Genomic DNA, 115343 nt, shown 5'->3' with positions numbered 1-115343 from the left:
ACCGCCAGTAGTTCCGCCGTATTTAAATATGATCCCAAGACCGATACCAATAAATGCTCCGGCGAATAAAGCGGCGAGTGTCATATCGTTTTGTAAGTTTACATGTAAGTTGAGAACGTCGTAACGCTGAAAAATCCATAGAAATAAAGATACGCTAAAGGTGCCGATTAGTGTATATATAAATGTCGTTCTTCCAAGTAACTTCCAACCAATAAAAAATATAGGGATATTTAAAAGTAAGTTTGAATAAGAAGGGTCAAACTTAAATAGAAAATACAATAATAGTGTAATACCGGTAAATCCACCTTCTGCAAGGTGATTTTCAATATTGATATTCACAATACCGAAAGAAAAAATAGCGGAACCGATTAAAATGAAAATGATATTTCGAATCTTCAAATTTGATGTCATATAGAAATCCCCCTAATTATGTAAATGGCATTGCTCCGCTGAAACGGTAAAACATAATGATAAGTAATTTCTCGTTGCTAGTGAAAATAGTAAAGGCTATAAAAAAATGATTGGCTTAGGCTGATCTTTTGCAAAAATCGCAAAAGAAGTTTCACTTTACCCCGTTCCAACGGCTGGTAGGAGATAAAGCAAGGAGGCAGTGAAAACCAGCCGTAGGAACCCGATTGGTTTAGGCTGATCTTTTGCCAAAAATGCAAAAGAAAGTTTCACTTTATTATAATCTTTCCCAAAAAGGGTCGCAAATAGGTGTTTGGCGGGGAATAATATTTGTCAAATCGCGATGAATTGGCTAACATGAAAGAGGAAGGATTAGAGGTGAATTGTATGGAAGCGAAAACGATGAAGGATATGCAGAAAGAAGTAGATGCATATATTGGTCAGTTTAAAGAAGGTTATTTCAGTCCACTTGCAATGATGGCTCGTTTAACAGAAGAAATGGGGGAGCTTGCAAGAGAGGTTAATCATTATTATGGTGAGAAACCGAAGAAAACAACTGAAACAGAACGTAGTATTGAAGAAGAGCTTGGAGATGTATTATTTGTTATGATTTGTATGGCAAATAGTTTAAATATTGATTTAGAAACAGCACATAACATTGTAATGAATAAATTTAATACTCGCGATAAAGATCGCTGGACACGTATTGATGAGGGAGAGAAAGAATAATGAAAGAAATTAAAGTAATTATCGCTGGACCAAGAGGACGTATGGGACATGAAGCAGTTCTTCTTATGGAAAGAACGGAACATTTTAATTTAGTAGCAGCAGTGGATTATAAGCATGGTGGAGAGAAAATCTCTGATTTACCTGGAATGCCAGCGTTAGATACACCTATTTACCCGGATTTACATACTTGTTTAGAGGAAGTAGAAGCAGATGTGTTGTTAGATTTAACAACGCCAGAAGTTGGAAAACAACACGTTACACTAGCAGTTGAGCGTGGACTTCGTTCTGTTATTGGTACAACTGGATTTACAGAAGAAGAGCTAAAACAATTAACCGAGACTGCAAAAGAAAAAGCAGTAGGAACAATTATCGCTCCAAACTTTGCAATTGGTGCAGTTCTTATGATGAAATTTTCACAAATGGCAGCGAAGTACTTCCAAGATGTTGAAGTAATTGAATTGCATCATGATCAAAAATTAGATGCACCATCTGGTACTGCGGTAAAAACAGTAGAATTGATTCGTCAAAATCGTGAATCAAAGCAGCAAGGTCATCCGAATGAAGTAGAGCAACTAAAAGGAGCTCGTGGTGCGAACGTAGACGGTATTCACATTCATAGTGTACGTTTACCAGGACTTATTGCACACCAAGAAGTAATGTTTGGTGGAGACGGACAAATGTTAACAGTTCGTCATGATTCATTCAATCGTGCATCATTTATGTCTGGTGTAAAACTATCAATTGAGACAGTAATGAATCTAGATCATCTTGTGTACGGTTTAGAAAATATTATCGACTAAAGGGGAGACAACGGATGAAAATTGCCTTAATCGCACATGACAAAAAGAAAAATGACATGGTTTCGTTTGCATACGCATATAAACCAATTTTTGAACAACATGAATTATTTGCAACAGGAACGACAGGGCTTCGTATTATGGAAGCGACCGGTTTAGTTGTAACAAGATATCAATCTGGTCCTCTTGGCGGCGATCAAGAAATTGGTGCAATGATTGCAAAAAATGATTTAGACATGGTAATTTTCTTCCGCGATCCATTAACAGCACAGCCGCATGAACCGGATGTGAATGCATTGCTTCGTTTATGTGATGTATATGCAATTCCACTTGCAACGAATATGGCAAGTGCTGAAATGTTAATGCACGCATTAGAGCGAGGAGATTTAGATTACCGCAAGTTAAGAAAATGAGGGGAACAATTATGAGTGGATTACATATATTAGCGTTTGGTGCTCATGCCGATGATGTTGAAATCGGCATGGCTGGTACCATTGCTAAATATACGAAGCAAGGGTATGAAGTAGGTATTTGTGATTTAACAGAAGCTGATCTTTCTTCTAATGGAACGATAGAGTTAAGAAAAGAAGAAGCAAAGGCGGCAGCTCGTATAATGGGAGTAAAAACGAGACTAAATTTAGCGATGCCAGACCGTGGTTTGTATATGAAAGAAGAGTATATACGTGAAATTGTAAAAGTAATTCGTACATATAAACCAAAACTAGTTTTTGCACCGTATTATGAAGATCGTCATCCAGATCATGCAAATTGTGCAAAACTTGTGGAAGAAGCTATTTTTTCAGCGGGAATTCGCAAATATATGCCAGAGGTTCCACCACATCGTGTGGAGTCTTTTTATCATTATATGATTAATGGTTTTCATAAACCGAATTTTTGTATAGATATTAGTGAATACGTATCGCAAAAAGTGGAAGCACTAGAAGCGTATGAAAGTCAGTTTTCAACAGGGAGTGATGGTGTGAAAACACCGTTAACAGAAGGTTATGTTGAAACTGTAGTCGCTCGTGAGAAAATGTTTGGAAAAGAAGTTGGAGTCTTATATGCCGAAGGATTTATGAGTAAGAAACCGGTTTTATTACATGCTGATTTAATAGGGGGATGTAAATGAAATTAAAAATAGGTATTACATGTTATCCTTCTGTAGGTGGTTCTGGTGTTGTTGGAACAGAATTAGGAAAGCAATTAGCGGAACGCGGGCATGAAATTCATTTTATTACATCGGGTTTACCATTCCGGTTAAATAAAGTGTATCCAAACATTTACTTTCATGAAGTAACGGTAAATCAATACTCTGTATTTCAATATCCACCGTACGATTTAGCGTTAGCGAGTAAAATGGCAGAGGTTGCACAAAGAGAAAACCTAGACATTTTACATGTGCATTACGCAATACCACATGCCATTTGTGCTTATTTAGCAAAACAAATGATTGGAGAGCGTATTAAAATTGTTACAACCTTGCATGGTACAGATATTACTGTGTTAGGTTCCGACCCTTCGTTAAATAATTTAATTCGTTTTGGCATTGAGCAATCCGATGTTGTGACGGCTGTCTCCCATTCATTAATTAACGAAACGCATGAGCTTGTAAAACCAAATAAAGACATTCAAACGGTATATAACTTTATAGACGAACGTGTATATTTCAAGCGTGATATGACTCAATTAAAGAAAGAATACGGTATAAGTGAAAGTGAAAAGATACTCATTCATATTTCAAATTTCCGTAAAGTGAAACGTGTGCAAGATGTTGTTCAGGCATTTGCTAAAATTGTTACAGAAGTAGATGCGAAGTTGCTTCTTGTTGGAGATGGACCGGAATTTTGCACGATTTTACAGTTGGTGAAAAATTTACATATTGAAGATCGCGTCTTATTCTTAGGGAAGCAAGATAATGTTGCAGAGTTACTTGCGATGAGTGATTTAATGTTACTTCTATCAGAGAAAGAGAGTTTTGGTCTTGTTTTATTAGAAGCGATGGCGTGTGGTGTACCTTGTATCGGAACAAGGGTTGGAGGTATTCCAGAAGTCATTCAACATGGTGAAACAGGATATTTATGTGAAGTTGGCGATACGACGGGAGTGGCAAATCAAGCCATTCAGTTATTAAAGGATGAAGAACTTCACCGTAATATGGGAGAGCGAGCAAGAGCAAGTGTTTACGAGCAGTTCCGCTCTGAAAAAATCGTCTCACAATATGAAACGATTTACTATGATGTACTAAGGGATGACAAAAATGAAAAGATTTAAAAAAGCTAGTTCTATTATTGAGACTTTAAAGCAACAAGGGCATGAGGCCTACTTTGTCGGCGGAAGCGTACGCGATCTTATTATCGATAGGCCGATTGGAGATATTGATATTGCGACATCTGCTTTACCAGAAGAAGTGATGGCTATATTTCCAAGACATGTTCCTGTTGGTCTTGAGCATGGAACTGTAATTGTAGTAGAAAATGGTGAACCTTATGAGGTAACCACGTTTCGAACAGAGAGCGAATATGAAGATTTTCGAAGACCTAGTAGTGTTCAATTTGTTCGTTCATTAGAAGAGGATTTAAAACGTCGTGATTTCACAATGAATGCAATTGCCATGACAGAAGAAGGCGAAATGGTTGATTTATTTGCTGGACAGGAAGCGATTCAAAAGAGAGAAATTGTGACAGTGGGAAATGCTGCGGATCGTTTTCAAGAAGATGCCCTGCGAATGATGCGTGGTATTCGGTTCGTAAGTACGTTAGGTTTTTCTTTAGAGACGAAAACGAAACAAGCAATTGAAACATATGGACATTTGCTGGAACATATAGCAATTGAGAGAATTACAGTGGAGTTTGAAAAACTGTTAACTGGCACATATTGTGTGAAGGCTCTCAAAGAATTAGTAGAAACGAAACTATTTTCTCATCTACCATATTTACAGATGTCAGAAGAGAGATTGTTAAAAGCTACGCAGTATAACTGGGATTCTTTTGAAACAGACATTGAGGCATGGGCCTTTTTCTTATATTGTATCGGGGAAGAACATCCAGCTGTCTTTTTACGTCAATGGAAGTTTTCGAATAAAAAAATAAAAGATATCGTCGCAGTTTTATTAACAGTCCGTAAGAGAAAGGAGAAGGATTGGGATACAGTTCTTCTTTATAAAACGGGAATTCATATAGCTGAAATGGCAGAAAGAGTATATGAAGCGATGATTGAAAGCTATGATCATACATCTGTGAAACGAGTACAAACGTTGTTTCAAGCATTGCCAATCAAGAGTCGACAAGAGATGAATGTAACTGGGAATGATTTGTTAAACTGGGCAAGTAAAAAGCCAGGTCCGTGGGTTGCTGAAATGATTCAAAAAATTGAAGAAGCAATCGTACAAGGAAATGTAGTGAATGAGAAAGAGTGTATAAGGGAGTGGCTGCAAGAATGCAATCTACTATAAGAAAGCAGTTATTGCAAGTTTTTTCAGAAGCGGATGGCGAGTTTGTATCTGGTCAAACGATTAGTGATAAACTTGGTTGCTCAAGAACTGCTGTGTGGAAACATATGGAGGACCTTCGGAATGAGGGGTATGAACTTGAAGCTGTGCGTCGATTAGGCTATCGAATTGCAAGTAAGCCAGACAAAGTGACTGCGAATGAAATTCAGTTAGGGTTACAAACGAAACATATTGGTAGAACAGTGTATTTTGAAGAGTCTGTTGAATCGACGCAGTATATTGCAGCAAAACTTGCTTATGAAGGTGCAGAAGAAGGAACGATTGTTGTGGCAGAAGAACAAACAGCGGGTAGAGGTCGTTTAAGCAGAAAATGGCATTCACCAAAAGGAACAGGAATTTGGATGAGTATTATTTTACGTCCATCAATCCCGGTTCATCATGCACCACAACTTACTTTGTTAGCCGCTGTTAGCGTTGCGCAAGCAATTGAAAAGTGCACAGGTGTAAACGTAGGAATAAAATGGCCGAATGATATTTTAATTCAGGGGAAAAAAGCTGTAGGTATATTAACAGAAATGCAAGCTGATCCTGATAAAATTAATGCTGTCATTATGGGTATTGGTATTAATGCGAATCAAAAGCAAGAACATTTTGATGAGGAAATTCAGCATATTGCTACTTCTTTAGCGATTGAATCTGGTAAGCCAATTGTTCGTGCGGAGCTTATGCAACAAATCTTTTTACAACTAGAAAAATTATATGAAGAGTATTTACAAAATGGTTTCTCTGTCATTAAAATTCTTTGGGAAAGTTACGCTGTGAGTATCGGGAAAGAAATTAACGCTCGAACGATGAGAGAGACAATTACAGGGATAGCAAAAGGAATTACAGAGGATGGTGTATTGCTTCTAGAAGATCATGAAGGAAAAGTACATCACATTCATTCTGCGGATATCGAAATTAAGTAAAAGAAGTTCCTCTTTTGGAACTTCTTTTTTATTTCAATATTTTTGAAATGAGTTTGCGGTGCGATAATGAATTTTTTAGTATTTACTTGTCATTTGACGATTACTTTTCCCTCCATTCCTTTAAGAAGGTGATACCGGCATATTAATTCATATGTACCAGTATTTTTAGGTTTCACGGTAATATTTTTTTCTTTTCCTGACTCGACTACGACGTCAATGCCGAGTTTTTTTACTGTAAAGGTGTGCTCGCTCTTGCCTTTATTTTTCAATAGCAATGTTGTTGATTCTTCAATTGGAATCGTGATGACGTTCGGTTTAAAGTAATCATCGTTTAGCTCGACTTCAATCACTTTGGCAGACTCAACAGGTTGTGTTACGACGTTAACTGAGGCAAATACATTGAGGGAATTTAAAGTTGTTACTCCCACAAGCATCACAAGAAAACCGATGAATCGAAATAACCATGTGCTTATAGACATTAGCAATTCTCCTTTTGTAAGTATGTTTCCTCAATTAACCTGCATCATTATTTTAAGAGTTATACTATGTATGTAAACAAATCTGTTTATCTTTCTATGCATGCGTTATTTAAAAATTTCACATACCGTAATAAGGATAAAAATTATTTTTTCAAAAAAATGTAGTAATTCCTTTTTAGAGTTTGCTATAATTAGTTCGAATGTGGGCAGTATCAGAGCGAACTGCACCATAATTCGAAGCAATACGAAAAATAATAACTTGGATTCTGCCTTGATCCAATAACGGACTGGGACAGAGGGATGAATAATGCCGACTAACACACAACCCTTCTGCCCTTTTATGGCCAGAGGGGTTTTTTATATGATTTCGGCCATCTCCTCTCTCCTGTATAAAGGAGGAGTAGTTTTTGAAAACAAAAACAGATTTTTTGAAAATGAAAGAGCAAGGTGAGCCGATTACAATGCTAACGGCGTATGATTATCCATCTGCTAAGTTAGCAGAAGAAGCGGAAGTTGATATGATTCTAGTTGGAGATTCCCTTGGGATGGTTGTGCTCGGCTATGATTCAACAGTACCTGTAACAGTAGAGGATATGATTCATCATACGAAAGCTGTACGCCGAGGAGCGAAAGAGACGTTTATTGTAACTGATATGCCATTTATGTCGTATCATGTGTCGCCTCAAGATACGATGGTGAATGCACGCCGCATCGTTCAAGAGAGTGGTGCTCATGCACTGAAGGTAGAAGGTGCAGGAGAAGTGATATCAACTATTCATTACTTGACGAGTGCGGGAATTCCTGTCGTGGCACACTTAGGCTTAACTCCTCAATCTGTAGGAGTGTTAGGTGGCTATAAAGTACAAGGAAAAGATGCTGAAAGTGCAAAAAAATTAATAGAAGATGCGAAGAGATGTGAGGAAGCTGGTGCGATAGCACTTGTATTAGAATGTGTGCCGATGCAGCTAGCAGAATTCATTTCGAAGCAACTAACAATTCCAACGATTGGAATTGGAGCAGGACAAAAAGTGGATGGGCAAGTACTCGTTTATCATGATCTTATCTCATATGGCGTAAAGCGTGTTCCGAAATTTGTGAAGCAATATACGTCTGTTCAAGAGGAGATTGTGCGAGGGATTTCACAATACGTTACTGAAGTAAAGACAGGTCAATTTCCGGAAGAAAAACATTCATTCACAATGAAAGAGGAAGAATGTTTAGCGTTATACGGAGGAAAACAATAATGAAAATCGTAACTACAGTACAAGAGATGCAGCAAATTACAAACGAACTACGTGCCAGTGGAAAAAGTATTGGTTTTGTCCCAACGATGGGCTATTTACATGAAGGTCATGCGACTTTATTACGTAAGGCAAGAGAAGAAAATGAAATTGTAGTTTTAAGCGTGTTTGTTAATCCGCTACAGTTTGGACCAAATGAAGATTTAGATCGATACCCTCGTGATATTGATAGAGATGAAAGTGTAGCAAAAGAAAACGGTGTAGATTATTTATTTTATCCGAGCGTAGAAGAAATGTATCCAGCAGAACAAACGACAACAGTAGAAGTTGTGAAGCGTACCGATGTGTTATGCGGAAAGCAAAGACCTGGTCATTTCGCTGGTGTTGCGACTGTACTAATGAAACTATTTAATATTACATTGCCAACACGTGCTTATTTCGGTATGAAAGATGCACAGCAAGTTGCTGTCATTGAAGGATTTGTCGCTGATTTTAATATTCCGGTTACAATCGTACCGGTGGATATTGTAAGGGAAGAAGATGGATTAGCCAAAAGTTCTCGTAACGTGTATTTATCACAAGAAGAGCGTGAAGAGGCTCCTCATTTATACCGCAGTCTATGTATAGCGAAAGAAAGAATTGAGGCAGGAGAACGTAATGCAGAAATCATTACAACTCTTGTGAAAGAGTATATTGAGACGTATACGAAAGGCACTGTAGATTATGCTGATTTATATACGTATCCTTCACTACAAGTAGTGGATAAAATTGAAGGACGAATCATTTTAGCAATTGCAGTTAAATTTGAAAATGTACGATTAATTGACAATATAACATTAACGGTTAAATAAGGGGGAGCATCTATGTTTCGCACAATGATGAGAGCGAAGTTACATCGCGCAACAGTAACAGAAGCAAATTTAAATTATGTAGGTAGTATTACAATTGATGAAGATTTAATGGATGCAGTAAATATTGTAGAAAACGAAAAAGTCCAAATTGTAAATAATAATAATGGTGCTCGCTTAGAGACATATGTTATTAAAGGAGAACGTGGTAGCGGTGTTGTTTGTTTGAATGGTGCAGCTGCAAGGCTTGTACAGCCAGGAGATAAAGTTATTATTATTTGCTACGGTCTAGTGGCAGAAGAAAATATTCATAAACAAGAGCCGAAAATTGCAGTATTAGACGATAATAATCAAATTATTGAAATGTTAGGTGCTGAAAAAGCGGGCACGATATTATAAGTAAGAAGGCTATCTCTATTACGGAGATAGCTTTTTTGTGCATCTTTTCATTAAGATGAGATAAAACGTGGTATAGTAACATTATATAATTTTCTGTTTGATAGGTAAGAAATTGAGGTGTTACATATATGAGTAAGCGTTATGTCGTTGTCGATTTAGAAACGACAGGGAACTCCTGGAAGGATGGGAAAGATAAAATTACCCAAATTGCAGCTGTTGTAGTGGAAGATGGAGAGATATTAGAGATTTTTTCATCTTTTATTAATCCGAAGAGAGAGATTCCACCATTTATTACAGAGTTAACAGGGATTGATGAGAGTATGGTTAAGCAAGCCCCGTTATTTCAAGATGTAGCCCCGATGGTTGTTGAGCTATTACAAGGTGCAGCTTTCGTTGCACATAATGTTCACTTTGATTGGAATTTTTTAACGGAAGAATTAAGGCAGGCTGGATATACAGAAATACATTGCCCAAAAGTTGATACAGTTGAGTTGGCGCAAATTCTTTTGCCAACGGCTGATAGTTATAAATTACGTGATTTAGCTAAACAACACGAATTAGAGCATGATCAACCGCATCGTGCGGATAGTGATGCTCTTGCAACAGCGGAATTGTTTTTACAATTTTTAAATGAAATTGAGAAGTTACCCCTTGTCACCTTGCAATCGCTTTATGAATTGAGCGATGTTTTTCAAAGTGATATAGCGGATGTACTTTCTGAAAATATTTTAAAGAAAATGATGCATGGTAAAAAAGGCGCAGAGGGATATGAAGTATATCGAAATATTGCACTTCGAAAACGGAATTATTCTTTAAACCTAAGTGAAACATGTGCATTTAAATTTGATGCTTTCTTGCATAAGACAATTGCTAAACTTGAGTTGAATATGCCAAAGTTTGAAAAAAGAGAAAGCCAACAGAGTATGATGAAGGAAATATATACAGCGCTAAGAGATTCTAGGTTTTCACTAATTGAAGCAGGAACAGGAACAGGGAAGACTCTTGCATATTTGCTTCCAAGTATTTATTTTGCAAAGAAAAAAGAAGAACCTGTCATCATAAGTACCCAAACTGTACAATTGCAACAACAAATACTAGAAAAAGAAATTCCATTATTACAGAAAATAATGCCATTTTCATTTGAAGTAGCTCTTCTGAAAGGAAGAAAGCATTATCTTTGTCTACATAAATTTGAATATGCTTTGCAAGAAGAAGAGAAGAATTATGATATGGCGCTCACGAAGGCAAAAATTTTAGTGTGGTTATTGCAAACGGAAACGGGCGATCGTGATGAATTAAATATTCCTGAGGGCGGAAAGTTACTTTGGAACCGGATTTGTAGTGATGTACATAGTCCGGGTGGGATGCAAAGCAACTGGTATAGTCGTTGTTTTTATCAACGAGCAAAGAATAAAGCATTATTTGCAGATATCGTTATTACAAATCATGCGTTATTATTTCAAGATTTTTCAAGTGAGGAACCATTGTTTGCTTCGTGTGAACATATTATTTTTGACGAGGCTCATCATATTGAGGAAGCGGCGAGTAGAACATTAGGTGAACAGTTCTCCTGTATGTATTTCCAGCTAGTTTTATCTCGTCTTGGTACGCTAGAAACAGATGATGTACTTTCTAAAGTATATAAAATGATGAAAAAAACAGAACAAGCCTCCCGTTCGACTTTCCGCATGGTAAGTCATAGTTTGAAGGAATTGAAATTTGATGCGGATGAGCTATTCCAAATGTTACGTGCATTCATCTTTAAACAAACAAAGCAGGAACAAGGGATCAGCAATATGCCACTCATTTATCGATATAACACGGAAGTAGAAAAAGGCAAGTTATGGGATAGTATTACCGAGTTAACAAATCGTTTTGTATATGATGTAAGAAAATTACTCTCTACACTTGAGAAGCAAGTTGATATATTGCAAAGTAAATTAGAATGGGAAATGCATGTTGTTACAGGTGAATTTATGCATTTAATTGAGTTATTGAGAAAGATGGCGCAATCTTTACAAGTGCTCATTTTAGAAAAAAATTCATATGTGACATGGATGGAAACTGAAACGAAGGGAACCATTCATTCAACTGTTTTATATGGGCAACCTGTTCATATTGGTGAAAGATTTGCTGATGAATTTTTAACAGAGAAAAAGAGTGTTATTTTCACATCAGCAACGCTAACAGTAAACGATTCATTTGACTATATAAAAGAAGAGCTAGGCTTACATGATTTTGCTCCAAATACATTACAGGTCCCATCACCATTCCGTTTTGAAGAACAGATGAAATTAATGGTTTCAACGGATGTGCCTTTTATTAAGCAAGCAAGTAATGAAGAATATATTGAATCTGTGTCGGCTCATATTGCAAAAATAGCGAAAGCTACAGAAGGTAGAATGCTTGTTTTGTTCACTTCGTATGAAATGTTGAAAGAAGCGTATACGAATTTGAAAAATGATGAGGAATTAGAAGGCTATTTATTATTAACGCAAAGTGTGAATAATAAGAGCAGAAGTCGTCTCATTCGTAAGTTTCAAGAGTTTGATAAATCAATTTTATTAGGAACAAGTAGTTTTTGGGAAGGGATAGATATACCTGGAGATGCCCTTAGTTGTCTTGTTATTGTCCGCCTTCCCTTTACGCCTCCTCATCAACCGATGATGGAAGCAAAAGGAGAGTGGTTAAAAAATCAAGGAGAGGACGTATTCGCTAAGTTAGCACTCCCGCAAGCAATACTGCGTTTCAAACAAGGATTTGGTCGTCTTATTAGAACAAGTACAGATACCGGGACGGTGTTTGTATTAGATCGTCGTTTGACAAGCGCTTCCTATGGAAAACGTTTTTTACAATCAATTCCAACTGTTCCGCTTTATGAAGGCCCTCTAGAAGAATTGTTAGAACAATTAAAGGAACGGCCAACTGAATAAAGTGGGATAAAATTGGAAGAAAAAATACGCCTGAAGTGCATGTAAACTTCAGGCGTAAAAAATGTGGGTAGGAGGAATTTTATTTTTCTTACTTCTTGTATACAAAATGTATTGGTTTTCGACTTGAAACCTTTTTTTGCTGTACATGTCCTGCTATAATAGATGGGTGATGAAGCAGGGGTTGTAAAGAATGTACTCTTATTGTAACCGCATTGCGTTCTTCTATAATTAGAAATTTTTGTGTAACGGAGGAGTTTTTTCATGGATAAGAAAATCGAAGTCCTATCAACGACGCGTATTAAATATTCATCTGACTTGTATAAAATCGTTGATAGTTTGAATCGTACGTTAAAAGAGCAGGACCTCATGTTCGGATTAGCATTAGACGAAAAAGATAAAGAAACAGCTGTATTTACGATTTACAGAACGTAGTGATACAATGAAAAAGTGGATCTTTGCAATCGTTATCGTAATCGTTGCTAGCGGAATATATGGGGCGTATGTTTATAATAAAGCAATGGAAAAGAAAATCCCTAAAGAGGCAAAATCTGTAGAAATTGCAAAAGAAAAAGCAAAGCTTGTAAAAGTAAAATCTGTGGATTATTATAACGGAGAATCTTCATATACAGTCGTACAAGGTACAGATGAAAAAGGAGAACAACTTATCGTTTGGGTGCCTGAGAAAAAAGGGGAAACTATAGTAAGGAAAAAGAGTGAAGGTATTTCTGAAAAAGAGGCTTTACAAAGAACGATTGAACAAGTCGGAGATGACAGTAAAGAGCACAAAAGTAAGCCTAAAGAAATTTTAAAAGTAAAATTAGGCTTTGAAAACAATATACCATTATGGGAAGTTACATATATTGATGATGAAAATCGTTATAGTTATTACTATCTTGCATTTAAAGATGGTCAGTTTTTACGACGATACAGCATTGAAAAATAGATGTAGGGGGAACTACAAATGAAATTAGCAAAGCGAGTAGCTGCTTTAACACCATCTGCAACTTTAGAAATTACAGCAAAGGCACAAGCATTAAAAGCAGAAGGCCATGATGTAATTGGATTAGGGGCAGGAGAACCTGACTTTAATACGCCAGAACATATTATGGATGCTGCACATAAAGCGATGTTAGAAGGACATACGAAGTATACACCAACAGGTGGGTTACAAGCGTTAAAACAAGAAATTGTGAAGAAGTTTACTCGCGATCAAGGAATTGCGTATGATCCGTCTGAAATTATTGTATGTAACGGCGCAAAGCATGCATTATATACATTATTCCAAGTGTTACTTGATGAAGGTGATGAAGTTATCATCCCTACGCCATACTGGGTAAGTTATCCGGAACAAGTAAAGCTTGCTGGTGGTAAGCCAGTTTATGTAGAAGGCCTTGAAGATAATGAATACAAAATTACAGCGAAGCAGCTGCGTGAGGCAATTACAGAGAAAACGAAAGCAGTTATTATTAATTCACCGAGCAATCCAACAGGAATGATTTACAGCAAAGAAGAATTACAACAGCTTGGAGAAGTATGTTTAGAACACAATATTTTAATCGTTTCAGATGAAATTTATGAGAAATTAATTTATGGTGGAGCAGAATATACTTCGGTTGCCCAGCTTTCTAATGCATTAAAAGAACAAACACTTATTATTAATGGTGTATCTAAATCTCATTCTATGACAGGATGGCGTATTGGATATGCAGCAGGAAATAAGCAGCTTATTAAAGCGATGACGAACTTAGCGAGTCATAGTACGTCAAACCCTACTTCAATCGCTCAATACGGCGCAATCGCGGCATATGCAGGCTCACAAGAACCTGTAGAAACAATGCGTCAAGCATTTGAAGAGAGATTAAACATTATTTATGATAAATTAATTCAAATCCCTGGCTTTACTTGCATTAAACCACAAGGTGCATTTTACTTATTCCCTAATGTAAAAGAAGCAGTAGCTTTATCAGGATACGAAACTGTTGATGATTGGGCAAAAGCTCTATTAGAAGAGGAAAAAGTAGCTCTTGTACCAGGTACAGGATTTGGTGCTCCAAATAACGTTCGTTTATCATATGCGACATCTCTTGAACAAGTGGAGAAAGCATTAGAACGTATTCATACGTTTATGAAAAGTAAAGTGCAAGCTTAATTGTATATTTTATTAATGTAATACAAAAAACCTTCCTACATAATAGGGAGGTTTTTTTGACGAATTGTGGCAAAAAGAAATAGCGAAAGGTGTGTTATACTAGAGAGCGAGGTGTTTGGTGATGAAAAAGAAAATGATGTTACAGTGGTTTGAGCAGGGAAGCATTGCAATTCCAAAATTACTTATGATGCATTATAAAAAATTAGGGTTAAATGAAACGGAATTTATGGTTGTACTTCATGTACATACATTTTTAGAATCGGGCAATTCGTTTCCGACTCCGTCAGAGATTTCAGAACGGATGACGATTACCGAAATGAAATGTATGGAAGTTATTCAGGCATTGATTCAAAAAGGCTTTTTATCACTAGAAGGTGGACAAAAATCAGAAGCGATGATGTGTGAAAGTTATTCTTTACAACCGCTATGGGAAAAAATATTGCATTTCTTAATGAATGAATCAATAGAGGAAGAACAAAAAGAAATAAAGCAATTGCAAGTAAATTTATATACAGTATTTGAAAAAGAATTTGGAAGACCACTTTCTCCATTTGAATGTGAAACGTTGGGAATGTGGGAAGATCAAGATCAACATCATCCGAATTTAATTCAAGCGGCCCTCAGGGAAGCTGTAATGAGTGGTAAGCTTAATTTCCGATATATTGATCGTATTTTATTTGAATGGAAAAAGAATGGTATTAAAACAGTAGATCAAGCCCAAAACCAAGGACGGAAATTTAGAGCAAATCAACAACGAACGCAGCAAACGACAAAACAAGAGACGAAATTTACTGGAAAAGTGCCTTTTTATAATTGGTTGGAGCAGTAATGTAGGAGGAAATATATGTTAAATAAAACGCAAATTCGCTATTGTTTAGACACAATGGCGGATATGTATCCAGAAGCACATTGCGAATTAATTCATGATAATCCGTTTGAACTAGTAATCGCGGTAGCATTATCTGCACAATGTACAGATGCACTTGTAAATAAAGTGACGAAAAATTTATTTCAAAAATATAAAACACCAGAAGATTATTTAAGTGTTTCTCTAGAAGAATTACAACAAGATATACGTTCTATTGGATTGTATAGAAATAAAGCAAAAAACATTCAAAAATTGTGCAGAATGTTATTAGATGATTACAATGGGGAAGTGCCGAAAGATCGAGATGAGCTTACGAAGTTACCAGGAGTAGGTCGAAAAACAGCAAACGTAGTTGTTTCGGTAGCGTTTGGTATTCCGGCAATTGCTGTTGATACGCATGTAGAGAGAGTGAGTAAACGGTTAGCGATTTGTAGGTGGAAAGATTCGGTGTTAGAAGTAGAAAAGACATTAATGAAGAAAATTCCGATGGATGAATGGAGCGTTACACATCACCGTATGATTTTCTTTGGACGTTATCACTGTAAAGCGCAGCGACCACAATGTGAAGAGTGCCCTTTACTAGAAGTGTGTCGTGAAGGAAAGAAGCGAATGAAGGGGAAATAAAGGATGGAGCGAGTGATAGAAATACCGAGAGAATTTCGGTGCTTACCATTTTTTAAAGAAAGTATAAATTCGATTGCGTATTATACAGAACAGTCTTTTGAAGAAACAGTACAAAATACTTATTTTATATATGATATGGAAAGACAATATGAGCCGTGGAATGAAATTGAAAAAAGTATTCCTGTAATGTTGAATGTATGGAAAAATAAGCATGAGGACATTGCTACTTTATTTCGAAACAGAAAGAAGCAAGAAGCTGAAGGTCCGATGATTCTTTTTGCAGCACATTTATTATCAATTGTATATTGGCTAAATGAGCAACCTGTTCATAGTTTGAATAAAATAGAAGATTTTACGAGTGAATTGGAAGTGCAACCAGTTAATTTTATAGAGCGATATTCGTTCATTATAAAGAAACCGAATAATTATCATTCTTATATTCAGTTAGCGCAGTTGTATATTGAAATAGAAAAGCTATATGTAAAGAAAATGATAACAAAAAAGAAGTCCTGTTCTCGTTAAGAGAAAGGACTTCTTTTTTTGTATTAAGACTCTGTTGTAACAACATTTCCGTCTGCGTGTGGTGTATCTTCGCCGGTATTGTGTTGTTGCTCTTGTTGTTTCTTAGCTTCTTCTTCAGCTTTTTTTCTAGCTTCTTCTTCAGCTTTTCTCTTAGCTTCTTCTTCAGCTTTTTTCTTAGCTTCTTCTTCAGCTCTTTTTCTAGCTTCCTCATCAGCTTTCTTTTGAGCTTCTTCTTGTTGTTTACGTTGTTGTTCTTGCTGCTGTTGCTCTTGTTGTTTACGCTGCTCTTCCTCAGCTTTTTTCTTAGCTTCTTCTTGTTTTAATTTATCTTCATTAGCCTTTTTCTGAGCTTCCTCATCAGCTTTTTTCTTAGCATCTTCTTCGGCTTTTTTCTTAGCATCTTCTTCAGTTTTCTTCGCATCTGGAGTTCCGCCAGGCGCAGTGAAGGATGCTCCAACTGCTGGGCTTGTTCCAGTACCTTTTTTCGCTACCACAGAGAAGCTGTAAGTAACGCCTGGTTTAATACCACCAAGAGTAGCTGTCGTACCATTTATTGATAAACTACCACTTGAACCGTCAGTCGCTTTATAGCTTGCGGCATACGCATCAACTTCTGCTGGTCCAGACCAGTTTAGTGTAACTGTGCTAGCGCCATCAAAAGTGACATTAAGACCACTAGGTGCATCTACTTTAATTTGTTTCACTGCATCTTTTTTAGCGCCTTTTACGTACAATTCACCATTTAATTCTTGTACAGAAGAAGGGCGTTCGAAACGAGTTTTATCTGTAGCGAATTTACTCATCATTACTTGGAACATTTGCTGTGCAATTCTAGTATAACGATCACTAATGTAGTTTTCTGGGCCATTTTTTTCGTAACCAGTCCATACTGCCATTGTATATTGCGGTGTATATCCAGCGAACCAGCTATCTCTGTTTGCATCAGCTGGTATACCATATTTTTTTATAACGTCTTCATCAAAGTTTTGTGTTCCTGTTTTACCGGCAACATCAACACCTGAAACGTATGCTGTTGGACCAGTACCGCCAGAACCAGGTCTTACTACGTCACGAAGAACGTCAGTAACCATGTAAGCTGTGTAGTCTTGCATCGCACGTTGCTCTTTCGGTTTAAAACTTTTCTTTTTCCCATCTGGGAAGATAACTTCTTTTACGAAGTGCGGTTTATTGTAGTTCCCACCATTACCAAAGGCTGCATATGCACCTGCTACTTGTAATGGTGAACTATCGTTACTACCAATTGCTGTTGATTCAAATGTTTTGCCGTCTTTAAATGTCATACCTAAACCTTCAGCAAACGCTTGTGACTTAGGAAGACCAACCGCTTGGGCTGTTTTTAAAGCTGGGATGTTTAATGACTTTTTCAAAGCTTCACGTAGTGAAACGTCACCTTTGTAACTGTTTGTTGCATTTCGTATTTTTTTACCATTGGAATACGTATACTCTGAGTCATTTAATTGATGGTATGTAGACCATTGTAAATTTTCAATTGCTGGTCCGTAGTCGAAAATTGGTTTCATTGTTGAACCGACTTGGCGTTTTAAATCAGTGGCCATATTATGACCTTTGAAAGTAGACTTACTTTCTTTACGCCCAGCTCCAATTGCACGAACTTCTCCAGATTGTGTATCCATAAATACGAATGATCCTTGGAATTGATCGTTCGGATACTTAATAAGATTGCCATCCATAATTTTTTCAGCATAATCTTGAGCATCTTGATCAAGTGTTGTATGAATCGTCAAACCATCTGAACCAATATTTACATCAGGATATTCTTTTTCAACTTCTTTTACAACCGCATCTAAAAATGCTTGATACTTCATCTCAGTTATTTCGGAAGACGGTTGAAGACCCTCTGTTACTGGGATTTTAACTGCGTTATTCATTTCTTCTTTTGTTATATAACCATGTCGATTCATTAATGACAATACGACATTACGACGATTTGTTGCTCGTTCAACATTTTCCTTTTTGGTTGGATCATAAATGTTTGGACCTTGGGGTAAACCAGCGAGCATAGCAGCTTCATGTAATTGCAAGTCTTTTAAATCTTTACCATAATATTTTTGCGCTGCTGTCGCAATACCATATGAACGGTTACCTAAATTAATCTTATTTAAGTACATTTCTAAAATCTCATGTTTAGAGTATTGTTGCTCTAATTTGTAAGATAGGTACCATTCTTGTACTTTTCTCTTTGCAGTTTTGTCCATCGTTAGAAAATAGTTTTTGACTACTTGTTGTGTAATCGTACTACCACCTTGAGATCCGAAACCTCCAGTGACATTTTCCATAACTGCTTTTGTAGTTCGTTTAAAATCAATTCCATTATGATCATAGAAACGTGAGTCCTCAGTTGCAAGGAATGCATTTTCAACTACTTTTGGAATTTGATCATACGTAACGTGGGTTCGTTTTTCAGCACCGTATTCATAGAAAAAGTTCCCATCTTTATCAAGAAACTTTGTTGATAAAGGATTGACAAGTTTTGATTTGTCTAATTTTGGAGCGTCCTTCACCATAACAAAGAAAACGGAAACGCCAGCTACAAGACCAACGATACCAAGAAGTAGACAACCTATAAGGAATTTTTTAAAAAAGGAGCCTTTTTTCTTTGGTTTTTTCTCTGTATTTGTTTCTTGCTTTTGATTTTTTACATGATTTCGTTCTGTACGAGAACGATAATTATCTGACATTATACTTTCTCCTACCTTTCATTCTCTCCCCAAAAGTCGAAAAAAGAGCCTTAGTGATGACTCTATCACGAAAAATAAACCGTGTCTAGTACACGGATATAATCAATCCGAGGGTGATAACCGCATGATAATAAAGATCCATGCTCTTCTATTTCTTCTTTCGTAATCGATTTTCTTCCACCTGTATTTTGACGATTCCAAAATGCAATAATATGTTTTGCATCTAATAAATAAAGTTCATCAAAAAGTGTAAATTTAATAATAACAAATGCAATTCCATTATGAGCGATTACTTGCTTCATATGCTCAATTTGATGAAGGTGGAAGTTTTGAAGTGGAAAACTCGTTTTATTTTTTGTTTCTTTCGCTTCAAAATCGATGTATTTCCCTTTATATACACCGTTGTAATCTGTTGTAGAAGGTTGTTTAAAATACGCTTCTTTTACCACTGCAGCACTTCGAGCGGGGTAATCTACTTTTACAATTTGAAGAGGTGTAGGTTTTTTATGTACACATGCAATATTATGGGTTAAGTAATATTCATTTGTTTCATTCAATTCCTCTTCAAGGGACATACCTCTGTTACTATAAGTATGTTTTTTAATTGGTGTTTTATGAGGTTGTGAAGCTTGATTGTACCGTTTTCCGTTTGGGTAACGAATGGTCATAGTGTGTCCACTCCCAACTTGCTAAGAATTACTTACAAAGGTGATTATAACAAAAAATGAAAAAAGATGTGACCTTTTTGAAGAAAGGTATGATGACTTATTCATGTTTACATGGAATGATTATGAAAAAATTAAACAATATCGTAAAAATACGGTCTGTACAGAGGAAGAAAAAACAATGGTTTACAACATGAAGGGGGAAATAGAAATAGCTAATATGGACAACATTTCTCGAACGCAGTGTTATCAAGAATATTATGTAAGAAATAGTGAAATTAGGTGGGCTTTTTTAGCGAGTATGGTCTCGAGAAATGCAGGATGGAATATGACTGATTTACAAGGGAGGTATTATGCTACTGTTTTACCTCAAACAGTAAAAAAACATTTGTTTTTGACTTATGAAGAAGCGAATTGGATTATTTTTTTAGATGTATTTCCTCAGCTGTTGTTATATGAAGAAAGTAAGAGGAGGCAGGTGCCACTATTCCATTTGTTACAATATTTTAACGTATCCATTTTTATGGAAAAAGAATGGATATATTTTTGGGAGAAAAAAGATATAAATAGACTTATGACAGCGCTTATTATAAATGAACAAAATAAAATTCAAAAACCAGTTATTGAGAATGCATATTTTAAAAAACATGTATTCCATACAGCACTTTTTAAATTACAAGAAATGCTTCATATTAGTGCCGTTATATTCCCAACCGTTGAAGGGAAGATGTATGGTTTTTCAGTTTATCAATTTGAAACGTTACAGAAGCGTATAGAACTAGGGAAGAAATTAGCAGCGTTACTATTTCATCGGAAGTATAAAAGTTTATTCCATAGGTTTGCATTGCAAACGATACACACAGGATCAAGAGCAGATTATGAATGTTATGTAAGAGAAGCTAGAAAATCTTGTACACCAGCTCTTAGAGAAGTTTATCCTGCTGTTGCACATGCTGAAATAAGTATGAGAGATTGGTTTTGTAGAGATACGGAAATAAATGAACTATTTTTGCCAGAAGAGTATAAGGGTGAAGTTGATATAACAGAATGGTATAAAAGAAAGAGGGAGCAAATCTATATTGCTTCTACCGTAAATCGTTTTGTTAAAAGGATAGATGAGTTCATGATATAATAAAAAAGAAGTCCCGTCTTCATTTATGAAGACGGGACTTCTTAATGTGAAGTAACCCTGCTATGCGTGCTAAACATTTAATCTCAAAACGTAATGAATATAAGAGATTAAGGAAGTTTCACTTTACCCCGCTATTTACCGGGCAGTAAGACCCCACCTAAATTCAGCGAAAGCAAAGAATTTAGGTGGGGATCAACTGCCCGTAAATGCCCGATTGGTTCAACTAATAATCATTGGGGGCACCCCAATGATTAAAGTTTCACTTTATGTAGCAGGGAAGTTTGGACCATCTAACTTTGGATTACCAGTTTCGGGTTTATTTTGTTTGTTTTGTTTTTTCTTTTTTTCGTTTTTGTTCTTTGTCATTTTCATGCACCTCCTTTTTGTATTGTTACCATTTCTATAAATGACATACAAAATGATTTCTTTGACGAATAACAACTAGTTTTGTCATGTGGGCAGGAGTGAAGAATCATTCGGCGAAATTACATGACAAAGGAAAAGCAAAGAAGGAGGCGTTTTGTATATGGCGATGGTTCAGAAGGAAGATGTAATGAAAACGATGGATCAAATGTTAAGTTCTCTCGATTTGCTGGAAATGAATATAGGGATTAGAATGAATCATGCATTAAAGGATAAGAGTGAAAAAATATGCAACAAGATAGAAATAACAGAAATGCATATTGAGCATATGGAAAATAAATTAGTGCATCACGAAGAAAAAGGGAATTGGGTGAAGGCATTTCAAAACGTCGTAGTGAGTGCATAATAAGGTGGGAATAAAATGGTGTATGAAGCGTTAGTACAGTCTTCGGAAAAACTTATGCAGTATAATAATGAAGCAAATGTGAAAAAAAGAGAAATGGTTGAATACGATTTTTATAAGGATATGAAACCGTTTGTAAATATGGTAGATGAAGAATTAGCAGTGTGGAAAGAATTGGCTTATAAATGGATTAAGGAAGAAAAACCGAAGTATATACATGTACAGCAAATTGATCAAGTATACGATAATTTACAAACAAATGTGTTGCAATGCTTTGTAAATAAAGGAAAAGGTAAGCGATTCTTTGAAACGCATCAAGCCATTTCGTATACTTTGCAAAATATAATTGAGCAATGTAAGTAACAAGAGGGGAAACCCTCTTGTTTTTTATGCTTCTGTCATTGTTGTAGGTTTTGTTGCACCGTTTATTTCTAATTCTTTTATTAATGTTCGGTAATCTGAAATACATATTTTTCCTTCGAGATACCAATGTCTCGCAAAGTCTAACAATTCATTTACATTCTCTGTGTAATACCCCTTTTTTTGAGAAAACGCTTGTTTTAAATCCCCTAATACCATGTTGATTCCTCCCCCATGAGAATCTTCTTCTTCACTATCATAGCATGGAAGGGTTTTCTTTTTTAATTTTTTAAAAATTTAAACTTCCGACAAAAATAGACAGATACTCCGTCACACAAATTATTTTACAAGTACATATTATATATGTAGAAACTTATGTGAAGGAGGAGAGAATGCATGTTTCAACAATCTAACGTATATCAGCAATCTAATCCATATACACAGCAAAATATGTACCAATATAATCCGGATACATATTTACGTTATAATATGTATCCTTTCGAGCCTCATTATGGAAATCAAAATTATTACCAGCCATTTGAAGTGTCGTTTATGAATCAACCGCAGCAACCTTATATGAACCAACAACCGCAGCCTTATATGGATCAACAACCGCAACCTTATATGAATTCACAATACTATATGCCACCGCCATCTCCCTATAATCAACAAGCGATGTTCTATCCACCAAAACAACCGTATCCGACGCAAAATAAACAAAAGCAACAGCAACAACCAAGTCAATTTTCTAGTTTCGTTTCCCAATTTAAAAATTCAGATGGTAACTATGATGTAAATAAAATGATGAATACAGCTGGACAAATGATGAATGCGATGAATCAAGTAACAGGCATTGTAAAGCAAGTGGGAGGTTTTTTTGGTAAGTAATTTTGGAGGGTTGGCTATAAAAACATTGTATACGAAATAAAGGACTAGACAAATTTCCTTAGAATAAATGGGTATATATAACAAGCGGCTTAACCTCTTTTCTCATATTGTAAAGTGTAATCAGATTTTCTTTATGAGAGAGGAGAGAAAAAACTATGCATCATTGTCATCCTTGCTTTGGAGGGCATAAGCCTACAGGACCTATTTGTACGACTGCTCCTGTCATTCATCCGACGAAACAATGCGTAACACATTCTTTTTCAACAACGGTGGTGCCACACATTTTCCCAACGCATACAACACATGTACACCATCAACAAATTAAAAACCAAAACTTCTTCCCACAAACAAACTCAAATGTAAATGTTGTAGACCCAATCGATCCAGGGTTCGGCGGATGTGGACCGTGTGGTCATGGACATCATCACCACGGTCATCAAATATCTCCATTTGGACCAGGGCCGAATGTATCACCGTTTGGACCAGGACCTAATGTATCACCATTTTTACCAAACAATGTATCACCAGTTGGACCAAATATTGGACCAAACGTTGGTGGAATATTTAAAAAGTAAATGATATGTTAGAACTAGCGAAATGCTAGTTCTTTTTTTGTAATTGGAGTGTTGATATGAAAGTTATTGCAGTAACAGGATATAAGCCATTTGAACTTGGAATATTTAAAAATGATCATCCAGGAGTAGAATGTATAAAAAAGGCGTTGCGTCGTAAATTAACTGCTTTTGTAGAAGATGGTTTAGAGTGGGTTATAATAAGTGGCCAGTTAGGTGTAGAATTATGGGCTGCTGAAGTTGTTTTTGAAATACAAGTAGAATATCCAGATTTAAAATTAGCGGTATTTACTCCATTTTTAGAACAAGAAGAGGGTTGGAAGGAAGATAACCGTGAATATTACGAGTTTATTCTCTCTCAAGCAGACCATGTTGATAGTATCACGAAACGTAAGTACGAAAGCCCAGAGCAATTTAAATTAAAAAATCAATTTTTTATTGAAAAAAGTGATGCGCTTTTAGCTGTATATGATGAAGAAAAACCAGGGAGTCCTAAATATATTGTAGAAGCAGCAAAGAAAAAAGGAGAAATAGAAAATTATCACAGTTATTTCATTCTTTTTTCCGATTTACAAGATATAATAGAAGAGGAACAGTGGAATAATGCTGAGTAATATGTAATATAGTACTCGTATATATGATTGACAAAAAGCATTGTTTCTGAAAAAATTTAGTTAATGAAAGTTTTGGCAAAAATTTGAGGTGAAGAAAATGATTTCGGATAAAATTAAATTAACAGCGAAAGATATTTTAGAAAAAGAATTTAAAACAGGTATGAGAGGTTATCAACAAGAAGAAGTAGACAAGTTTCTTGATATGATCATTAAAGATTATGAAGCTTTTCACAAGGAATTTGAGCAATTAAAGCAACAAAATGCTCGTTTAAAGCGTGAATTAGAAGAGCAAAAGCTAGCAGCAACGCAAGTTCCACAACAACCTGTACAAACACCAGTTGCGCAACCAGTATATAACAACACGAATACAGACATTTTAAAACGTCTATCGAATTTAGAAAAAGCTGTATTTGGAAGCAAGTTATACGAATAATTTCTGGTGATAAAAAGGTTAAAGCATTTTACATAGAAAAAAACATTGCAAAATCTTTTTGTTTCCACTATACTAATGGATGTCATAACGTTTGGGTAATCGCTGCAACGCCAACGTTGTAGAGGAAAGTCCATGCTCGCACGGCCTGAGATGGCTGTAGTGTTCGTGCCTAGCCAATTCATAAGCTAGGGTATTCTGGCTGTAAGGCTGGTTTAACGGCAGGAAAAAAACCTAAGTCCTTTCGGATATGGTTTGACTACCTTTAAAGTGCCACAGTGACGAAGTCCTTGAAGAAATGATAGGAGTGGAACGAGGTAAACCCCACGAGCGAGAAACCCAAATAATGGTAGGGGAATCTTTTCCAAGGAAATGAACGATGGGAAAGGACAGGTTGTATAACCTGTAGATAGATGATTGCCACCGGAGTACGAGGCGTGGGCCGTTTGCAGTACAAAGGAACAGAACATGGCTTACAGAACGTTATGAACCAACTATGAAATAACTCAGCTCTCCTTTGTTAGAGGAGGGCTTTTTATTTGTATGAAGTCATAAATTATGAGTTAAAATGGTTAATGAGAAAATTCTTCGTAAAATGTAATAATTAATAGGAGAAATGGCTATTAATTATTGTTTGAATATACATAAGAGGTGAATGCAAATGGGAAAAGTTACTTTAATCGCAACAGCGGCAATGGGTATTGAAGCTTTAGTTGCCCGAGAAGTTCGTGATCTAGGTTATGAATGCCAAGTAGAAAACAGCAAAGTAACATTTGAAGCAGATGAAAAGGCGATTTGTCGCACGAATTTATGGTTACGTACTGCAGACCGTGTGAAAATTAAAGTTGGCGAATTTAAAGCGACAACATTTGATGAGCTGTTTGAGAAAACAAAAGCATTAAACTGGGGAGATTATATTCCAGAGAACGGTGAGTTCCCTGTTATCGGTAAATCTTTAAAATCTGAGTTATTTAGTGTTTCGGATTGCCAGCGTATCGTTAAAAAGGCTGTCGTTGAAAAATTAAAAACAACATATAAACGTACAACTTGGTTTGAAGAAGATGGCCCGTTATTCCGTATTGAGATTGCAATGTTAAAAGATATCGCAACACTAACAATTGATGCGAGCGGTGTTGGGCTTCATAAACGTGGATACCGTGTGGATCAAGGGGAAGCTCCTTTAAAAGAAACATTAGCTGCGTCTTTAATTAAATTAACAAATTGGAAGCCGGATCGTCCTTTCGTGGATCCTTTCTGCGGATCAGGTACAATTCCGATTGAAGCAGCATTAATTGGACAAAATATCGCACCAGGATTTAACCGTGGTTTTGCATCGGATGAATGGGGCTGGGTTGGTAAACAAAACTGGCGTGAAGCTCGTCAAGAAGCTGAAGATTTAGCGAACTATGATCAACCATTGCAAATCATTGGATCAGATATTGATCATCGTATGATCCGTGTTGCTCAAGATAATGCAGAAGAAGTAGGTTTAGGCGATTTAATTACATTTAAACAAATGCAGGTAAAAGATTTCACAACAAAAGAGGATTATGGCTATGTTGTAACGAATCCTCCATACGGAGAACGTTTAAGTGAAAAAGCACTTGTTGAACAACTGTATAAAGAAATGGGACAAGTATTCCGTCCATTAGACACGTGGTCGGCGTATGTATTAACAAGTTACGAAGCATTTGAGAAGTGCTACGGAAAAGATGCATCGAAGAAACGTAAACTGTTTAATGGATTTATCCGTACAGATTACTACCAATACTTCGGAAAACGTCCACCTCGTAATTCATAGTATAAAACTCCTTTAGCGCGCATATACTGGCTATTATGTAATGCGTAAAGGAGGAACTGATATGGATAGTTTCCAATTATCAATGATTCAAAAAGCTATTCACCGTACGTATGATGAGCTCGGAAAAGAAGTGGATAGCCAAGGTACGATTGTAGATGAAATACAAAAAGCACAAGAAGAATATTTGTCAGCTCTTTCACATGAAACAGCGATTGATAAACGGTATTTAAAGTCATTAATATAGAAGAAAATTTTCCTTTTTCGAAAGGAAAATTTTTTTTCGTGTATTTCTATGTATTGCAACAGGGGAAAGTGGCTGCGCACATATGAGTAGCAGTTGCTATATCTTTTATAGAAAAACTTTTTGGTTGGAGGCTAAGGATGTTTACTGAGAAGAGATTACCATTTGAAGTAGGGAAACAAGACAATTTTTATGATAAGTTGAATGAGTGGATTGGAGATGTGTTTTACGACATCCTTCCGGAAAAAGGCTTTGAAGAGCGTGATGAACAAATTTTTATGGCGTTTCAATTAGAGCGTGCTTTCCAAGAAAAGAAAGTAATGTTCGCAGAAGCGGGTGTAGGAACCGGGAAAACAATTGTATATCTTCTATATGCAATTTGTTATGCACGTTATACTGGAAAGCCAGCGATTATCGCTTGTGCAGATGAAACATTAATTGAGCAGCTTGTGAAAGAAGAAGGGGACATTGCTAAATTATCTGAGGCATTAGGCTTATCGGTAGATGTAAGACTTGCGAAATCGATGGATAATTATTTATGTTTACGTAAACTTGAAGATGTTATGAGTGGACGAGCTCCAGAAGTAATTGAAGATGTATACTATGAATTACCGCAGTTTGTATTTGACCACGGTACGATGCAAAACTTTACTCACTATGGTGACCGAAAAGAATTTCCGCTTTTAAATGACGAGGAATGGTCAAAAGTAAATTGGGATTACTTCCAAGATTGTTTCACTTGTGATTCTCGTCATCGTTGCGGACAAACTCTATCACGTGAACATTATCGTAAAGCAGCAGATTTAATTATTTGTTCTCAAGATTTCTATATGGATCATATTTGGACGTACGATGCTCGTAAGCGTGAAGGACAAATTCCATTATTACCAGAAAGTAGTTGCGTTGTATTCGATGAAGGACATCTTGTAGAATATGCAGCTCAAAAAGCTTTAACATATCGTTTAAAGCAAACGATGATGGAGCAACTTTTAACGAGATTATTACAAAATGATATTCGCGAGGAGTTTGCACATTTAGTAGAAGAAACAATTTGGCAAACAGAGCGATTCTTTGATGTGTTACAAGAGAATAAAAAGGAAATTGCCGGTTCTGATCGTTTAGAGATTACTGTGACAGAAAAAGTAACTGCCGAAGCGAAGCGACTTTATGCGAAAATTGGTGAAGTTGGTGATGCATTAGTATTTGAAAGTGAAATGCATACAGTAAACACGTATGATTTAAATATCGTTGATGAACATTTAGATGTATTAGAGCACTCGCTGCGTCTATTTATGCACGAGAAAAATGTAATTACATGGGGTGAAGAAGGTGATGGAGCCTTCACGTTAGTAATTATGCCGCGTGCAGTTGAAGAAGTATTACAAGAGAAAGTATTCTCGAAGAAAATCCCGTATATTTTCTCTTCTGCTACATTATCTAACAACGATTCATTCGCATTTACAGCAAATAGCCTAGGGGTAAAAGATTACTTATCATTCTCAGTTGCCTCACCGTTTGATTACGAAGAGCAAATGGCAGTAAACTTACTATCTCATACGAAAGAAAACGAATGGGAAAGAAAGTGTCAATATACACTTGAAAATATACAAAAAACAAATGGACGTACACTTGTATTATTCCGTACAACGCAAGAACTTGCAGCGTTTAAAGAGTATGTAAGTAAAGAACAAATGTCAGTTCCATTCCTATATGAAGGGGACCAAGAAATTAGTCAGCTCGTTTCTCGTTTCCAAAATGAAGAAGAGACTGTACTTTGTGCCGTTCATTTATGGGAAGGTTTAGATATTCCTGGTTCATCATTATCACATGTTATTATTTGGTCATTACCATTCCCTCCAAACGATCCTGTGTTTGAAGCGAAGCGTAAACACGTAAATGACCCATTCTGGGATGTAGATGTACCATATATGATTTTACGTCTTCGTCAAGGGATTGGCCGTTTAATTCGTACGAGCGACGATAAAGGTGCTATATCAATCTTCTTATCTGATACAGAAGATGAGAAAGTGGTAGAAGCGGTGAAAAACGTACTACCAGTAGAAGGTAAAGAATTATAAGGAGAAAGCTTGGCGCTTGCCAAGCTTTTTTTCTATTATAAAAGGAATTTAGATTTTCGTGTCGAATTAAGTTTGAGGTAGAAAAAGGAGGTTTTTATACGATGACAGTAGCTACATATGAAGTGGAAAAACAATTTTTAACATATGTGAAGAAGATACAGAATTATGGAGAAGCATTAAGCTTAATGTTTTGGGACTTGAGAACAGGTGCGCCTAAAAAAGGTGTAGACCAGCGTTCAGAAGTAATTGGCATGCTTTCATCAGAAGTATTTGCCATGTCGACTTCAGATGAGATGGGGAACTATTTAACAGAGCTTGAAGCTTTAATAAGTGAAGACAAACTTTCTGAAACGACGAAGAAAATGGTGGAAGAGTGTCGTAAAGAATATGATAGAAATAAGAAAATTCCACAAGCGGAATACGAAGCGTATGTGAAATTAGAAGCGAAAGCGGAAAGTGTGTGGGAAGAAGCTCGCGAAAAATCTGATTTCGAAATGTTCCGTCCGTATCTAGAACAAATCGTCGAATTTAAAAAGAAGTTCATTACATATTGGGGTTACGAAACATATAAATATAATACATTATTAGATATGTATGAGCCGGGTATTACGGTAGAAGTGTTAGATCACGTATTTGGTCAACTTCGTGAGCGTATCGTTCCGCTCGTAAAAGAAATATCAGAGTCGCAAAAGAGATTAAAGACAAGTGCTTTATCGGAACATTTTTCAAAAGAAAAACAAAAAAACTTTACATTAGAGCTATTAAAGCAATTAAATTATGACTTTGAAGCAGGTCGTCTTGATGAAACCGTACATCCATTCGAGATTACATTAAATAGAGGGGATGTTCGTATTACGACACGCTATGACGAAAAAGATTTCCGTATGGCTGTGTTTGGAACAATTCATGAATGTGGTCATGCTGTATATGAACAAAATATTGCAGAGAAATTTGAAGGTACACCGCTATGTAGTGGAACATCTATGGGTATTCATGAGTCACAATCATTATTCTTTGAGAACTTTATCGGTCGTAATAAATCATTCTGGAAGAAAAATTATGATTTATTAAAAGAGTATAGCGATGGTCAATTCAATGATATATCAGTAGATGAGTTTTATGATGCAATAAATGAATCGAAGCCTTCATTTATTCGCATAGAAGCAGATGAGCTTACATATCCGCTTCACGTTATGGTTCGTTATGAACTTGAGAAAGAGTTATTTGATGGCACATTACAAGTGAAGGATTTACCAGCGGCTTGGAACGATAAGATGGAAGCATATTTAGGGATTCGTCCGGCTAACGATGCACAAGGCGTATTACAAGATGTTCACTGGGCTGGTGGTTCATTTGGATACTTCCCATCTTATGCGCTTGGTTATATGTATGCAGCGCAATTTAAGCAAAGAATGGTAAAAGACATTCCGAACTTTGATGCATTATTAGAAGAAGGAAACGTAACGCCAATTCGTGAATGGTTAACAGAAAACATTCACCAATACGGTAAAACGAAAAAGCCACTTGAAATTTTAGAAGATGTAACAGGTGAAGGATTAAATGCAAATTACTTAGCAGATTATTTAGAAGCGAAGTATAGAGAGATTTATGAGTTATAAAAAAGAGCTGCTTACTTGCAGCTCTGTTTTTAAAGGGGGGAGAAAAATGGATTATACATATACAGTAATGACGCAAGAAGAAGCAGAAGAAATTGCATACAACTGGCATTATGAAGGGAAATATTCCTTTTACGATATAGAGGCAGATGAAGAAGATTTAGCCGAATTTTTACATGATGAGAGTAGGGGGGATCATACCTTTTCTGTGAAGGAAAATGGCACTCTCATTGGTTATTTTACTGTTTGTAAAATAAATGATGGGACGGTTGATATAGGTCTTGGAATGAGTCCTAATATAACTGGAAATGGATTTGGTTTACAGTTCATAAATGCTATACTAGCTTTTAGTAAAGAAAAATATGGATGTAATTATATAACACTATCAGTAGCTACATTTAATAAAAGAGCAATTAAAGTGTATAAAAGGGCAGGGTTTGAAGCAGTTGGAACGTTTATACAGAAAACAAATGGTAGTTGTTTTGAGTTTTTGAAAATGAATTATATATGTGAAAAATAACAAAAAACAGAAGAGGGCTCTTCTGTTTTTTGTAACTTCATTAACTTTCAATTGATAGCATGTGTACAGCTATTTCATGTATGTCTTTCAAACCTGACATTTGAGCGTATTCAGCAACAGTAATACTACTCGTTGTTAGAAGTTCGATAATATGTTCATCCATTCTTGACCAAGTTTTACCGCCAGCGTTGTCATAAGAGTGAATTAACTTTGTTAGTCCATCCTTTCCAAAGAGTAGATAATGCGATGTGAAATCTATAGATACATCACCTATCCCTACTTCTGTCCAATCGATTAAGCCAGTTACCTTATTTTTATTATCAATCAGGATATGACCTGGATGGATATCCCCATGCTTTACTCCTACGTGAGATGGCCAAAAAGAGTCTTCAGCTAGCCATGCTTGCCAACGATCCCATAAGTTTTGATTGATGTGGTATTGTTCCTTCACTCGATTCATCCTTTGTTTCATAGAAGTTCTTAATTCATTAGCGGTAAGAATTTCAACACCTATATTATTAAATTTTTGCTGAGGTAATGAGTGTAAATTCGCTAAAACTTTTCCTAAGGAAATATAGTATTCAGTTGGTACCTCCTTTTCGTTAAAGGTCCATATATAACCTTGTTGTTCTATATCGATAGTAGCGGCAGGAATGCCACTTAGTTGTTTATAAGCAATTAGTTCCGGAGAAAATATAGACCAATCAGGAACTTGGAATTCTGCATGTTTTTTCATGATTTCTAATGCTTCTTTTTCACGTAGAGCATGTCTCATAGATTCTCGTCTACGAGGAATTCGTAGTATCCATTTATCCCCGTTTTGTTCTTTGACGTGTGCTACTTGAAAGTCAACGCCAGATTCATTGATTTCTATTGAATCTTCTAATATATTTAGTCCTTCCTTATTTGCTAATTGTTTCACTTTAAGTGTATTCATTTTGATTTCCTCCAAGTGTTTATTTTGATTTCAATGTTTTCATACGTTTTCTGTTACGAATTGTTTCTAACTACATCCATATGATTAAAGTAGCAAGATATAAGGAAATGTAATCATAAAAAAACCACAGACGGGCTTCTGTCTGTGGTTAAGAGTAAACGAGGATATAATGAAAAAACGTCTCTTTTTGCATCAAAAAATATACGAAAAAAAGACAGATGTATATCTGCCTTTCTTCATATGGAAAGTGTATTCTCCGTTGAAGATTATTAAAAATGTGCAGACTAATCCCGTTTACTCTGCTTTATGAAAACAGAGCCTTTGAACATATTAAGTTACTTATTGTTCAAAGTTTGCTGACGTAGTCTTCCTGCGTGCATCATCTTTAACAATCCTCCTTTTAATAGTATAGTGTTACTATACTTTGTTTATAAGTAAACATCAACAAAAAATACTAGATGTAATATGTAAAAACGAATGAAATAAAAATTTACATTCGGAGAATAGAAGAAATGATGTTAGCTTTTATAATTGGAAGTTTTGGAAGAGGATTTGTGTATTAGTAGCAAATAGTAAGTTTAGCAAGGAAGGTAGAGGTAAGCATGGTTACAATTAAAACAACAAATGAAATAGATTTGATGCACGAATCAGGGAAGTTACTTGCTTCATGTCACAGAGAAATTGCGAAAATAATGAAACCAGGTATTACAACAAAAGAAATTAATACGTTTGTGGAAGCATATTTAGAACAGCATGGTGCAACGTCTGAGCAGAAAGGGTACAACGGATATCCATATGCGATATGTGCATCTGTAAATGATGAAATGTGTCATGCGTTTCCGGCCGATGTTCCTTTAACTGAGGGTGATATTGTAACAATTGACATGGTAGTAAACTTAAATGGTGGTCTTTCAGATTCTGCTTGGACGTATAGAGTTGGAAAAGTTTCTGATGAAGCAGAAAAGCTGTTGTTAGTAGCTGAGAATGCTTTGTATAAAGGCATTGATCAGGCGATAATCGGTAATCATGTAGGAGATATTGGCTATGCAATTGAAAGTTATGTAGCAAGTGAAGGTTTTTCTGTCGCAAGAGACTTTACGGGACATGGAATCGGTAAAGAGATTCATGAAGAACCAGCAATTTTTCATTTTGGGAAGCAAGGACAAGGGCCTGAGTTACAAGAAGGAATGGTAATTACGATTGAGCCGATTGTCAATGTAGGTATGCGATATTCGAAAGTAGATTTAAATGGATGGACTGCGAAAACGATGGACGGGAAATTATCAGCTCAATATGAACATACAATTGCGATTACAAAAGATGGACCAATCATTTTAACGAAGTTATAATTGGGAATGAAAGAGTTTACAAAACGCGAACGAAAATGATGGTTTTATAAAATTTGTCCGTGTTTTGTTAATAAATGCTTTTCAAAGTATAAAAAGTGCGTTATAATCCATCTATAAAATAAATAGTTAGCTACACTCATATAATCGCGGGGATATGGCCTGCAAGTTTCTACCGAAGTACCGTAAATACTTTGACTATGAGTGAGGACGAATATATTTGCTTGTTTAGCATTCTTTTTTGCGAAAACTCCAAAAGCGCGTCTCTCACTTGTAACGAGTGGTAGCGGCTTTTGGAGTTTTTTTATTGCATAAGAGGGGGAACAAACATGAAAGTATTACAAGAAAAGATTTTGAACGAAGGAAAGGTTTTATCTGGTGACGTATTAAAGGTAGATGCTTTTTTAAATCATCAAATTGATCCAGTACTTATGCAAGAAATCGGAAAAGAATTTGCTAAACGTTTTAAAGAAGAGAACATTACAAAAATCGTGACGATTGAATCTTCAGGCATTGCACCAGCGGTTATGGCTGCATTAGAACTTGGTGTAAAAGTAATCTTTGCTAGAAAGCGTAAATCGTTAACGTTACAAGATAATATGTATGTTGCAAACGTATATTCATTTACGAAACAAGAAACAAATGAAATTTCATTATCTCGAAATCATATCGATGAAAGTGATCGCGTTTTAATTATTGATGACTTTTTAGCGAACGGTCAGGCTGCTTTAGGTTTAATGAGTTTAGTCGAGCAAGCAGGAGCAAGTATTGCTGGAATTGGGATTGTTATTGAAAAGGCATTTCAAGATGGAGGAAAGAAGCTTCGTGAACAAGGAGTTCGTGTTGAATCACTAGCAGAAATTGCATCACTTGATAATAACGCAGTTACATTTGTACAGCAAGAAACTGCGGAGGTGAAATAAACGATGAAGCAACATCCATTTAAAATCGCATCACTTGGTATGCAGCATATGCTTGCAATGTATGCTGGTGCAATTATCGTTCCGCTTATTGTGGGCGGCGGACTTGGTTTAAATCAAAAAGAGTTAACATATTTAGTCTCAATTGATTTATTAATGTGCGGCGTTGCGACAATTTTACAAGCGTTATCAAATCGCTTTTTCGGTATTGGACTTCCAGTTGTACTTGGTTGTACATTTACAGCGGTTGGCCCGATGATTGCAATCGGGAAACAATACGGCGTATCCTCTATTTATGGAGCGATTATTGCTGCGGGGTTATTCGTTGTTATTTTTGCGAAATTATTTGGAAAGCTTGTAAAGCTGTTTCCCCCTGTTGTAACAGGATCTGTCGTTACCGTAATTGGAGTTACACTTGTTCCAGCAGCAATTAATGATATGGCTGGTGGAGTAGGAAGTAAAGATTTTGGTAGTCTTGAAAATTTAGCATTAGCATTTGGTGTTTTACTATTTATTATCATTATGTATCGTTTCTTTGACGGATTTATTCGTTCAATCTCTATTTTACTAGGTCTATTGTTCGGTACAATCGTTGCAGCATTTATGGGGAAAGTAAGCTTGCAAGCGGTTGGAGAAGCGGATTGGTTCCATGGTATTCAGCCATTTTACTTCGGTACACCAACATTTGAATTAACGCCAATTATTACGATGATTCTCGTTGCTTGCGTAGGGATTGTAGAAGCGACAGGTGTTTACTTTGCATTATCTGATATTTGCAATAAAAAGATTGGTGAAAAAGAATTAACAAAAGGGTATCGTGCAGAAGGATTAGCGATGGTGTTAGGTGGTATTTTCAACGCCTTCCCATATACAACATACTCTCAAAATGTAGGGCTTGTTCAATTAACTGGAGTAAGAAATCGCGTGATTATTTACACTTGTGGTGGTATGTTAATCGTTCTTGGGTTCATTCCAAAAATCGCAGCTATTACAACAATCATTCCGAAATCAGTACTTGGCGGTGCGATGTTAGCGATGTTCGGTATGGTAATGGCATATGGTATTAAAATGTTAAGTAGCGTTGATTTTGGAAGACAAGAAAACTTATTAATCGTTGCATGTTCAGTCGGAATCGGACTAGGAGTTACTGTCGTTCCTACATTATTCTCACAACTTCCAGAAAGTATTCGTATTTTAACAGATAACGGAATCGTACTTGGAAGTGCGTCAGCAGTCCTTTTAAATATCGTATTTAATATGGTGCCACAGCGTAAAGTGAAAGTAAAGGATGAACCAGTTCCGATACAAAGTGCGGTAAGAGAAGCGTAAAATTGATAAAAGGTTCAAATCGCATGCGATTTGAACCTTTTATTTTTGTGTTGCTTACGAGACCTTGCTTTTCTTTTTAAGTGGCATCATTTTCCCATACGTACCAAGGCGCCATATATACTCAAGTGGCCCGTATTGGTAACGTGACAGCCACCAGCGGCTAATAAAGATTTGCAGCGTGTAGAAACCGATACAAAATAGTGGTCCTACCCATAATGGAGCAAGATAATCATTTTTGAACAATATTCCGAATACAAGCAACGTAACAATTGTATGCGAGATATAATTTGTTAATGCCATTCGACCAACGTACTGGAACGGACGTAATATCTTTTGCCATTTTTCTTTTTGTAATAAACGCATGAGCGTGAAAATGTAGAATATGAATAATGTCTTTCCGCTTATCATCGTAATACCCATAAGTGAAAATGGTGTGTATGGTTGATTGTTCATAAAGAAGTAAACCATAATAAACCACATCGGCAATGTTAAAACAAACATAATAATTTGCCATTTCTTTAGTTTTGGATCTAATTCTTTGGCACGGCGGAAAATATCTTTTTTACCGGCATATAATCCGAGTAAAAACAATCCTAGTGTTTCAGGAAGCATAATAAGACTGTTACTTATTGCTTCAGAATAGAAAGAATAGAATCTGTCTGTAATTTGTAAGCCCCAGTTTTCTAACGGCATAATGGCTATGGAAAGGCCTAGTTCATCTACCGGCACTAATAACATGACAAGAGAACCTAATAATGTGAACAATTGCATGAAACTTAATAGTACAATTGACCATATTAAAATAGTACGTGGCTTTCTTTTGTAAAATAAAAATAAGAAAAACCCGGTAATTGCATAAGTATGTAAAATGTCTCCGTCCCATAAAAGAACGTAATGTAAGAAACCAAATAATAATAAAATAAGTAAGCGACGAACAAATAAAGTTTTTGGTCGATCTGTTTTCGCTTCAGCACGAGTCATAAAAATATAAAATCCTAGGCCGAATAAAAACGAAAAGATAGTATAAAACTTTGTTTGAATAAACATATCGTAAAATAGGCGAATGTAGCTGTCTATCCCTTCGTAAATTCCTGTAATATCACGTGAGTCAACTCCAGCAATAACAGGCCAGTTCACAAGAAAAATACCTAATACAGCTATTCCTCTAATAATATCGATGGAGTGAATCCTCTCGCCTTGTGAAATATTTTGTGTCATTATTTTCCTCCTTGTTAAGTAATTCCCTTTTATTATACAAAATGTAAGATGGAGGGTATAGGGTGGATTTCCATTTTTTTTAACTATTAAGTTATGTAAGATGAGATATAATAAGAGTGCACAACAAGTTTTCCCTTTTTTCAAAACAGGCAGTGAAGCTCCTTCTTATAAGGGGCTTTCTTTATGAAAAAGTGTTGATAATGATTCTCTTTAATGATAAAATGTATTCAAAAGTGATAATCATTATCAAAAAAAGGTTGGTGCATGAGTATGGTATATGCATTAGTAGCAGGTACAGTCGCTGTATATGCAGTTATTGCAAAGTATGTTTTAAATGGAGTAGGAACAGCAAAATGAGTGATATTACATAAAATCTCTTTCATTTGTAAAAAGAATGAAAGGGATTTTTTATTTTTAATGAGAATATGCTGAAAATTTAGTATGATAGTAAAGTGAAACGATAATCAATGAGGGAATGTATCTCCTGTTGATTATGTGCTCGCAAATAGCGGGGAAAAGTATATACATCTTGGATAAAGGGGAACAAGGGGATGACAAACATAGTACAGACAAACGGTATGAAAAAACTTGTTTGTTTTTATGAAGAGTGGCAAAAACACGGCGATGCAGAGAATAGCTTAAAGTTGTTTGAAGTAATTCAAAAATATAAACGAGAGCAGCTTATGATAGCATTCTGCGGTCACTTCTCAGCAGGGAAATCAACGATGATGAATCATCTATATAAAGCGCAGTTGTTACCGACAAGTCCAATTCCGACAAGCGCTAACGTCGTTAAAATTGAAAAGGGATTTGATCGTGTTGTTGTAACGATTAAATCTGGAGAGCAGTACGAATATGACGGTGCATATTCAGCAGAAGAATTAAAACAAATTTGTAAAGATGGCGATGAGGTAATTGGTGTTCATATTTATCGGAATGATGCTCCAATTCCTGAAGGTGTTATGCTAGTTGATACACCAGGGATTGATTCAACAGATGATGCTCATCAACTAGCGACAGAATCAACGCTGCATCTAGCAGACGTAATTTTTTATATGATGGATTATAATCACGTCCAATCGGAAGTGAATTTACAATTTGTTAAAGAATTGAAACAACGTAATAAAACGGTTTATCTCGTTGTAAATCAAATAGATAAACATAAAGAAAATGAATTATCGTTTGCGGATTATAAAGATAGTGTAAAACAATCGTTCTCTAACTGGGATATTGAAGTAGATGGCGTTTATTATACTTCATTACGAATGATGAACCATCCACATAATGAAATTGGAAGCTTAGAAACATTAATTACTTCTATTATGAAAGAAAAAGAGCAGTATGTAAGAGATGGAATGGAGCGAGAAACAGAATATTTAATGGGGGAACATTTCTCGTTTATTCTTTCTGAAAATGAAAAATCTCTTTTGAAATATGAGGAAGAGTTAGCATCACCGCTTTCCATTTCAGAAATAGTTGAAAAGAAAGAAGAGCTAACGGAAATGAAACATCGCGAGGCTAATAAAGAGTCTCAAATGAGAAATGAATTTATAAAAGGCTTACAAGCTATATTAGATAACGCGTATTTAATGCCATTTGAAATGAGAGAATTGGCAAATGCGTACTTAGAAACGAAATTAACAAAATTTAAAGTTGGTTTGCTATTTGCGAAAGGAAAGACTGAGCAAGAAAAACAGAGACGTTTAGATGCTTTTTATGCTGCTTTGCAAAAGACTGTCGAAACGCAACTTGATTTTCATGTAAAAGAATTTATTGTTGCCTTCTTAAAAGAAGAAGGGTTGTTTACAGAAGAGATTGGGAAAGACATATATGCTTTAGAAATTGCTTTTGGACCAGAAATGTTAGCGGAAGTAATTAAACAAGGTGCAGGTTTCACAGGTGATTACTTACTTCTTTATACAGCGGATGTAGCGAATGAATTAAAGAAACGTTATTTTACAAAAGCACAGCAGATTTTTGATAAAAGTGCAGTCGTTTTAAAGCAAAAGGTGAAAGAAGCAGTTGATCGTATTGAAGAAGAGATTGAAACATATACGATGTTGCAAACGGCAAAAGAAACACAATTGCAATACAGTAACAAATTGGAGACATATGAAAGTTATATACAAAATGTTTGGCATGAGCGTGTTGCTACACCAGAAGGGTTGCAAATAGAAGAGATATTACAAAGTAAAAAACAAATTGTAAGTGAGAAATTCACACTACAAGAGCAGGAAGTTGTAAATGATAACGTAGCGGCTCATGAGGAAGAGATAAAAGGAACGGCAGCTTTAAATATTCAGCGTATATTAGAGAAAGTGAAGAAAGCTGAAACGATATTAGAGCCATTGCCAGCGTTAAAACATGTACAGCAAGAGGTAATAGAAAAAAGGCGCCGTGTGGAAACGAAACAATTTACAGTAGCGTTATTCGGAGCTTTTAGTGCTGGGAAATCATCATTTGCCAATGCATTGCTTGGTGAGAAAGTACTTCCTGTGTCACCAAATCCGACGACGGCAACGATCAATCAAATTTTACCAGTTACTGAGGAAAAACCACACGGAACAGTAATGGTTCAATTTAAATCAAAGCAAGCCTTATTAGAAGATATGAAAGCTGTTTATAAACTGTTTCATTATGAAATTACTACGTTAGATGAAGCGTTAGCACAGATTGATAAAGTTATGAAATACCCTTCACCAACTGGAAAGCAAAAAACAACATTTAGCTTTTTACGAGCGGTACAAAAAGGGTATGATACGGTTTCTGCGCATTTAGGTGAGCAAGTACAAGTTACATTAGATGAATTTTCTGATTATGTAGCGAATGAAGAAAAATCTTGTTTTGTTGAGTACATGGAGCTTTATTATGATTGTGCATTAACAAGGCAAGGGGTAGCGCTTGTAGACACACCTGGAGCAGATTCTATTAACGCCCGCCACACAGACGTTGCGTTCCAGTATATTAAAAACGCAGATGCTATTTTATTTGTCACGTATTATAATCACGTGTTCTCTCGTGCCGACCGTGAATTTTTAATTCAGCTTGGTCGTGTAAAGGATACTTTTGCTCTTGATAAAATGTTTTTCTTAATTAATGCGGCTGATTTAGCAGAGTCTGAAGAAGAACTTGAAATGGTAAAAGGTTATATCGCAGACCAGCTACTGCAATACGGTATTAGAAGTCCACGTTTATTTGCAATTTCAAGTTTATGTGCGCTTGAAGAGAAACAAGGAAAAAATATTGAAAAAGAGAAGTACGGTATTTTACAAAACTCTGGGATTGCTAAATTCGAGGAATCATTTACATCCTTTATGATGAGAGATTTAATGCTCGTATCTGTTCATGCTTTATATGGTGCATTGCAAGGGGCAGATCAGCTGTTAGTAAATATGATAAATGGTGCAAAGCAGGGGAATGAAGAGAAAGAGAAGCAAACGAAAAAATATGAAGCAGAGCGTGATCAACTACTTCATATTATTTCATCATATAGTGTGCTTGCTGAAGAACAGGCGATGCAAAATGAAGTGAAAGAATTGCTTTATTACGTGCAACAACGTCTATTCCTACGCTATAACGATGTGTTTACTGAATTTATTAATCCAGCATCGCTTCGAACGGATGGAAATGTGAAAGTGCAGTTGCAGCAGTGTGTTATGGAATTAGTAGCATTTATTCAGCATGATTTATTGCAAGAAATGCGTGCGACATCATTACGCCTTGAAAGATGGATAGATGAAGCGATGAAGCGTGCAAAGAATGAAATTGTGGTGAACTGTAAAGTAGAAAATGAATCAATTTCTATGAATGGAACAGTGGAATATGAATATAAAGATATTACACATAAAGAACCGTTCCCTTCAGTTGAAATAAAAGATTTCAAAAAAGCATTGGCACACTTTAAAAACGAGAAAAGCTTTTTTGAAAAGAATGACAAAGCCTTTATGCAAGAAGACGCTAAATCTGTATTAGAACCTCTCGTATCAAACTATGTAGCTGATGAAAAAGATTTATTTGTTCATCATTATAAGCAAGAGTGGGATTTGAAATGGAACTTATTCCAAAAAGTGATGCAGCAAGATGTGATGAATTATTATGAAAGTGTATTATTTGCATTGGCTGAAACAATTGATGTATCACTATATGAACAAAGTAAAGAACAATTGCAAAAGCAATTAGTAGAGATTGAAAAAGAAATGTATGTGATGTAGTCGTTATGAGAAAAAGATTCGTTCAATTTTCTTTTGTAGTACCGTATCTAAAGATTTGACAAACCCAGCAAATTCATCGGTAGAAATCATATGAGTAAGAACGAGTCGTCTGCCGTCTGGTGTTTCACCGCATAAGACGAACGAAGAAAATTCATATGTTTTGTTTTCTACTACTAATTTTGGATAGGAATACGTGTCGCTCTTCTTCTTCTTTCCATCAATAGAGATGACGTTGCATTTTTTCTCATTGTTGTCCATGGTGAATCCCTCCTTTCTATTACTTATGGTAGACAAGGAGGGTTTAGAACAATAGAGAAGGGGGAATTTTTTATGGCTGTTGTAATAGAACGTATTTCAAAAGAAGCTATACCGAAGTCTTTATTACTACTTGCTGATCCAAGTGAACAGCAAGTAGCTACATATGTACAAAGAGGATTAACATACGTAGCTAAGCAAGAGGATAATGTAATCGGTGTATATGTGATTTTGGAAACAAGGCCGAAGACGATGGAAATTATGAATATTGCGGTTGTAGAGCATTTGCAAGGAAAAGGGATTGGAAAGAAGCTAGTAAGTCATGCCATAGAAACTGCTAAAGGGTATGGTATGTCAAAACTTGAAATCGGTACAGGCAATTCTAGTGTTTCACAACTTGCTTTATATCAAAAATGTGGATTTCGTATTTTTTCTATTGATTTTGATTACTTTTCGAAGCATTATGAAGAAGAGATTATTGAAAATGGGATTGTATGCCGTGATATGATTCGGCTTGCAATGGAATTGAATGAGAACGTATAACTTATTTAGGGGGAAGAGAAGATGGAAGTACATAAAGCAATTACAGCACATTCTCGTAAACAAAATGAAAGTGTAAAAGCATGTTTACAATTAGATGCGCAGCGTGAAGCAGCTATTGAAGCAGCCGTATCTCTTGCGTCAAATGGGAAAGACTTTTCGGTTGATGTCATTAATGCTCTAACGAAGCAAATTAACGCTCTTGCAAAAAATGGTGTTACACTAGAGCGTAAATATGTTACAAAAGAAATGGTTATGGAGTATGTAAGTCGTTTGCAAGAGAAAGAAGGTCGTTAAAGATGTTAGTTACAGTCGAATGGTTACGTGAGCATATAGAAGATGAGAACGTCCGTATAATCGATTGTCGTTTTGATTTAGCGAATCCTAATTGGGGTAGAGAAAAGTATGGGGAAGAACATATTCCTCATGCATTATATTTTGATTTGAATGTAGATTTATCAAGTCCTATAACAGAACATGGTGGTCGCCACCCGTTACCAAATATTGAGGAGTTTGCAGACAAACTGTCGCGAGCTGGTATTGATGAACATACGCCAGTGATTGCATATGACAGTGAAGCGGGTGCAAATGCTTCTCGTCTTTGGTGGTTATTAAACTATGTAGGACATGAGAAAGTATATATATTAGATGGCGGATTTCCAGCTTGGAAAGAGAATGGACTACCGATAACAACGGAAATTCCTGTTGTTAAACGAAAAGCATTCAAAGCAAATGTACAAGATCATATGCTTGTAACGATGGAAACGGTGAGAGAGAATATTCATACAGGTGCAGATGTTACGTTAATTGATTCTAGAGAGCCAAAACGTTATGCTGGTGTAGAGGAACTGGTTGATCCAAAAGCAGGACATATTCCAACAGCAGTAAATTATTTTTGGAAGGATGGAATGCTGCAATCAGGACAATTTAAGAATGAATCCCAGCAACAAGAACGATTCCAAAATCTTTCAAAAGATAAGGAAACAATTGTATATTGTGGTTCTGGTGTTACAGCATGCCCAAATATCGTTGCATTGAAATTAGCTGGATTCCAAAATGTTAAATTGTATGCAGGTAGCTGGAGTGATTGGATTTCTTATCCAGAAAATCAAATTGCAAAAGAAGAAGATTAATCACTTGCATGCAAAAATAATTTGTATTAAAATAAGGTCACAAGCAAGAGATTGCTCGAAAAACTTTGTATTTTACACATTGGAAACAATGTGATAATATAACGACAAGTAAATAATACATCCTGCGGTGTACGTAACTTATTTATGTCTAAAACCGATGTTAGTTATACGGAAGCTCAATATTTAGCGACCATCATCAAGCCTTCTTTGTGGAGGAAGATGTACGGTAACTGTGAGGGCATCCACCTGCGAGTAGCGGGTTTTTGGACATTTACGAGGAGCGGCACGTGCGGGGGTCTTATTTCAACTAACATTATATAAAATTCCTACGGTGTACGTAGCTTATGCATGTCTTAAACCAATAAGTTTAATATGGAAGTTCAATATTTAAATGTAGCTAACATGCCATCTTTTTAAGAAGGAAGTTACAAACATTTGTGAGAGCATCCACCTGTGAGAGCAGGTTTATGGACATCTAGAGAGAACGGCATATGTGGGGCTAAATAAAAACCTTACGTTTTATACGTAAGGTTTTTTTGTTGCATACATATATCCATTTTATCTCGATTCACCTGTGAAGTTTCCGTAATAAATATAGCATTTTCTGTCTTCATCAATTTCTCTTGAATCTAAAGTAAACTCCATATGCATGCTGTCGCGCTGAATATATATAATATCTGAATGAAGAGATGGTAAAATTTCTTCATAGTTCCATACATCTTTACTTTCAATCAAGTTTGAACTTGTATCCTTTAGCTCTCTAATTTCAAAACCGATGTGGAAGTAAGTAGGATCTGAAGGATCGTTAGAGAAAGTTTCTTGTTGAATATATATAACTGCTGTTCCGTCTGGATCTACTGAGGTTGCAGTGACAACATATGTATTTTTATCTTTTATAAAATATTCACAAGTCATGCGTGCAATGATTTCAGAATTAGAAATATTTGTGTAATTCCATAAAGCAGGATATCCTTTTGTTTCATCATTAAGTCGATATTCTAAGCGCATTTTATCCCTCTTCTTCCTTTTTCTTCTACTTTATCATGACATCCTATATAATAGGAATAGAATTTAAAAAGGGGAGTGCGAAGGTGACAAAAACGAAATGGCTAGTAGGTGGTGTCGTAACGTCTTTAATGACCGGCACCTTATTTGGCTGCGCACAAGATTTACCCCCAAAACCGAATGATAATAGTTGTTCAGATTGGGATTGGGATGATGAACTTGGGGTATGGCAGTGTAATGATAGTAGTTCAGGATATCGTGGGCATTATTTCTATGGCGGAACATACTATCAAAATAAATCCAATTTTAAAAATTCATCGGCGTTTAAATCGTATCAATCGTCTGCGGAATTTAAAGGTGGGATTGGAAGTGGTTCAAAGGGAGGATTTGGGGGCTAACATATGTCGCAGTACATAAGGGATCGAAAAGAGTTTTATTCAAAATATCCGGATTTCTGGTCGGATTTATATGAATGTGAGTATAGTTTGTTTCATGTTTTCTCTATAACAAATGAGACTATGAAACAATTACAGTTAGCAACTGAACGAATGGGAAAAATATTTTTTAAGACTGCTAGACTTTTGCGGAATTTAAGTGACGAACAGCTTCTTGAACTCGGATTTCCTCCTGCGAGCTTATCATTCATTAGAATGAAAGGATTATATCCTGAATCTATTATTTCACGGTTTGATTTCGTTTTAACAGGTGAAAACAAAATGAAAATGCTCGAATTTAATAGTGATACGCCAACGTTTATTATGGAATGTTTTCAAATAAATGGAAAAGTTTGCGAGAAACTAGGCTATGATGATCCGAACTCGGATCAAGAACGATTACTATCTTCTGGTGTTACAAAAGCCGTACTAGAAGCGACAAAGGAAATAGACAATCCAAATGTTGTTTTTACAGCACATCATGAACATATTGAGGATTGGAATACGACTATGTATTTGAGTCAGCTATGCCATGTTGAAAATAAAGTAGTGCCAATGTCAGAACTTAGAATTACAAAAGATGCTTTAGTGGATAGGGATGGAGTGCAAATTGATGTTTTATACCGCCAAACATATCCGATAGAAGATTTAATTGAGGATCAAGATCCTGAAACAGGAGATTTGGTAGGTGTGGAGTTGTTGCAACTTGTAAAAGCCGGAAAGCTTTTTATCATCAATCCTTTGTCAGCATTTTTACTTCAGCCAAAATCAGTTCAGTGTCTTATTTGGGGGCTAGCAGAAGAAGAGGCCTTTTATACAAATGAGGAACAACGGTGGATTAAAGAATATATGCTACCTACATATTTAGAACCAGATTTATTTTTAAGAAAAGGTTCTTTCGTTCAAAAACCTTCATTTGGTAGAGAAGGAGATACAATTACGATTCGCGATAAGGACGAAAATATTATGCTTCAAAATACATACCAAACGTATAAAGCGTCGCTGCCGATATTTCAAAAGTATACAGAACTTCCAGTCGTATCGTTGGAAACAGAAAAAGGGATGGAGAAATTGTCGTATGTGTTTGGTTCATTTTTAATTGCTGGAAAAGCGAGTAGTATTGGTATTCGTGCTGGTGAAAAAATTACGGGGAATGAATCGTACTATTTACCGGTAGGTATAAAAAAGGAGGAAGTATATGATTAATTTTTTATTATATTTAGCAGTAACACTTGGTCTTTTATGCATTGGTCTTTTCCTAATGGAAGTGACAACGAAAGTAAAAGAATTTAAGTTAATGGCCCAAGGGAATAAGGCGGTAAGCTATGTACTTGGAGGGCGATTACTTGGGTTAGCTATTGTTTTATATTCAACAGCAGCTAATTCTATTTCACTTCTTGATATGGTTTCGTGGGGAGCGGTTGGGATTTTAGCTCAAATTATCGTCTTTTATTTGGCTGAGTGGCTTACACCAAGCTTTAATATAAATAAAAGTCTTGAAGAAGATAATCAAGCGGTCGGTCTTTTTCTTATGTTTTTATCGCTTTCAATTGGGATTGTAATTGCTGGTTGTATAACTTATTAAAAACTTTACGTTTAAACGTAAAGTTTTTATTATATCTAGGTTAGTTTGTTATACCTTTTGAAAAAAATGTAGGCTACTGTTGACATCTATTTTAAATAAGAGTAACATTTTCTATGTAATAAAAATAAGTCTCTGTTAGGTGAGGCTCCTGTATAGAGAAATGCTACTGCCCAAAAATGTCGAGAGACGCCAATGGGTCAACAGGAATGATCGAATTAAGGTTTTTCTTAATGTAGCTGGTAATGTACCTATGCTATACAGTGCTAAAACTCGGCGAGGGAGAGGTCCGTAGATTTCTAATTGTATTAGGAATCGTTTATTTGTGTATGTCATGGCCTTTACTCTTTTCGGAGTAAGGGTCTTTTTGTTACCAAGCTATGAGTAAATTCATAGTATAAACTATAAAATAAAACGAGGAGGTGAGGAGCATGTCAAATTCTGACTCGGTTCCGTTACCCATATACTTCAAATCAAAAATATATGATGTAGGCAGGAAACGACTTGTTCCTCCCTCTATATTTATCATCATGTAGCGTTTATATGTATGTTTAGGCGCTAGACACTTTCACCGTAAAGTGGATAAATTGAGAAACAAAGCGTTTCTTCCTACGTTGTAAAGGAGGAGACGATAATATGTTATATGCAAACAAAACTGTGGGTAACACGTCATATAAATTAAGCAAAAAATCAATGAAAGAACAAACGATGCTTCAAAAAAATAAAGATTTATTAATTGAAATTGCAACGAGAGATGTAAAATCTGTATTTGCGTATTTTAAAACAACAAGAGATGGATTGTCTATGAAAGAGGCACAAAAACGTATTCAAGTATACGGCCGAAATGAATTAACATCAAAAAGAGCTCGTATTGCGGAAGTGATGATGAAGCTAAGTGGAATGATCCCAGGTTTTTCAAAACAACATGTGAGAGATGGATTACAATGTGAGAAGATTACTGTGTCTCGAGTAGAATGTTCTAGTGTAACAGGTTTAAACGGTGAATTGAAAATGATGGATTTGCCAGTACAAGAGCTTGTTCCAGGAGATATGATTTTCCTTTCAGAAGGTGATACAGTACCAGCAGATGTACGTATCATTTACGCGAATGATTTATTAGTAAATGAATCTGTGCTAACAGGAAACGATGCAAGTATTGAGAAATTTGAAAGTTGCTATCATCTTGAGCGCAAACGATTTATTCCTTTAAAACGAATGAAAGACTATAATCCACTTGAACTTGAAAACGTATGTTTCAAAGGGACGTATATTGTTGGTGGAAATGCAAAAGCTGTAGTTGTTTCGACTGGGAAAAATACGTATTCAGGAATTCTTCATACTTGTTGTAGTAGAACGTCTTAATGTGTAAATGATGCTAAATATACAAAAACAATGTATAATAGACAAAGTTGAAAAACGTAGAATGGTAATCTATTTATATAACCTTACGTGATGACGTGGGGTTATTATTTTTTTGGTAGGAGAGGAATTATGAAAAAAGTATTATTAGTTGATGGTATGGCACTATTATTTCGTGCTTTTTATGCAACAAGTGTCTATGGACAATTTATGAAACGACAAGATGGTACCCCTACAAACGGGATTCATGGTTATATGAAACATTTATTAACAGCAATGCAAGCAATTGAACCGACACATATCGTAACATGCTGGGATATGGGAAGTACAACATTTAGAACAGAATCGTTCTCAAATTATAAAGCGAATCGTGCAGCACCACCTGAAGAATTAATTCCGCAATTTGATTTAGTACAAGAAATGACTGCGAAATTGTCCATTCCAGTTATTGGAATGAAAGGGTATGAAGCGGATGATTGTATTGGTACGCTTGCAAAACAATATTGTAATGAAGCTGAAGTTTACATTTTAACAGGTGATACGGACTTACTGCAGCTTGTTGATAAGAGCGTTACAGTTATGCTTCTGCGCAAAGGAATTGGAAATTACGAGTATTACACACCAGAGAAAATTATGGAAGAAAAAGGTGTGGAACCGTGGCAAATCGTGCATGCAAAAGCTTTCATGGGAGATACGAGCGATAATTACCCAGGTGTAAAAGGTATTGGTGAAAAAACAGCGTATAAACTGATTCAAGAGCATGGTACAGTAGCAACTGTACTAGAAAATGTGGCATCTTTAACGAAAGCGCAACGTACGAAGATTGAAAGTGATTTAGAGAATTTAAATATTTCATTACAATTAGCGCAAATTCATTGTGAAGTTCCTATTTCATGTTCGCTAGAAGAAGGATTACACACAATAGATGAAGAAAAACTACGATTCGTTTGTGAAGAAATGAATTGGGGAAGACCTGAAATATTAATCAATATGTTGTAAATAGTTTGAAAAGAAGGATGTTGCATGAGTCGAAGTTTGACTAGGTGACACCTTCTTTTTTATTTTGAAAAAAAGAATTTTAGTAGATGAAAGTATATGGAATGTAGCTTGAAATATATAAATATTTCGACAAGGTAAATTGATATAAGATGACGTAAATGGCGATTTATGTAATGAAATGAAGCAACTACAAAACTGTTTTACGTAAATCTCTTTTTCGTGTTCACAAAGTTGTCAGAAAATAAACGGAATTTTCATGTGAAGTTCAAATGGAATTCACAACAATCAATTATTATAAGAACACCCAGATAATTCTTTATATAAACCATCCCCCAAGGAGGACAATAAAAATGAGAAAAAAAGTGAGAAAATCTTTTAAACAATTATTAATTGAAAATAAACAATCACTATTAAATAATAAAGAAAATATGAAAGAAATTGAGGAACGAATTGAGAAACGACATGTCGCATATAGTGGCTCTAGCAACTAAATAAGGTAAAAAAAGATAGCCGATAAAGGCTATCTTTTTTGTTTTATATTGAAATAACTATATTTCCCTCTTTAATTTTTGTAAATATACAAGATATTTTCATAGTGTTTTTCTGCCAATTTTTTTCATTTTTCGAGGTTGAAATTGGTATATACCAATTTAAGAGATTTGCTATTCATAATATTACAAAAAATGTTACAATACATTCAAAATTACGCTATAAATCATTTTAATATGAAAAATTGGAATGAAAAGAAAGGAGAGGAATATGAATAATGGTGTCGCTTTGAAATGATTATTATCATTTCATTAGGAGTTGATATAAAACGATGGATAGGTATGAAGAACTGGATTCAATTCGAGGAATTGCCTCATTGGTAGTAATGATTGGTCATCATTTAATGATTTTTTCAGTATTTCAAAATTACAGTTATGAAGATAATAAACCATTTGTTATGTATCTATTAAAAGAAACACCTGCTCGTCTAATTTTTAGTAGTGGTAACGAATCTGTTATTATCTTTTTTGTTTTGAGTGGATTTGTTTTGTATAGATCCATTCAAAACAACTACGATAGTTATGGGTCCTTCCTTTTAAAGCGTATATGCAGAATCTATATTCCATATATCGTAGCAATACTTATAGCTATTTTATGCCAAACTACAATGAGTGAATATGGAATTTCTCATTTAAGTGAATGGTTTAATCGCTCATGGACGATTGAAAGTTCTTTAAGCCTAATCGTGCAGCATATATTATTGGTTGGGAAATATAATACAGATGCATATAACGGCGTAATTTGGTCACTTGTTCATGAAATGCGAATATCAATAATTTTCCCGTTAGTTTTGATGGTTTGTTTACGAAAAACGTTGAGAGATTCGTTATTGATATTGTTTAGTTTTAGTATATGTTCTGTCGGGATTCTATTATTATTTCACTCAAGTTTAACATTAACAAGCTATGCATTAACCCTGCATTACACAGTACTGTTTTTACTAGGGGCACTAGTTGCGAAGTATAAAAATAATGTAATAGTTTTTTATAGTAATCGTACTAAAAATGAGAAAATTGCATGGTTTTTATTAGCGATTTTACTTTATATGTATGAAGGGCTTATCGGAGAAATTAAAGTGCTCAATAATTTTATATTGCGAGACTACGTAGTAGCGATAAGTGCATGTTTATTTGTCATATTAAGTTTATCAGTATCAACTTTGTCGTCGTTGCTGCGTAATAAATACTTGTTATATTTGGGGAAGATTTCTTACAGTCTTTATTTATACCATATCATATCGTTATTTTCCCTTATATACATGCTCCATGAAATATTACCGTTGCCTATCATTTTAATTTTCTCACTCGTTTTTTCATTTATACTTGCAATGCTTTCGTATATATCTGTAGAAAAATTTGCATTCAGAGTCGGAAAGTATGTAACAAAGCAAGCGAATAGAAAGAAGAAAGGGTTATCTGTAAAGAATGATGTGCAGAATATGAATCAGACAAAGGCGGTGAAATAATTGAAGCAAGAAATTAGTATGAAGGATTTTCAACAGTTATTGAAAAGAAGGATAGTAACAATTTTTTTGACGATGTGCTGTTTAACTGTTTCTCTAATTCTTATCTCTATGTACGTATTAAAGCCTTCATATCAATATTCAACACAAATTCTCGTTGGGAATCTAGATGAGTTTAATAAGGAAAATTCAACAAATAAAACACAGGAAAATAAGCAGCTCGTAACTTCGTATGTTGATATTTTAAAAAGTCCACTTATTATTTCAACCGTCAAAAAAACTTTGAAATTAGAGCAATCAAGTTATGAATTAGCTCAAAAGATTTCAGTAGTGAATATGGACAATTCACAAATTGTTACTGTTACAGTAAAAGATTCGGATTCTAAAATTGTAAAAGAAATAGTAAAGTCACTGGCAGAACAATCTCAAAAAAGTTTTCAACAGTATACGAATGTACAGGGAGTAAAAATATTAACTGACCCTGAGTTACAGGAAAATGCAGAAAAGTTGTTTCCGAAATTTCAACTTATTATCCCTATCTCTTTACTTGTTAGTTTTTTTGTTGGGATAGGTTTAGCTATATTTCGAGATTATTTTGATGAGCGTATATACGTGGAACAAGATTTGGAGAAAATAACAACAATCCCTGTTATTTGCTACATAAATATGAAACCGAAAAGAAAAAAGAAATCTACAGAAGTTGATACGCAATCATCTATATATCGAGGTGAACATGTCGATGTTTAAGACAAAGAAACAGCTTCCATTTGATCCGCATAATGCTTTAATGAAAGAGCAGTTTTATACGCTGTATCACGAGTTGAAAAAATCGGGGAAACAAGTGTTCACAATTAGTTCAACGAAGGATAGAGGTGTTGTTGCCTCGCTTATAGTCAATATAGGGCTAGTGTTTGCAGAAATGAAAAAAAAGGTGTTACTTATCGATGTGAATTTTTCCGATCCTAAGCTACATCTACTATTACAAAGCAACCATACGAAAACAGTGAATGATATAATAAGCGATCCCTCCTGTAGTTATGAAACTTTCTCTAGTAACTTATCTAAATACTTATATTGTATTCCTGCAAAAAAAACAGTACACACTGGTACACCTTTAGTTGTTACAGATGAATTTGATTATGTAATTGCAAAATGGAAGGAAGATTTTGATTACATTTTCTTGTATTCCTCTGAAGTATTTGAGCTTCCTGCTACGCACATGATTGCAGGGAAATGCGATGGAGTGGTCTTAGCGGTTAAAAGGAGAAAGGATTCCCTACATACTGTGCAAAAAGTGATAGCAAATATAAAGAAGAAAGAATGTGAATTAATAGGTATAGTTTTATATTCTTGAATGTGGGGGTAACGATCTATGATTCGTGAAACAAATCAAGCCAAGTTGTATACGATTCCGGCCCAAGAAAAGACCAGTATTTTGAATCGAAGTATAAAGCGCTTGTTTGATATTATATTTTCACTCATATTGTTACTAGTAACGCTGCCAACTATGTTGTTTTTTTGTATTATAATTGCTTTCGAAACAGCAGGAGCTCCAATTTATTTTCAAGAACGTTTAGGGATGAATGGAAAGAAATTTAATGTATTTAAATTAAGGTCGATGGTAAAAGATGCTGAAATAAATGGACCGCAATGGGCAGATGAAAATGATCCAAGAATTACTAAAGTTGGATCATTTATAAGAAAAACGAGAATTGATGAATTGCCGCAACTTTTCAATATTTTAAAAGGCGATATGTCTTTTGTTGGACCTAGGCCAGAGAGAGAGTATTTTTATAAACAATTTGATGCCTATATTCCGGAATTCAAGGAACGTTTAATTGTGAAGCCAGGGTTAACAGGATGGGCACAAATAAATGGCGGGTATGATCTTGATCCAAAAGAAAAGTTGAAATGGGACATGGAGTATATTGAAATGAAAACGATTAAGATGGACATTCATATTTTATGTAAAACTGTTTTAATCGTATTGAATGGTAATGGTGCAAGATAAATATATGTAAGTAGGTTGCTTGCAAAGGAGAACAGGTATGGGTAGATCGATTTTAAATAATATTATCCATCTATTTTATAGCACGATTTTAGCTAATCTTCTTCAGGCTGTGAGTTTAATTGCTTTAGCAAATTTTTTTAATGCACAAAATTATGGGATGTTTAGTGTTGCTATAGCAGTGGCGTTTGTTATGTTATTTTTTACAGATTTAGGACTTACGAATACGTTTCTTCGAGAAGGGGCAAAAGATGGAATAGACTTAGAGATGATTTTATCGTCGTATATAAAGGTAAGGATGATTCTACTTATTTTTATTTCTATAATTGGCTATATTGCTATTCATTATATGTATGCGGATAAAAATTTGATTTATATGATGATAAACGTAATGTTTTTCATGTTAATAGGATTAACTTGGCAAAATATAGGGATTGCCTACTTTCAGCTAACGGAGCGTATGAAGTATATAGCACTTATTAAAGTTGTATCAGCGGCAGTTGTCAGTATCATTACATGCTTTTGTATTTTCGGAGAGTTACCAGTTTATATAACTGCGCGTTTATATGGATTGGGTTATATGATTGGTGGTATATGCAGTATATATGTAATGAAAAGAAAGACGAATGTGAATATGAAAGTTGTAATTCATAAAGCGTTGTTTTGGCAAGTAACACCTTTTATTATTAGTGGTTTTTTAATAATGAGTACGCCACAATTAGCACCTATCTTACTTAACTATACACTGCCATTAAGTATGTTAGGTGTTTTCGCGGTGGCGTATCGGATGCCAGCGGCTTTATATCAAGTACCGGGGGTGATTGCAGGGGCGTTTTATCCAGTGCTCTTTAAGCATTATAATCAGAATAAATTAGAAGAGCATACGAAATTAAACTTACTTCAAATAAAATTAATGGCGATCGTGGGAATATGTATGACGCTAGGTTTATATCATTTAGCACCTTACTTTATTTCTATATTTTTTCATGAGGAATGGAAAAATGCAGTAGAGCCACTCCAAATATTATCATTTCTCATTGCACTGCAAAGTTTAAATATTGCTATAGCTGATGGTTTAACAACGAGTGGACGTCAAAATAAAAGAACGGTTGTGCAATGTATAGCATTAGTGATAGGTGGGATTATGCTTTATAGCTTTAGTAATATTGGTGGAGTGATAGGAGCGGCTTATGCTATGGTTTTATTTGAAATTGTAGCCTTAGTTGGGTATATAGCGGTAAGTGTAGTGAAGGGGAAAATTGTATTTCAAATTGTCATACCTTATACAATTTATTTTGGCGTAACTTTTATTGGGGTGCAATATATATTGCATACATATCATTTCATTGCGCTCGTTCTTAATACGTTAATCGTAGTAGTGGGTATATTCCTATATGACTATGAGCTGAAAAAACTTCTTCTCTCGTTTATAACAAAAACACGTAAAAAGGATTATATTACGAAACAGGGGATATAGCCTATGGAAAATAATATGAAAATATCGATGAAATGGATTATGCTCTTAATATTATTTGTCATGTTAAGTAAATACAATATATATATTGGATTTTCGCTGAAGATATATATGATTTTTTTAGTCATATATTTTTGTTTAACAGTTAAAAACTTTCATATTCAAAAGCTATATTTTCATGAAGTTGTATTTTTACTATTTTATTTCATTTATTGTTTCAGTGGAATTCTTTCTATATATTTACATGCTAGTATTCGTATGATTTTTGGTGTGTTACTTGTTTTAGGGTGTTATTTTATAATGAGAAATTTAGTAGGAAATGTTGAAATAGCAACACTTGAATCATCTATTGTCTATGTAGGAATTATATTTAATATTGTAAGTCTAATACTGTATATAGTCGGTTTACAGCACTTTGGATTGTACGGTGGAGAAGAAAGAGAAATTTTTGCCGGACTATTAGTTGATAGAGGATACCCAAGGTTAATTGGTTTGCTAGATGATCCTAACATTTTTATTTTTTATAATACAATATTTTTTATGTATTATATGACAAACCTACATAATATAACGAACATTTTAGGATTGATTTTATGTGTGACGACAAGTTTATTAACTTTCTCAAGGGGGGGGATATTAGCACTTGTGCTCGTCGTTTTTGTATATGTATGTACATCTAGTTTTGCAAAAAAAATAAAAATAATAATGTGTTTACTATTGTTTGGTGTAGTAATCTTCAGTTTATCGAATAGTGTAATGGGTGGCCAATTGGATGACATATTGAATAAACGAATTTCTGATTTTTCGCATGATAATGGAAGTGGAAGATTTACATTATGGGAAGCTGCTTTTAAATATTATGTATCCAATCCATATATCGGAATTGGTGCGTTTAATTTTTCGAATTATTATGAGTTTCAATTTAATGAAAAATTATATGTGCACAATACATTTTTAGAAATTTTGTCTGAATCGGGTACAATTGGTTTTCTTTTATATAGCGCTTTTTTATGCATATTAATGTTTAAATTAACGCAGTATACTCTATTTCGTGAAAAACCGTATCTTTTATTGACTATGATTGGATTTTTATTTCAGATGATGTCATTGTCACTCATTATTAACGAAGCGTTCTTTTTATTTTTAGCAATGGTTGTGAAGTACATTTCAATATATGAAGGAAGGGGAAAGGTAGATGGTAAAATGTCTATCAGCACATAATAAGGCGCCTCATGTTTCTGTAATAACACCTTCTTATAATAGTATACGATTTATAGGTGAGACGATTTTATCAGTACAAAATCAATCATATGAAAATTGGGAAATGATTATCGTTGATGACGCTTCAACTGACCAATCTGCTGCAAAAATTAAAGAGATAATAGAAGGGGACTCGCGTATTAGGCTAATATCATTAAAAGAAAATGTTGGTGCTGCGAAATCTCGGAATTTAGCGATTGAAGAGGCGAGAGGAAGATATATTGCTTTTTTAGATAGCGATGATATATGGTTGCCAAATAAATTGAAGACACAATTGTTATTTATGGAAGAAATGAATGCGGCCTTTTCGTATGCATCGTATAGTTTAATCGATGAAAAAGGTAATGAACTAAATCGAGAAGTGAATGTACCAAAATCTGTTGACTATCATCATTTGGCAGGAAATACAATTATCGGTTGTTTAACAGTAATGATTGATCGGGAAAAAATTTCCCGTATTGAAATGCCTAATGTGCAGCCGGAAGATACAGCGCTATGGCTAAATTTATTACATGAAGGGCATGAAGCGAAAGGAATACAGCAAGTGTTAGCGAAGTATAGAATTGTAGAAAATTCTGTTTCGAGAAATAAAATGAGAGCGGCTTTTCGGTATTGGAAATTATTAAAGGAACAAAAACGATTAAATGCGGTGCAAATTTTTTACTATTTTAGTAAGTATGCTTTTCATGCCTATAGAAAAAATAAAATCAATGTAGTTGGGAAGACGCAATTATGAATATATTGTTGATGACAGACAAATTGATAACTGGAGGAGCTGAAAGTTATTTCTGTAAATTGGAAAGCAATTTGCGTGATGAGAACTTTACAGTTTATACAGCTGCAGGTGATGGAGAACTATATGAATCTCTTACTAGAAAAGAAAATTTCATGTTGCTTAGTCGATGGAATCATTTGAGAAATATTTATTACTTGCGAAGAGAAATATGTGATCGAAAGATAGAAATTATTCATGCAAATAGTTTACGAATGGTTTTATATTCATTTCTACTTCAAAAGTTTATGAAAAAAAAGATAAAGGTTTTGTATACGAAACATAATGTAACGATATTAGAAAAGAAAATGCCAATTCTTTTTCGTTATTTCATGAATAAATATGTGAACAATATTATTACAGTAAGTGAGTTTGAAAAAAATAATTTAATTTCAATGCATGTAGCTGCAAAAAAAATAAAGACGATTTATAACGGTGTGGATATTGAAAAGTTTTTATTTCGGCAGAAAAAGGCAGAATCTACTTATCATGTAGGGATATTAGCTAGATTATCCAAAGAAAAAAACCATCAACTATTTGTGAAAATTGCAAATGTGTTGAAAAAGAGAGAGGATTTTAAATTTTATATTGCTGGTGATGGACCAGAGAAAGAGTCTATTATGAAAGAAATAGAAAAGTATGGATTGCAGCAAAATGTAAAGATGTTAGGGAATATTTCGGAACCACATAGATTTATAGGAAATATGGATGCCCTACTTTTATTATCTTTTCGTGAAGTGTTTCCGATGGTGGTAATTGAAGCGATGGCCACAGGAACACCAATTATTTCAATAGATGTCGGCGGAATAAATGAAGCGGTAATAGATGGAGAATCAGGTGTTTTGGTATCTGAATATTGCGAATTTAAGTTCGTAAGTGCGCTCGAGGAATTAAAAGAGAATGAAGAAAAGGTGAATGGTATTAGAATGAAAGCACGAGAGAAAGCAGAGAGATATTTCTCGTTAACGAAAATGATAGAAGAAACGAAAGATTTATATGAATTAAACAAATGACTGTAGAAGTCGTTTGTTTTTTTATTATAGAAACTTTTAAGATAAAACTCACATATTATATGAAAAAGGTAATATGAGGAGTGAATTTATTTTGTCAGAATATATTTCTTCCCAAGAAGACTGTGCACCAGAAAATAGCGTTCATATTGATTGTTTTGGAGCAGTTCCAAACTCGGGAAATGATAGTTCATTAGCAATTCAGCAAGCTATAGATTATTGTGTAGCGAATCGAATTTCGACGGTTAGAATTACAGGGGTAAATACGTACAAAATTGTAAAGCCGATTGTTATTAAATCAAACGTAAGATTAGAGCTGGATCCTACTGTTACGTTGCAAATTGATGGAGATTTTAATGCGTTTGAACTGCAACAAAATGCGTCTATAACAGGTGGTACATTTCAAGTTATAAATCCACTGTTTCAATCTGCAGTTATGTATGTTTCTGGTTCACAACAAATAGAAGTTCCTAATCACTCTCTTATATCAAATATAAATATATTAAATGCAACGTCGTCATATAAAGGAAAGGCTATACACTTATATTGTCAAAAAGCATGGGACTATATTAGTTTTTTTCAAGTTAACTTTATTCAAATTAAAAACTTTCAAACTGCAATACATTTAAAGACAGAATTTATAGATGATATAAATACACCTTGCTGGATTAACGCAAATGTATTTCAATCTATATTTATTGATGGATGTCAGTATGGGATTGAAGTAGATGGAAATAGTGATTTGCCAAATGAAAGTTCAGGCAATACATTTCATGATATTCAAGTACAATGTAGACAGCAAACGAAAAAAGTAATTCGTTGTACGGGTGCCTATAATACATTTGATTGTATGATTTGGGATACGTACCGGATGAGTAGCGAACCGATTGTCATTGAATTTTCTTCTAATTCGCATCGTAACTATCTTTTTTCGAATTTACTTTCCACAACGATTGTCGATAAAGGACAATACAATGTTTGTAAGTCTACCTATGAAGAATCTCTTCGGGTTCAGTTGCCAATTACGTTAAATAAACCACATTTAATAGGGAACCAAGATGATATATTAGTAAATGCTCAGCAGAAGTATACTGTTAAGCAAGCAAGTGGGAAATTACCTTACGGTGGGAATCTTGCAAATTGTTTTAATTTAATAGATGAACAAAGTGTAAACTATATCGATGTTCCAGATAGTAATCCAGTTGTGATTGAACTAGATTTTACGAAAAATCCAATCCAAATGCTGAATTGTTTTGGCATGTATTTTGGGTGGGGAGAGAGCCCGAAGAAAATTAAAATTGAGTATGCATTAAGTGCAGCTGGAAATTGGGTTGTTGCATCGGATGTTCCATTAAATGTAGGCGATACAATTATATCGAATATGAAGGCGAGTCAACTATATAAAGTAAGAATTACACTCAGTGGTTACGTTCAAGACCATAAACGTTTTCGGATTAATCGTATGTTTGCGAGGTCTTCTATGGAGAATGGAAATGCTTGGCTAGCGACAACAGGCGGAAGAATGTTTGGAGATATTGAAATAGAAGCAAGTAAAGGTATCGTCATGAAGACTGCTAGTGGAGCGAAATGGAAAGTAACGATTAATGAGGCTGGCCAACTTATTACGACTAAATTAACTTGAGATGATGCTCGGTTATAAATGCTTGGATGAGTTATTAAGCAGTACGATAAAGAGAATGAAAAAGAGATTGTAATTTGGTTTCAACCAAACTACAATCTCTTTTTGTTTCATTTAATCCCGCCAAATCCAAGTCCAAAGGTAATTTCGTACATTTCGAGGAGTAATCCGTATGAAGCGTTCACCATCAAAGAAACAATTAAAATTTGGAAGTGTTTCATCTGGATTTTCTGGAACAAAGGTGACGATGTTTTCGTTACTTATAACAGATACTGTGATTGGTGGGTCGGTAGGCGAGACTTGAAGTTGTAACGAAATAGTAGCCGTATTTTTAAATTCATTAGTAACAGGTGGGCTTATCACTTGCACTGTGAATAACACGATAATGGTTTCGTTCGGTTCCAGATTAGTAGCGACTTGGAAACCAATATTCGGATTCGCTAGTGGAGAGCGTTCCCCGTTAATAAAGACAGTGCCATTCGTAAATTGTAAACCTGCTGGAATGGTATCTTGTAACGAAACGTTTGAAAGTGAAATATCAGAAGTATTCGTAATGCGCACCGTGTAATCAAAATATTGATTTAAATAAGCTGAGCTGACGGAAGCGTTTTTCGTGACTGTCGCAGTTACAAATTGAACTGGTATACGAACAATATTCGAATTAACAACGAAAGTAATAATCGGATCCTGTGGTGTCAATTGGAAAGCGGCTGTAACTGTTGCAGAATTTATAATTGTATTTTTTGAAGGAATAGAAGTTACGAGCACTTGAAATGTTATCGTTGCTACTGAGCCAGCAGGTAAAGCGCCGATATTCATACCAGTGTCTGGACGGACAGTTGGTACCAGAGTACCGTTAATTGTCACGCTATTTTCTATAAATGTTGTACCAGCCGGAATTGTGTCTATAACAGAAGTATTGATTGTCGGAATTGGGGAGTGATTAAATACTGCTAATGTGAATGTAATTATATCTCCAATAACGACAATAGATTTGTCAGCTGTTTTTTCAATACGAACCATCGGATCAATGACTGTCGTTGTAACGATATTTGTTTGTTTTGTAATTGTAATAGGTGGTTTTGTTGGATCAATGATGACGGTATAGGAAACAGAAGCATCATTATTAATTGTAGGTTGAAGAGTAGAAGAAGATATTGTTATTTGGAACGTAATAATAACAGATTCACTAGGAGCAAGAGTTCCTAACGTAATACCATTTTCAGGATTTTCATTAGGTTGATTGATTCCGTTAATCGTAACACTACCAATAACGAATGTCGTATCTACTGGTGCTGTGTCTACTAGAAGAAAATCTTCAATAGTGATATTACCATTATTCGTAATGGTAATGGTGTACGTTAAAGTTTGACCAGGTAAGGCGCTCGTGAAATCAACAGCTTTTATGGCAATGACATTATCATTTTGGACAGTTGTTGTGACAGTATTTGTTGTGGTTGTATTTGTAACAGGTGCGTTATTTGGATTGACGGTATAGTTAAAGGTAGTAATTGCATTGTTGTTGAGTTCATTTGGTGTTGGGATAGAAGTCACAGAAACTTGGAATGAAGCGATAGCATCTCCCCCAATAATTATAGTGTCAATTGGTATACCGCTTACTGGATTAACCCCCGGAAGCGTTTTTCCGTTTACAATAACGCTATTTTCTATAAACGTAGTACCTTGAGGAATCATATCTTGAATGACTACATCATTTGCTGCAACATTACCAGTTTGATTGAGCGTAATCGTATACGTTAACGTATCACCGACTGTTGCAAATGCTAGGTCAACAGTTTTATTACTATTCAAAGTCGCATGATTAATTGTTGTTACGGCAGCTGATGAAATAATAGTTTCGGTAATAGGTGGTCGATTCGGTAACGTGTATTGGTATTCAATTGTACCCGTGTTAGAGATTGGATTTGTTTGCGGAATTGAAGTAACCCGTACTTGGAATAGAATAGTTGCTGTTGTATTGGGCGGAATGCTGTCAATTTGTATCCCGCTAAGTGGATTGTCATTTGGACGAGCGTTACCATTTACAATAACACTATTCTCTATAAAGCTCGTATCTGCTGGGATGATATCTGTAACAATAATGTTTTCTATTTGTATATTCCCATTGTTTGTAATGGAAATTGTGTAAGGGATAATCGTTTGTAGGTCAGCATATTGGATAGGCGTTGTTTTTATAGCGAGTACATTAGCAGAAATAACTTCAGTGAAGGTAATATTACTAGTTGATATTTGTTCCTTGCCATTAATTGTATAACGAGAAGTTGATTGGTTTTGAATACGACTGCTAGCTGGAAGAGATACCACAGTAACGGAGAATGTGACTGGGATAGAAACGTTAGGAGCAATCGTTCCTACAAGTATACCGGAACTTGGATTCGCGTTAAGCTGAGGGATATTATTTACTAACACACTACCGTCTATAAAGGTTGTTCCATCAGGGATACTGTCTGTAAACATAACAGCAGTAGCATCCGTATTTCCTGTATTCGTTAAAGTTGTTGTATAAGTTAAAATTTCACCAATTGCTACAGAGGTCAAATCAACAGTTTTCAGTGAAACGATATCAGCGTCATTAATTTGAACGAAAGTAGTGTTGGAAGTAGTCGATTTTTGAATAGGTGCAAAGTCAGGGTTGAAAATAAAGTCGTAGACGATGTTTGCAGTATTAGGTGTTGGGTTTACAGCAGGTAAATTCGTAACGGAAACTTGGAACGTTATTGTAGTTACTTGACCTGGCGTAATATTAGGAATGGAAAAGCCGATATTTGGATCTGCTGCAGGAAGTACAGTGTTGTTAACTGTTACACTCCCTGGAATAAATACTGTTCCATCTTCTATAATATCAGTAAAAAAGATGGAGTTAGTTGTAGTGGATCCGTTATTTTGAATGAGTACTGTATATTTAATGGTTTCATCAATATTAGCTAATACTGTATTAGCGGATTTTGTAGCGATAAGAATCACATCAATAAATTGTATATTTGTAGTATTGGAAGATGTCGTTTCTGAAATTGGTGGTAAGCTTGGGTCTGGCTGATACTCATAGTGGATGACGGCGATATTATTAATGTTATTTTGAGAAGGTGTAGAGACTACATTTACTTGGAATGTAACGATAATTGTATTGTTTGGAAGGATAATATCAAGGGTGATTCCGGTAATTGGATTTTCATTAGGCCTTGGTATGCCATCTACAAGTATGCTATTTGGAACGAATGTGGTGCCAGCGGCAATTGCGTCAATGAGGAGAGTATTTGTAATAGGTACTGTACCAGCGTTTGTAACTGCGATTGTATATGTGATGATTTGACCGATGCGTGTAATAGATCTGTTAGTGGATTTAATTGCACTAACATTTGCCGTCCGCACTTCAGTATTTACTGCATTTGATAACGATCTACGCTGAATAATAGGGGAACTAGGCTCAATTTGGTATTCATACGAAGTGTCTGAAATGTTAGTGACTGTATTGCCCTCTGGTATGCTTGTGAGTTGTACTTGGAATGAAATAGTGATTGTTTCATTTGGTTGTATCGTGCCGAGAGTTACACCATTTTCAGGGCTCGCACCAGGCTGCCTCACATTATTTATTGATAAGCTATCTTCAATGAATATAGTACCTTCTGGAATGTTGTCAATGAACACCGTATTGTTAGCTGGAACAGTTCCTATATTTTGTAGTGTATTTGTGTACGTAATATTTTGCCCGATGGCTACGAAAGTAACGTCTGCTTGTTTAACAGAAATAATATTTGCATTTTGAAGTGATGTTGTTATGATATTAGAATTTGCAGTGCGATTCACTGGTGAAGCTGTAGGAATACTTACATATTGGTAATTTACAGATGATTGATTTACAATTTCGGTTTCAGTTGGTGGGTTATTCGTTTGTACTTGAAATAGTATTGTGTTGGAACTGTTTGGTGAAATCGTTCCAATTGGTATTCCGTTTTCTGGATTTACACCAGGCTGAAGAACACCGTTAATTGTGACACTGTCTGGAACGAATGTAGTCCCAGCTGGAATAGAATCTGTAAAAATAATATTTATTGCGTCAACATTGCCGATATTTTTCACTTCAGAAATATAAAGTATAGTTCCGCCAATATCTACAGTTATTGGATTGGACGTTTTTGTAACTGTCAATTGTGCTAGAACGAAATTTGTAATGACGATATTACTTGTAGATGTTTCAGTAATAGGCGGTTGTCCTGGGTCTGGTTGAATTGTATATGTTGTATTAGATTGATTTGTAATCGATTGTTGCGAGGATGAATCGTTAATTAGAATTTGGAATGAAATCAGGTGAGTAGCATTTGCTACTAGGTTAGGCAAAGTAACACCTGCATTTGGATTTGCACCAAGTATAGCTGTTCCGTTAAGTGTAAAACTATTGTCTACGAATGTAGTCCCTTCTGGAATCGTATCTGAAAATAATAGATTAGTAGCTGGAATATTTCCGGTATTTTCTAGTGTTATCGTATAGGTCAAAATATCCCCTGTTGTCGCTTGTTGTGCATTGACTGCTTTTAAAGAAAGAACATTCGCATCCGAAATTTGTGTGAAAGCTGGATTAGACGTAATGGTTCGAGAGATGATAGGAGCAGTTGGATCGGCGATAAAAGTATAGTCAATACGAGCTATATTAGAAATTGGATTGACGCTTGGAATGGATTGAACGATAACTTGGAATGTGACGGTGACGATTTCTGAAGGTGCAATGGCGTTTAAGGGGATTCCTACGTTTGGATCGGCACCTGGGGCTGAAACGCCATTAATGGTTACACTATTAGGAATGAATGCAGTTCCTTCTGGTACTAAATCTGTTAAAGTAACTGTATTTGCCGTAGTATTTCCGTTATTTTGAACGACTACAGTGTAAGTGATTGTACCGTTAGTAGATTGCACGAGAGAATCTGTATTTTTAATTGCGGATAACGATGCATCAACGACAGCTGTATTTACCGTATTAGATGAAGATGTTGCTGTAACTGGAGGTTGACTTGGGTCGACAATATACGTGTAACTTGTAAGTGCTTGATTTATAATTGCTCCTTGCGGTGGAATAGAGTTTGCAAGAAATTGGAACGTAATCGTAGCAGAATCACCTGGTGCGATAATACCAACTGGAATACCGAGAGTTGGACTTGCATCTGGAAGTGAAATCCCGTTAAGCGTGACACTATTTGGAACAAATAATGCTCCTTCAGGAACACCGTTAATGAGTAATACAGAGTTTGCAGGGAAGTTCCCAGTATTCGTTAATGTTGCTGTATACGTAATGACATCGCCGATAGATACGATTGTTCGATTTGCCTCTAAAATAGTTGTAACAGTCGCGTTATTAATTTGTGTTGAAGCGCTATTAGAAGTTATTGTGCCGGTAACAGGAGGAGCCGCCGGATCAACGATGAATGCATATTGAATAGATGCAACGTTTGTAATTGGATTTGAAGGTGGAGTAGATGTAACTATGACTTGGAAAGTAACAGTTAAGGAACTACCCGCGCTAACGGTTCCGATAGTAACTCCACTATTTGGATTTGCACCTGGAATGGTATTTCCATTTACAGTAAAACTATTTTCAACAAAGGTCGTTCCTGCTGGAATGAGGTCTGAGAAATTTACATTCGTAGCATTTGTATGGCCACTATTTTGAATTAAAACGGTATAAGTGATCGTGTCGCCAATATTTGCAAAGGCTGTACTAGCAGTTTTTACAGCTGAAAGTATTGCTGAATTAATAGAAGTAACGAAGACGTTCGTTTCCACGTTGCCAGGCTGAGCCTGTAATGCATTGCCTACGTTATATTGGAAGTTCACAAATCCTAAGTTCTGGAGTTCAGGAGTGAATGTTGTCGGATTGCTTACAATTTGAACTTGGAATATGATTGTTACAGTTTGATCTGGATTGACTGTATTTATGCCAACACCATCAATGATAGAAGCGGATGGTAATGAAGTACCGTCAACAACAACTGATCCTGCAACAAATTGTGTCCATGAAGGTAAAGGGTCTGAGAAAATAACGTTGTTAGCTGGAATATTTCCTGTATTCGTAATCGTAGTTGTATACGTAATCGTATCACCAATCGTTGCAAAAGCTTTATCTCCGATTTTAATTGTTTTTAAAATTGCACTTTCGATTTTGGTTGAAACAGTAGTAGAAGTAATATTTTTTGAAACTGATGGATTAGCAGGGTTAACGATATGCTGGAAGCTAAGGCTAGCTTGATTCGTAATTGGATTTATAGGCGGGATTTCATCTGCGATAATATTAAATACCACAATGACAGATTGGTTTGGCGCGATATCACCAATTGGGACGCCTGTAATGATATTTGCATTTGGGATGCTAGTTCCGTTAAGTGTAAAACTATTCGGTTCAAATGAAGTTCCGTCTGGAATAAGGTCGGTAAAAATAACATTTGTTGCACTAACATTTCCGCTATTTGTAATGGTAACGGAGTAGATAATATCTTGCCCAATATTTACTGTTGACACATTTGAATTTTTCTGTGCAGTAAGGATAGCGCTATTAATTTGTGTAGTCGTTGTATTAGATTGATTAGAAGTTGTAATAGGTGATTGGCTAGGATCAACGACATAATGATATGTGATAGAAGCAGAATTAGAAATAGGATTCAGTGTTGGAAGTGTAGTAACAGTTGCTTGGAATGTGACGATTGCCGCATCACCACCATTAATGGAACCGATATTTACACCAGTAGATAAATCAGCGTTTGGAATGGTTTGCCCATTAACTGTGAAACTATTTGGAACGAAACTTAAATTGCTATCAAGTATATCGATAACGGTAACATCGGTTGCAGTCACATTCCCGGTATTAGGGAGATTAAGTGTAAATGTTATTGTATTACCAACATCCGCAAAGGTAAGATCTGCTGTTTTTGTACTTATAATATTTGCGTTGTTTATTTGAAGAAGCGTCGTGTTGGAAGTAGCTGAACTCGATACTGGAGGGTTAACAGGATCAACAATAAACTCATATGTCGTTGATGCTGTATTCGGTGCTGGATTAATAGGGGGAATGCTGTTCACTGTAACTTGAAAGACGATACTATATATTTCATTTGGTGGAAGTGCCGCAAGTAATACACCATTATTTGGATTCGCGTCAGGTTGCAAAACACCATCGACAGTTAATGTGTTAGGAACAAAAGTGATTCCACTTGGTAATACATCTGTGAATACTATATTAGTTGCCCCCGTATTTCCTATATTGGAAATAGAAGTAGTATAAAAAGCAGTTTGCCCGATATCTGCAAAGGATATATTTTCGTTTTTAGTCATAGATAATATAGCTTCTTTAATTTGTGTGGAAACAGGATTGCTAATTGAAGTTTCTGGATCAGGTGGTGAGACTAATTGATATGATGTTGATGAGAAATTTACAATTGGGTTTTCGGTTGGTAATGATGTTACAGTAACTTGGAATGAAACTGTTATTGTATTCCCAGCTGTTATAGTCCCGACATTTACACCATTGGATGGATCCGCACCAATTTGGGGAATTCCATTAATAGAAAATGTGCTTGTAATAAATGTAGTTCCGCTCGGTATTGTATCTGAGAAAATAACATTTTGTGCGGATGAGTTTCCATTGTTTGTTAAAGTGACAGTGTAAGTGAGTGTGTCTCCGATATGGCTAAATGCTTTATCAACTTGTTTAGATGAAAGAATGGTAGCTGTATTAATTGTAGTAAATGTTGTGTTTGAAGTAACATTTCTTGAAACAATCGGTGCATTTGGATCAGCGATAAATGTGTAAGCAGCAGTAGCGGAATTGGCAATAGGATTTTGGGCTGGTGTAGAAGTGGCGGTAACTTGAAATGCTATAGATATTGAGCTGTTAGGAGCAATTGATCCGATTGTTATACCTGTATTAGGATTGAGCCCGATTTGTGTGATGCCATTTATTGTAACGCTATCAGTAATAAACGTTGTACCATTTGGTATAAGATCAGTGAAAGTAATATTCGTAGCGTTTGTATTACCGGTATTTGTCAAAAGTGTCGTATAGGTAATGGTATCACCTAGTGTTACAAGTGTTTGATCTACAGATTTCACCATCGTTATCATAGCATCTAGTACCGGGTTTGTAACGATATTCGTTGAAGTAGAAGTTGTAATAGGAGTTCCGTTTGGATCGACAGTATAAGAATATAAAATTGTGTCATTACCCATAATTGAACTTGAAGGGGGAACAGAAAGAACATTTGCTTGGAAAGTAACGGTTACTGTTTCACCAGGAGCGATATTTGGTATATTTACTCCAAGAGCTGGCTGTGCACCAAGTTGCTGAACACCATTGATTGTGATTGAATTTGGTATAAATGTAGTGTTAGCTGGAATAGCGCTTGTAAATGTTATGTTTTTCGCTGTCGAATTTCCTGTATTTGTAATCGTAGTTTTATACGTAATCGTATCACCGACAGAAATAATGGATTTATCAGCGCTTTTTGTAGTAGTTAATATGGCGCTATTTATTGTCGTAGTAACGGTATTAGATGAAGCGGTTTGAGTGATAACTGGTTGACTTGGATTAACAATATGCTGAAATTGTACAGAACTAAAATTAGAAATTGGATTTATATTTGGAATGTTTGTAACAAGTACGTTGAGAGTAATCACGGCCGTTCCATTTGGGTTTATATTTCCAATCTGAATCCCGTTAGATGGATTTCCGATTTGCTGTGTACCAGAATCGTTTGTAAGAGCGCCAGATATGAATGTCGTCCCATCGGGTAAAGTATCCGTGAAAATTATATTTTGTGAAGTGACATTTCCAGGGTTACTTAATGTAATTGTATAAGAAATTGTATCGCCAATCGTTGCGAAAGTTTTATCTACAGATTTGATTGCCACAATTTCCCCAGAATTTATTTGTGTTGAAACAGAATTGGATGTCGTATTTCGTGAAACAAGTGGTAAATTAGGTCCTGTCATAAATTGATAATCAATAGAAGCACCGTTTACAACCGGTGAATTTGGCCCACCAGGTCCAATTGTGAAAATTGGATTTGGAATGCTAACTACTTGCACACGGAAGGTAACGTTTATAAAATCTCCTGCAATAATATCCCCAATCGGTATCCCGTTCGCTGGATTTACCCCAGGTAATAAAACTCCGCCTACTCGAACACTATCTTCTATAAATACTGTATTGTTTGGAATCAGATCTGTAAAAATGATATTCGTAGCAGTTGCATTCCCTATATTTTCTAATAAAACAGTATACGTTAAAAAGGAATTTCCAGGTGCGATGTCAGAGAATAGTCGATCCACACTTTTCGTTGCTTGAATGATTGCTTCGTTAATTTGCACTAAAGTTGGATTACTTGTAGCTGTTTCCGTCACCGGCGGCTGGGTAGGATCAACAATGATAGAGTATGTTGTGCTAGATTGGTTCAATGTTGGATTTGTAGCTGGTATTGAGCCAACGATAGCTTGAAAGCTAATTGTTATCGTTCCTCCAACTGGAATTGCGTCTAAAGAGATTCCGCTATCTGGCCTAAATCCAAGTTGTGGGATGGAGTTAATTTGTACACTATCAGGAACGAATGAAAGTTCGGGTGGTAATATATCGATAAAAACAGGTGTGTTTGCGGTAGTATTTCCGCTATTCGTGAGGATAGTCGTATACGTAATTGTATCTCCAACAGCAGCAAATGCACTGCTTGCAGTTTTTGTTGCGATAACGGAAGCAGTATTTACTTGTGTAAAAGTTTTATTGGATTGAACTGTTCGTGAAACAGGCGGTTCATTTATATCTACAATAAAGCTATATTGAAGTGATGATTTGTTAGGGATTGGATTAGGATTTGGAATCGTTGTAATGTTTACCTGAAAACTGAGTGTAATTGATGCATTTGCATTCAAGTTACCGATATTGATACCGTTTTGTGGAGTTACATTAGGAATGGTTGTTCCATTTACCGTAAAACTATTTGGAATAAACGTTGTACCATCTGGAATTAAATCTGTAAAAATAACATTGTTTGCGGTAGTATTACCTGTATTTGTAACGGTAGAAGTGAAAGTAAGTGTATCTCCAATAGTAGCGAATGTTGAATTGACAGTTTTATTTATAGATAGAGTAGCATCAATAATCGGAGTAACCGTCGTATTCGTAATTGTGCTACCAACAGCAGGTGATTGGTTTGGATTCACGGTATACTCATAATTTACAAGAGCGTTATTTGTTAATGTGCCACTAGGTGGTATCGCTAAAATTTGTGCTTGAAAAGTAATGAATACAGTATCTCCTGACGGAATATCTGCCAAGTGAATACCAAGTGATGGATCTAAGCCTGGCTGAGGAACATTATTGATAGTTACTGAATTTTGGATAAAGGACGCGCCAGCACCAAGTCCATCTGTTAAAACTGTAGCACTAGCAGGAATATTTCCTGTGTTCGTAACGGCAATCGTATAAGTAACGATATCCCCAATTGCAGCTGTCGGTGTATTTACTGACTTCGTAGCGACGATTGTAGCGTTATTAATTTGAGTTGTTATTACGTTACTTAACGCATTGGCGGATGCTGGAGGTAAGTTAGGATCTATGACATATTGGTACGCTGTATTGCTTTGGTTCGGGATTGGATTTGGACTAGGAATGGAATTTACTATTACTTGAAATGAGATTGTTGCACTTGTATTAGGGTTTATTGGATCGATTGCAATTCCGTTTGCTGGATTTGTATTAGGGAGTGTATTCCCGTTTACTGTTACACTATTAGGAATAAATGATGTCCCGTTTGGAATTACATCTGTAAATATTACATTTGATGCAAGTGTATTTCCGCTATTCGTTAAAGTAGTCGTGTACGTAATCATATCATTTACGTTCGCAAACTGTTTATCTGCAGATTTTACAGCTGTAATAGAGGCGTTATTAATAGTTGTCTGTACAGTGTTAGAAGCAACCATCTGTATTACAGCAGGTTTGGATGGATCGTACGTGTATTGGAATGTTGTGCCAGATTGATTCGTAATCGGATTTGGACTAGGAATAGTTGGTATAGAAACTTGGAATGAAACAGTACGTGATGAATTCGCTCCTATCGTACCAACTAAAATGCCATTAGCAGGGTTTGCATTAGCTAGGGGGACACCGTTAATCGTTACAGTGTTAGGAAGGAAGATGGTACCGGCTGGAATGATATCTGAAAACGTTACATTGGAGGCAGGGATATTGCCGTTATTCGTTAAAATTGTTGCATAAGTTATGACATTGCCAACATCAGCGAAATTTGTACTTGTTAGTTTCGTAGCAACAATATTAGCGGTGTTAATTTGAGTCGTTACTATATTGCTAGTAGCATTTCTCGCAACAGCAGGTAAATTTGGGTCAGCAATAAAGTTATATTGCAGTGCAGCACTGTTTTGAATTGGATTTTGTGTAGGCAAACTACTTGCGCTTATTTGAAAAACAATCGTTGTAAATCCGCCAGCAGGAATTGTCCCAACTTGAAGACCGGTACTTGGGTCTGCACCTAGCTGTAAAGCACCGCCTATAAAAGTACTATTTGGTACGAGAGTTGTGCCAGAAGGGAGTATATCGGTAACAACTACATTATTCGCTGGAGTATTTCCTGGGTTAGCTAGGGCAATGGTATATGTGATTGGTTGCCCAACATCAGCAATAGTTAAATCTACCTGTTTGACAATAACTACATTTGCTAAATTAATTTGTGTACTTACAGTGTTACTTAAAGATGTTTCTATAGTTGGTGGATCCCCTGGATTTAAAATAAAGCTATATTGTGTACTAGATGAATTTATTGTTGGATTTTGTGTTGGTAAAGAGGTGACAGTTACTTGATAAGAGACGGTAAGTGAGCCGTTAGCAGGAATGGAAGGTAACGGAACACCGACATTTGGATCGGCGTTATTTTGGAGTATACCATCAATAAGGAAAGTGTTTTGTATAAAGGTAGTACCGTCTGGATTCGTATCTACGAAAATAGGACTATCAGCAGAAACACTTCCTGCATTCGTCAAAGTAACGGTATAAGTTAATACATCCCCTACAGTAGCGAACCCTTTATCCACTGTTTTGGCTGAAATGACATTTGCATCGTTTACTTGCGTAAATGTAGTAGTTGAAGTTGTGTTTTTACTTACAGGTGAAGCATTTGGATCAACAATAAAGTTATAAGAGATGGAGGCACTATTCGAAATAGGGTTTGGGTTTGGAATGCTAGTGATTACTACTTGGAATGAAGCTGTAATTGTAGTATTAGCGTTGATGCTACCGATATTGATGCTAGCTGGTGTTGCGCCCGGCTGAGTAGCACCGTTAACTATAACACTGTTCGGTACAAAGGAAGTACCGTTCGCTATTGAATCGGATAGTAATACATTGTTTGCCGTAACATTTCCGTTGTTTGTAAGAGCGAAGGTATAGGTCAATATATCTCCAACTTCTGCAAACGTTTTATCTACAGATTTAGTAGCTTGAAGGTTTGCTAATCTAATTGTTGATGTAACAGAATTAGAATTTGCTGTTTTTGAATTTGGTGGCAGACTAGGATTTACAGTGTATAAATAAGAAGCGAAAGCATTATTAATGATAGGATTTTGGGCGGTAATATTGATGACAGTTACTTGGAAAGAAAGTGTAAAAGTAGCTCCGCCGGGAATTGTGCCAATAGGCAAAGCAACGAGAGAATTTACATTTTGCAAAACACCGTTTAGTGTTACAGTACCTGGAGTCAATATTGTCCCATTTGGAAGTGGATCTGTTAGTTGTACGTTCGTTGCAGCTGTATTTCCACTGTTTGAGATAAGGATTGTATAACTAATTGTATCGCCGATTGTAGCAAACTGTTTATTTGTTGATTTTGTTACTGTTACATTCGCATTGTTAATTTGAGTAGAAACGAGATTAGAAGAAATGTTTTTTGTAACGGGTGATTGGCTAGGGTTGATAGTGTACTGATAAGAAGCACTTGAACCATTAGATACGACATTCGACGCTGGAATTGTATTTACTACTACTTGAAATGAAATGTTTTTTGTCGTACCAGTAGGAATGGATCCTATATTTACACCGTTTGCGGGAGTTGCTCCAACTTGTGTCGTTCCATCTATTGTTAGACTGTTGAGAACAAAAGTTGTTCCAGTAGGAATGGCATCTGTAAAAATAACATTGTTTGCACTTGTATTACCTGTACCTGTAAAGGAAACGGTGTACGTTAGTGTATCACCAATATCTGCAAAATTTTTATCTACTGCTTTCGTCATTGTTACAGTAGCATTATTCACTTGAGTGGAGACAATATTCGTCGTATCAGTCCCGCTTATTGCCGGTTGATTTGGTATAGGAGTATATTGATATGTTGTTGTTCCACTATTTAATATGGGGTTTGTTTGGGGGATAGATGGAACGAGTGCTTGGAATGAAATAGTAGTTGTAGAATTAGCAGCAATAGACCCAATTGATATACCATTTGCGGGATTCGCTCCAGCTTGCGTAATTCCGTTAACAGTTACACTTCCTGGAACGAAAGTAGTCCCGCTAGGAATCGGATCCGTATATATAACGTTCGTTGCAGTGATATTTCCTATATTAGCTAAGGCAATACTGTAAGTTAATGTATCACCAATGTCAGTAAAGATTTTGTTAACTGATTTTGTTCCATTAATATCTGCGAGGTTAATTTGTGTTCCTGCAGAGTTGCTTGTTGCAAGACCGTTAAAAGTCGTTCCTCCAGCAATTGGTGTATATTGAAATGTGATAGTAGCGGTGTTAGAGATAGGGTTTTGACTTGGAAGAGAAACGACGGTTGCTTGGAAAGTTACTGTACGAGAAGCGCTATTATTAATTGTTCCAAGAGATATACCAGCGGCCGGATTTGCATTTGTTTGCGGGACATTATCCACTGTTACAGTGCCAGGTATAAAGGAAGTACCGTTAGGGAGAATGTCTGTAAAAATAACGTTATTAGCAGGAAGTAGTCCGGTGTTAGGGATAGTAACTGTATAAGTGAGAATGTCTCCAATTGCCGCAACACTTTTATTTACGCTTTTCGTTGCTTGTATGTTAGGCGAGTTTATATTAATTTGTAATCCGACTGTATTTAACATATATGCATCTCCGTTAGTTGTTAAACGGATTGCTGCGGACACTTGAGAGTTTGTTAAATAAGGAGAAATATCAATAGAAGTAATGTCCCACCCTTGCCGACCTGCGGAAATATTTGTGCTTGTAGAAGCACTTTGATTTCGTGTTCCAAATGTCCCGGTTGTATCTAAATTTCCGGCCGCATTATTGACCTGAGAACCGAAGAAATTATTTATAGCATTATTTGGCCCAGATAAAGCATTTAATGAACTGAAATTTGGTCCAAACAAAGCTTGATCCCCGGTTAAGTCAGCATCTCCTTCGGTAGAACTTAAAAACAATCTCCCGCTTACAGGTCCTCCGGAAGGTGTTAAAAATCCTGAAACAGATACATCGGCACTACCAGTTTCTGCAGAAACACGGTTGCCTGCTACATAAATCGTTAAGTTTCTTGCGGGTAATGTTCCGTTCTGATAAGCAACGATAAGCGTCCATCCAGCTGAATTAATCGCCCCATTAGAAGCATCTAAAGGATCCACAAGTCCAGGAACAGATCCAGTCGTATAAGAACCGCTTCCCGCAGCTTGAATGAGTGATGTTACATCTGCTGAACGCGTATAAAATCCAAATGTGACTGATCCAGAAACGAATGTTTGATTAGAAGCTGTAACGGATGAAGGGGTAATCGAGTATGTTGAAACAGGTGTTGTAAAAGAAACGGGGTTTCCTAATACACTCGTAATGTTTTGATCACGAGATAAATAGTTTCCACCCCAAACGAGTTCTGCGTAAAGAATTGTACTACCGGCAGGTATATTTAAAAGAGCGGTAGAACTATTTTGTGTATAGTTTAACGTTGTACCAGCAGGAAAAGTAGGTACTTGTAAAGCGGTATTCGTAGTTGCGAATGCACCAATTGCCCCGATTGTACCAGCACGGTTTTGATTACTAATTTTACTTAAGCCTAAAGTATTTCCTGTAATAGCGAGTGCGCCGTTAGTGGTGGTAGAAAATCGATTCGTAATGGGCATGTTGTCACCTCATTTACAATATAGTCTTGGTCAAAATAGGATATGTGTGTGATAAATAAAAGGAAACATGTACGAGTTGAATTGGGAAGATGGATTTAAATGTCTAGATAAGGGAATGGAGTATGATTGAATTGGAAATTAGGGTGGAGCGTCTTAGGGAAGAAAAAACAGGGAATATTGTATCATTATCTTCTTATATTGGATGGGATTATAACAGAGAAGAAATTGAGACTATTTTTAACGCAGGGATTGTATACGGCGTTTGGAATGGGAGAGGGGAATTAATTGCTAGCGCGGCAATAATATTATATGGGGAGAAATTAGCGTCTATCGGAATGGTGATTGTACATCCTGATTATAAGGGAAGAGGGATTGGAAAGGCGATAACGAATGCATGCATGAAGAGCGTATCGGCTCAAACTCCTATTATGCTTATTGCTACGGATGAAGGGAAACCTTTATATGAAAAATTGGGATTTAGAGCAGTAAGTTATGTTTCTAAATACATATGTAACTCGTACAATGTGAATAATTATTGTATGAGAAATGAAGAGTATATGATGAATTATGAGGAGTGTGATTTAGAAGAAATAATAAAATTAGATGAATATGCGTTTGGAACAAATAGAAAAGAGTTTTTAAAGAAAAGAATGATGCAAAGTGAACAATGTGTCGTTGTAAAGGATAAGGAACAAAATGTATTAGGTTACGGTTTAAACATATAAACAACAGAATATAAAATAATAGGGCCGGTTGTTGCTAAAAATGATGCGGTGGCAATGAGAATTGTACATGCTTTAGCAAGGGGACATAATGGGAGATTAAGAATAGATGTAACAGAAGGAAAGGACGATTTTCTGAAAGAGTTAGAGATTGCTGGTTTTAAAAAGGCGAATATACCACTCATAATGTTGAAAAATAGTGATCAATTATTGAAAAGAAATGGAGAACTATACAGTATTGCAGCGCAAATTTTTGGCTAAAAAAGAATCCTTTTCACGTAAGGATTCTTTTTTAGTTCATTTAATCACGATATTGGTCATGAATTGGCTGAAAGAGATCTTCCTCGACATCTCTCACCATAGAAAAATGATCAACGTTATAATGCCCATGTAAAGTTTTATTGTGATGACCAATAATTTGCTCGGCAGACAATACGTCAGAATCAGTTGTGGAATGACCGTTTTTAATTAATGTAACATCAAATCCTTGTACAGTTGCTGTCCTTACAGCGGTATCAATACAATGCTCTGTTTTACATCCACCGATAACAATATGGTTAATCTTTTCTTCTTTTAAGAGTTCAAGTAAAGAAGTGCCATAGAATGCATTTGTTGCTGCTTTATTAATAAGGATTGCAGACTGAGGTACTTGAATTTTATTATGTACTTCAAAGCCTACGCCACTACCAGAAGCAACATCGATATCTCTTACGAAAACAATAAGGGCATTGGAATCTATTGCTTTCTGCACGGCTGTATTTAATGTAGATAATAATTCGGTTTTACGAAAAACTTCACTTTCTTGTTCATTTCCATCCATTAATTCTTGCTGCGCATCGATAATTAATAGTGCTTGTTTCATCATGTCTCCCCTTTAATATGGAATAAGTTCGACTGTACATATTCCTTCATATTGTAAAGAAATCCTCCATTTATAAGCGAAGTAGACGATTGATTTACAAAGTTGTCAAAGAAATTTCATTCTCATGGCGTATAAAAACATGTATGATAGGAAGTGGAGAATTTTTGAGTAGGTGGGAATAACATGCAAACAGTAGAAGATTATCTTTCATTCTTACATACGAAAGGATTTAAATTATCAGAGGAAGCACAAGGATTTATTATGTTCGGACAAGGATATACGGGTGCATCTGATGGCATTGTAAACGCAGCAATAGAAGCGACAATTAAGCATCAATTGCAGTTTGATGGCAGTTATTTTGTTGCGTTATTAGAACGATTGAAAGAAGAAGAGATTACAGATAAAAAAAGCGCTAAGGCTTTTATGCGGAAGTTACAATCGTAACTTTACGCAGCCTGCGCTTCTTTTTTTGTTTTAGAAGGTAATTCAACAAAAACCATGCCTAGGAAAATACAGAGGCATCCGATAATAGCGGAAATAGAAAGTTGTTCGTTTGCAACGAGCACGCCTGTTAAGGCAGCGAAAACAGGCTCCATTGCGAAAATAATTGCTACTCTCGTTGGAGACGTATGTTTTTGTGCTGATGTTTGAATGAAAAAAGCAATGGATGTCGCGAACAGGGAAGTTAGAAATAGAGCAAATAAAAAGGAAGAATTCGTCCATAGTGCTACTGAAAATAATTTTTCCCAATCTTCAAACAAAAAGGCGCAAATAGAAGAAAACATACCGACAGCTAATACTTGCGATGTGCTTAACAATAAAGGTGATATTTTTTTAGAGAAGAAGCCGTTAACGAGAATATGAGCAGCGAAAGCAACTGCACAACCGAGAACGAGTATATCTCCAATGTTTAATTGAAAAGAATCACCTGCTGTTAATAAATATAAACCCGCTGTTGCTACAGCAATGCCAATTACGATAAAAATGGTAGCTTTTTGTTTTAAAAAGATAAAAGACAGAATTGGTACCATAACGATACTAAGCCCTGTTAAGAAACCTGCTTTTGAAGAAGTTGTATAAAGTAAGCCGAATGTTTGTAAGACATAGCCAACGCATAAAAAGAATCCAACGGTTAATCCAGCGAGGCTACTCTGTTTTATATCTTGTTTTGAAGTTTTTTTTGAGAAAATCATTTGAACGAATAATAAAATAATTCCAGCGAATAAAAAACGTATACCATTAAAAGTAAATGGTTCAACGAAAGACATAGCATTTTGAACGACAACAAACGTAGCTCCCCAAATAAAAGACACAAATAATAAAGCAAGAGGAGCAATCCAATCTTTTTTCACACTCATACCCCCGTTAATTTTGTAAGATAGCTTTTCTAGCTAACTCATCAGCAACTTTATTTTGACTACTTGGAATCCACTTAATAAAAAAGAGATCGAAACTTTTTATGTACCGCAATGCTTCCTCTAATAGTGGTGCAAACATTTTATTTTTTGCGTATTCTTTTTCGACAGCTCGCTCCACAAGTTGCGAATCTGTACGAAAAGAGACAATGTTATAATTATGCTCCATGCAATATTCTAATGCCGCAAGTAAAGCGTGGTATTCTGCTTCATGATTGGACATTGTCCCAAGGGGCAATGATAATTGTACAGCGGGTTGAACCCCTTTAATAAACACACCTGCACCAGAAGGACCAGGATTTCCTTTTGATGCACCATCAATATATACTTCAATCAAAATGAGAAACCTCCAAATGATAAGATGATCCCCTACTTATATGTTTCTTTGAAGTAGGGGATAGAGTAACTTAGCCGATTGTAATACTATAACGACATGTAAATGTTTCATTCGCTTGTAAAGATTGAATTCCTTTTTTTTCCTTGAAATCTTTTGCTGGATTTACTTCATCAGCAATTCCGTACCAAGGTTCAATACATAAGAAAGGTGCGTTCTCGCCTGGTGTCCATACGCCGACAAATGGGAATCCGTCAAATTCTACTTTTACAAATTTATTATGTTTATGAGAACGAATAGAGATTTCATCCGTATTCATATTTTCAAAAATAAGCGCATCATTTTTAAATAGGTCGTATGTAAGTGGCAATTCATTCGTGCTTTCAGCGATTAGTTGCTTCTTATTTGAAAGGTAAGGTCCTTCTAATACGCTTGTTTCTAAGCGCTCAGAACCATTAAAAGATAGATGATAATCTGTAAATGATTCGCCATCTAATAACGGGAAATTGAAACCAGGATGTGCTCCGATTGAGAAGAACATCTCTTTTGAAGCAGGGTTATTCACTTCATATGTTACATGAACGATTTGTCCGTCTAGTTCATAAGAAACGAGTAATTCGAATTCGTATGGGTATTTTTTTAATGTTTCTTCATTACTAGTTACAATGTAGGTGATTTTCGTTTCACTTTGTTGTTCTACAGAGAATGTAAGATCACGAGCAAAGCCGTGTTGTGTTAAAGAATAAGGTTTACCATCTACGTAGTATGTATTATCTACTAATCGGCCGACGATTGGAAATAAAATTGGTGCACGGCGTCCCCAATAAGTAGCATCACCTTGCCATAAGTATTCTGTATTGTCTTCTTTTAAGCGAACGCTTTGTAATTCTGCACCTTTGTCAGAGATGGTAACGATCACTTTTTCATTTTGAATTGTTGCAGTCATGAAGTAAAACCTCCTAAATCTTTCATATATTTCATTATACGTTGTCTAAAAGAAAAAGGGTAGTTCATGGTAGGAATCTATTGACGAAAGGGGGGCTACCGCGTAAAATATAATCTTGTTGCTTAAAAAACGAATAACGTGGTTCGAAACCATCCCACGTAAAAAAACTAAGGAGATTTTGTCATGAATATTAGAACTTTAGTCGGTAATGGTATTTTAGCGGCATTATATATTGCTGTTTCTATGCTTATTCAGCCATTTGGCTTTACGAATGTACAGTTTCGTATTTCAGAGATGTTTAATCATCTCGTTGTATTTAATAAGAAAGCAATTTACGGAATTGTATTAGGTGTATTTTTAACGAATCTCTTTTTCTCACCTATGATCGCTTACGATTTAGTATTTGGAGTAGGGCAATCTATTCTTGCATTAGTTGCAACGATTATTTCTATGCGATTTATTAAAGGTGTTTGGGCTCGTATGATTTTTAATACAGTTATTTTTACAATTACAATGTTTATGATTGCAATTGAACTTCATCTTGCATTTGATTTACCATTTATGTTGACTTGGTTAACATGTGCAATCGGTGAATTTGTTGTCATGGCGATTGGTATGCCTGTAATGTACTGGATTAATAAACGAGTACAATTTGAAAGATTTATGTAATAGATGAAAGAGCTATTCCTATAGGGATAGCTCTTTTTGTATGTAATCACATTGAATATAATGCTGTGACTATTGATAAAATATAATAAAATAAAGTGAGGCTTTCATTAGCTGGCTACATATAAGAAGTCTTATATAAGGGGAATCTAGTATGAAATATAAAATTCATTGGTTGTATAAAACAAAGCGCGGTTTGCAGACGGAATTAACGACAGATTATATGAACATAGAAGAAGTACTTCAATTTGCAGAGGATTTCGAGAAAACAGGAAGAGTGAAAGAATTATTATTTTACGATGAAATGGATGCAGAATGGTCATTAAAAGAAATGAAAAAACTGAGTAAGCAAGTGGAGGATGAGCCTCAAGAAATACTCGTTTATTTTGATGGTGGTTATGATGTGCAGACGAAAGAAGCTGGAGTAGGTATATGTGTGTACTATAAAAAAGGAAATAAAACCTACCGAATTCGCCGCAATGCATATATAGAAGGTATATATGATAATAATGAAGCCGAATATGCATCACTATTATATAGTATGAATATACTCGAGGAATTAGGGATTAAGTATGAAGCGGTCACGCTTCGCGGAGATTCTCAAGTTGTACTGCAGCAATTGGCTGGAGAATGGCCTTGTTATGATGAACATTTAAATCATTATTTAGACCAAATTGAGCAAAAGGCGAAGCAAATGAAATTAAAACTTGTATGTGAGCCTATATCAAGAAAACAAAATAAAGAAGCACATCAATTAGCTACGCAAGCATTAGAAGGAACAGTGATTGATAGTCATAAAGAAATAACCGAATAGAGAGGTGCAAAGGTGGATAAAAAGCAACTCATTACAGAGGTAAATGACTTATTAGAAACGTATTGTGAAGGATGTTTTTTGCGAGAACATAATCGAAAGACAAATAGTAAGTATTACGCTCATTCCTTTTGTATAAGACAATGTACAGTTGGAGAAACATTGAAAAAGTATGGGGAACAGTTGTCATGAAAAAACATCCAGAGAGAACTCTCTGGATGTTTTTTAGTGTCTTGCTTCGTTTAGTTGATGCTCACATTTATTTAATTTCTTTTCTTCATTCATTAAAAATGGCTCATCTAAATCAGTTGCAACAGATTTCATAATTTCAAGCTGAGAGCGAGCTGCTTCTACAGCAGTAGTCGCATGTTCTAATGTATCTGGATCCATTGAAATTGTCGCTGATCCTACCATTTTTTGTGCTGTTTCTACACGGAATTTCACTTCTTCAAAATCATTTACTTCTGATCCCATTAATAATTCCTCCTTTGTATAGTGCGCATTTCACATAGTTTTTGCTCTGGAAAACGGAAATATACAAAGGAATAACAAAGGAGGTTACCAAGTAAGGTAACCTCCTGTCATATGTTGGATTAAAGTTTTACTACGTTAGCAGCTTGAGGTCCACGGTTTCCTTCAGTGATATCGAAAGATACTTCTTGACCTTCTTCTAAAGCTTTGTAGCCTTCGCCTTGAATAGCAGAGAAATGTACGAATACATCGTCAGCGCCTTCAATTTCGATAAATCCAAAACCTTTTTCGTTGTTAAACCATTTTACTTTTCCTTGCATGTTACAATTCCTCCTAGAAAACATTTACGTTTTTTCATTTAGTGAAATTCATTTGAAAAGATAATATAAACTAAAAATGCTATAATCTTGAATATTCTGCTAAATGATTAATTTAAATATACACGAATTGGGAGAATTTAGTCAAGTAAGCGATTTTATTTTTTTGTATTTTTAAATAATTTTTTAGCCAAATTTTTTAATAGGTATAGGACAGGCCGAGTATGTAATAGTCTTAATTGAACGCTATACATAATGAGGTGAAAGAATGAATGAGTCTTATTTATTAGATAATGAAGGAATGAGAACGAGAAACGACATACCGAATTGGGTTGCAAAGGAATTTCAAAATTTTTCGAGTGTTGTGCTAGAACCAACTTTTCCGTGTTATTTCGGCTTAACAGCTTTAAAAAAGAACGAACTTCGTTATTCATTTCTCTCTCATAATGATTGGAGTCATTTGCCACATACAATGTTATCTTTTTTAGAGTTAATGAAAGAGCGTCCAATTGTAAGAAGAGGCTTTTTTCTTTTTGTAGAACCGGAATGTGAGGAGCAATCACTGGAATATTACCGTGATTACTTTTGGAAAGTACTACAATATTTACATGAAAACGATAAGGAAACATGGCCAAAGCAAATTCCTGAAGACCCAGACCATTACTTATGGGAATTTTCATTTGGCGGGGAACCGATATTCGCATTTGGAAACGCACCAGCCTATAAACAACGAAAAACTAGGCATTTAGGAAATTCTCTCGTTATTGGATTTCAGCCACGTACTATATTTGATGGATTAGAAGGGGATCGTCCTAAAGGAGCATATTCTAGGCAAACGGTCCGTGAGCGAGTTGAAAAGTGGGATCAGCTGCCGAAACATCCTAACATTAGTCATTATGGTGATCCGGATCATCGTGAATGGAAACAATACTTTATAGGAGACGATGTAGAACCGTTAAAAGGAAAATGTCCTTTTCTTCATAAGATAGAAAAGTAAGAGTCATCATCTAGATGGCTCTTTTGCATATTTTGGATAAAAAAGGGTATTTTAATAGTAAATATTTTGATGAAAGCTAGTCTATTTTTAATCATTACATCATTACTTAATAGTAAAGGAAGTAGAAAGGATAGAGTGATGTTTGGAGCAATTATACAACAAATTGTATTAGGTATTTCATTAGCTGCGCCAGTAGGTCCGATTAATATTGAAATGTTAAAACGAGGAATTGAACGAGGTTTTTGGCATGCGTGGGTTGTTGGAATTGGTGGAATGACAGCAGATATTTTGTTTATGCTTCTCATCTATTTCGGTTTATCTTCTCTGTTTATGTATACATATGTACAAGCTTTTATGTATTGCACAGGGTTTTTCTTATTATTTTATTTAGGATTTCAAAGTGTAAAACAAGGAATTTCTCAATCGAATATGGAATATAAAAAAGAAGAGGTAGGCGGCCTTAAACAATCGTTTATGGCAGGTTTTTTAATTGCGATATCCAATCCATTAAATCTTGTTTTTTGGTTTGGTATATACGGAAGTACACTTAGCTCATTGCTTACGAAGGTAACGAAACAAGAAGCCTTTTTGTACAGTCTTTGTATTATCGTTGGTATTATTTTATGGAATGTAAATATTGCCTTTTCTGTCCATTTTGGCAGAACTTTATTAAAGCAAAAAGCACTTGGCTATATAACAGCCGGAGCAGGTATTATTTTAGTAGGATATTCTATCCATTTTGCATACAAAGCTTTACAGTTGTTCACATAAGATTGAAGGGGAGATTTTTATGTATCGAACCACTATTGACGGAAAAGAAATCATTATTACGTTAGCACCAAAAATCAGAAAAGAAATTACTGATAGAAATCCACTATATGAAGCAGTATTTCATAATGCAGCAAGATTATTACAAACAAAGCAACCAACGTTTGCTGTAAATCATGAAATATTTGGACTTATCATTGGAGAGGTACAAAGAGGAGAAGTAACAGTGTTTGCGGTGGAACATATTATTCCAAAGCAAAATATATTTGGACCGAACAATTTTTTCTCGACAATAGAGCAACAGGCAAATTTGTAAAGTGTATAGAATAAGATATAGAAAAGAAATAGTCGTAACGATATGTTGCGACTGTTTTTTTTGAAAAGGGGGAAGGAAGATGAAGAGGGTGGGGAAAGAGTTCTTTTTACAACATGATATCGTTATTATGTATAGTATTTTATTTGTTTTTATCATTATTTTAAAAATGCAATTTTTCACATGGATCGGTTTGTTAGCATGTTTGTTTGGGATTATTTTTTATACGCTAAACGAATATATGACACACCGTTTTTTATTTCATTTAAAACCACCTAAAAACGTATTTTTATTAAAAATGCTAAGAAGATTACATTATGACCATCACGTATATCCAGATGATTTAAAACTTTTATTTTTGCCTGTATGGTTTAGTATACCGAGTTTTACTATATATTTACTTATATCATACGTGATAACAAAAAGTGTTACCATTACACTTTCATTCGGAATCGGAATGATTATTATGCTTCTCGTTTATGAATGGAAACATTATATTGCACATAAGCCAATTCGTCCCGTCACTAAGTTTGGTAGGTGGCTAAAAAAACAGCATATATTACACCATTATAAAAATGAAAAGTTTTGGTTTGGTGTTTCAAATCCAGTATTCGATTTCATATTTGGAACACTTAAAGATGGAAAAGACGTTGAATTAAGCGAAACAGCTCGTAATTTAGAAAAAGAGAAAAAAACAGAAGTGGTGCGATAAGCACTACTTTTTTATTTTGTTTTAATGAGTATGAAAGCTTCACTGGCACGTAAATTTTATGTTGAAAAAGTATATTAAAAACTTAGGGGAAAATGCCGAAAAATGTCTATCGAAAAATCTTTGCAGGAATGTATGGATTGTCTAAAATGAAAATAAGTTTCTGAATATTTATAAAATTTAGTTTTTGGGTATACAAGGGGGAATTGTACTTTCAGTAAGAGAGGGGATTAGAGAATGAAACGAGATGATACGTCAGCACGTAAGTTACAAAATGAGGTGAATTATACAGAGGTTGTTCAGTCAGAAGAATTTCAATTGTTATTAAATACGAAAAAGAAGTTCATCGTTCCAATGAGTATTTTCTTTTTAAGTTTTTTTATTGCGTTACCTATTTTAACATCGTATTCAAAGGTACTCAATACACCGGCATTTGGTGATGTTACGTGGGCGTGGATATTTGCTTTTGCACAATTTATTATGACGTGGTCATTATGTATGATTTACAGCAAAAAAGCTGAATCCTTTGATAAAATCTCACAAAATATTCTGCAAGAGATGCAAAAAGGGAGGGGCTGACTTTGAATACAACCGCTTTTGCACTATTTTTAATCATCGTACTTGGTACACTCGTCATAACTTATTTTGCATCGAAGAAAACGAAAAATGCGAGTGAATTTTATACAGCTGGAGGGGGATTAACTGGTTGGCAAAATGGTCTGGCCATTGCGGGAGATTATATGTCTGCTGCGTCTTTTCTTGGTATAGCGGGAGCGATCGCGTTAACTGGGTTTGATGGTTTCTTCTATAGTATCGGTTTCTTAGTTGCTTATTTAGTTGTACTATACTTAGTTGCAGAGCCGCTTAGAAACTTGGGAAAATACACATTAGCAGATATGATTGCGGCGCGTTTTGATGCGAAAAAAGTTCGCGGAGTTGCAGCGCTTAATACGATGACGATATCCATTTTTTATATGATTGCACAATTAGTTGGTGCGGGTGCACTTATTAAATTATTATTAGGAATCGAATATACAACATCTGTATTAATCGTTGGTACACTTATGACTGTGTATGTTATTTTTGGTGGCATGACTGCGACGAGCTGGGTACAAATCGTTAAGGCTGTATTACTTATGGCTGGTACATTTATTATCTCTGTAATCGTTTTCGCCAAATTTAATTTCAGTGTGACGGAAATGTTCGCGCAAATGAAAACAGCTACTCCGTTAAAAGATTCTTTTTTAAATCCCGGTGTAAAGTATAAAGATGGTCTTGATACGCTATCTTTAAATTTAGGACTAGTCCTTGGTACAGCAGGGTTACCACATATTCTTGTCCGCTTTTTTACAGTACGTGATGCAAAAACGGCACGTCAATCTGTCGTATATGCGACATGGTTAATTGGCGCATTTTATATTATGACGATTTTCTTAGGATTTGGGGCAGCGGCGTTTGTAGGAAATGAGGCAATTATTAAAGCAAATCCAGCTGGTAACATGGCAGCACCTTTATTAGCTAAAGCATTGGGCGGAGATTTCTTATTTGCTTTCGTATCAGCAATTGCCTTTGCAACGATTTTAGCTGTAGTGGCAGGCCTTGTATTAACAGCAGCATCCGCATTCGCACATGATTTTTATAATGAAATTATTCGCAAGGGGAAATCAACGGAAAAAGAGCAAGTATCCATGGCTCGTTATGCGTCTATTGGAGTAGCTGTATTATCTATTATACTAGCGTTATTTGCTCAAACGTTGAACGTAGCATTTTTAGTTTCGTTAGCGTTTGCAGTTGCAGCGAGTGCAAACTTGCCAGTTATATTATTCACAATATATTGGAAGCGCTTCAATACAACAGGTGCCATCTCTGGTATGATTGTTGGTCTTGTATCAGCTATTGTTCTTGTAGCGTTAAGCCCAAATGTATGGAACCCTGTAGCTGGAAAAGCTATATTTGTTGGGGAAGCGATATTCCCATATACGACACCTGGAATTATTTCGATTCCGCTCGGATTTCTTGCAGCGTATTTAGGAACTGTTTTATCTAGTAAGAAAGAAGATGCAGCGAAATTTGATGAAATTCTCGTGAAATCTAATACTGGGCATGGTATTAGTGACGCGTCTTCGCATTAAAAAAGAGGAGCTTTTCGATAGATAAGAAAAGCTCCTTTTTCTTTTGTCATTTTCTTGTAAATAATACTGCTTTGTAAGTAGGATTTGTCTTAATTTTGTGGAATGAAAATAAGCAGGGAGAAATTTAAATCATCATGGTACCAGCGCAGCTTTTGTGAAAAATAAGTTGTTATGGAAGGTGGAAGAAATGATGAAAACGAAACAGACTGATGAATTATTGGCAAAAGATGAGCAATATGTTTGGCACGGAATGCGTCCCTTTAGTCCAAATAGTACAATGGTAGGGGCAAAAGCAGAAGGGTGCTGGGTTGAAGATATACAAGGAAAAAGATATTTAGATGGTATGAGTGGTCTTTGGTGTGTGAATAGTGGATATGGCAGAAAAGAGCTTGCAGAGGCAGCCTATAAGCAATTACAAACATTATCATACTTTCCGATGTCACAATCACATGAACCGGCTATAAAGCTTGCAGAAAAATTAAATGAATGGCTTGGAGGAGAGTATGTTATTTTCTTCTCTAATAGTGGTTCGGAAGCGAACGAAACAGCTTTTAAAATAGCAAGACAATACTATGCGCAAAAAGGTGAACCACATCGTTATAAATTTATGTCACGTTACCGCGGCTATCATGGGAATACAATGGCAACGATGGCAGCGACGGGACAGGCACAGCGTAGATATCAATATGAGCCATTTGCTTCAGGATTTATACATGTAACGCCGCCAGATTGTTATCGTATGCCTGGAATAGAAAGAGAGAACATTTATGATGTAGAATGTGTAAAAGAAGTAGATCGGGTCATGACATGGGAACTAAGTGAAACGATTGCAGCTTTTATTATGGAACCAATTATTACAGGCGGAGGCATTTTAATGCCGCCACAAGACTATATGAAAGCTGTTCATGAAACGTGTCAAAAACACGGTGCCCTGCTTATTAGCGATGAAGTGATTTGCGGTTTTGGACGTACAGGAAAGGCATTTGGATTTATGAATTATGATGTGAAGCCTGATATTATTACAATGGCAAAAGGCATTACGAGTGCATATTTACCATTATCAGCAACAGCTGTGAAAAAAGAAATATATGAAGCATTTAAAGGAAAGGGAGAATATGAATTCTTCCGTCATATTAATACATTTGGTGGAAATCCTGCAGCTTGTGCACTAGCACTTAAAAACTTAGAAATTATGGAAAATGAAAATTTAATTGAGCGATCTGCACAAATGGGTTCTCTTTTATTAGAGCAATTAAAAGAAGAAATTGGGGAGCACCCACTTGTTGGAGATATTAGAGGAAAAGGTCTACTAGTGGGAATTGAACTAGTAAACGATAAAGAGACGAAAGAGCCAATTGATAACGACAAAATTGCAAGTGTTGTAAATGCTTGTAAAGAAAAAGGGTTAATAATAGGGCGAAACGGTATGACAACAGCAGGATATAATAACGTCTTAACATTAGCGCCACCACTTGTTATTTCAAGTGAAGAAATTGCCTTTGTTGTTGGAACGTTGAAGACAGCGATGGAACGCATTTAATGAATCGAGCGAGCTGTGATTACAGCTCGCTTTTGTATATCCCATTAAAGTCCGATTGGTGAAGGCTGATTAAAGTTTCACTTTATTAGGTGAAATATGATACGTTTTCAAAGGGAGGGGAATTATTATGAAGAAATATGATCCTAGTCAACATTATCACATCGGATATTATGAAGATGGATATGATTTAGAAGTGACAGCGTACAAAAGAATACATGAACCAGTTTGGGATGCGTATATTCCACACTATGAGGTAGACGATTTCTATAAGAAAGTGGAGGAAATGAAGCTAGGTGAATATGTAGATGATTATGGCATTATGGTGTATTCATTTCGTAATGATATTGATGATGATGAAGCACGAATTATTTTTGAAAAATGGTTAAAAACGAACGGGATTGTTTAAAGATAAAACGAAAAAGAAGCCTACTATCTTATAAGATAGTAAGCTTCTTTTTTATTAAACTTATTTACTTGCTTTCATTGCTTTATCTTTTGCACCAAAAGTGTATTTTAACATTGGTGGTGTAATCATTGTAGTTAAAATAACGACAATAACGATAGCTGTAAAGTAATCTTGTGCTAGTAGACCTGAAGAAAGTCCTGTTCCTGCGATGATAAGTGCAACTTCACCACGAGAAACCATTCCAGAACCGATAATTGCAGAAGACTTAGCGTCAAATCCAGTCATTCGTGCACCTAAGCCACAACCGATTAGTTTCGTTAATACAGCGATTACTGTTAATGCTAGGATGAACCAAATTTGATCGCCAATACCGTCAAATGTAATATTCATACCGATACTTACGAAGAATACTGGAACGAACATAGCGTAAGCAATTGGTTCTACTTTCTTTTCTACCTCATGTTTGTAGTTCGTTTGAGAAATTGCGATACCAGCTGCGAAAGCACCGATAATACCAGCAATTCCTAATAGTTCGCCGAAATATGCGAATGAGAAACAGATGATAAGAGCCGCACTCACGATAGACTCAGATACGCGTAGTGGTGATAACCAGCGCATAATCGCAGGAACACCTTTCCATCCGATTAAAATAATAGAAGCGAAGAATACAACTTTCTTCAAGATAATCATTGTTAAGTTAACATCGTCTGTACCTAGGAAACTCATTGCAAATGCTAATAAAATAACGACAAGAATGTCATCAAATACAGCTGCGCCCAGCATAGTTGTACTTTCACGTGTTTTCATCTTTCCTAAATCGCGAAGTGTTTGTACGGAAATACTAACACTTGTCGCACATAGAAGTAATCCTAAAAATACAGCATTTCCTTGTTCCATTCCCATAATAAGACCAGAAACGTAACCACCTACGAATGGAAGAATGATACCTCCGAGTGCAACAGCTAAAGAAGAATTACGATTTGCGTTTAATTCCTCTAAGTCTGTTTCAAGTCCTGCCATAAACATTAAAAGAATAACACCAACATTACTTAATTGTGTTAGAAGTTCTGAGTTTTCAATCCAACCTAATACAGCTGGACCGATAACGATACCGACAATTAATTTACCTAGTACAGAAGGTTGACCTAATCTAACACTAAGATCACCAGCAAGCTTTGTACTTAATAAAATAAGTGCAATTTGAAAGAAAAATTCGAATTCCATCGGATCCTCTCCTTATCATTTTTATTTTTATCATACGATTTCTCGGAATTTGCCTAATGAAAATATGTAAAACCCATTAAACAAAGGGTCTGATTACAAGTTCTTTTGAACTTGTAATTTGAACCTGTAATTAATATATAATAGATTTTACAAAAAATCAATGAAAAAATGGGGGCTTTTTTAGAGAGAGACTGTGTAATTGGGGATATACATATAAGAGTAGCGTGTGAATTTATATATGTATGAAATAGTATGAAGTCCTTTTTCATTACAAATAATAAAGCCTAAATGCTATTTCACGAATTATAAATGTGAAAGGGAGGACTTATCATTTGAAGTCATTAAAAAATAACTTGTCTATCGTTGCTTTAGGTGGAGTAAATGAAATAGGGAAAAATATGTATGTTATTCAATTTGAAAATGATATTGTCGTTATTGACTGTGGATCAAAATTTCCAGATGAAAGTTTATTAGGAATTGATTTAATCATTCCAGATGTCACCTACTTACAAGAAAATAAAGAAAAAATTCGCGGATTAGTCGTGACGCATGGACATGAAGACCATATTGGGGGAATACCATATTTTTTAAAACAACTAAACGTACCAATCTATGCGACGAAGTTAACGTTAGGTTTAATTGAAATTAAATTAAAGGAACATAACCTTCAAGATGATACAGAATTAATCGTTATTCATTCAGAATCAGAAATTGATTTCGGTGCTATTAAGACAACTTTTTTTAAAACGAATCATAGTATTCCAGATTGCCTCGGTATTGTTTTTCATACACCAGAAGGTACTATAGTACATACAGGTGATTTTAAATTTGATTTAACACCAGTTAATAATCAACATCCTGATATTCATAAAATGGCTAAAATAGGTAGTGAAGGTGTATTAGCTTTACTATCTGAAAGTACAAATGCAGAACGACCTGGATTTACCCCATCAGAAAGGTCGGTAGGGGAACGGATAGAGGAAATATTTATGAAAGCAAATAGGAAAGTGATTATTTCTACTTTTGCTTCTAATGTGAATCGTGTTCAGCAAATAGTTGAAGCTTGTATAAAAACAAATCGAAAACTGGCTTTGCTCGGGAGAAGTATGGTAAATGTAGTAGAAGTTGCTCTAGAGAAAGGGTATCTAAATATTCCAGAAGGTATGCTAATTGAAGCAAATGAGGTAAATAATTTAGATCCAAAGCAGGTCGCAATACTTTGTACAGGAAGTCAAGGAGAACCAATGGCAGCTTTAGCGCGTTTAGCTAGTGGAAACTATAGGCAAGTAGATGTTTTACCAGAAGATACAGTTATTATAGCTGCGACTCCTATTCCAGGAAATGAACGTAATGTTTCGCGAATTATCGATAACTTATTTGCATTAGGGGCAAGAGTGATTTACGGATCAGGCAGTTCTACTGGAGTCCATGTATCTGGCCATGCATATCAAGAAGAATTAAAGTTAATGCTCACATTAATGAAGCCAAAATATTTTCTCCCCATTCATGGAGAGTTTAGAATGCTACATCACCATAGCTTGCTAGCGGAATCAATTGGTGTCGAAAAAGAAAATATCTTTATCGTTCGTAATGGAGATGTTGTAGATATAAGTAATCAAGTGGCAATTCAATCGAGAAAAATACAAGCAGGAAATATATATGTAGATGGATTAGGAATTGGTGATGTTGGAAATGCATTATTACGTGATCGAAAACAACTTTCAGAAGATGGAATGCTCGTTATAGTTATTACTTTTAATAAAGTGGATGGAGAAATAATTTCAGGTCCTGATATTATTTCTCGTGGATTCGTCTATGTTCGTGATTCAGAAGAATTTTTGAAGGAATTAAATAAATTAGCTGTTATTACGATTAATAATGTAAAGAAAGAGAAAGTGAATAGCTGGGGTATTTTGAAAAGAGAAGTAAGAGAAGTTTTAGGGAAGTATATATATACGAGTACGAAAAGAAAACCGATGATTCTTCCTATAATTATAGAGGTGTAATAATGAATAAAAAGAATTCTCTTAAGGGAATTCTTTTTTGTTTTGAAGATAGTATGAACATATAATGAAATAAATAGAAATGGAAGGGAATAAAAGATGTTATTAAACAAACGCTTTACAATTGGAGAAATGGCAAAAATGCATAATATAGCGGAATCTACTTTACGTTATTATGATGAAAAAGGAATTTTTCATCCGTCCATTGTGGACCCACAAACAAATTATCGCTATTACACAATCGATCAATTTTCACTATTAGATACGATTAAGTTTTTACGCCAATTAAATATTCCATTAAAGGAAATTAAGAAATATATTGATGAAAGAAATCCAGCATACGCACTCAATTTGTTGGAAAAACAACAAGAAATGATGTTGAAAAAACAAAGAGAAATTGAGTATGCTTTGGCGAAAATGGAGCATAGAATTCATTTGATTAAGGAAGCAACAGAAGCAAAAGCTAAACAAATGGTAATAAAAGAGATCCCGCGGCGAAAAATAACAGCCATTGCGGTTGCTCCGAATACGACGGATGATATGTTTGAGTACTACATCCATTCGTTGCAAAAAAATATGAGGCAAATGGATGATAGTTTATTTTCTGGAGATATTGGTGTAACAGTTGCGAAAAAAGGATTCATGCAAAATGAGTTTCAAGCGTATAGTAGCGTGTTTATTCTTTTGGATTATATGCCGTATGAAGTGCATAATTCAGATGAGATTAAGGAAGGTTTATATGCTTGTTCTTATCATCATGGACCGTATGAAGAAACAGATGCAACGTATAAGGAATTACTTGCGTACATTGATCAAGAAGGATATGAAGTAAGTGGAGATGCGATTGAGATTGGATTAATTGATTGGTCTGTAACAGAAAATCCAGAGGAGCAAGTAACAGAAATTCAAATTCCTATCATAAAAAAATAAAACAATAAGCTGTAGCACTCGTATCATTACAAATGGGTATTAAATACGATAATTAAGTTACCTATTTTTTAAATTCTCTATTGACCTTCAAGTTACTTGAAGGTTTAAACTAAGGAAAGAGAGTTGAAAAAAGGAGCATAATAGTATGGAAGCAACAGAAAAATTAAGAGAAAAACCGATAAAAAGTTTATTTATTTCTTATTTAATACCAGCTGTTCTAGGAATGGTATTAATGTCGGTTAATATTGTAATTGATGCGGTAATGATTAGTCGGGGAGTTGGAGCAAATGGATTGGCAGGAGTAAACGTGGCTATTCCAGCGTTTTCAATTTTCTTCTCTATTTCATTATGGATTGGAATGGGCGGGGCAACGTTATATTCCATTGCATTAGGTGAAAATAAAATTGAAAGAGCAAGGTCTATTTTTACTCAATCCATGACGGTAGCAGTCATTATTGTAGGCGTTTTAGCGGCGATTTGCTTATGGAGAATAGAAGATTTAGCATACGTATTCGGTGCGAATGAAGTAATTTTACCGTATGCGTTAGATTATTTACACGTATTATTAACATTTGGAATGATATACGTTTTAGAAAATATTTTAAGTACATTTATACGAAATGATGGAAATCCTAATTTAGCAATGGCAGGTTTAGTTGTAACAGCTGTATTAAATATAGTGTTTGACTATATCTTTATTTTCATCTTTAAATGGGGCGTAACAGGAGCTGCTTCAGCAACTATTCTTTCAGCAGCGGTTGGTTTCCTTGTATTATTAACACACTTCTTTAGAAAAAGTAGTATTTTAAAATGGACGAAATTCCATTTTGAATGGGATACAGTAAAACAAATTATGATAATCGGTTTCCCGAGCTTTACAGCAGAAAGTACAGTAGCGATTGTAACGATTGGTTTTAATATTGCATTCGTTCAATATGCAGGGGAAGTAGGAGTCGCTTCTTATGCGATGGTGAATAGTATTCATGCAATGACATTACTATTATTCTTTGGGGTAGGTGCTGCATTACAACCGATTGCTAGTTTCCATTATGGTGCAAATTTAGCAGAGAGACTTCGTGAAGGGTTGCAGTTTGCAGTGAAAATTGCAGTTGTACTTGGAGGCGTTGCAATAATTGTCGGATTATTCTTCGGGAAATATATTATTGGTCTATTTGATGTCCAATCTCCAGAGTTATTGGAGTTAACATTAACAGGTATGAGCTTGTTCTTTATCCAATATGTATTTTTAGGCTATAACATTGTGTATGGAGAGTACTTCCAATCAGTGCGACAAACGACAAAATCAGTACTTATTATAATGAGCCGAGGGTTGCTATTTATTATTCCATTATTATGGATTATGCCGAAATTATTTGGGATCAACGGAATTTGGCTCGTTATGCCAGTAGCGGAAGTATTGACAGCGATTATCGTATTTACGATGAATCGTATGAAACATCCTGTGCCATTAAACATGGCAGGCGAGAAAGAAGCGATATGATAAAGAAAATCCCCTTGAGTAAGTAAGGGGATTTTTTATTCTTTTAAACTAATAGCAAAAGATCCATCCGTTTCTTGAACAGACGCAAAGGCAACGTTTTTAATATTTGTGATGCCTTTTTCTTTTAATTCTTTATATAACCACTTTTCGTCCTTATGAATTAACTTTAAGTTATCGTATTGAATTTGTGAATCAACGATAAGGGCAATTGGTAATCCAGCATACTTAACATCTATGTTCAAATCTTTCGGAGTTAATGGGACAAGTTCACGCTTTGGTAAAATGCTAATGGCTCCATTCGCTTCTAAAATAGCGTATTCAATTTCATGAACACTTGGATATCCTGCGACGCGAAGATTAGAAAGTAATTCAGCAATGGGATACCTACTTTTTTGTAAGTTCTCAAAAATAATATCACCATGTTTAATTAAAATAATCGGGTGCCCGAGAATGAAACGATTTAGTTTGTTGAATAGGCTTAATTTTGTAAGGATTAAATGCAAACATGTAATAACGACCATACCGAGAAAAGCTTGCAAAGCACCAGAGACTGGTATGGCCTGAAAAGCTAAATAAGATAAAAAGATAATAGCACCAAAATCATGAGGCGTTAGTTGTGCTAAAGCTGATTTACCGAGCATCTTAAGTGATAGTAAAAATAAGATAAAAAAGAACGATACGTTACATAAAAAGAGAAGCAATAGAGACACTCCTTCGTGCAAAGTTGTACTTACTGTTCCCGAAAGAAATATAAATATTACTTTTTAGAGGATAAATTAGGTTGAATTGGAATTTGTCTGTATACAAACAAATAAATGGATATTATCATGAAAGAAGCAAAGAACATAGGAGTATATGGATATGAAAAAGAAAAAAATAATGAAGTATATGATAGGAATTATAATGGTTTGCGCCGTTTATGTGGGATTTTTACAATATAACATTTATAAGCATGGGCAAATGAATGCGACCTATGAAGCTGATTATATCATTGTATTAGGCTCGAAAGTAAACGGAACGAAACCATCGTACTCATTGCAATATCGTATTGATAAAGCAGCTGAGTATTTGAAAGCACATGAGAAAGTAATTGCTATTGTGTCTGGAGGGAAAGGAAAAGGGGAAGATATTTCAGAAGCATTAGCAATGAAAAATGAATTAATAAAACTAAAAATTGCAGAAGACCGCATTATAATGGAAGATAAGTCAACGAGTACAGATGAAAATATTAAATTCTCAAAACCTTTAATTCCGGACAATATGAAAAAAGGAATGATCGTAACAAATGACTTCCATATGTTTAGAGCGAAAAAAATAGCAGCTAAGCAAGGTTTACAATTAGAAGGTCTTCCGGCCGAAACACCAAAGCGAATTGTCATTCCATCGAATATACGTGAATATTTAGCCATTACGCAATATTGGTTTATGAATCGAATATAGAGAAAGTGATTCCGCCTAGCATTCTAGGCGGGATTTTTTGAGGGGAATCTTACAAATATGTCATCTTAATGAAAGGTAAAGCGATAGTTTCTAGAATGGATTCCTGACATAATGAAGATAACAAAAACTATTTAGAGGTGAATCGGATGAAAGGAAATAATATATTATCTTCACTATGTTACTTTAGTATCTTTTTTGCACCATTTTTACTACCAATTATCGTGTACTTCGTTGCAGAGGATGAAGTGAAATATCACGCGAAAAAAGCATTTTGGTCACATATTTTCCCGTATGCAATTTTATTCGGAGGGTTAGCGATATCAGGAATATACGGTTTAGGATTCAATCAATCTGACGGTGCTGGAATTGGGATCATGATCACATATGCAGTATTCATTCTTGTAGGGATTTATTACTTCATTTGGAATATCGTAAAAGGTGTTAAAGTGTTGAAAACAGCGTAATAAGATAAGGAATAATTTGGAGTAAGTTTGTCGTTATTTGTCAGTAAGTCGATATTCTTTGTCGAATCGACGATATATTTGAAAAATCGTCGATATAGTGCAGGGGATCGTTGATATATTGAAAAAATCGTCGATATAATTTCATTTACCGTATTAATAGATCTTTTAAAAAGAGCAATTCAAAAAGAATTGCTCTTTTTGTGCTTATAAGTTGTGAATATTGGAAAAGATATGTTAATTTTTCATTAGGAAGAGAAAAAAGGAGTGATTTTCATGAATGAGATGATACATAAAATGGAGCAACACGTTTCAGTTCGTAAATATAAAGAAGAATCCATTCCGAAAGATGTAGTAGAAAGAATGGTGCAAGCTGGGCAGCATGCTGCTTCCTCGCATTTTGTACAGGCTTACTCTGTTATATATGTAACCGATCAAGATTTAAAGGCGAAACTAGCAGAGTTATCCGGAAATCGTCATGTGAAGGACTGCGCAGCATTCTTTGTTTGTTGTGCAGATTTAAAACGACTTGAAATGGCATGTGAAAAACATGGTACAGAGATAAAGCATGAAGGAGTAGAAGACTTTATCGTAGCAACTGTAGATGCTTCACTTTTCGCGCAAAACTTAGCGTTAGCAGCAGAATCGTTAGGATACGGTATTTGTTATATTGGTGGTATTCGTAATAATCCGAGAGAAGTGAGCGAATTGCTTCATTTACCAGATAAAGTATATCCTGTATTCGGAATGACAGTCGGTGTACCAGATGAAAATCACGGAGTGAAACCACGTTTACCGATAGCAGCAATCCTTCATGAAAATGGATATGATGAAAAGAAATATGATGAATTATTAAATGAATACGATGAAACGATGAACGCGTATTATAAAGAAAGATCATCAAATAAGAAAAACGCAACATGGACGGAATCGATGAGTTCGTTTATGTCTAAAGAAAAAAGAATGCATATGAAAGAGTTTTTAAGTGAAAAAGGATTTAATAAGAAATGAGTAAAAAGGCAGACCTGTGATGCAGGTTTGCCTTTTTTGGAGGAGAAAGGTGATTGTCTTCGAATAAGTATAGAGGGAGGAGATAATATGAAAAAAGCTTTAATCTTTTTATTTGATGGATTTGCAGAATTTGAAGTGAATATAGCGAGTTTATTTTTGATAAGTAAGGAATTCGAAATAATAACAGCAACTGTAGATGGAAAAACAGTTACAGGAGAAGGAGGTTTTTTGTGTCAACCACATGTTTCTATGGAGCATATTGAAGTAGAGGACTATGAAGTGTTTATCGTACCAGGCGGACATATTTTTGATCATTTAGAAAATGATCAATTGTTATCTATCGTGAATAAATTACATAAGCAAAATAAATGGATAGCGGGTATTTGTGCAGGAACATCTTTACTACATGCAGCAGGAGTGCTGAATAAGAAGAAATTCTCAACATCGTTAACAGCAGATGAAAAACAGTTAGCGCATTTACATGAATGGGAATATAAACAAAACAAAGATGTAACTGTTGATGGGAAAATAATAACAGCGGTAGGGTCTGCGTACGTTGAATTTGCTACTGAAATAATGAGGCAACTCAACTTATTTAATGAAGCTGAAGCGAAGGAGAACTTGCAATATTTTAAAAATGTAACAGAGATTTGTGATGAAACGTTAGTTTAAGTGAAAATAAAAAGCGGCATAATAGCCGCTTTTTATTGTTATCACGTTTAAAAATATTGAAAACTTATCCGTTATGACACAAACTAAAGCACCTTCTATAACGAATGCAAACTTTCAATAAGAAGATATATGCCCGTGCAACTTAAAAGGATGTACGTAAATATTTTAAAAATCCGTTGATTAAGCCATTTGAAAATAATTTGACCTATATACAAACTTAGAAATACGATTGGAATAGCGTAAAAACTTGATTCCCAAATTGTCTTGTTTGTGCCACTAAAGAGTATTTGCGTTAGTAGACTAATGAAATATATAAATAGATAAAAAGCTAAAGTAGTTGCTCTCAGCTTCTCTTTTTTTGTATCAGTTCCTGTAAAGTACAGCAACAGAGGTGGTCCCGGCATACCGATACTTGTCGTTAAAAGACCGGATAATCCTCCCACTAAGAAATCTCTAGATTTTGTTGATTGAATCTTAAAGTTACAGATTAGCATCAACGTTAATAGTAAGAGCAGGATGCTAATTGCTAATTTAAACGTGTTGATGTTAATGGAAACGAAAATGAAAATACCAAAAGGAACACCAACTATACTGCCGACAATTAATCTTTTCAGTAGAATACAATCAATGTCCATTCTTATTTTCCAAATGAGTGATATAGAAATAATGAATGATAAAATGATATTTATTTGTATAGCTTCTTGTGGTAGAAATAACATGAGTAAGAAAGGTGTTGCCATAATAGAAAAGCCAAAACCGGTACTCGTTTGTAAAATAGAAGCTACTAATATAATACAAATGAACATGAATATAGTATTCAAAAAAGCCCTCCTACATAATCAAATTTCATTAATATTTTAACATAAAGTAAAACTTTAATCAGTGAGGGCTTACTACCTAGCAAATCGCCGCTTGTTATGTTGCGGTTAATATTCCAATGATGATCCTGTAGCCTTAAAATATTTTTCTCGTGAAGGCGTCATTACTCGGATTGCTAATAAACAGGAAAGGAAAAGGCTGAGTAACGAGCTACTTATTACAGTCATTTGAACAGAAAGAAATTGTGCGGACGCCCCAATTGCTAAAATGAAAAAGATTTGGATGAAACTTTTTATTGAATCAAACACGCTATCAATACGTCCGATCATATGTACAGGGATGTTATTTTGATAAAATGTGATAAAGCCAGTACCAGCAAATGATGAAGAAATGCCAAGTAAAATGAAACCGCCTGCCGCGACTATAAATGAATTTGAAAAGGCGAAAATTACATAGCCTATTGCTGTGAAAATTGTCCCTAATCCGATACAATATTGAATTGGTAAACGTTTGGAAAAGAGAGAGACGAGAAATGAACCGGAAACGTAAGCAGCGCCAGTTATACTAACAAGCATGCTGTATTCTATATCGGTTAAAAACAGTACTTGTCTTGTAAAAACAACTTCTTGTGAATCAAGTGCCATAGCGACAAGCATAGTCGCTTGAAATAAAACGAATATGAGAATAATGTACGTTTCCGTTCGAGCGAACGAAAAAACTTGTTTCCAATCACTTCGTAATGTTTGTACGAAAGTATTTGTAACTTCTTCGTTTTGCTTTGTTTGTAATGTAATATTAGGTAAGAAATAAATGAGAATAGTAGAAAGTAGAAAGGAAAGTGAGTTGCAGTAAATTACAAAGGATGCTGAGTGCGTGGTGAGAAGTATTCCAGCAAGAGCTGGACCGATAATGAAAGCTCCGTTTGTAAATAAGCTATTCCAAGCGTTAAATTGAGCGCGTTTTTCAGCAGGTATGAGCATCATTTTATAGGTGAATGAAGCTGGATCGAAAAATGATGCAGCGATGCGAGTTAAAAAGATAAACATATAAATGGCCCAAATAGAATCAAATAGTGGAACACAGCCAATAAGAGCTGCCCGAATGATATCTGTGATGAGCATAATAGATCGTTTGTTTAATCGATCTACTATACTACCAGACCATATTTTTGTAACAACGGTCGCAATTGGACCGACAATCCATAATCCTGCTACAGCAGCAGGGGAATTTGTGCTATGTAACACCATTACGTTTAGGGCGATGAGATACATAAAATCACCTAAACGAGAAATTCCTGTTCCCGACAATAATAATAATTTATTTTTCATGAGCAGCTGGTCCTTTCTTTCATTGTTTTTTTATCCTGCAGGAAATAGCGTATTCCTCTTCAGAGTTTGATTGACGAGCGGTTTTGTTTTCCCATCGTAATAAAACTTGTGTAACTTCCCAAGTAAGCTGTTGTAATTCCTCTGGAGTTAAAAATAAATGAGATACAATATGACTGCCTGTATTCGTTCCTTCTGTGCCGCTTTCTTCAATATAGAAATGAGCGGATTTTGCCTTGTAATATTTTTCAATAATTCCTCGTTTTTCTTTCGTGTCTACTAATTCAAGTAACCCTCCATCATATAAAATTTGAACGTGATAATGTACGCTACCAGCAGATTTATTTAGTTTCGTAGCTACTTGTTTTGCAGTGAGTGCTTCGTCTTTTAAAAGGTGAAGAATTTGAATACGTGTTGCATTGGAAATAAGTTTCTGCTGCTCAGCTGAAATAGTAAGTCTATCTTCAAACATTATAATATCCCCTTTCTTATAATCTAAATTTATTGTACATTCTAAAAAATTAGAACGTAAGAAAAATAAATCGTCTTTTTCCTCTGTTTTTCGACATAAATAAAAATAGCATGTACATAAACATGCTATTAAGTAATAGTAGATTCTTCATTAAGTTTCCCGCGATAAAACAGGTAAAGCCATATAAAACTTACAAATATACAGCATGTAGCTAGAAAACTACCAATTATTTGAGGAGAAAGGATTTCTAATAGCCATCCTGTAATGAGCATAGATAACTGTATAAGTGAACCATAAATAGAGTAATGAAAGGAAAAAACTTTACCAATCATATTTTCGTGTGTGTAAGTTTGAAGTAATGTCGTATCAAGTGGAACGATGATTCCTCCTGCTATGCGCATACAGAGCAATGTAATGATACCGAAAATAAGTTGATCGGATAGAATGAATCCAAGAAAGAAAACGCCTTGTAGGAAGTAGGCCCAACCAAATGCTTTTTTCATTTTTTCTTTATTGCTGGATATGTAAAGATTAACGAGAAGGCTTCCTATCATAAGCCCAGCCCCTTGAACCGTATATAAAATCCCAATGTTCGTGTGGAAAATTTTTTCGGCATAGATTGTTAGAAGTAGCTGATAAGCACCTCCAATAAGCCCCCATGAAATGCCTACAAGAATTAATATTAAAATGATTTTTGTTTGTAATATGTATGTGTAACCATCTTTTATATCAGTAAAAAATGCTTTTTTCTTCTTACAAGTATCATAAGAGGGAACACTCATATTATAAATAAAATAGGCCGAAATAAAGTATGATAGGCTATTTACTAAAAAAGCGAATTCAATATGTAAAGATTGTGCAATAATCCCGCCAAGAGAGGCCCCCATAATAGACATAAAACCATTTATTGTACTAGAAAGAGAGTTAGCAGTTACAAAATGATTTTGATGTACGATGTTTTTTAAGGTTGCTTGTTTAGCCGGCTCAAATAAACAAGAAAGTACGGATAAACATATATTAGAAATGAAAATAATCTCAATTTTATATAGTGCGAATAAGTAAGTGAGGACGATTATGCCTCGTAAAATATCGGTAAAAATCATAATATTCTTTTTAGAAAACCGATCTACAACTCCGCCTATGAAAGGACTAAGCAGAAGCTGAGGTAAACCTTTACTTATAAAGGTGAGTGCGATCATAAATGGAGATTCCGTTATGCTATAGACGAACGTTAATAAAGCTACAGTATGAAACCAATCTCCAAGCACACTTAATGTTTGCCCATAAAATAGTTTTTTGAAGTTATTATTTGTTTTAAGAAGCGCGGAATAAGAAACTGACATAAAAGATTAATCCTTATGTAATAATGATGCTTGAACTTGTTTTTTCCACTCACTTAAATACACTTTCTCCTCTGTAGGGAGTCCAACAGGTAATTGTGCAATCAATTCTAAACTATTTCCGTCAGGATCGTTAAAGTATATGGCGGCATGCGCTAATTCTGGAAAAACAATCGGTTCAATTGGTTCCATTTCAAAGTCTTTTCGTGCTGAAATTCCTTTTTGATTTAGCCAATGAATCGCATTTTTTAAATCATGTAAACTTACTTGAAAGGCGATGTGTCGTAAAGAGGGGTGATAATTCACTTTGTATTCTGTGCCTTCCCAAAGGCCGAGCCAACTTTCATTTTCCTTAATCCAAAAGAAAGCAATATCGTCTCCTCTTTTATATAATTTCAGTCCAAGTGATTCGTAAAAAGGGATAGACACTTCTAAGTTACGGACGGGTAAATGTGCTTCGTAAAGACCTTTAATCATTGTAATCCTCCTAAGTAAAAATATTTCTTATTTCATAGTAAACGTTTTCTTATTAGTTGAAATCAGAAAAAGGAGGGATATAACTTCATACGAAAGTATGAAAAAACAGCTCAAATATGAGCTGTTTTCTTATAGTTTTTCGTTCATTTGTTAAGGATAGGATATATTAGTATCCGTATCCGCCGCCACCCCAACAGCTACAGCCGATGATGATTAGAAGGATGAATAGTACGATAAGCAAAGCAAATCCACCGCCGAAACCAGCGCAACTTCCACCATAACTCATATGTTTTCCTCCTTTTGAGCAAGTTAATCTATATAATTCATGGACTACTGTATACAGTATGTTTTTCGTATGGAAAAGGAGCCAGTCTCTTTTGTAATTAGACAAACGCCTGTATGGTCATTTTGATTGTATATGGAGCTAGGGGTATGTGAAGAAATCGTTATATATTTCGCGATTTGTTCATAAAAAAATATAAAAATTGTAAAAAAAACCATTTTTATATTTTTTTATGAGAGGATTTGTACTATAATTTTACAAGTAATATTATGGGAAAAGGGAGTTTTAGTGAAGAGATGGAGATGGGACAACTACAAAATAAAATAGAAACTAAAAAGAAAGAGCTAATTCAACTTGTTGCTAGACATGGATTGGATCATGATAAAGTTTTGTTATTTAGCCGAGATTTAGATATACTTATTAATAAGTTTATGAATGTGAAAGATAAAGTACATAAATAAATAATTTGTAGTTTTTTATATTAAGATATTCAACGAAGAGGAGAGAGATATATTTGGAACATTTACAAGAAGAGCTATATAAACAAATAAAAGATGAAAAAGGTATTGTTACAATTTTTTTAAAGAGTGGCGTTAGAATAGTAGGAGAAGTTGTTGCAATAGACAAATTTACCGTTTTAATGTTAGTTGATGGAAAACAACAACTTATTTACAAGCAGGCTGTATCAACAATAATGAAATAAGACACTCGTACTGAGTGTCTTATTTCATTATTGCTTGCAAGCTTCAACGTCAATGCCAGCAGTTAATAATTTTTTTTCACCATCTTGCTCAATGATTTTTTGTAATTTAGATAGGAAAGAATCAAAGTTTGTATGCTTTGCTACTTGGAATGTCATTTTATGCTCAATTGGCAGCCACGTATCAATATCAGCTTCGTTATGCTGAATTTTTACCTCAAGCTTATCAAGTGCGTTAGCAACTTTTGCTTCGTACGTTTCTTTCGCTTCAAACTCCATCCATAAATCATATAATTCCTCGCCGAGAGAACCTTTTAATGTTCGTTTAATATTTAAAATTGCTTCTTGTTCATTTATTTGTTTTTGTAATTGTAATTCATGACTATTCATTGTATCAAAAGCAGGAATATCACCAGCTTCAGCTTCGACTAGATCGTGAATAATCACCATTTTAAGTAATTTTTCAATATTTACTTTCTGATCTAAATAAGGTTCGACTAAAATGGCCATTAGAGACATGCGCCACGTATGTTCAGCAACGCTTTCTTGACGTCCGTTAGAAAGCCAGCTATGTCGCATTTCATATTTTAGTTTTTCTGCTAGTGCAATGACTTGTAAAATGTTATGTTCCATCGTGATCCTCCTCATATTTCCATACTATAATTCTAATATGGAAATGAAATGTGTCAATTTTATGAGTATATTGCGATAAATAGATGATAAGCGTATAATAAACATTATATGTGAAAACGCATTATTAAAATAAAAAAATGTTTTATAAAAATGAAAAGGAAAGGGCAGGAATATGGGAGACGAAAATCAAGTGTTTGCTAGACCAGAAAGAAAAAAAAGAAAGTTTGATATTTCTAGCCCAGTGGGCATAATAGTAGGTTTTGCTATTGTAATAGCAGCAATTATGCTTGGCGGCGGTGGAATAAAAGCATTTAAAAACTTTTTAGATGTTTCATCTATTTTAATTGTTATAGGGGGAACAACAGCGACAATTGTTGTGGCATATCGATTTGGAGAAATAAAAAAATATACGAAAAGTATTTTTACTGTTTTACATAGAAAAGAAGAAGATTTAGAACAGTTAACGGATTTGTTTGTTGATTTTTCGAAAAAATCTAAAAAACACGGTTTGCTTTCTTTAGAGGTTGATGGAGAGCAGGTGGACAATCCTTTTATTCAAAAAGGAATTCGATTAATGTTAAGTGGTTACGATGAAGAGGAATTAAAAGAAGTGTTAATGAAAGATGTTGAAACGGAAGTGTATGAGTTAAGAAAGGGAGCGACATTATTAGATAAAATTGGTGATTTCGCTCCCGCTTGGGGTATGATAGGGACTTTAATTGGTCTTATCATTATGCTTCAAAACTTGCAAGACACGTCGCAAATTGGTACAGGGATGGCAGTTGCGATGTTAACGACCTTGTATGGATCAGTACTTGCAAATATGATTGCAATCCCTCTTGCTGAAAAAGTGTATCGTGGTATTGAGGATTTATATACAGAGAAGAAGTTTGTTATTGAAGCGATTTCAGAATTGTATCGTGGACAAATTCCGTCTAAATTAAAGTTAAAACTCGATACGTATGTATACGAAACAAAGATAAAAAAAGTAAAACGAGCAGCCTAATATTGCAAGGAGTGGTATGGTGATGATAAAACGACCGCAAAAGGGATCGCCTCGTTGGATGACGACTTTTACAGATTTAACGATGTTATTATTAACTTTCTTTGTATTACTAGTTGCTACTTCAAAGCAGGATGCAGTAAAATTGTCAAAGATGCTTGAAAAATTTAGTGATACGGAGCAAGTAGATGCAAAAGTAATGGAAAATACAATACCAGATATTTCTCATGAAAAAAATGATGAAAAAATGATCTCGAAAAAAAGAATGGATGAATTATATAAGAAGTTAAAAGCATATGTAGATAATAACGGTATTAGTCAAGTGAATGTATATCGAGAGGATACGGGAGTAAGCGTCGTTATAGTAGATAATTTAATATTTGATACGGGTGACGCGAACGTTAAACCAGAAGCGAAAGAGATAATAAGTCAATTAGTTGGGTTTTTCCAATCGGTACCAAATCCCATTGTTGTAGAAGGTCATACAGATAGTAGACCTATTCATAATGACAAATTCCCTTCTAACTGGGAGTTGTCTTCAGCAAGAGCAGCAAATATGATTCACCACTTAATTGAAGTGTATAATGTGGATGATAAAAGGCTAGCTGCGGTAGGATATGCAGACACAAAGCCAGTTGTACCAAATGATTCACCGCAAAATTGGGAGAAAAACCGTCGCGTTGTCATTTACATAAAAGAATAGTATATTGTCATTTTAATAATAAAATAATAAAAATACGAAAATTCTTTTAAAAAAATATTAAATTTTATCATTTTATTTTGTATAATGAGTGAGAATGATAAGGTGAAATATTAAGATATATTTATACATAGAAGGAGAGAATCAAAAAGAATGGCACATAAAATTTTAGTTGTAGACGATGCGATGTTCATGCGAACAATGATTAAAAACTTATTAAAAAGTAATTCTGAATTTGAAGTAATCGGAGAAGCGGAAAATGGAGTAGAGGCAATTCAAAAGTATAAAGAACTTCAACCTGATATTGTTACATTAGATATTACTATGCCAGAAATGGACGGACTTGAAGCATTAAAAGAAATTATTAAAATTGATTCAAGTGCAAAAGTTGTTATTTGTTCTGCAATGGGGCAACAAGGTATGGTATTAGATGCAATTAAGGGTGGAGCAAAAGACTTTATTGTAAAGCCATTCCAAGCAGATCGTGTAATCGAAGCGTTAACAAAAGTAGCAAACAGCTAATATAGAAGGGGTGCCACAAGGAATCTAAACATTGATAGCGGATATGCGTGTGGCCCCCTTTTTTCTTGCTTTAAAACACTAAATTGTTATACATAAATGAAATGTTTGTTAGACAGGTAGGGGATTAAAATGCAAACAGATCTATTAAATATATTTTTTGAGGAATCAGAAGAACATTTACAATCGTTAAATGAAAATGTGCTAACTTTAGAACAAAATCCCACTGATATGGATGTTGTGGGAGAAATATTCCGCTCAGCCCATACATTTAAAGGTATGTCAGCGAGTATGGAATTTACGGAAATGGCGGATTTAACGCATAAAATGGAAAACGTTTTAGATGAAATTCGTCATGGGAATATAGTTGTAAATGCGGAAATTATTGATGTGATTTTTGAGTGCATTGATAATTTAGAGAAGATGGTTGCAGATGTGCAGCAAGGTGGAATGGGCAATATTGATGTAGTTGCAACGAAACAGAAATTAGAAGCATTATTGAATGGCAATATAGAAATTCCTACTGAACATATAGAACAAGAAACTATAAATAACGATGATGAAGCTTCACATGAAGTGCATATAACTGTTGAGCAACAAGCTATTTTAAAAGCAGTACGTGCCATTATGTGTATTGAAGCGTTGCAAAATGTAGGTAATGTACAAAGAACAGTTCCAAGTATTGAAGAAATTGAAGCAGATGCTTTCGGATTTGAGTTCACAGTATTTATGGATACTGATCAAAGTGAAGAAGAATTAAAACAAGTAGTACTTCATGTTTCTGAAATTGAGAAAGTAGAAGTGAAGCAAGCACATATATCAAAAGAAGTAATTTCGGAAAAATTGTCTACACAAGAAGCCATACAAGAAGTTTCACAAGCGGCTACGCATGTGGAATCAACTAAAGAAGTATCTAAACAATCTACTAATGCTACACCAGCTAAAAGCGCTGCAAAAACGAAAAATGGTAAAGTGGAAAATCGTTCCATACGTGTTCAATTAGAAAAAATTGAAAGATTAATGAACATGTTTGAAGAAAGTGTAATTGAGCGTGGTCGTATAGATGAATTGGCACAAGCAATTCAAAACAAAGAATTAATTGAGCATTTAAATCGATTAGGCGATATTTCAAAAGATATTCAAAATGTACTTTTAAACATGCGTATGGTGCCGATTGAAACAGTCTTTAATCGTTTCCCGCGTATGGTACGTATGTTAGCGAAAGATTTAGGGAAAAAAATCGATTTACAAATTACAGGTGAAGATACTGAAGTCGATAAAATTGTTATTGATGAAATCGGTGATCCGCTTGTTCATTTAATTCGTAATGCAATTGATCATGGGGTTGAAACTGTTGAACAACGTCGTGATGCAGGTAAAAATGAGACAGGTACGATTAAATTAGAAGCGTTCCATAGTGGAAATCATGTCGTAATTCAAATTACGGATGATGGAAATGGAATTCATAAAGGGAAAGTATTAGAAAAAGCGATTAAAAATGGTGTTGTAACAGAATCTGAGGCAAATAAATTAACAGACCGTGAAATATTTGATTTGATCTTCCAACCAGGATTTAGTACAGCTGAAGTTGTATCAGACCTTTCTGGACGCGGCGTTGGATTGGATGTAGTGAAACATACAATCCATAGTTTAGGCGGACATTTAATTATTGATTCTGAAGAAGGAAAGGGAAGTACATTTAGAATTGAACTTCCATTAACGTTGTCTATTATACAATCTATGCTTGTTCAAACGAATGATAAACGTTATGCTTTACCTCTTGGTAATATTGTTGAAGCAATTCGAATCAAGAGAGAAGACATCCAATCCATACAAGGAAAAGATGTGTTAAATTACCGTAATCAAATTATTGAAGTGAAGCATTTAAGTACGGTATTTGGTGAGAAAACAGCAGATGAGGCGTTTGCGTCATATGATGGTCAAATGGTTCCTGTGTTAATTGTTCGTAATACACATCGCAGCTATGGACTTATTGTAAACACAATTATCGGTCAAAGAGAAATAGTCTTAAAGTCATTAGGTGACTTCTTTGCAGAGAGTTCTAATTATTTCTCTGGTGCGACAATTCTCGGTGATGGACGAGTGGTCCTCATTTTAAACCCAGAAGGTTTATAATAGGAATGAAGGAAAGCTCCCCACTTGTATACAATTGGGGAGCTTTTTGGTTAATCGTTACTAATCTAAAAATGGGAATAAATACATATTAACGTTTTATATAATAAGTTTGTTAAAATAAAATGAGAGTTTATATCATTTGATAGAAAAACAGAAATGAGGAGGCAGAGAAAATGCCTGAGCAACACACAAAAGGGGATACGAGCACAATTGTGCTAGAAAAAGAGAATGAGCATTTAACGCCTCAAGAATGCGATATTCTTGGCGAAATTGCAAATATATCATTTGGTTCAGCTTCGACTGTATTATCAACAATCTTAAATAGGCAAGTAAGCATTACTGCTCCTCGCATCGAATTGGTAGATTTATATGATTCAAGCGACGTCGAAGTTCCACACGTTGTACTAAACATTCATTTTACAAAAGGATTAGATATGGAAAACCTTCTTGTCCTTAAGCAAGATGTTGCATTATCCATTGCTGATTTAATGATGATGGGAACAGGTGAAGTGGAGGACGGAAAGGAACTTGGTGAATTAGAGCTAAGTGCTGTACAAGAAGCGATGAATCAAATGATGGGGTTCGCAGCTACATCTATGTCGGAATTCTTCCAAGATACAGTAGATATGTCTCCGCCGACAATTAAGGTTGTAAAGCTATCAGAAGAAATGGAGAAAATCTCGGAAATCGATGGGAATCAAACGATTGTTAAAGTATCGTTTGATTTAAAGATAGATAATCTTGTAAACTCTAAACTTGTGCAAATTGTTTCAGTTGAACATGCGAAACAAATGATAAATAAATTAATGCAATTATCTGGTGAAGTAGAAGAGCAAGACGAGCCAGCAGAAGTAGTGGAAACTGAGATTGTAGAAGAACAAGTTGAAAAAGAACATTTAACGCAAGAAGAGAAAGATGTCCTTGGTGAAATTGCAAATATTTCAATTGGTTCCGCTTCAACAGTATTGTCAACGCTGTTAAATCAGCCAGTTTCAATTAGTACACCGAATGTAGAAGCAATCAATGTTCGCCATTATGATGGAGTACCAGTCCCATTTGTTATTTTAAATGTTGATTTTGTTGAAGGACTAAAGAATGAGAATGTATTCGTATTTACGAAAGATGTCGCTTTAACAATGGTAGATTTAATGATGATGGGGACAGGGGAAGTTGATCCAGAGAAAGAACTTAGTGAATTAGAACTGAGCGGTATTAAAGAAATCATGAACCAAATGATGGGGCATGCTGCAACGGCGATGTCAGAAATGTTTCAAGAAAAAATGGACATGACGCCACCAAATGTTAAATTTGTAACTTTAAAAGAAGAAATGGAATATTTGGGAGAGTCAATGGAAGTGGACGAACTCGTTCAAATTACGTTCAACCTTGAAATTGGCGACCTGCTTCAATCAAAAATGTATCAAATTTTACCGATTTCAGAAGCGAAAGAAATGGTAAGAAGACTTCTATATCCAATGGTGGAAGAAGAAGAGATTGTTACGGAAGAAATTGAAGAAGAAAAAGTTGTGGAACCTGTTGTGCAACCTATTGAATTTAAAGAAGTAAAACAAATGGAACCAGTATACATGGACACATCCATTCTACAAAATGTAGAAATGAACGTGAAATTTGTATTTGGAAGCACAGTGAAAACCATTCAAGATATTTTAAGTTTACAAGAGAATGAAGCGGTTGTACTAGATGAAGATATTGACGAACCAATTCGTATTTATGTAAATGATGTATTGGTGGCGTATGGTGAACTTGTAAATGTAGATGGATTTTTCGGAGTAAAAGTGACGAAATCGCTATAAGTCGTTGAAATAGGAGTTTGAGCTAGTAGATGAAAAACGTAAAGTTTTTTCTAATGAGCTGGTTATGCATACATGTGTGCTTGCTCTTCCCGCTGCAAAGTAAGGCGGAAGAGCAAAATGTGCCAGAACAAAATATAAATGAAGTGAATGTACAAGAAGAGAATAAGGAAGTTCAAGAACAGCCAGAACAGGTAGAAATGAAGCAAGATAAAGAGGAACAACAAGAAGCAAAAAATGAACAAGAAACCGAAAAAAAGATAGAGACGGATCAAGGGGTTATTACAGTAAATAAGCAGGAATTAAAAGTTGGCGAAGAAGTGCGGGTTATTGTAGAACCAAAAGAGCAAAATGTTCAAAGTATAAAAGGTATTTTGCGCTTGCCAAAAAACGGCGATCAGTATGAACAAGAAAGAATGCTATCGTTTAAGTATGAAGAGGAAACGAAGCGATGGATTGCTAAATACAAGGTCGAAACTTTTGATTTGCAAGGTGATTGGAATCTTCAGCTCGTTCAAAGTTACAAAGAAAATGAGAAAGAAGAGCTTGTAGAAAATGAAGTGAAAGTCCCGCTCGTTCATATAAATAATGAAATGCCAACGCTAGATAAAGAGTTACCGAAGTTACATAAAGTTACGATTGATGAGACGAAGGGAAACGTAATTGAACGGAAACAAGGCGATTCTATACGTGTACGAGTGAAGGCAACAGACGTAGAATCAGCCGTGAAAGAAGTTCGTGTTACATTAAAAGGAAAAGAAAATAAAGAGACTACATTTTTATTAGATTACAATAAGCGCGATATGGATTGGCAAAAAGTATTTGAAATAACGGATGCGTTGCCAAATGGGACATACGAACTATTTGTAGAGGTAGTAGACGCGGCTGGAAATAAACTCGTTGAAGAAAGTGAGTATGTCGTTTCTGTTTTGGAGCAAAAAACAGAAGAGGATAAAAAGATAGAAGAACGAGAGAAAGAAAATAAATTAGAAAATAAATTAGAAGATAAGAAAGAAACTGAGAAGCAGGAAGACACGAAAGTAGAAATCCCGCTTCCAGAAGAAAAACCGCCAGTTGTTCAAATTCCGAAAAAAGAAGAGAAAGTAAACGATTTTATAAAAGAACCATTGAAAGAGAAAGAAAGAATTACTTATGTTATAAAAGAGCCTCTAACAGACAACAAGGAAGTAAATAAAGCGAAGGCTCAAAAAGATAAAGATAACAATCAAGTCATTTCGAAAAAGAAAGAGAAAAAAGAAGAGCCAGAAGATAAGAAAGAAGCTAAAAGTGACGAGGGAATACAGGCTTCTAATGTATTTGCTATTATGTCAGGTTTATTCGTATTGTTTTTAGTTTTAAAAAGTAATAAAGAATGGGGCTAATAATTTCATAGTAGTGGAGGCGCTTAGATGGAGATTAAACGTACGACAATTGAAAATAAGACGCTACAACCATTAAAACAGCCTGCAGCTATTTCAGAACATGAAATCCAGAAAGAACGAAAGCATAGTAATCTAGTGTTTACTGGACAGTCTAAAATTATATCGAAGAATAATGAAATAGGGATTTTACTTGCGAGTTTAGGCGATGGAAAGGTTATGAAGGAAATGCTTTCTAAAGAGATGGATACAGTATTACAACTCTTTAAGAAGTTACATACATTATCTGGAGAAGGAAAGCAAACAGATAAAATATTTGAACAAGTAATGAGAAGCTTACAAGGACTTGTTAAACAAGCTCATATAAAAGAACTTCCTTTGTTAGATGGCACGTATGATTTTGCTGAAGTACAACTATCATTTGGTAGAAAGGTACATATTCCGTTACTAGATGTAAGTGCACTCCTTTCTAGAGTGGAAAGTGATTCTTCAGAAGGAAATATAAATTTAATGGTAACGGTTATTACTGCTTATATAACGAAATTGTCTAACGAAACCATTTTAATTAGCGTTACAGATCGTACTGCTAAAGAGCGGGATGTAAGCGTATGGAGAGCACTTGCGGAAATGAATATGACACAATTATCACAGGCTTTGAAACATACGATGCAAGAACATAAATGGTCTATGACGTTTCTTTTTCTCTTTGTATGGATTGTTGCTATTATTTTAATTCGAGTTATATAAAAAGGTCGTCACAATGTAAAGTGACGACCTTTTTATATTTTTTCGTAGAAGAATGTATCGAAGCGCTGAAGATTATAACGTTCAGGTGTTAAAATTTGTTCAGTACTACCAACAAATAATACGCCGCCTTTTCGTAAAGCACGACTAAACTTTTCATAAAGTTTTACCCTTGCTTCTTCAGTAAAGTATATCATTACGTTGCGACAAATGATTAAATCGTAATTTGTATCGAACGACTGCATTAACAGGTCATGCTGCTTGAACGTCACGTTTTGCTTAATGTTTTGATGTAATGAATATATATCATTTTCTTTTGTGAAATGACGCTCTTTTAAATCGGCAGGTAATTCTTTTAAAGAACGTTCTGTATATTGACCGCGTTTTGCAGTTTCTAAAATGTGAAAATCAAGATCTGTTGCTTGTATTTCAAAACGATATGGAGCTAGGTGCTTCGATAAAATTAAAGAGAGTGTATATGGTTCTTCACCGGCAGCGCAAGCGGCACTCCATACTTTTAATTTTCCGTTATTTTGTTCGAGTAATTTTGGTAGTGCTTTCGTCTCTAACGTTTGCCAACGTTCTTTATTTCTAAAAAACTCTGAAACGTTAATTGTAATATAGTCAATAAAACCTAAAAATAACTTTTGATCGGTACGTAAATTGCTTAGAAAACTAGTGTAGTTCTCAAAGCCCTTTCTCGAAATAAAAGCATCGATTCTACGACGCATTCTATCTTGTTTATAGGAAGCGATATCCATATTGAATTGTTGTTTAAAACTTGCGATAAAATGATCATAATCTTGTTCAATTATCATATTTATAATAGGCACAATAACGATATTGTGCCTCCCCCTTTACATCATACGGATTTTTTGTTCAAAGTTTTTTTTCATCTGTTTTTCATGTAAACCTGGTAAATCATAAATAACAGCATCAATTCCTGCTTCTTTTGCAACGTCAACGGGAATGACAGATGTATGCTTGTCCCCATTATAAAAACAGAGAACTAAATCGGTATCTTCGATTATTTGTTTTACAAAAAACATATAATCTGATCGGTAAATGGAGTCGGAAGGATGATCAAAAGCGACATACTCGGCTCCGTGTTTTTTTAAGTAATCAACGACCTCTTGAAATTCATCTGTTAATGCTTGTAACGGCTGTAGCGTGTAAAGGCATAAATTTTGAGCGAGTCTTTCGTTTTCGATGAAAAAACGAAGAATCTCATTTTCGATAGATTTATAACATAATATGTAAATTTTATGTTTGTGAGCATAGTCAGTTAAAAATTTTTTTATTTCTTCTTGATCTAATGCTGTTAATTGATTTGAACCACAAAGAAAAATATTCATAGATTTGTGCCACCTCATGCTAAATTGTAACATATCTTTTATAAAAAATAACTGCAAAATATTAGTGTTCAGAGTATAATTATAAATAACTGGATTTTACGATTAAGTTTAGGAAGAAATAAAAAAATAAATAGGTGATATATATGCTACGTTCGATCTCGCATAATCCAATTTTATCGCATATACCGCCTGCTACTCAAATGCCGAAAGAAGCAAATGTCAGGACAGGACTTGCATTTTCGGATAATTTGCATGCAGATCCGAAAAAAGATAAATTGCTAGAACAAATGGAAGCATTTGTCGATAACATTGGAGAAATTAAAGAGAAAATTGAAATGGAATTAACGCTTGATAATGTAATGGAATACAAAAATACAGTAAAATCATTTTTGAATTTTTACGTAGATAATGTATTGCAATATAAAGATGTCATGTCTCGTCATCCGCGTTATGGATATTCACAGAAAATGACGATTGTGAAACAGGCGGAAATGGGATTAAATGAGTTAGAAGATGTTATGAATTTAATTAATACGAAAACGGGACATTTAGAAATGTTAAATCAGATTGGAGAAATCCACGGTTTAATTGTAAATTTAGTCTTGTAAAAGGGAAGGAAACGATATGTACATACAATTATATGAAAAGCTCGTTATTATTCAAAAAGCATATGAAAACATTCAAACGCTTGGAGAACAAATATATGAGAATTTGAAACATAAAAATGTAAATGCAGTTCAAAAATTGCAAGTAGAGCAATTGCAGTACATAGATGGTTTAAAAGGATTATCAAGCTCGTTTGAAGAAATGGTTATTCAGTTTTGTAAAGAAAAGGGGATTGAGCCGTTTCGCGTAAGTGCATTATTTTCGCATTTTTCTAACGAAGAAATTGAAAAAATGGAAGAATTACAAAAAAATGTAGCTGAATTAGAAGAGAATGTAAAAATGATTCTTTTGAAAAATCAATATTACTTAAACGTACTATTAAAAACTACAGAAAGTATTGTGGATTCCGTTTCTGAATATAATTTAGAACGAAACAATAATTCACAAATCTTTATGAACGAACTATTGTAAAGGGGAAGTGAAACATTATGAGACTGTCTGATTATAATACACCGCTATCGGGTTTGTTAGCGGCACAAATGGGATTACAAACGACGAAACAAAATTTATCAAACATTCATACGCCTGGTTATGTGCGTCAAATGGTGAATTACGGATCGGCTGGAGCAAGTCAGGGCTATTCACCAGAACAAAAAATAGGTTACGGTGTACAAACGTTAGGCGTTGACCGTATTACAGATGAAGTGAAGACGAAACAGTTTAACGATCAATTATCTCAACTCTCTTACTATAACTACATGAATTCGACTTTATCACGTGTAGAATCTATGGTTGGAACGACAGGGAAAAATTCACTATCTAGTTTAATGGATGGCTTCTTTAATGCTTTTCGTGAAGTTGCAAAAAATCCAGAACAACCAAATTACTACGATACATTAATTTCTGAAACTGGGAAGTTTACAAGTCAAGTAAATCGTTTGGCAAAAAGCTTAGATACAGCAGAAGCACAAACGACAGAAGATATTGAAGCGCATGTCAATGAATTTAATCGTCTTGCTGGCAGCTTAGCGGAAGCGAATAAAAAAATTGGACAGGCAGGTACACAAGTGCCAAATCAACTTTTGGATGAACGTGATCGTATCATTACAGAAATGTCTAAGTATGCAAATATAGACGTGTCTTATGAATCTATGAATCCTAATATCGCAAGTGTTAGAATGAATGGTGTTTTAACAGTAAATGGACAAGATACATATCCACTTCAATTAAATAAAGAAAAAGAACCAATGACTGCTGAAATTTACGGTTCGGAAATTCCTTTAACGAGTGGAGCAATCCAATCAGCGATCGATACGAAAGCGAAGATTGCTAGTTATAAGAAAAACCTTGAAGAACTAATGAGTTCTGTAAAGAATGAAGTGAACACAGTAATGGGGAAAGAGTTCTTCGTTGGAGATCAAGCGAAAGATATGAAATTAAACCCTGAATTTGCAAAAGATGTTTCGAAAATGAAAATATCAGCTGAAACAGCAAATAAACTAGCAGCAATTACAGATGGAAATTATAAAGAAGGTCTTTCTTATAAACAAGCATTAGATCAATTCGTAGTTGGTGTTGCATCTGATAAAAGTGCAGTGAATGCTTATCAAAAAATTCATGGAGATTTATTAGAGGGGATTCAGCAAGAAAAGATGGGTGTTGAAGGCGTTAATATGGAAGAGGAAATGGTTAATTTAATGGCCTTCCAAAAATATTTCGTTGCAAACTCTAAAGCGATTACTACGATGAATGAAGTGTTTGATAGTCTATTTTCGATTATTCGATAATGAGTGACAAAAGCGAGGGTCTTTTCTTTTATGTTTAAAGAGAGAGCCAGCAGAGTGTAGAAGCGGTCAGTGCCTAATAGTGGACCTAGCGGTGTGAAACCAGAGATACGGGGCGGTAGAGGGATAAGTTAGGTAAGGGGAGAGCCGGAAATAATTCTGGTTTCTTCTTCAAATTAATTTGAAATAGATAAAGGAGGAGATAGAAATGAGAGTATCTACATTTCAAAATGCAAGCTGGGCAAAGAATCAGTTAATGGATTTGAATGTGCAACAGCAATACCACCGAAATCAAGTAACTTCAGGGAAGAAAAACCTTCTTATGAGTGAAGATCCACTTGCAGCAAGTAAATCATTTGCGATTCAACATTCATTGGCGAATATTGAACAAATGCAAAAAGATTTAGCGGATTCGAAAAATGTATTAACACAAACTGAGAATACTTTACAAGGTGTTTTTAAATCTTTAACGAGAGCAGATCAATTAACAGTTCAGGCGTTAAATGGAACGAATAGTGAAAAAGAATTGAAGGCAATCGGTGCAGAGATTGATCAAATTTTAAAACAAGTTGTATATTTAGCGAATACGAAAGAGCAAGGTCGTTATATTTTTGGTGGTGATAGTGCGGAAAAGCCACCATTTACAGAAGATGGTACGTATCAAGGTGGACAAAATGATGTGAACTGGCAACTAAATGACGGTTATGAATTAAAAGCATTCCGTAACGGAGAAGCGTTATTATCCCCTGTTATAAAAACGTTAAAACAGATGAGTGAAGCGATGCAAAACGGTGACCAAAAAGCATTACAGCCTTTATTAGGAGAAAATAAGAAAAACTTAGATGGCATCATTAATCGCACAACTGAAGTTGGTTCGACAATGAACACAATGGAGACGTTTAAAACAATTTTAAGCGAGCAAAATTTAGCGCTTCAAGAAAACCGTAAAGAAATTGAGGATGTTGACTTAGCGGTAGCGATTTCTGACTTGGCGTATATTAATGCGACGTATGAAGCGACGCTTAAAGCGGTTAGCACGATGAGTAAAACGAGTATTTTAGACTACATGTAAAGAATAAGGAGTGAGAAATATGGCAGGAACGATAACAGGTATTGGCGGTAGACAACAGATTTGGAATCTCGGAAATAATATGATCGATACTTCTAACTTTGTTGAATTAGAAATGAATGCGTTAGATAT

At 35.2% G+C, this 115343-nt stretch carries 112 protein-coding genes, 3 other RNA genes, 1 pseudogene and 3 riboswitches (2 of these 119 cut by a window edge); of the genes and pseudogenes, 88 read left to right on the top strand and 28 right to left on the bottom strand.

Annotated features, from left to right (window positions below):
- A protein-coding gene (locus tag ACTFRS_RS10575; protein WP_139868055.1) for a YitT family protein crosses the window boundary here: on the bottom strand, window positions 1–411 show its start. 471 nt of this gene lie to the left of the window's left edge; 411 of the gene's 882 nt are visible here — the first part of the coding sequence; it begins with the start codon at window positions 409–411; the stop codon falls past the left edge of the window.
- A gap of 384 nt (window positions 412–795) precedes the next feature.
- Here ACTFRS_RS10575 and ACTFRS_RS10570 point away from each other — a divergent pair, with 384 nt between their 5' ends.
- From ACTFRS_RS10570 to ACTFRS_RS10540, 7 genes are read left to right on the top strand one after another with little or no spacing between them, the layout of a single operon-like run.
- Complete coding sequence (locus tag ACTFRS_RS10570) at window positions 796–1137, top strand: nucleotide pyrophosphohydrolase (protein WP_001992677.1); 342 nt, start codon at window positions 796–798, stop codon at window positions 1135–1137.
- Complete coding sequence (gene dapB / locus ACTFRS_RS10565) at window positions 1137–1937, top strand: dihydrodipicolinate reductase (protein WP_139868054.1); 801 nt, start codon at window positions 1137–1139, stop codon at window positions 1935–1937. Before ACTFRS_RS10570 ends, dapB begins: the two co-directional genes overlap by 1 nt.
- A gap of 14 nt (window positions 1938–1951) precedes the next feature.
- Entirely contained in the window at window positions 1952–2347 is a 396-nt protein-coding gene (mgsA, locus tag ACTFRS_RS10560; protein ID WP_000684765.1) for a methylglyoxal synthase, read from the top strand.
- 11 nt (window positions 2348–2358) lie between these two features.
- Window positions 2359–3063, top strand: coding sequence for a bacillithiol biosynthesis deacetylase BshB1 (gene bshB1 / locus ACTFRS_RS10555; RefSeq protein WP_000015666.1), 705 nt, complete (start codon window positions 2359–2361; stop codon window positions 3061–3063).
- The gene (gene bshA / locus ACTFRS_RS10550; RefSeq protein WP_087951864.1) at window positions 3060–4205 is read left to right on the top strand and encodes an N-acetyl-alpha-D-glucosaminyl L-malate synthase BshA; all 1146 of its coding nucleotides are present in this window, start codon (window positions 3060–3062) and stop codon (window positions 4203–4205) included. The genes bshB1 and bshA overlap by 4 nt, the downstream gene beginning before the upstream one ends.
- On the top strand, window positions 4192–5385 hold the full coding sequence (locus ACTFRS_RS10545) for a CCA tRNA nucleotidyltransferase (protein WP_242293739.1): 1194 nt from the start codon (window positions 4192–4194) through the stop codon (window positions 5383–5385). The genes bshA and ACTFRS_RS10545 overlap by 14 nt, the downstream gene beginning before the upstream one ends.
- A complete protein-coding gene (locus ACTFRS_RS10540) occupies window positions 5370–6350 on the top strand; it encodes a biotin--[acetyl-CoA-carboxylase] ligase (protein WP_016717023.1) in 981 nt (326 codons plus the stop codon). Before ACTFRS_RS10545 ends, ACTFRS_RS10540 begins: the two co-directional genes overlap by 16 nt.
- Before the next feature lie 89 nt (window positions 6351–6439).
- Here ACTFRS_RS10540 and ACTFRS_RS10535 read toward each other — a convergent pair whose 3' ends face one another.
- On the bottom strand, window positions 6440–6829 hold the full coding sequence (locus tag ACTFRS_RS10535) for a cupredoxin domain-containing protein (RefSeq protein ID WP_048551610.1): 390 nt from the start codon (window positions 6827–6829) through the stop codon (window positions 6440–6442).
- A 407-nt stretch (window positions 6830–7236) separates the two neighbouring features.
- Here ACTFRS_RS10535 and panB point away from each other — a divergent pair, with 407 nt between their 5' ends.
- The 10 genes from panB to ACTFRS_RS10485 all read left to right on the top strand — a co-directional run bounded on the left by panB (window position 7237) and on the right by ACTFRS_RS10485 (window position 16413).
- Window positions 7237–8073, top strand: a complete 837-nt coding sequence (gene panB, locus ACTFRS_RS10530) for a 3-methyl-2-oxobutanoate hydroxymethyltransferase (protein ID WP_016717024.1) — start codon at window positions 7237–7239, stop codon at window positions 8071–8073.
- Window positions 8073–8921 carry a pantoate--beta-alanine ligase gene (gene panC / locus ACTFRS_RS10525; protein ID WP_139868048.1) on the top strand — a complete coding sequence of 283 codons (849 nt, stop codon included), beginning with the start codon at window positions 8073–8075 and terminating at the stop codon, window positions 8919–8921. The genes panB and panC overlap by 1 nt, the downstream gene beginning before the upstream one ends.
- Before the next feature lie 12 nt (window positions 8922–8933).
- Complete coding sequence (panD, locus tag ACTFRS_RS10520) at window positions 8934–9317, top strand: aspartate 1-decarboxylase (protein WP_000490177.1); 384 nt, start codon at window positions 8934–8936, stop codon at window positions 9315–9317.
- A gap of 128 nt (window positions 9318–9445) precedes the next feature.
- Window positions 9446–12250 (top strand): ATP-dependent DNA helicase DinG, encoded by a 2805-nt coding sequence (dinG, locus tag ACTFRS_RS10515; RefSeq protein WP_139868046.1) that lies wholly within the window; start codon window positions 9446–9448, stop codon window positions 12248–12250.
- Window positions 12251–12511: 261 nt separating this feature from the next.
- Window positions 12512–12682, top strand: a complete 171-nt coding sequence (locus tag ACTFRS_RS10510) for a YpmA family protein (protein ID WP_000358352.1) — start codon at window positions 12512–12514, stop codon at window positions 12680–12682.
- Between the two features lie 7 nt (window positions 12683–12689).
- Window positions 12690–13193, top strand: coding sequence for a cell wall elongation regulator TseB-like domain-containing protein (locus tag ACTFRS_RS10505; protein ID WP_014893172.1), 504 nt, complete (start codon window positions 12690–12692; stop codon window positions 13191–13193).
- 18 nt (window positions 13194–13211) lie between these two features.
- Window positions 13212–14399: an aspartate transaminase AspB gene (gene aspB, locus ACTFRS_RS10500; protein WP_000761548.1), complete on the top strand. Its 1188-nt coding sequence runs from the start codon at window positions 13212–13214 to the stop codon at window positions 14397–14399.
- A gap of 121 nt (window positions 14400–14520) precedes the next feature.
- Complete coding sequence (gene dnaD / locus ACTFRS_RS10495; RefSeq protein WP_000728540.1) at window positions 14521–15228, top strand: DNA replication protein DnaD; 708 nt, start codon at window positions 14521–14523, stop codon at window positions 15226–15228.
- 15 nt (window positions 15229–15243) lie between these two features.
- Window positions 15244–15891, top strand: coding sequence for an endonuclease III (gene nth, locus ACTFRS_RS10490; RefSeq protein ID WP_000933025.1), 648 nt, complete (start codon window positions 15244–15246; stop codon window positions 15889–15891).
- A 3-nt stretch (window positions 15892–15894) separates the two neighbouring features.
- Window positions 15895–16413, top strand: coding sequence for a YpoC family protein (locus ACTFRS_RS10485; protein WP_439194478.1), 519 nt, complete (start codon window positions 15895–15897; stop codon window positions 16411–16413).
- Between the two features lie 23 nt (window positions 16414–16436).
- Here ACTFRS_RS10485 and ACTFRS_RS10480 read toward each other — a convergent pair whose 3' ends face one another.
- Window positions 16437–19133 carry a PBP1A family penicillin-binding protein gene (locus ACTFRS_RS10480; protein WP_431084805.1) on the bottom strand — a complete coding sequence of 899 codons (2697 nt, stop codon included), beginning with the start codon at window positions 19131–19133 and terminating at the stop codon, window positions 16437–16439.
- Between the two features lie 65 nt (window positions 19134–19198).
- Window positions 19199–19801: a Holliday junction resolvase RecU gene (gene recU, locus ACTFRS_RS10475; protein WP_000155592.1), complete on the bottom strand. Its 603-nt coding sequence runs from the start codon at window positions 19799–19801 to the stop codon at window positions 19199–19201.
- A 103-nt stretch (window positions 19802–19904) separates the two neighbouring features.
- Between recU and ACTFRS_RS10470 the strand changes: the two genes are divergently transcribed.
- Window positions 19905–20930 carry a DUF2515 domain-containing protein gene (locus ACTFRS_RS10470; protein WP_439194479.1) on the top strand — a complete coding sequence of 342 codons (1026 nt, stop codon included), beginning with the start codon at window positions 19905–19907 and terminating at the stop codon, window positions 20928–20930.
- A 264-nt stretch (window positions 20931–21194) separates the two neighbouring features.
- Here the strand turns inward: ACTFRS_RS10470 and ACTFRS_RS10465 are convergent, their stop codons facing one another.
- Window positions 21195–21371, bottom strand: a complete 177-nt coding sequence (locus tag ACTFRS_RS10465) for a hypothetical protein (RefSeq protein ID WP_002020884.1) — start codon at window positions 21369–21371, stop codon at window positions 21195–21197.
- A gap of 85 nt (window positions 21372–21456) precedes the next feature.
- Here ACTFRS_RS10465 and ACTFRS_RS10460 point away from each other — a divergent pair, with 85 nt between their 5' ends.
- Together ACTFRS_RS10460 and ACTFRS_RS10455 are read left to right on the top strand one after the other, a co-directional pair.
- Window positions 21457–21699: a hypothetical protein gene (locus ACTFRS_RS10460; protein ID WP_001252039.1), complete on the top strand. Its 243-nt coding sequence runs from the start codon at window positions 21457–21459 to the stop codon at window positions 21697–21699.
- Window positions 21700–21714: 15 nt separating this feature from the next.
- Window positions 21715–22059: a YppE family protein gene (locus ACTFRS_RS10455; protein ID WP_098670494.1), complete on the top strand. Its 345-nt coding sequence runs from the start codon at window positions 21715–21717 to the stop codon at window positions 22057–22059.
- Between the two features lie 24 nt (window positions 22060–22083).
- Here ACTFRS_RS10455 and ACTFRS_RS10450 read toward each other — a convergent pair whose 3' ends face one another.
- Entirely contained in the window at window positions 22084–22275 is a 192-nt protein-coding gene (locus ACTFRS_RS10450) for a YppF family protein (protein ID WP_000242661.1), read from the bottom strand.
- A gap of 177 nt (window positions 22276–22452) precedes the next feature.
- Here ACTFRS_RS10450 and ACTFRS_RS10445 point away from each other — a divergent pair, with 177 nt between their 5' ends.
- The 10 genes from ACTFRS_RS10445 to ACTFRS_RS10400 all read left to right on the top strand — a co-directional run bounded on the left by ACTFRS_RS10445 (window position 22453) and on the right by ACTFRS_RS10400 (window position 30816).
- On the top strand, window positions 22453–22944 hold the full coding sequence (locus ACTFRS_RS10445; RefSeq protein WP_139868037.1) for a YppG family protein: 492 nt from the start codon (window positions 22453–22455) through the stop codon (window positions 22942–22944).
- Between the two features lie 155 nt (window positions 22945–23099).
- On the top strand, window positions 23100–23519 hold the full coding sequence (locus ACTFRS_RS10440; protein WP_000546263.1) for a CotD family spore coat protein: 420 nt from the start codon (window positions 23100–23102) through the stop codon (window positions 23517–23519).
- A 56-nt stretch (window positions 23520–23575) separates the two neighbouring features.
- Window positions 23576–24130, top strand: a complete 555-nt coding sequence (locus tag ACTFRS_RS10435; RefSeq protein WP_000862921.1) for a DUF1273 domain-containing protein — start codon at window positions 23576–23578, stop codon at window positions 24128–24130.
- A gap of 97 nt (window positions 24131–24227) precedes the next feature.
- The gene (gene gpsB / locus ACTFRS_RS10430) at window positions 24228–24563 is read left to right on the top strand and encodes a cell division regulator GpsB (RefSeq protein WP_000622429.1); all 336 of its coding nucleotides are present in this window, start codon (window positions 24228–24230) and stop codon (window positions 24561–24563) included.
- Window positions 24564–24650: 87 nt separating this feature from the next.
- Window positions 24651–25041, top strand: an RNA gene (rnpB, locus tag ACTFRS_RS10425) — RNase P RNA component class B.
- A 180-nt stretch (window positions 25042–25221) separates the two neighbouring features.
- Window positions 25222–26361 (top strand): THUMP domain-containing class I SAM-dependent RNA methyltransferase, encoded by a 1140-nt coding sequence (locus tag ACTFRS_RS10420; protein ID WP_000521234.1) that lies wholly within the window; start codon window positions 25222–25224, stop codon window positions 26359–26361.
- A 61-nt stretch (window positions 26362–26422) separates the two neighbouring features.
- Window positions 26423–26605 (top strand): DUF3921 family protein, encoded by a 183-nt coding sequence (locus ACTFRS_RS10415; protein ID WP_076873277.1) that lies wholly within the window; start codon window positions 26423–26425, stop codon window positions 26603–26605.
- A gap of 137 nt (window positions 26606–26742) precedes the next feature.
- On the top strand, window positions 26743–28680 hold the full coding sequence (locus ACTFRS_RS10410) for an ATP-dependent DNA helicase (protein WP_000493699.1): 1938 nt from the start codon (window positions 26743–26745) through the stop codon (window positions 28678–28680).
- A 101-nt stretch (window positions 28681–28781) separates the two neighbouring features.
- The gene (gene ypwA, locus ACTFRS_RS10405) at window positions 28782–30299 is read left to right on the top strand and encodes a carboxypeptidase (RefSeq protein WP_000215091.1); all 1518 of its coding nucleotides are present in this window, start codon (window positions 28782–28784) and stop codon (window positions 30297–30299) included.
- 46 nt (window positions 30300–30345) lie between these two features.
- A complete protein-coding gene (locus ACTFRS_RS10400; RefSeq protein ID WP_440023638.1) occupies window positions 30346–30816 on the top strand; it encodes a GNAT family N-acetyltransferase in 471 nt (156 codons plus the stop codon).
- Window positions 30817–30856: 40 nt separating this feature from the next.
- Here ACTFRS_RS10400 and mphL read toward each other — a convergent pair whose 3' ends face one another.
- On the bottom strand, window positions 30857–31753 hold the full coding sequence (mphL, locus tag ACTFRS_RS10395; RefSeq protein ID WP_440023640.1) for a macrolide 2'-phosphotransferase MphL: 897 nt from the start codon (window positions 31751–31753) through the stop codon (window positions 30857–30859).
- Between the two features lie 602 nt (window positions 31754–32355).
- Here mphL and ACTFRS_RS10390 point away from each other — a divergent pair.
- The 3 genes from ACTFRS_RS10390 to pbuX all read left to right on the top strand — a co-directional run bounded on the left by ACTFRS_RS10390 (window position 32356) and on the right by pbuX (window position 35348).
- A complete protein-coding gene (locus ACTFRS_RS10390; RefSeq protein ID WP_440023642.1) occupies window positions 32356–33102 on the top strand; it encodes a type I methionyl aminopeptidase in 747 nt (248 codons plus the stop codon).
- A gap of 116 nt (window positions 33103–33218) precedes the next feature.
- A riboswitch (purine riboswitch) is annotated at window positions 33219–33320 on the top strand.
- 108 nt (window positions 33321–33428) lie between these two features.
- Complete coding sequence (locus ACTFRS_RS10385) at window positions 33429–34022, top strand: xanthine phosphoribosyltransferase (RefSeq protein ID WP_139868027.1); 594 nt, start codon at window positions 33429–33431, stop codon at window positions 34020–34022.
- A 3-nt stretch (window positions 34023–34025) separates the two neighbouring features.
- Window positions 34026–35348: a xanthine permease PbuX gene (pbuX, locus tag ACTFRS_RS10380; protein WP_000809226.1), complete on the top strand. Its 1323-nt coding sequence runs from the start codon at window positions 34026–34028 to the stop codon at window positions 35346–35348.
- A 54-nt stretch (window positions 35349–35402) separates the two neighbouring features.
- On the opposite strand, the gene ACTFRS_RS10375 is transcribed toward pbuX, so the two are convergent.
- On the bottom strand, window positions 35403–36566 hold the full coding sequence (locus ACTFRS_RS10375) for a DUF418 domain-containing protein (RefSeq protein ID WP_139868024.1): 1164 nt from the start codon (window positions 36564–36566) through the stop codon (window positions 35403–35405).
- A 551-nt stretch (window positions 36567–37117) separates the two neighbouring features.
- Between ACTFRS_RS10375 and ACTFRS_RS10370 the strand changes: the two genes are divergently transcribed.
- Window positions 37118–40777 carry a dynamin family protein gene (locus ACTFRS_RS10370; protein ID WP_439194481.1) on the top strand — a complete coding sequence of 1220 codons (3660 nt, stop codon included), beginning with the start codon at window positions 37118–37120 and terminating at the stop codon, window positions 40775–40777.
- A gap of 3 nt (window positions 40778–40780) precedes the next feature.
- Here ACTFRS_RS10370 and ACTFRS_RS10365 read toward each other — a convergent pair whose 3' ends face one another.
- Window positions 40781–41035 carry a DUF3931 domain-containing protein gene (locus ACTFRS_RS10365; RefSeq protein WP_000369740.1) on the bottom strand — a complete coding sequence of 85 codons (255 nt, stop codon included), beginning with the start codon at window positions 41033–41035 and terminating at the stop codon, window positions 40781–40783.
- 72 nt (window positions 41036–41107) lie between these two features.
- Between ACTFRS_RS10365 and ACTFRS_RS10360 the strand changes: the two genes are divergently transcribed.
- From ACTFRS_RS10360 to ssrS (ACTFRS_RS10340), 5 genes are all read left to right on the top strand, one after another.
- Window positions 41108–41575, top strand: coding sequence for a GNAT family N-acetyltransferase (locus ACTFRS_RS10360; RefSeq protein ID WP_431084809.1), 468 nt, complete (start codon window positions 41108–41110; stop codon window positions 41573–41575).
- 21 nt (window positions 41576–41596) lie between these two features.
- Window positions 41597–41869, top strand: coding sequence for a YpbS family protein (locus ACTFRS_RS10355; protein WP_139868017.1), 273 nt, complete (start codon window positions 41597–41599; stop codon window positions 41867–41869).
- Between the two features lie 2 nt (window positions 41870–41871).
- Window positions 41872–42705 (top strand): sulfurtransferase, encoded by an 834-nt coding sequence (locus ACTFRS_RS10350; protein ID WP_242294370.1) that lies wholly within the window; start codon window positions 41872–41874, stop codon window positions 42703–42705.
- Between the two features lie 116 nt (window positions 42706–42821).
- Window positions 42822–43004: non-coding RNA, 6S RNA (ssrS, locus tag ACTFRS_RS10345), on the top strand.
- Between the two features lie 21 nt (window positions 43005–43025).
- Window positions 43026–43209, top strand: a non-coding RNA gene (ssrS, locus tag ACTFRS_RS10340) — 6S RNA.
- 54 nt (window positions 43210–43263) lie between these two features.
- Here the strand turns inward: ssrS (ACTFRS_RS10340) and ACTFRS_RS10335 are convergent.
- Window positions 43264–43713, bottom strand: a complete 450-nt coding sequence (locus tag ACTFRS_RS10335; protein ID WP_242294371.1) for a hypothetical protein — start codon at window positions 43711–43713, stop codon at window positions 43264–43266.
- An 83-nt stretch (window positions 43714–43796) separates the two neighbouring features.
- Between ACTFRS_RS10335 and ACTFRS_RS10330 the strand changes: the two genes are divergently transcribed.
- The 15 genes from ACTFRS_RS10330 (at window position 43797) to ACTFRS_RS10260 (ending at window position 58261) form a co-directional block, all read left to right on the top strand.
- Window positions 43797–44108, top strand: a complete 312-nt coding sequence (locus ACTFRS_RS10330) for a hypothetical protein (protein WP_440023646.1) — start codon at window positions 43797–43799, stop codon at window positions 44106–44108.
- Window positions 44109–44111: 3 nt separating this feature from the next.
- A complete protein-coding gene (locus ACTFRS_RS10325; RefSeq protein ID WP_242294372.1) occupies window positions 44112–45350 on the top strand; it encodes a glutathionylspermidine synthase family protein in 1239 nt (412 codons plus the stop codon).
- Complete coding sequence (locus ACTFRS_RS10320; protein WP_242294373.1) at window positions 45343–45729, top strand: DUF350 domain-containing protein; 387 nt, start codon at window positions 45343–45345, stop codon at window positions 45727–45729. The genes ACTFRS_RS10325 and ACTFRS_RS10320 overlap by 8 nt, the downstream gene beginning before the upstream one ends.
- 124 nt (window positions 45730–45853) lie before the next feature.
- Window positions 45854–46019, top strand: a riboswitch (M-box (ykoK) riboswitch).
- Window positions 46020–46362: 343 nt separating this feature from the next.
- Window positions 46363–47088 carry a P-type ATPase gene (locus ACTFRS_RS10315; RefSeq protein WP_139868006.1) on the top strand — a complete coding sequence of 242 codons (726 nt, stop codon included), beginning with the start codon at window positions 46363–46365 and terminating at the stop codon, window positions 47086–47088.
- A gap of 129 nt (window positions 47089–47217) precedes the next feature.
- Window positions 47218–48084, top strand: coding sequence for a 5'-3' exonuclease (locus tag ACTFRS_RS10310; RefSeq protein WP_139868004.1), 867 nt, complete (start codon window positions 47218–47220; stop codon window positions 48082–48084).
- 350 nt (window positions 48085–48434) lie between these two features.
- Window positions 48435–48575 (top strand): FbpB family small basic protein, encoded by a 141-nt coding sequence (locus tag ACTFRS_RS10305; RefSeq protein ID WP_048527108.1) that lies wholly within the window; start codon window positions 48435–48437, stop codon window positions 48573–48575.
- 329 nt (window positions 48576–48904) lie between these two features.
- A complete protein-coding gene (locus ACTFRS_RS10300; protein ID WP_439194482.1) occupies window positions 48905–50098 on the top strand; it encodes an acyltransferase family protein in 1194 nt (397 codons plus the stop codon).
- Complete coding sequence (locus tag ACTFRS_RS10295; protein ID WP_242294375.1) at window positions 50099–50842, top strand: YveK family protein; 744 nt, start codon at window positions 50099–50101, stop codon at window positions 50840–50842. It begins immediately after the preceding gene.
- Window positions 50829–51449, top strand: coding sequence for a CpsD/CapB family tyrosine-protein kinase (locus ACTFRS_RS10290; RefSeq protein ID WP_439194483.1), 621 nt, complete (start codon window positions 50829–50831; stop codon window positions 51447–51449). The genes ACTFRS_RS10295 and ACTFRS_RS10290 overlap by 14 nt, the downstream gene beginning before the upstream one ends.
- 18 nt (window positions 51450–51467) lie before the next feature.
- Window positions 51468–52106, top strand: coding sequence for a sugar transferase (locus tag ACTFRS_RS10285; protein ID WP_087951894.1), 639 nt, complete (start codon window positions 51468–51470; stop codon window positions 52104–52106).
- Window positions 52107–52143: 37 nt separating this feature from the next.
- Complete coding sequence (locus ACTFRS_RS10280; RefSeq protein ID WP_439194484.1) at window positions 52144–53580, top strand: oligosaccharide flippase family protein; 1437 nt, start codon at window positions 52144–52146, stop codon at window positions 53578–53580.
- A gap of 3 nt (window positions 53581–53583) precedes the next feature.
- Window positions 53584–54798: an O-antigen ligase family protein gene (locus ACTFRS_RS10275; protein WP_087951896.1), complete on the top strand. Its 1215-nt coding sequence runs from the start codon at window positions 53584–53586 to the stop codon at window positions 54796–54798.
- Window positions 54773–55573, top strand: a complete 801-nt coding sequence (locus ACTFRS_RS10270; protein ID WP_431084812.1) for a glycosyltransferase family 2 protein — start codon at window positions 54773–54775, stop codon at window positions 55571–55573. Before ACTFRS_RS10275 ends, ACTFRS_RS10270 begins: the two co-directional genes overlap by 26 nt.
- Complete coding sequence (locus tag ACTFRS_RS10265; RefSeq protein ID WP_139867991.1) at window positions 55570–56622, top strand: glycosyltransferase family 4 protein; 1053 nt, start codon at window positions 55570–55572, stop codon at window positions 56620–56622. The genes ACTFRS_RS10270 and ACTFRS_RS10265 overlap by 4 nt, the downstream gene beginning before the upstream one ends.
- A 91-nt stretch (window positions 56623–56713) precedes the next feature.
- On the top strand, window positions 56714–58261 hold the full coding sequence (locus ACTFRS_RS10260; protein ID WP_139867989.1) for a hypothetical protein: 1548 nt from the start codon (window positions 56714–56716) through the stop codon (window positions 58259–58261).
- Window positions 58262–58372: 111 nt separating this feature from the next.
- On the opposite strand, the gene ACTFRS_RS10255 is transcribed toward ACTFRS_RS10260, so the two are convergent.
- Window positions 58373–73405 carry a DUF7507 domain-containing protein gene (locus tag ACTFRS_RS10255; RefSeq protein WP_440023652.1) on the bottom strand — a complete coding sequence of 5011 codons (15033 nt, stop codon included), beginning with the start codon at window positions 73403–73405 and terminating at the stop codon, window positions 58373–58375.
- 122 nt (window positions 73406–73527) lie between these two features.
- On the opposite strand from ACTFRS_RS10255, the pseudogene ACTFRS_RS10250 reads away from it, so the two are divergent.
- Window positions 73528–74388 (top strand): annotated as a pseudogene (locus tag ACTFRS_RS10250) (GNAT family N-acetyltransferase).
- Window positions 74389–74428: 40 nt separating this feature from the next.
- Here ACTFRS_RS10250 and ACTFRS_RS10245 read toward each other — a convergent pair.
- The gene (locus ACTFRS_RS10245) at window positions 74429–74989 is read right to left on the bottom strand and encodes a cysteine hydrolase family protein (protein ID WP_139867983.1); all 561 of its coding nucleotides are present in this window, start codon (window positions 74987–74989) and stop codon (window positions 74429–74431) included.
- Window positions 74990–75172: 183 nt separating this feature from the next.
- Here ACTFRS_RS10245 and ACTFRS_RS10240 point away from each other — a divergent pair, with 183 nt between their 5' ends.
- Complete coding sequence (locus tag ACTFRS_RS10240; protein WP_098667215.1) at window positions 75173–75433, top strand: DUF6123 family protein; 261 nt, start codon at window positions 75173–75175, stop codon at window positions 75431–75433.
- Window positions 75434–75435: 2 nt separating this feature from the next.
- On the opposite strand, the gene ACTFRS_RS10235 is transcribed toward ACTFRS_RS10240, so the two are convergent.
- From ACTFRS_RS10235 to ACTFRS_RS10225, 3 genes are all read right to left on the bottom strand, one after another.
- The gene (locus ACTFRS_RS10235; protein ID WP_139867981.1) at window positions 75436–76341 is read right to left on the bottom strand and encodes a DMT family transporter; all 906 of its coding nucleotides are present in this window, start codon (window positions 76339–76341) and stop codon (window positions 75436–75438) included.
- A 13-nt stretch (window positions 76342–76354) separates the two neighbouring features.
- Window positions 76355–76741: a reverse transcriptase-like protein gene (locus ACTFRS_RS10230; RefSeq protein WP_440023655.1), complete on the bottom strand. Its 387-nt coding sequence runs from the start codon at window positions 76739–76741 to the stop codon at window positions 76355–76357.
- A gap of 70 nt (window positions 76742–76811) precedes the next feature.
- Window positions 76812–77684: an aldose 1-epimerase family protein gene (locus ACTFRS_RS10225; RefSeq protein ID WP_242293467.1), complete on the bottom strand. Its 873-nt coding sequence runs from the start codon at window positions 77682–77684 to the stop codon at window positions 76812–76814.
- A 132-nt stretch (window positions 77685–77816) separates the two neighbouring features.
- A riboswitch (PreQ1 riboswitch) is annotated at window positions 77817–77861 on the top strand.
- Between the two features lie 6 nt (window positions 77862–77867).
- Here ACTFRS_RS10225 and ACTFRS_RS10220 point away from each other — a divergent pair.
- The 3 genes from ACTFRS_RS10220 (at window position 77868) to ACTFRS_RS10210 (ending at window position 79353) form a co-directional block, all read left to right on the top strand.
- Window positions 77868–78353 (top strand): QueT transporter family protein, encoded by a 486-nt coding sequence (locus tag ACTFRS_RS10220; RefSeq protein WP_001026467.1) that lies wholly within the window; start codon window positions 77868–77870, stop codon window positions 78351–78353.
- 151 nt (window positions 78354–78504) lie between these two features.
- Window positions 78505–79164 carry a ribonuclease H family protein gene (locus ACTFRS_RS10215; protein ID WP_440023658.1) on the top strand — a complete coding sequence of 220 codons (660 nt, stop codon included), beginning with the start codon at window positions 78505–78507 and terminating at the stop codon, window positions 79162–79164.
- A gap of 12 nt (window positions 79165–79176) precedes the next feature.
- Window positions 79177–79353, top strand: a complete 177-nt coding sequence (locus ACTFRS_RS10210; RefSeq protein ID WP_000358801.1) for a zinc-finger domain-containing protein — start codon at window positions 79177–79179, stop codon at window positions 79351–79353.
- A gap of 33 nt (window positions 79354–79386) precedes the next feature.
- Here the strand turns inward: ACTFRS_RS10210 and ACTFRS_RS10205 are convergent, their stop codons facing one another.
- Together ACTFRS_RS10205 and cspB are read right to left on the bottom strand one after the other, a co-directional pair.
- Entirely contained in the window at window positions 79387–79635 is a 249-nt protein-coding gene (locus tag ACTFRS_RS10205) for a DUF2564 family protein (protein WP_000534392.1), read from the bottom strand.
- A gap of 119 nt (window positions 79636–79754) precedes the next feature.
- Window positions 79755–79952 carry a cold shock-like protein CspB gene (cspB, locus tag ACTFRS_RS10200; RefSeq protein WP_001161727.1) on the bottom strand — a complete coding sequence of 66 codons (198 nt, stop codon included), beginning with the start codon at window positions 79950–79952 and terminating at the stop codon, window positions 79755–79757.
- Window positions 79953–80217: 265 nt separating this feature from the next.
- Between cspB and ACTFRS_RS10195 the strand changes: the two genes are divergently transcribed.
- The 8 genes from ACTFRS_RS10195 (at window position 80218) to ACTFRS_RS10160 (ending at window position 86814) form a co-directional block, all read left to right on the top strand.
- Entirely contained in the window at window positions 80218–80946 is a 729-nt protein-coding gene (locus ACTFRS_RS10195) for a YqcI/YcgG family protein (RefSeq protein ID WP_016717045.1), read from the top strand.
- Between the two features lie 138 nt (window positions 80947–81084).
- Window positions 81085–81717, top strand: coding sequence for a LysE family transporter (locus tag ACTFRS_RS10190; RefSeq protein ID WP_000466557.1), 633 nt, complete (start codon window positions 81085–81087; stop codon window positions 81715–81717).
- A gap of 19 nt (window positions 81718–81736) precedes the next feature.
- Entirely contained in the window at window positions 81737–82030 is a 294-nt protein-coding gene (locus ACTFRS_RS10185) for a hypothetical protein (RefSeq protein WP_000286361.1), read from the top strand.
- Window positions 82031–82109: 79 nt separating this feature from the next.
- On the top strand, window positions 82110–82739 hold the full coding sequence (locus ACTFRS_RS10180) for a sterol desaturase family protein (RefSeq protein ID WP_000832152.1): 630 nt from the start codon (window positions 82110–82112) through the stop codon (window positions 82737–82739).
- Window positions 82740–82973: 234 nt separating this feature from the next.
- Window positions 82974–83315, top strand: a complete 342-nt coding sequence (locus ACTFRS_RS10175; RefSeq protein ID WP_000817374.1) for a DUF485 domain-containing protein — start codon at window positions 82974–82976, stop codon at window positions 83313–83315.
- Window positions 83316–83317: 2 nt separating this feature from the next.
- A complete protein-coding gene (locus ACTFRS_RS10170) occupies window positions 83318–84868 on the top strand; it encodes a solute symporter family protein (protein ID WP_038812929.1) in 1551 nt (516 codons plus the stop codon).
- 190 nt (window positions 84869–85058) lie between these two features.
- Window positions 85059–86408, top strand: a complete 1350-nt coding sequence (locus tag ACTFRS_RS10165; protein WP_139867971.1) for an aspartate aminotransferase family protein — start codon at window positions 85059–85061, stop codon at window positions 86406–86408.
- Between the two features lie 127 nt (window positions 86409–86535).
- Complete coding sequence (locus tag ACTFRS_RS10160) at window positions 86536–86814, top strand: DUF3986 family protein (RefSeq protein ID WP_016717048.1); 279 nt, start codon at window positions 86536–86538, stop codon at window positions 86812–86814.
- 60 nt (window positions 86815–86874) lie between these two features.
- Here ACTFRS_RS10160 and ACTFRS_RS10155 read toward each other — a convergent pair whose 3' ends face one another.
- Window positions 86875–88038 (bottom strand): cation:proton antiporter, encoded by a 1164-nt coding sequence (locus tag ACTFRS_RS10155; RefSeq protein WP_000393887.1) that lies wholly within the window; start codon window positions 88036–88038, stop codon window positions 86875–86877.
- A gap of 332 nt (window positions 88039–88370) precedes the next feature.
- Here ACTFRS_RS10155 and ACTFRS_RS10150 point away from each other — a divergent pair, with 332 nt between their 5' ends.
- The 3 genes from ACTFRS_RS10150 (at window position 88371) to ACTFRS_RS10140 (ending at window position 92472) form a co-directional block, all read left to right on the top strand.
- Window positions 88371–90044 carry a ribonuclease J gene (locus tag ACTFRS_RS10150; protein WP_440023662.1) on the top strand — a complete coding sequence of 558 codons (1674 nt, stop codon included), beginning with the start codon at window positions 88371–88373 and terminating at the stop codon, window positions 90042–90044.
- A 96-nt stretch (window positions 90045–90140) separates the two neighbouring features.
- Window positions 90141–90971 carry a MerR family transcriptional regulator gene (locus tag ACTFRS_RS10145; protein ID WP_440023664.1) on the top strand — a complete coding sequence of 277 codons (831 nt, stop codon included), beginning with the start codon at window positions 90141–90143 and terminating at the stop codon, window positions 90969–90971.
- 145 nt (window positions 90972–91116) lie between these two features.
- Window positions 91117–92472: an MATE family efflux transporter gene (locus tag ACTFRS_RS10140; protein WP_139867967.1), complete on the top strand. Its 1356-nt coding sequence runs from the start codon at window positions 91117–91119 to the stop codon at window positions 92470–92472.
- 35 nt (window positions 92473–92507) lie between these two features.
- Here ACTFRS_RS10140 and ACTFRS_RS10135 read toward each other — a convergent pair whose 3' ends face one another.
- The gene (locus tag ACTFRS_RS10135; protein ID WP_000923931.1) at window positions 92508–93173 is read right to left on the bottom strand and encodes a DUF421 domain-containing protein; all 666 of its coding nucleotides are present in this window, start codon (window positions 93171–93173) and stop codon (window positions 92508–92510) included.
- Window positions 93174–93360: 187 nt separating this feature from the next.
- Here ACTFRS_RS10135 and ACTFRS_RS10130 point away from each other — a divergent pair, with 187 nt between their 5' ends.
- From ACTFRS_RS10130 to ACTFRS_RS10115, 4 genes are all read left to right on the top strand, one after another.
- On the top strand, window positions 93361–93912 hold the full coding sequence (locus tag ACTFRS_RS10130; RefSeq protein ID WP_313897257.1) for a YdcF family protein: 552 nt from the start codon (window positions 93361–93363) through the stop codon (window positions 93910–93912).
- Window positions 93913–94058: 146 nt separating this feature from the next.
- Window positions 94059–94376 (top strand): DUF4870 domain-containing protein, encoded by a 318-nt coding sequence (locus ACTFRS_RS10125; protein ID WP_098270189.1) that lies wholly within the window; start codon window positions 94059–94061, stop codon window positions 94374–94376.
- A gap of 273 nt (window positions 94377–94649) precedes the next feature.
- Window positions 94650–95384, top strand: a complete 735-nt coding sequence (gene nfsA / locus ACTFRS_RS10120) for an oxygen-insensitive NADPH nitroreductase (RefSeq protein WP_242293471.1) — start codon at window positions 94650–94652, stop codon at window positions 95382–95384.
- An 87-nt stretch (window positions 95385–95471) separates the two neighbouring features.
- Entirely contained in the window at window positions 95472–96056 is a 585-nt protein-coding gene (locus ACTFRS_RS10115; protein WP_242293472.1) for a type 1 glutamine amidotransferase family protein, read from the top strand.
- Between the two features lie 95 nt (window positions 96057–96151).
- Here ACTFRS_RS10115 and ACTFRS_RS10110 read toward each other — a convergent pair whose 3' ends face one another.
- From ACTFRS_RS10110 to ACTFRS_RS10085, 6 genes are all read right to left on the bottom strand, one after another.
- Complete coding sequence (locus ACTFRS_RS10110; protein WP_440023668.1) at window positions 96152–96877, bottom strand: sulfite exporter TauE/SafE family protein; 726 nt, start codon at window positions 96875–96877, stop codon at window positions 96152–96154.
- 105 nt (window positions 96878–96982) lie between these two features.
- The gene (locus tag ACTFRS_RS10105; RefSeq protein WP_440023670.1) at window positions 96983–98203 is read right to left on the bottom strand and encodes an MFS transporter; all 1221 of its coding nucleotides are present in this window, start codon (window positions 98201–98203) and stop codon (window positions 96983–96985) included.
- 19 nt (window positions 98204–98222) lie between these two features.
- The gene (locus ACTFRS_RS10100) at window positions 98223–98672 is read right to left on the bottom strand and encodes an ArsR/SmtB family transcription factor (protein ID WP_242293477.1); all 450 of its coding nucleotides are present in this window, start codon (window positions 98670–98672) and stop codon (window positions 98223–98225) included.
- A 128-nt stretch (window positions 98673–98800) separates the two neighbouring features.
- Window positions 98801–100015 (bottom strand): MFS transporter, encoded by a 1215-nt coding sequence (locus tag ACTFRS_RS10095; protein ID WP_440023672.1) that lies wholly within the window; start codon window positions 100013–100015, stop codon window positions 98801–98803.
- A 6-nt stretch (window positions 100016–100021) separates the two neighbouring features.
- On the bottom strand, window positions 100022–100489 hold the full coding sequence (locus ACTFRS_RS10090; protein ID WP_440023674.1) for a VOC family protein: 468 nt from the start codon (window positions 100487–100489) through the stop codon (window positions 100022–100024).
- 166 nt (window positions 100490–100655) lie between these two features.
- On the bottom strand, window positions 100656–100775 hold the full coding sequence (locus ACTFRS_RS10085) for a YjcZ family sporulation protein (RefSeq protein WP_000120179.1): 120 nt from the start codon (window positions 100773–100775) through the stop codon (window positions 100656–100658).
- A 239-nt stretch (window positions 100776–101014) separates the two neighbouring features.
- On the opposite strand from ACTFRS_RS10085, the gene ACTFRS_RS10080 reads away from it, so the two are divergent.
- A complete protein-coding gene (locus ACTFRS_RS10080; protein ID WP_002091864.1) occupies window positions 101015–101233 on the top strand; it encodes an aspartyl-phosphate phosphatase Spo0E family protein in 219 nt (72 codons plus the stop codon).
- 53 nt (window positions 101234–101286) lie between these two features.
- Window positions 101287–101475 carry an RNA chaperone Hfq gene (hfq, locus tag ACTFRS_RS10075; protein ID WP_440023676.1) on the top strand — a complete coding sequence of 63 codons (189 nt, stop codon included), beginning with the start codon at window positions 101287–101289 and terminating at the stop codon, window positions 101473–101475.
- A gap of 27 nt (window positions 101476–101502) precedes the next feature.
- Here hfq and ACTFRS_RS10070 read toward each other — a convergent pair whose 3' ends face one another.
- Complete coding sequence (locus tag ACTFRS_RS10070) at window positions 101503–102105, bottom strand: HD domain-containing protein (protein ID WP_440023678.1); 603 nt, start codon at window positions 102103–102105, stop codon at window positions 101503–101505.
- 172 nt (window positions 102106–102277) lie between these two features.
- Between ACTFRS_RS10070 and ACTFRS_RS10065 the strand changes: the two genes are divergently transcribed.
- From ACTFRS_RS10065 to ACTFRS_RS10035, 7 genes are all read left to right on the top strand, one after another.
- The gene (locus ACTFRS_RS10065) at window positions 102278–103111 is read left to right on the top strand and encodes a flagellar motor protein MotP (RefSeq protein WP_074540183.1); all 834 of its coding nucleotides are present in this window, start codon (window positions 102278–102280) and stop codon (window positions 103109–103111) included.
- Window positions 103112–103133: 22 nt separating this feature from the next.
- Window positions 103134–103811, top strand: coding sequence for an OmpA family protein (locus ACTFRS_RS10060; protein ID WP_000596045.1), 678 nt, complete (start codon window positions 103134–103136; stop codon window positions 103809–103811).
- A gap of 150 nt (window positions 103812–103961) precedes the next feature.
- Complete coding sequence (locus ACTFRS_RS10055; protein WP_000940576.1) at window positions 103962–104330, top strand: response regulator; 369 nt, start codon at window positions 103962–103964, stop codon at window positions 104328–104330.
- Between the two features lie 129 nt (window positions 104331–104459).
- Complete coding sequence (locus tag ACTFRS_RS10050) at window positions 104460–106463, top strand: chemotaxis protein CheA (RefSeq protein WP_139867953.1); 2004 nt, start codon at window positions 104460–104462, stop codon at window positions 106461–106463.
- 173 nt (window positions 106464–106636) lie between these two features.
- Window positions 106637–108277, top strand: a complete 1641-nt coding sequence (locus tag ACTFRS_RS10045; protein ID WP_001115020.1) for a flagellar motor switch protein — start codon at window positions 106637–106639, stop codon at window positions 108275–108277.
- 29 nt (window positions 108278–108306) lie between these two features.
- A complete protein-coding gene (locus ACTFRS_RS10040) occupies window positions 108307–109656 on the top strand; it encodes a transglycosylase (protein WP_440023681.1) in 1350 nt (449 codons plus the stop codon).
- A gap of 27 nt (window positions 109657–109683) precedes the next feature.
- On the top strand, window positions 109684–110400 hold the full coding sequence (locus ACTFRS_RS10035) for a hypothetical protein (RefSeq protein ID WP_071737496.1): 717 nt from the start codon (window positions 109684–109686) through the stop codon (window positions 110398–110400).
- A gap of 32 nt (window positions 110401–110432) precedes the next feature.
- Here the strand turns inward: ACTFRS_RS10035 and cheR are convergent, their stop codons facing one another.
- Together cheR and ACTFRS_RS10025 are read right to left on the bottom strand one after the other, a co-directional pair.
- Window positions 110433–111215 (bottom strand): protein-glutamate O-methyltransferase CheR, encoded by a 783-nt coding sequence (gene cheR / locus ACTFRS_RS10030; protein ID WP_000582884.1) that lies wholly within the window; start codon window positions 111213–111215, stop codon window positions 110433–110435.
- 39 nt (window positions 111216–111254) lie between these two features.
- Window positions 111255–111752: a hypothetical protein gene (locus tag ACTFRS_RS10025; protein WP_001020094.1), complete on the bottom strand. Its 498-nt coding sequence runs from the start codon at window positions 111750–111752 to the stop codon at window positions 111255–111257.
- Between the two features lie 143 nt (window positions 111753–111895).
- Here ACTFRS_RS10025 and ACTFRS_RS10020 point away from each other — a divergent pair, with 143 nt between their 5' ends.
- The 5 genes from ACTFRS_RS10020 to ACTFRS_RS10000 all read left to right on the top strand — a co-directional run.
- Complete coding sequence (locus ACTFRS_RS10020; RefSeq protein WP_000946323.1) at window positions 111896–112360, top strand: YaaR family protein; 465 nt, start codon at window positions 111896–111898, stop codon at window positions 112358–112360.
- 16 nt (window positions 112361–112376) lie between these two features.
- Complete coding sequence (locus ACTFRS_RS10015) at window positions 112377–112829, top strand: hypothetical protein (protein ID WP_000275896.1); 453 nt, start codon at window positions 112377–112379, stop codon at window positions 112827–112829.
- 17 nt (window positions 112830–112846) lie between these two features.
- The gene (gene flgK, locus ACTFRS_RS10010; RefSeq protein WP_440023684.1) at window positions 112847–114145 is read left to right on the top strand and encodes a flagellar hook-associated protein FlgK; all 1299 of its coding nucleotides are present in this window, start codon (window positions 112847–112849) and stop codon (window positions 114143–114145) included.
- Window positions 114146–114350: 205 nt separating this feature from the next.
- Entirely contained in the window at window positions 114351–115214 is an 864-nt protein-coding gene (locus ACTFRS_RS10005) for a flagellar hook-associated protein 3 (protein WP_087994377.1), read from the top strand.
- Window positions 115215–115233: 19 nt separating this feature from the next.
- Window positions 115234–115343, top strand: the beginning of a protein-coding gene (locus ACTFRS_RS10000) for a flagellar hook-associated protein 2 (protein WP_139867943.1). Its footprint extends 1270 nt past the window's final position; only the first 110 of its 1380 coding nucleotides appear in the window; its start codon is at window positions 115234–115236; its stop codon lies beyond the right edge, outside the window.

It is taken from the genome of Bacillus cereus group sp. MYBK139-1 (genome assembly GCF_051916915.1).
Lineage (GTDB): Bacteria > Bacillota > Bacilli > Bacillales > Bacillaceae_G > Bacillus_A > Bacillus_A pacificus.
The sequence above is the reverse complement of the archived record's forward strand: the minus strand, read 5'-3'. Positions and strand labels throughout refer to the sequence as shown.

Excerpts from the sequence above, each read along its gene's own strand:
- ACTFRS_RS10570 (WP_001992677.1), top strand. The coding sequence starts at position 796 with ATGGAAGCGAAAACGATGAAGGATATGCAGAAAGAAGTAGATGCATAT.
- dapB (WP_139868054.1), top strand. The coding sequence starts at position 1,137 with ATGAAAGAAATTAAAGTAATTATCGCTGGACCAAGAGGACGTATGGGA.
- mgsA (WP_000684765.1), top strand. The coding sequence starts at position 1,952 with ATGAAAATTGCCTTAATCGCACATGACAAAAAGAAAAATGACATGGTT.
- bshB1 (WP_000015666.1), top strand. The coding sequence starts at position 2,359 with ATGAGTGGATTACATATATTAGCGTTTGGTGCTCATGCCGATGATGTT.
- bshA (WP_087951864.1), top strand. The coding sequence starts at position 3,060 with ATGAAATTAAAAATAGGTATTACATGTTATCCTTCTGTAGGTGGTTCT.
- ACTFRS_RS10545 (WP_242293739.1), top strand. The coding sequence starts at position 4,192 with ATGAAAAGATTTAAAAAAGCTAGTTCTATTATTGAGACTTTAAAGCAA.
- ACTFRS_RS10540 (WP_016717023.1), top strand. The coding sequence starts at position 5,370 with ATGCAATCTACTATAAGAAAGCAGTTATTGCAAGTTTTTTCAGAAGCG.
- ACTFRS_RS10535 (WP_048551610.1), bottom strand. The coding sequence starts at position 6,829 with ATGTCTATAAGCACATGGTTATTTCGATTCATCGGTTTTCTTGTGATG.
- panC (WP_139868048.1), top strand. The coding sequence starts at position 8,073 with ATGAAAATCGTAACTACAGTACAAGAGATGCAGCAAATTACAAACGAA.
- panD (WP_000490177.1), top strand. The coding sequence starts at position 8,934 with ATGTTTCGCACAATGATGAGAGCGAAGTTACATCGCGCAACAGTAACA.
- dinG (WP_139868046.1), top strand. The coding sequence starts at position 9,446 with ATGAGTAAGCGTTATGTCGTTGTCGATTTAGAAACGACAGGGAACTCC.
- ACTFRS_RS10510 (WP_000358352.1), top strand. The coding sequence starts at position 12,512 with ATGGATAAGAAAATCGAAGTCCTATCAACGACGCGTATTAAATATTCA.
- ACTFRS_RS10505 (WP_014893172.1), top strand. The coding sequence starts at position 12,690 with ATGAAAAAGTGGATCTTTGCAATCGTTATCGTAATCGTTGCTAGCGGA.
- aspB (WP_000761548.1), top strand. The coding sequence starts at position 13,212 with ATGAAATTAGCAAAGCGAGTAGCTGCTTTAACACCATCTGCAACTTTA.
- dnaD (WP_000728540.1), top strand. The coding sequence starts at position 14,521 with ATGAAAAAGAAAATGATGTTACAGTGGTTTGAGCAGGGAAGCATTGCA.
- nth (WP_000933025.1), top strand. The coding sequence starts at position 15,244 with ATGTTAAATAAAACGCAAATTCGCTATTGTTTAGACACAATGGCGGAT.
- ACTFRS_RS10485 (WP_439194478.1), top strand. The coding sequence starts at position 15,895 with ATGGAGCGAGTGATAGAAATACCGAGAGAATTTCGGTGCTTACCATTT.
- ACTFRS_RS10480 (WP_431084805.1), bottom strand. The coding sequence starts at position 19,133 with ATGTCAGATAATTATCGTTCTCGTACAGAACGAAATCATGTAAAAAAT.
- recU (WP_000155592.1), bottom strand. The coding sequence starts at position 19,801 with ATGACCATTCGTTACCCAAACGGAAAACGGTACAATCAAGCTTCACAA.
- ACTFRS_RS10470 (WP_439194479.1), top strand. The coding sequence starts at position 19,905 with ATGTTTACATGGAATGATTATGAAAAAATTAAACAATATCGTAAAAAT.
- ACTFRS_RS10460 (WP_001252039.1), top strand. The coding sequence starts at position 21,457 with ATGGCGATGGTTCAGAAGGAAGATGTAATGAAAACGATGGATCAAATG.
- ACTFRS_RS10455 (WP_098670494.1), top strand. The coding sequence starts at position 21,715 with ATGGTGTATGAAGCGTTAGTACAGTCTTCGGAAAAACTTATGCAGTAT.
- ACTFRS_RS10450 (WP_000242661.1), bottom strand. The coding sequence starts at position 22,275 with ATGGTATTAGGGGATTTAAAACAAGCGTTTTCTCAAAAAAAGGGGTAT.
- ACTFRS_RS10445 (WP_139868037.1), top strand. The coding sequence starts at position 22,453 with ATGTTTCAACAATCTAACGTATATCAGCAATCTAATCCATATACACAG.
- ACTFRS_RS10440 (WP_000546263.1), top strand. The coding sequence starts at position 23,100 with ATGCATCATTGTCATCCTTGCTTTGGAGGGCATAAGCCTACAGGACCT.
- ACTFRS_RS10435 (WP_000862921.1), top strand. The coding sequence starts at position 23,576 with ATGAAAGTTATTGCAGTAACAGGATATAAGCCATTTGAACTTGGAATA.
- gpsB (WP_000622429.1), top strand. The coding sequence starts at position 24,228 with ATGATTTCGGATAAAATTAAATTAACAGCGAAAGATATTTTAGAAAAA.
- ACTFRS_RS10420 (WP_000521234.1), top strand. The coding sequence starts at position 25,222 with ATGGGAAAAGTTACTTTAATCGCAACAGCGGCAATGGGTATTGAAGCT.
- ACTFRS_RS10415 (WP_076873277.1), top strand. The coding sequence starts at position 26,423 with ATGGATAGTTTCCAATTATCAATGATTCAAAAAGCTATTCACCGTACG.
- ACTFRS_RS10410 (WP_000493699.1), top strand. The coding sequence starts at position 26,743 with ATGTTTACTGAGAAGAGATTACCATTTGAAGTAGGGAAACAAGACAAT.
- ypwA (WP_000215091.1), top strand. The coding sequence starts at position 28,782 with ATGACAGTAGCTACATATGAAGTGGAAAAACAATTTTTAACATATGTG.
- ACTFRS_RS10400 (WP_440023638.1), top strand. The coding sequence starts at position 30,346 with ATGGATTATACATATACAGTAATGACGCAAGAAGAAGCAGAAGAAATT.
- mphL (WP_440023640.1), bottom strand. The coding sequence starts at position 31,753 with ATGAATACACTTAAAGTGAAACAATTAGCAAATAAGGAAGGACTAAAT.
- ACTFRS_RS10390 (WP_440023642.1), top strand. The coding sequence starts at position 32,356 with ATGGTTACAATTAAAACAACAAATGAAATAGATTTGATGCACGAATCA.
- ACTFRS_RS10385 (WP_139868027.1), top strand. The coding sequence starts at position 33,429 with ATGAAAGTATTACAAGAAAAGATTTTGAACGAAGGAAAGGTTTTATCT.
- pbuX (WP_000809226.1), top strand. The coding sequence starts at position 34,026 with ATGAAGCAACATCCATTTAAAATCGCATCACTTGGTATGCAGCATATG.
- ACTFRS_RS10375 (WP_139868024.1), bottom strand. The coding sequence starts at position 36,566 with ATGACACAAAATATTTCACAAGGCGAGAGGATTCACTCCATCGATATT.
- ACTFRS_RS10370 (WP_439194481.1), top strand. The coding sequence starts at position 37,118 with ATGACAAACATAGTACAGACAAACGGTATGAAAAAACTTGTTTGTTTT.
- ACTFRS_RS10365 (WP_000369740.1), bottom strand. The coding sequence starts at position 41,035 with ATGGACAACAATGAGAAAAAATGCAACGTCATCTCTATTGATGGAAAG.
- ACTFRS_RS10360 (WP_431084809.1), top strand. The coding sequence starts at position 41,108 with ATGGCTGTTGTAATAGAACGTATTTCAAAAGAAGCTATACCGAAGTCT.
- ACTFRS_RS10355 (WP_139868017.1), top strand. The coding sequence starts at position 41,597 with ATGGAAGTACATAAAGCAATTACAGCACATTCTCGTAAACAAAATGAA.
- ACTFRS_RS10350 (WP_242294370.1), top strand. The coding sequence starts at position 41,872 with ATGTTAGTTACAGTCGAATGGTTACGTGAGCATATAGAAGATGAGAAC.
- ACTFRS_RS10335 (WP_242294371.1), bottom strand. The coding sequence starts at position 43,713 with ATGCGCTTAGAATATCGACTTAATGATGAAACAAAAGGATATCCTGCT.
- ACTFRS_RS10325 (WP_242294372.1), top strand. The coding sequence starts at position 44,112 with ATGTCGCAGTACATAAGGGATCGAAAAGAGTTTTATTCAAAATATCCG.
- ACTFRS_RS10320 (WP_242294373.1), top strand. The coding sequence starts at position 45,343 with ATGATTAATTTTTTATTATATTTAGCAGTAACACTTGGTCTTTTATGC.
- ACTFRS_RS10315 (WP_139868006.1), top strand. The coding sequence starts at position 46,363 with ATGTTATATGCAAACAAAACTGTGGGTAACACGTCATATAAATTAAGC.
- ACTFRS_RS10310 (WP_139868004.1), top strand. The coding sequence starts at position 47,218 with ATGAAAAAAGTATTATTAGTTGATGGTATGGCACTATTATTTCGTGCT.
- ACTFRS_RS10305 (WP_048527108.1), top strand. The coding sequence starts at position 48,435 with ATGAGAAAAAAAGTGAGAAAATCTTTTAAACAATTATTAATTGAAAAT.
- ACTFRS_RS10300 (WP_439194482.1), top strand. The coding sequence starts at position 48,905 with ATGGATAGGTATGAAGAACTGGATTCAATTCGAGGAATTGCCTCATTG.
- ACTFRS_RS10290 (WP_439194483.1), top strand. The coding sequence starts at position 50,829 with ATGTCGATGTTTAAGACAAAGAAACAGCTTCCATTTGATCCGCATAAT.
- ACTFRS_RS10285 (WP_087951894.1), top strand. The coding sequence starts at position 51,468 with ATGATTCGTGAAACAAATCAAGCCAAGTTGTATACGATTCCGGCCCAA.
- ACTFRS_RS10280 (WP_439194484.1), top strand. The coding sequence starts at position 52,144 with ATGGGTAGATCGATTTTAAATAATATTATCCATCTATTTTATAGCACG.
- ACTFRS_RS10275 (WP_087951896.1), top strand. The coding sequence starts at position 53,584 with ATGGAAAATAATATGAAAATATCGATGAAATGGATTATGCTCTTAATA.
- ACTFRS_RS10270 (WP_431084812.1), top strand. The coding sequence starts at position 54,773 with ATGGTAAAATGTCTATCAGCACATAATAAGGCGCCTCATGTTTCTGTA.
- ACTFRS_RS10265 (WP_139867991.1), top strand. The coding sequence starts at position 55,570 with ATGAATATATTGTTGATGACAGACAAATTGATAACTGGAGGAGCTGAA.
- ACTFRS_RS10255 (WP_440023652.1), bottom strand. The coding sequence starts at position 73,405 with ATGCCCATTACGAATCGATTTTCTACCACCACTAACGGCGCACTCGCT.
- ACTFRS_RS10245 (WP_139867983.1), bottom strand. The coding sequence starts at position 74,989 with ATGAAACAAGCACTATTAATTATCGATGCGCAGCAAGAATTAATGGAT.
- ACTFRS_RS10240 (WP_098667215.1), top strand. The coding sequence starts at position 75,173 with ATGCAAACAGTAGAAGATTATCTTTCATTCTTACATACGAAAGGATTT.
- ACTFRS_RS10225 (WP_242293467.1), bottom strand. The coding sequence starts at position 77,684 with ATGACTGCAACAATTCAAAATGAAAAAGTGATCGTTACCATCTCTGAC.
- ACTFRS_RS10220 (WP_001026467.1), top strand. The coding sequence starts at position 77,868 with ATGAATATTAGAACTTTAGTCGGTAATGGTATTTTAGCGGCATTATAT.
- ACTFRS_RS10215 (WP_440023658.1), top strand. The coding sequence starts at position 78,505 with ATGAAATATAAAATTCATTGGTTGTATAAAACAAAGCGCGGTTTGCAG.
- ACTFRS_RS10205 (WP_000534392.1), bottom strand. The coding sequence starts at position 79,635 with ATGGGATCAGAAGTAAATGATTTTGAAGAAGTGAAATTCCGTGTAGAA.
- cspB (WP_001161727.1), bottom strand. The coding sequence starts at position 79,952 with ATGCAAGGAAAAGTAAAATGGTTTAACAACGAAAAAGGTTTTGGATTT.
- ACTFRS_RS10195 (WP_016717045.1), top strand. The coding sequence starts at position 80,218 with ATGAATGAGTCTTATTTATTAGATAATGAAGGAATGAGAACGAGAAAC.
- ACTFRS_RS10190 (WP_000466557.1), top strand. The coding sequence starts at position 81,085 with ATGTTTGGAGCAATTATACAACAAATTGTATTAGGTATTTCATTAGCT.
- ACTFRS_RS10185 (WP_000286361.1), top strand. The coding sequence starts at position 81,737 with ATGTATCGAACCACTATTGACGGAAAAGAAATCATTATTACGTTAGCA.
- ACTFRS_RS10180 (WP_000832152.1), top strand. The coding sequence starts at position 82,110 with ATGAAGAGGGTGGGGAAAGAGTTCTTTTTACAACATGATATCGTTATT.
- ACTFRS_RS10175 (WP_000817374.1), top strand. The coding sequence starts at position 82,974 with ATGAAACGAGATGATACGTCAGCACGTAAGTTACAAAATGAGGTGAAT.
- ACTFRS_RS10165 (WP_139867971.1), top strand. The coding sequence starts at position 85,059 with ATGAAAACGAAACAGACTGATGAATTATTGGCAAAAGATGAGCAATAT.
- ACTFRS_RS10160 (WP_016717048.1), top strand. The coding sequence starts at position 86,536 with ATGAAGAAATATGATCCTAGTCAACATTATCACATCGGATATTATGAA.
- ACTFRS_RS10155 (WP_000393887.1), bottom strand. The coding sequence starts at position 88,038 with ATGGAATTCGAATTTTTCTTTCAAATTGCACTTATTTTATTAAGTACA.
- ACTFRS_RS10145 (WP_440023664.1), top strand. The coding sequence starts at position 90,141 with ATGTTATTAAACAAACGCTTTACAATTGGAGAAATGGCAAAAATGCAT.
- ACTFRS_RS10140 (WP_139867967.1), top strand. The coding sequence starts at position 91,117 with ATGGAAGCAACAGAAAAATTAAGAGAAAAACCGATAAAAAGTTTATTT.
- ACTFRS_RS10130 (WP_313897257.1), top strand. The coding sequence starts at position 93,361 with ATGATAGGAATTATAATGGTTTGCGCCGTTTATGTGGGATTTTTACAA.
- ACTFRS_RS10125 (WP_098270189.1), top strand. The coding sequence starts at position 94,059 with ATGAAAGGAAATAATATATTATCTTCACTATGTTACTTTAGTATCTTT.
- nfsA (WP_242293471.1), top strand. The coding sequence starts at position 94,650 with ATGAATGAGATGATACATAAAATGGAGCAACACGTTTCAGTTCGTAAA.
- ACTFRS_RS10115 (WP_242293472.1), top strand. The coding sequence starts at position 95,472 with ATGAAAAAAGCTTTAATCTTTTTATTTGATGGATTTGCAGAATTTGAA.
- ACTFRS_RS10105 (WP_440023670.1), bottom strand. The coding sequence starts at position 98,203 with ATGAAAAATAAATTATTATTATTGTCGGGAACAGGAATTTCTCGTTTA.
- ACTFRS_RS10100 (WP_242293477.1), bottom strand. The coding sequence starts at position 98,672 with ATGTTTGAAGATAGACTTACTATTTCAGCTGAGCAGCAGAAACTTATT.
- ACTFRS_RS10095 (WP_440023672.1), bottom strand. The coding sequence starts at position 100,015 with ATGTCAGTTTCTTATTCCGCGCTTCTTAAAACAAATAATAACTTCAAA.
- ACTFRS_RS10090 (WP_440023674.1), bottom strand. The coding sequence starts at position 100,489 with ATGATTAAAGGTCTTTACGAAGCACATTTACCCGTCCGTAACTTAGAA.
- ACTFRS_RS10085 (WP_000120179.1), bottom strand. The coding sequence starts at position 100,775 with ATGAGTTATGGTGGAAGTTGCGCTGGTTTCGGCGGTGGATTTGCTTTG.
- ACTFRS_RS10070 (WP_440023678.1), bottom strand. The coding sequence starts at position 102,105 with ATGGAACATAACATTTTACAAGTCATTGCACTAGCAGAAAAACTAAAA.
- ACTFRS_RS10065 (WP_074540183.1), top strand. The coding sequence starts at position 102,278 with ATGGGAGACGAAAATCAAGTGTTTGCTAGACCAGAAAGAAAAAAAAGA.
- ACTFRS_RS10060 (WP_000596045.1), top strand. The coding sequence starts at position 103,134 with ATGATAAAACGACCGCAAAAGGGATCGCCTCGTTGGATGACGACTTTT.
- ACTFRS_RS10055 (WP_000940576.1), top strand. The coding sequence starts at position 103,962 with ATGGCACATAAAATTTTAGTTGTAGACGATGCGATGTTCATGCGAACA.
- ACTFRS_RS10050 (WP_139867953.1), top strand. The coding sequence starts at position 104,460 with ATGCAAACAGATCTATTAAATATATTTTTTGAGGAATCAGAAGAACAT.
- ACTFRS_RS10045 (WP_001115020.1), top strand. The coding sequence starts at position 106,637 with ATGCCTGAGCAACACACAAAAGGGGATACGAGCACAATTGTGCTAGAA.
- ACTFRS_RS10040 (WP_440023681.1), top strand. The coding sequence starts at position 108,307 with ATGAAAAACGTAAAGTTTTTTCTAATGAGCTGGTTATGCATACATGTG.
- ACTFRS_RS10035 (WP_071737496.1), top strand. The coding sequence starts at position 109,684 with ATGGAGATTAAACGTACGACAATTGAAAATAAGACGCTACAACCATTA.
- cheR (WP_000582884.1), bottom strand. The coding sequence starts at position 111,215 with ATGATAATTGAACAAGATTATGATCATTTTATCGCAAGTTTTAAACAA.
- ACTFRS_RS10025 (WP_001020094.1), bottom strand. The coding sequence starts at position 111,752 with ATGAATATTTTTCTTTGTGGTTCAAATCAATTAACAGCATTAGATCAA.
- ACTFRS_RS10020 (WP_000946323.1), top strand. The coding sequence starts at position 111,896 with ATGCTACGTTCGATCTCGCATAATCCAATTTTATCGCATATACCGCCT.
- ACTFRS_RS10015 (WP_000275896.1), top strand. The coding sequence starts at position 112,377 with ATGTACATACAATTATATGAAAAGCTCGTTATTATTCAAAAAGCATAT.
- flgK (WP_440023684.1), top strand. The coding sequence starts at position 112,847 with ATGAGACTGTCTGATTATAATACACCGCTATCGGGTTTGTTAGCGGCA.
- ACTFRS_RS10005 (WP_087994377.1), top strand. The coding sequence starts at position 114,351 with ATGAGAGTATCTACATTTCAAAATGCAAGCTGGGCAAAGAATCAGTTA.